The sequence below is a fragment of the Micromonospora sp. CA-259024 genome, assembly GCF_050936255.1.
GTDB lineage: Bacteria > Actinomycetota > Actinomycetes > Mycobacteriales > Micromonosporaceae > Micromonospora.
On sequence record NZ_JBNJND010000001.1, the window covers coordinates 4,228,883 to 4,341,255 of the forward strand.

General features: G+C 71.3%; 105 protein-coding genes and 1 pseudogene (1 of these 106 cut by a window edge). 47 read left to right on the top strand and 59 right to left on the bottom strand.

Annotated features, from left to right (window positions below):
• Positions 1-505, top strand: the 3' portion of a protein-coding gene (locus tag ACQEUX_RS18705) for a 3-methyladenine DNA glycosylase (protein WP_433049153.1). It extends 362 nt beyond the left edge of the window; only the last 505 of its 867 coding nucleotides appear in the window; its start codon lies off the left edge, out of view; its stop codon occupies positions 503-505.
• Positions 506-531: 26 nt separating this feature from the next.
• On the opposite strand, the gene arfB is transcribed toward ACQEUX_RS18705, so the two are convergent.
• From arfB to ACQEUX_RS18740, 7 genes are all read right to left on the bottom strand, one after another.
• A complete protein-coding gene (arfB, locus tag ACQEUX_RS18710; RefSeq protein ID WP_433049156.1) occupies positions 532-957 on the bottom strand; it encodes an alternative ribosome rescue aminoacyl-tRNA hydrolase ArfB in 426 nt (141 codons plus the stop codon).
• A gap of 34 nt (positions 958-991) precedes the next feature.
• Entirely contained in the window at positions 992-1,324 is a 333-nt protein-coding gene (locus ACQEUX_RS18715; RefSeq protein ID WP_433049159.1) for a hypothetical protein, read from the bottom strand.
• Between the two features lie 74 nt (positions 1,325-1,398).
• Entirely contained in the window at positions 1,399-2,253 is an 855-nt protein-coding gene (locus tag ACQEUX_RS18720) for a S1C family serine protease (RefSeq protein ID WP_433049162.1), read from the bottom strand.
• A gap of 35 nt (positions 2,254-2,288) precedes the next feature.
• Positions 2,289-3,248 carry a VWA domain-containing protein gene (locus tag ACQEUX_RS18725; protein ID WP_433049165.1) on the bottom strand — a complete coding sequence of 320 codons (960 nt, stop codon included), beginning with the start codon at positions 3,246-3,248 and terminating at the stop codon, positions 2,289-2,291.
• Positions 3,245-4,240 (bottom strand): DUF58 domain-containing protein, encoded by a 996-nt coding sequence (locus ACQEUX_RS18730; RefSeq protein ID WP_433049972.1) that lies wholly within the window; start codon positions 4,238-4,240, stop codon positions 3,245-3,247. Before ACQEUX_RS18730 ends, ACQEUX_RS18725 begins: the two co-directional genes overlap by 4 nt.
• Before the next feature lie 26 nt (positions 4,241-4,266).
• On the bottom strand, positions 4,267-5,316 hold the full coding sequence (locus ACQEUX_RS18735) for an AAA family ATPase (RefSeq protein ID WP_433049168.1): 1,050 nt from the start codon (positions 5,314-5,316) through the stop codon (positions 4,267-4,269).
• A gap of 370 nt (positions 5,317-5,686) precedes the next feature.
• Entirely contained in the window at positions 5,687-6,190 is a 504-nt protein-coding gene (locus tag ACQEUX_RS18740) for a hypothetical protein (RefSeq protein ID WP_433049171.1), read from the bottom strand.
• Positions 6,191-6,598: 408 nt separating this feature from the next.
• Between ACQEUX_RS18740 and ACQEUX_RS18745 the strand changes: the two genes are divergently transcribed.
• Positions 6,599-7,537, top strand: coding sequence for an endonuclease/exonuclease/phosphatase family protein (locus tag ACQEUX_RS18745; protein WP_433049975.1), 939 nt, complete (start codon positions 6,599-6,601; stop codon positions 7,535-7,537).
• A gap of 175 nt (positions 7,538-7,712) precedes the next feature.
• Here the strand turns inward: ACQEUX_RS18745 and cimA are convergent, their stop codons facing one another.
• Positions 7,713-9,296 carry a citramalate synthase gene (gene cimA, locus ACQEUX_RS18750; RefSeq protein WP_433049174.1) on the bottom strand — a complete coding sequence of 528 codons (1,584 nt, stop codon included), beginning with the start codon at positions 9,294-9,296 and terminating at the stop codon, positions 7,713-7,715.
• Positions 9,297-9,612: 316 nt separating this feature from the next.
• Here cimA and ACQEUX_RS18755 point away from each other — a divergent pair, with 316 nt between their 5' ends.
• The 4 genes from ACQEUX_RS18755 to ACQEUX_RS18770 all read left to right on the top strand — a co-directional run bounded on the left by ACQEUX_RS18755 (position 9,613) and on the right by ACQEUX_RS18770 (position 12,190).
• Entirely contained in the window at positions 9,613-10,173 is a 561-nt protein-coding gene (locus ACQEUX_RS18755; protein ID WP_425687087.1) for a peroxiredoxin, read from the top strand.
• Between the two features lie 2 nt (positions 10,174-10,175).
• Positions 10,176-10,706 carry a carboxymuconolactone decarboxylase family protein gene (locus ACQEUX_RS18760; protein ID WP_433049178.1) on the top strand — a complete coding sequence of 177 codons (531 nt, stop codon included), beginning with the start codon at positions 10,176-10,178 and terminating at the stop codon, positions 10,704-10,706.
• 210 nt (positions 10,707-10,916) lie between these two features.
• Positions 10,917-11,375 (top strand): PRC-barrel domain containing protein, encoded by a 459-nt coding sequence (locus ACQEUX_RS18765; protein ID WP_433049181.1) that lies wholly within the window; start codon positions 10,917-10,919, stop codon positions 11,373-11,375.
• A 56-nt stretch (positions 11,376-11,431) separates the two neighbouring features.
• Positions 11,432-12,190 (top strand): tyrosine-protein phosphatase, encoded by a 759-nt coding sequence (locus tag ACQEUX_RS18770; protein ID WP_433049184.1) that lies wholly within the window; start codon positions 11,432-11,434, stop codon positions 12,188-12,190.
• A 94-nt stretch (positions 12,191-12,284) separates the two neighbouring features.
• Here the strand turns inward: ACQEUX_RS18770 and ACQEUX_RS18775 are convergent, their stop codons facing one another.
• Both ACQEUX_RS18775 and ACQEUX_RS18780 read right to left on the bottom strand, forming a co-directional pair.
• On the bottom strand, positions 12,285-13,382 hold the full coding sequence (locus ACQEUX_RS18775) for a branched-chain amino acid aminotransferase (protein ID WP_433049186.1): 1,098 nt from the start codon (positions 13,380-13,382) through the stop codon (positions 12,285-12,287).
• Positions 13,383-13,542: 160 nt separating this feature from the next.
• Complete coding sequence (locus tag ACQEUX_RS18780; protein ID WP_433049189.1) at positions 13,543-14,574, bottom strand: 3-isopropylmalate dehydrogenase; 1,032 nt, start codon at positions 14,572-14,574, stop codon at positions 13,543-13,545.
• Between the two features lie 226 nt (positions 14,575-14,800).
• Here ACQEUX_RS18780 and ACQEUX_RS18785 point away from each other — a divergent pair, with 226 nt between their 5' ends.
• Both ACQEUX_RS18785 and ACQEUX_RS18790 read left to right on the top strand, forming a co-directional pair.
• The gene (locus tag ACQEUX_RS18785) at positions 14,801-15,643 is read left to right on the top strand and encodes an FAD:protein FMN transferase (protein ID WP_433049192.1); all 843 of its coding nucleotides are present in this window, start codon (positions 14,801-14,803) and stop codon (positions 15,641-15,643) included.
• 411 nt (positions 15,644-16,054) lie between these two features.
• On the top strand, positions 16,055-16,411 hold the full coding sequence (locus ACQEUX_RS18790; protein WP_030337238.1) for a hypothetical protein: 357 nt from the start codon (positions 16,055-16,057) through the stop codon (positions 16,409-16,411).
• 76 nt (positions 16,412-16,487) lie between these two features.
• On the opposite strand, the gene serA is transcribed toward ACQEUX_RS18790, so the two are convergent.
• On the bottom strand, positions 16,488-18,086 hold the full coding sequence (gene serA, locus ACQEUX_RS18795) for a phosphoglycerate dehydrogenase (protein ID WP_433049197.1): 1,599 nt from the start codon (positions 18,084-18,086) through the stop codon (positions 16,488-16,490).
• A gap of 265 nt (positions 18,087-18,351) precedes the next feature.
• On the opposite strand from serA, the gene ACQEUX_RS18800 reads away from it, so the two are divergent.
• The gene (locus tag ACQEUX_RS18800) at positions 18,352-19,356 is read left to right on the top strand and encodes a hypothetical protein (RefSeq protein WP_433049199.1); all 1,005 of its coding nucleotides are present in this window, start codon (positions 18,352-18,354) and stop codon (positions 19,354-19,356) included.
• A gap of 95 nt (positions 19,357-19,451) precedes the next feature.
• On the opposite strand, the gene ilvC is transcribed toward ACQEUX_RS18800, so the two are convergent.
• From ilvC to ACQEUX_RS18820, 4 genes are all read right to left on the bottom strand, one after another.
• Positions 19,452-20,465 carry a ketol-acid reductoisomerase gene (gene ilvC, locus ACQEUX_RS18805; RefSeq protein ID WP_112625850.1) on the bottom strand — a complete coding sequence of 338 codons (1,014 nt, stop codon included), beginning with the start codon at positions 20,463-20,465 and terminating at the stop codon, positions 19,452-19,454.
• 93 nt (positions 20,466-20,558) lie between these two features.
• A complete protein-coding gene (ilvN, locus tag ACQEUX_RS18810; protein WP_433049202.1) occupies positions 20,559-21,074 on the bottom strand; it encodes an acetolactate synthase small subunit in 516 nt (171 codons plus the stop codon).
• On the bottom strand, positions 21,074-22,957 hold the full coding sequence (locus tag ACQEUX_RS18815; protein ID WP_433049205.1) for an acetolactate synthase large subunit: 1,884 nt from the start codon (positions 22,955-22,957) through the stop codon (positions 21,074-21,076). Before ACQEUX_RS18815 ends, ilvN begins: the two co-directional genes overlap by 1 nt.
• Before the next feature lie 188 nt (positions 22,958-23,145).
• Complete coding sequence (locus ACQEUX_RS18820) at positions 23,146-25,500, bottom strand: putative bifunctional diguanylate cyclase/phosphodiesterase (protein WP_433049978.1); 2,355 nt, start codon at positions 25,498-25,500, stop codon at positions 23,146-23,148.
• A gap of 129 nt (positions 25,501-25,629) precedes the next feature.
• Between ACQEUX_RS18820 and ilvD the strand changes: the two genes are divergently transcribed.
• Positions 25,630-27,477: a dihydroxy-acid dehydratase gene (gene ilvD / locus ACQEUX_RS18825; RefSeq protein ID WP_433049208.1), complete on the top strand. Its 1,848-nt coding sequence runs from the start codon at positions 25,630-25,632 to the stop codon at positions 27,475-27,477.
• A gap of 57 nt (positions 27,478-27,534) precedes the next feature.
• Here ilvD and ACQEUX_RS18830 read toward each other — a convergent pair whose 3' ends face one another.
• The 3 genes from ACQEUX_RS18830 to ACQEUX_RS18840 all read right to left on the bottom strand — a co-directional run bounded on the left by ACQEUX_RS18830 (position 27,535) and on the right by ACQEUX_RS18840 (position 30,876).
• The gene (locus ACQEUX_RS18830; RefSeq protein ID WP_433049211.1) at positions 27,535-29,226 is read right to left on the bottom strand and encodes a SulP family inorganic anion transporter; all 1,692 of its coding nucleotides are present in this window, start codon (positions 29,224-29,226) and stop codon (positions 27,535-27,537) included.
• Positions 29,223-29,561, bottom strand: a complete 339-nt coding sequence (locus ACQEUX_RS18835) for an ArsR/SmtB family transcription factor (protein WP_433049214.1) — start codon at positions 29,559-29,561, stop codon at positions 29,223-29,225. Before ACQEUX_RS18835 ends, ACQEUX_RS18830 begins: the two co-directional genes overlap by 4 nt.
• A 115-nt stretch (positions 29,562-29,676) precedes the next feature.
• A complete protein-coding gene (locus tag ACQEUX_RS18840; RefSeq protein WP_433049217.1) occupies positions 29,677-30,876 on the bottom strand; it encodes an ROK family transcriptional regulator in 1,200 nt (399 codons plus the stop codon).
• 163 nt (positions 30,877-31,039) lie between these two features.
• Here ACQEUX_RS18840 and ACQEUX_RS18845 point away from each other — a divergent pair, with 163 nt between their 5' ends.
• The 6 genes from ACQEUX_RS18845 to ACQEUX_RS18870 are packed head-to-tail and all read left to right on the top strand — an operon-like array spanning position 31,040 to position 36,057.
• The gene (locus ACQEUX_RS18845; protein WP_433049981.1) at positions 31,040-31,768 is read left to right on the top strand and encodes an amino acid ABC transporter ATP-binding protein; all 729 of its coding nucleotides are present in this window, start codon (positions 31,040-31,042) and stop codon (positions 31,766-31,768) included.
• 19 nt (positions 31,769-31,787) lie between these two features.
• Positions 31,788-32,756: a glutamate ABC transporter substrate-binding protein gene (locus ACQEUX_RS18850; protein ID WP_433049220.1), complete on the top strand. Its 969-nt coding sequence runs from the start codon at positions 31,788-31,790 to the stop codon at positions 32,754-32,756.
• A 16-nt stretch (positions 32,757-32,772) separates the two neighbouring features.
• Positions 32,773-33,417 carry an amino acid ABC transporter permease gene (locus ACQEUX_RS18855; RefSeq protein WP_433049223.1) on the top strand — a complete coding sequence of 215 codons (645 nt, stop codon included), beginning with the start codon at positions 32,773-32,775 and terminating at the stop codon, positions 33,415-33,417.
• The gene (locus ACQEUX_RS18860; protein WP_433049226.1) at positions 33,414-34,283 is read left to right on the top strand and encodes an amino acid ABC transporter permease; all 870 of its coding nucleotides are present in this window, start codon (positions 33,414-33,416) and stop codon (positions 34,281-34,283) included. Before ACQEUX_RS18855 ends, ACQEUX_RS18860 begins: the two co-directional genes overlap by 4 nt.
• Positions 34,280-35,317, top strand: a complete 1,038-nt coding sequence (locus tag ACQEUX_RS18865; protein WP_433049229.1) for an asparaginase — start codon at positions 34,280-34,282, stop codon at positions 35,315-35,317. Before ACQEUX_RS18860 ends, ACQEUX_RS18865 begins: the two co-directional genes overlap by 4 nt.
• Positions 35,314-36,057 (top strand): copper homeostasis protein CutC, encoded by a 744-nt coding sequence (locus tag ACQEUX_RS18870; RefSeq protein WP_433049232.1) that lies wholly within the window; start codon positions 35,314-35,316, stop codon positions 36,055-36,057. The genes ACQEUX_RS18865 and ACQEUX_RS18870 overlap by 4 nt, the downstream gene beginning before the upstream one ends.
• 103 nt (positions 36,058-36,160) lie before the next feature.
• Here the strand turns inward: ACQEUX_RS18870 and ACQEUX_RS18875 are convergent, their stop codons facing one another.
• Both ACQEUX_RS18875 and ACQEUX_RS18880 read right to left on the bottom strand, forming a co-directional pair.
• Positions 36,161-36,706 carry a hypothetical protein gene (locus tag ACQEUX_RS18875; RefSeq protein ID WP_433049235.1) on the bottom strand — a complete coding sequence of 182 codons (546 nt, stop codon included), beginning with the start codon at positions 36,704-36,706 and terminating at the stop codon, positions 36,161-36,163.
• 214 nt (positions 36,707-36,920) lie between these two features.
• Positions 36,921-39,374, bottom strand: a complete 2,454-nt coding sequence (locus ACQEUX_RS18880; protein ID WP_433049238.1) for a glycoside hydrolase family 2 protein — start codon at positions 39,372-39,374, stop codon at positions 36,921-36,923.
• Positions 39,375-39,493: 119 nt separating this feature from the next.
• On the opposite strand from ACQEUX_RS18880, the gene ACQEUX_RS18885 reads away from it, so the two are divergent.
• Positions 39,494-40,513 carry a LacI family DNA-binding transcriptional regulator gene (locus ACQEUX_RS18885; RefSeq protein WP_433049241.1) on the top strand — a complete coding sequence of 340 codons (1,020 nt, stop codon included), beginning with the start codon at positions 39,494-39,496 and terminating at the stop codon, positions 40,511-40,513.
• A gap of 18 nt (positions 40,514-40,531) precedes the next feature.
• Here ACQEUX_RS18885 and ACQEUX_RS18890 read toward each other — a convergent pair whose 3' ends face one another.
• Complete coding sequence (locus tag ACQEUX_RS18890) at positions 40,532-42,835, bottom strand: EAL domain-containing protein (RefSeq protein WP_433049243.1); 2,304 nt, start codon at positions 42,833-42,835, stop codon at positions 40,532-40,534.
• Positions 42,836-43,052: 217 nt separating this feature from the next.
• Here ACQEUX_RS18890 and ACQEUX_RS18895 point away from each other — a divergent pair, with 217 nt between their 5' ends.
• Positions 43,053-43,445 carry a PH domain-containing protein gene (locus tag ACQEUX_RS18895; protein WP_433049246.1) on the top strand — a complete coding sequence of 131 codons (393 nt, stop codon included), beginning with the start codon at positions 43,053-43,055 and terminating at the stop codon, positions 43,443-43,445.
• On the opposite strand, the gene ACQEUX_RS18900 is transcribed toward ACQEUX_RS18895, so the two are convergent.
• Entirely contained in the window at positions 43,439-44,365 is a 927-nt protein-coding gene (locus ACQEUX_RS18900; protein WP_433049249.1) for a 2-hydroxyacid dehydrogenase, read from the bottom strand. The two genes, ACQEUX_RS18895 and ACQEUX_RS18900, sit on opposite strands and share 7 nt — an antisense overlap.
• Positions 44,366-44,528: 163 nt before the next feature.
• Between ACQEUX_RS18900 and ACQEUX_RS18905 the strand changes: the two genes are divergently transcribed.
• The 3 genes from ACQEUX_RS18905 (at position 44,529) to ACQEUX_RS18915 (ending at position 49,266) form a co-directional block, all read left to right on the top strand.
• Positions 44,529-46,346: a SpoIIE family protein phosphatase gene (locus tag ACQEUX_RS18905; RefSeq protein ID WP_433049252.1), complete on the top strand. Its 1,818-nt coding sequence runs from the start codon at positions 44,529-44,531 to the stop codon at positions 46,344-46,346.
• Between the two features lie 82 nt (positions 46,347-46,428).
• The gene (locus ACQEUX_RS18910; protein WP_433049255.1) at positions 46,429-47,601 is read left to right on the top strand and encodes a PQQ-dependent sugar dehydrogenase; all 1,173 of its coding nucleotides are present in this window, start codon (positions 46,429-46,431) and stop codon (positions 47,599-47,601) included.
• A gap of 60 nt (positions 47,602-47,661) precedes the next feature.
• Complete coding sequence (locus tag ACQEUX_RS18915; RefSeq protein WP_433049258.1) at positions 47,662-49,266, top strand: metallophosphoesterase; 1,605 nt, start codon at positions 47,662-47,664, stop codon at positions 49,264-49,266.
• A 37-nt stretch (positions 49,267-49,303) separates the two neighbouring features.
• Here the strand turns inward: ACQEUX_RS18915 and ACQEUX_RS18920 are convergent, their stop codons facing one another.
• The 6 genes from ACQEUX_RS18920 to ligA form a co-directional block, all read right to left on the bottom strand.
• Positions 49,304-51,661, bottom strand: coding sequence for a transketolase-like TK C-terminal-containing protein (locus tag ACQEUX_RS18920; RefSeq protein WP_433049261.1), 2,358 nt, complete (start codon positions 51,659-51,661; stop codon positions 49,304-49,306).
• A 122-nt stretch (positions 51,662-51,783) separates the two neighbouring features.
• Positions 51,784-53,283 carry an Asp-tRNA(Asn)/Glu-tRNA(Gln) amidotransferase subunit GatB gene (gatB, locus tag ACQEUX_RS18925; RefSeq protein WP_433049264.1) on the bottom strand — a complete coding sequence of 500 codons (1,500 nt, stop codon included), beginning with the start codon at positions 53,281-53,283 and terminating at the stop codon, positions 51,784-51,786.
• Between the two features lie 13 nt (positions 53,284-53,296).
• A complete protein-coding gene (gene gatA / locus ACQEUX_RS18930; RefSeq protein WP_433049267.1) occupies positions 53,297-54,772 on the bottom strand; it encodes an Asp-tRNA(Asn)/Glu-tRNA(Gln) amidotransferase subunit GatA in 1,476 nt (491 codons plus the stop codon).
• Positions 54,769-55,074: an Asp-tRNA(Asn)/Glu-tRNA(Gln) amidotransferase subunit GatC gene (gene gatC / locus ACQEUX_RS18935; protein WP_433049270.1), complete on the bottom strand. Its 306-nt coding sequence runs from the start codon at positions 55,072-55,074 to the stop codon at positions 54,769-54,771. Before gatC ends, gatA begins: the two co-directional genes overlap by 4 nt.
• 157 nt (positions 55,075-55,231) lie before the next feature.
• Complete coding sequence (locus tag ACQEUX_RS18940) at positions 55,232-57,808, bottom strand: EAL domain-containing protein (protein WP_433049273.1); 2,577 nt, start codon at positions 57,806-57,808, stop codon at positions 55,232-55,234.
• A 157-nt stretch (positions 57,809-57,965) separates the two neighbouring features.
• Positions 57,966-60,101, bottom strand: coding sequence for an NAD-dependent DNA ligase LigA (ligA, locus tag ACQEUX_RS18945; RefSeq protein WP_433049276.1), 2,136 nt, complete (start codon positions 60,099-60,101; stop codon positions 57,966-57,968).
• A gap of 276 nt (positions 60,102-60,377) precedes the next feature.
• On the opposite strand from ligA, the gene ACQEUX_RS18950 reads away from it, so the two are divergent.
• Positions 60,378-60,956 carry a type II toxin-antitoxin system PemK/MazF family toxin gene (locus tag ACQEUX_RS18950; RefSeq protein ID WP_433049279.1) on the top strand — a complete coding sequence of 193 codons (579 nt, stop codon included), beginning with the start codon at positions 60,378-60,380 and terminating at the stop codon, positions 60,954-60,956.
• 242 nt (positions 60,957-61,198) lie between these two features.
• Here the strand turns inward: ACQEUX_RS18950 and ACQEUX_RS18955 are convergent, their stop codons facing one another.
• The 9 genes from ACQEUX_RS18955 to ACQEUX_RS18995 all read right to left on the bottom strand — a co-directional run bounded on the left by ACQEUX_RS18955 (position 61,199) and on the right by ACQEUX_RS18995 (position 69,807).
• Positions 61,199-62,209, bottom strand: a complete 1,011-nt coding sequence (locus ACQEUX_RS18955) for an ADP-ribosylglycohydrolase family protein (RefSeq protein WP_433049282.1) — start codon at positions 62,207-62,209, stop codon at positions 61,199-61,201.
• A 30-nt stretch (positions 62,210-62,239) separates the two neighbouring features.
• Positions 62,240-62,608, bottom strand: coding sequence for a VOC family protein (locus ACQEUX_RS18960; protein WP_433049285.1), 369 nt, complete (start codon positions 62,606-62,608; stop codon positions 62,240-62,242).
• A gap of 36 nt (positions 62,609-62,644) precedes the next feature.
• The gene (locus ACQEUX_RS18965; protein WP_433049288.1) at positions 62,645-63,646 is read right to left on the bottom strand and encodes a methionine synthase; all 1,002 of its coding nucleotides are present in this window, start codon (positions 63,644-63,646) and stop codon (positions 62,645-62,647) included.
• A 37-nt stretch (positions 63,647-63,683) separates the two neighbouring features.
• Entirely contained in the window at positions 63,684-64,757 is a 1,074-nt protein-coding gene (gene mnmA / locus ACQEUX_RS18970; protein WP_433049291.1) for a tRNA 2-thiouridine(34) synthase MnmA, read from the bottom strand.
• 260 nt (positions 64,758-65,017) lie between these two features.
• On the bottom strand, positions 65,018-66,193 hold the full coding sequence (locus tag ACQEUX_RS18975; protein ID WP_433049294.1) for a cysteine desulfurase family protein: 1,176 nt from the start codon (positions 66,191-66,193) through the stop codon (positions 65,018-65,020).
• A gap of 466 nt (positions 66,194-66,659) precedes the next feature.
• A complete protein-coding gene (locus ACQEUX_RS18980) occupies positions 66,660-67,619 on the bottom strand; it encodes an electron transfer flavoprotein subunit alpha/FixB family protein (RefSeq protein WP_433049297.1) in 960 nt (319 codons plus the stop codon).
• Between the two features lie 14 nt (positions 67,620-67,633).
• Positions 67,634-68,413, bottom strand: a complete 780-nt coding sequence (locus ACQEUX_RS18985) for an electron transfer flavoprotein subunit beta/FixA family protein (RefSeq protein WP_433049300.1) — start codon at positions 68,411-68,413, stop codon at positions 67,634-67,636.
• A gap of 186 nt (positions 68,414-68,599) precedes the next feature.
• The gene (locus tag ACQEUX_RS18990) at positions 68,600-69,013 is read right to left on the bottom strand and encodes a hypothetical protein (protein WP_433049303.1); all 414 of its coding nucleotides are present in this window, start codon (positions 69,011-69,013) and stop codon (positions 68,600-68,602) included.
• Positions 69,010-69,807 (bottom strand): GNAT family N-acetyltransferase, encoded by a 798-nt coding sequence (locus tag ACQEUX_RS18995; protein ID WP_433049306.1) that lies wholly within the window; start codon positions 69,805-69,807, stop codon positions 69,010-69,012. The genes ACQEUX_RS18990 and ACQEUX_RS18995 overlap by 4 nt, the downstream gene beginning before the upstream one ends.
• A gap of 42 nt (positions 69,808-69,849) precedes the next feature.
• Between ACQEUX_RS18995 and ACQEUX_RS19000 the strand changes: the two genes are divergently transcribed.
• Genes ACQEUX_RS19000 through ACQEUX_RS19010 form a run of 3 tightly spaced genes read left to right on the top strand, consistent with a single transcriptional unit; the run spans position 69,850 to position 70,988 of the window.
• Positions 69,850-70,242 (top strand): YidH family protein, encoded by a 393-nt coding sequence (locus tag ACQEUX_RS19000; protein WP_433049309.1) that lies wholly within the window; start codon positions 69,850-69,852, stop codon positions 70,240-70,242.
• The gene (locus ACQEUX_RS19005) at positions 70,239-70,544 is read left to right on the top strand and encodes a DUF202 domain-containing protein (RefSeq protein WP_433049312.1); all 306 of its coding nucleotides are present in this window, start codon (positions 70,239-70,241) and stop codon (positions 70,542-70,544) included. The genes ACQEUX_RS19000 and ACQEUX_RS19005 overlap by 4 nt, the downstream gene beginning before the upstream one ends.
• 27 nt (positions 70,545-70,571) lie before the next feature.
• Positions 70,572-70,988 (top strand): PLD nuclease N-terminal domain-containing protein, encoded by a 417-nt coding sequence (locus ACQEUX_RS19010; protein ID WP_433049315.1) that lies wholly within the window; start codon positions 70,572-70,574, stop codon positions 70,986-70,988.
• Between the two features lie 39 nt (positions 70,989-71,027).
• Here ACQEUX_RS19010 and ACQEUX_RS19015 read toward each other — a convergent pair whose 3' ends face one another.
• The 4 genes from ACQEUX_RS19015 to ACQEUX_RS19030 all read right to left on the bottom strand — a co-directional run bounded on the left by ACQEUX_RS19015 (position 71,028) and on the right by ACQEUX_RS19030 (position 75,549).
• A complete protein-coding gene (locus tag ACQEUX_RS19015; protein WP_433049318.1) occupies positions 71,028-71,837 on the bottom strand; it encodes an ABC transporter permease in 810 nt (269 codons plus the stop codon).
• On the bottom strand, positions 71,834-72,805 hold the full coding sequence (locus tag ACQEUX_RS19020; protein ID WP_433049321.1) for an ATP-binding cassette domain-containing protein: 972 nt from the start codon (positions 72,803-72,805) through the stop codon (positions 71,834-71,836). The genes ACQEUX_RS19015 and ACQEUX_RS19020 overlap by 4 nt, the downstream gene beginning before the upstream one ends.
• 169 nt (positions 72,806-72,974) lie before the next feature.
• Entirely contained in the window at positions 72,975-74,597 is a 1,623-nt protein-coding gene (locus tag ACQEUX_RS19025; protein ID WP_433049324.1) for an acetolactate synthase, read from the bottom strand.
• Between the two features lie 178 nt (positions 74,598-74,775).
• The gene (locus ACQEUX_RS19030; protein WP_433049327.1) at positions 74,776-75,549 is read right to left on the bottom strand and encodes an enoyl-CoA hydratase/isomerase family protein; all 774 of its coding nucleotides are present in this window, start codon (positions 75,547-75,549) and stop codon (positions 74,776-74,778) included.
• Positions 75,550-75,647: 98 nt separating this feature from the next.
• Between ACQEUX_RS19030 and ACQEUX_RS19035 the strand changes: the two genes are divergently transcribed.
• The 3 genes from ACQEUX_RS19035 to ACQEUX_RS19045 all read left to right on the top strand — a co-directional run bounded on the left by ACQEUX_RS19035 (position 75,648) and on the right by ACQEUX_RS19045 (position 77,554).
• On the top strand, positions 75,648-76,127 hold the full coding sequence (locus tag ACQEUX_RS19035; protein WP_433049330.1) for a DUF6232 family protein: 480 nt from the start codon (positions 75,648-75,650) through the stop codon (positions 76,125-76,127).
• A 160-nt stretch (positions 76,128-76,287) separates the two neighbouring features.
• Positions 76,288-76,770, top strand: a complete 483-nt coding sequence (locus tag ACQEUX_RS19040) for a DUF6232 family protein (protein ID WP_433049333.1) — start codon at positions 76,288-76,290, stop codon at positions 76,768-76,770.
• Between the two features lie 55 nt (positions 76,771-76,825).
• Complete coding sequence (locus ACQEUX_RS19045) at positions 76,826-77,554, top strand: hypothetical protein (RefSeq protein ID WP_433049336.1); 729 nt, start codon at positions 76,826-76,828, stop codon at positions 77,552-77,554.
• A 31-nt stretch (positions 77,555-77,585) separates the two neighbouring features.
• Here the strand turns inward: ACQEUX_RS19045 and ACQEUX_RS19050 are convergent, their stop codons facing one another.
• Positions 77,586-78,044 carry a rhodanese-like domain-containing protein gene (locus ACQEUX_RS19050; protein WP_433049339.1) on the bottom strand — a complete coding sequence of 153 codons (459 nt, stop codon included), beginning with the start codon at positions 78,042-78,044 and terminating at the stop codon, positions 77,586-77,588.
• 85 nt (positions 78,045-78,129) lie between these two features.
• Between ACQEUX_RS19050 and ftrA the strand changes: the two genes are divergently transcribed.
• On the top strand, positions 78,130-79,149 hold the full coding sequence (ftrA, locus tag ACQEUX_RS19055) for a transcriptional regulator FtrA (protein WP_433049984.1): 1,020 nt from the start codon (positions 78,130-78,132) through the stop codon (positions 79,147-79,149).
• Between the two features lie 11 nt (positions 79,150-79,160).
• Here the strand turns inward: ftrA and ACQEUX_RS19060 are convergent, their stop codons facing one another.
• Together ACQEUX_RS19060 and ACQEUX_RS19065 are read right to left on the bottom strand one after the other, a co-directional pair.
• Positions 79,161-80,057, bottom strand: a complete 897-nt coding sequence (locus ACQEUX_RS19060; protein ID WP_433049342.1) for a ribokinase — start codon at positions 80,055-80,057, stop codon at positions 79,161-79,163.
• A gap of 24 nt (positions 80,058-80,081) precedes the next feature.
• Complete coding sequence (locus ACQEUX_RS19065; RefSeq protein WP_433049345.1) at positions 80,082-80,924, bottom strand: ABC transporter ATP-binding protein; 843 nt, start codon at positions 80,922-80,924, stop codon at positions 80,082-80,084.
• 131 nt (positions 80,925-81,055) lie between these two features.
• Between ACQEUX_RS19065 and ACQEUX_RS19070 the strand changes: the two genes are divergently transcribed.
• Both ACQEUX_RS19070 and ACQEUX_RS19075 read left to right on the top strand, forming a co-directional pair.
• Positions 81,056-82,063, top strand: coding sequence for an ABC transporter ATP-binding protein (locus ACQEUX_RS19070; RefSeq protein WP_433049348.1), 1,008 nt, complete (start codon positions 81,056-81,058; stop codon positions 82,061-82,063).
• Positions 82,060-83,076 (top strand): ABC transporter permease subunit, encoded by a 1,017-nt coding sequence (locus ACQEUX_RS19075; RefSeq protein WP_433049351.1) that lies wholly within the window; start codon positions 82,060-82,062, stop codon positions 83,074-83,076. Before ACQEUX_RS19070 ends, ACQEUX_RS19075 begins: the two co-directional genes overlap by 4 nt.
• A 125-nt stretch (positions 83,077-83,201) precedes the next feature.
• Here the strand turns inward: ACQEUX_RS19075 and ACQEUX_RS19080 are convergent, their stop codons facing one another.
• Positions 83,202-84,377, bottom strand: a complete 1,176-nt coding sequence (locus ACQEUX_RS19080) for an ROK family transcriptional regulator (RefSeq protein WP_433049354.1) — start codon at positions 84,375-84,377, stop codon at positions 83,202-83,204.
• 169 nt (positions 84,378-84,546) lie between these two features.
• On the opposite strand from ACQEUX_RS19080, the gene ACQEUX_RS19085 reads away from it, so the two are divergent.
• The 4 genes from ACQEUX_RS19085 to ACQEUX_RS19100 all read left to right on the top strand — a co-directional run bounded on the left by ACQEUX_RS19085 (position 84,547) and on the right by ACQEUX_RS19100 (position 87,728).
• Positions 84,547-86,001, top strand: coding sequence for a glycoside hydrolase family 3 N-terminal domain-containing protein (locus ACQEUX_RS19085; RefSeq protein WP_433049357.1), 1,455 nt, complete (start codon positions 84,547-84,549; stop codon positions 85,999-86,001).
• A 161-nt stretch (positions 86,002-86,162) separates the two neighbouring features.
• Positions 86,163-86,576: a hypothetical protein gene (locus ACQEUX_RS19090; RefSeq protein WP_433049360.1), complete on the top strand. Its 414-nt coding sequence runs from the start codon at positions 86,163-86,165 to the stop codon at positions 86,574-86,576.
• The gene (locus ACQEUX_RS19095; RefSeq protein WP_433049363.1) at positions 86,573-87,067 is read left to right on the top strand and encodes a thiol-disulfide oxidoreductase DCC family protein; all 495 of its coding nucleotides are present in this window, start codon (positions 86,573-86,575) and stop codon (positions 87,065-87,067) included. Before ACQEUX_RS19090 ends, ACQEUX_RS19095 begins: the two co-directional genes overlap by 4 nt.
• The gene (locus ACQEUX_RS19100) at positions 87,030-87,728 is read left to right on the top strand and encodes a TetR/AcrR family transcriptional regulator (protein WP_433049366.1); all 699 of its coding nucleotides are present in this window, start codon (positions 87,030-87,032) and stop codon (positions 87,726-87,728) included. Before ACQEUX_RS19095 ends, ACQEUX_RS19100 begins: the two co-directional genes overlap by 38 nt.
• A 227-nt stretch (positions 87,729-87,955) precedes the next feature.
• Here the strand turns inward: ACQEUX_RS19100 and ACQEUX_RS19105 are convergent, their stop codons facing one another.
• Both ACQEUX_RS19105 and ACQEUX_RS19110 read right to left on the bottom strand, forming a co-directional pair.
• Positions 87,956-88,618 (bottom strand): GNAT family N-acetyltransferase, encoded by a 663-nt coding sequence (locus ACQEUX_RS19105; protein ID WP_433049369.1) that lies wholly within the window; start codon positions 88,616-88,618, stop codon positions 87,956-87,958.
• Positions 88,619-88,706: 88 nt separating this feature from the next.
• Positions 88,707-89,186 carry a DUF4396 domain-containing protein gene (locus ACQEUX_RS19110; protein WP_433049372.1) on the bottom strand — a complete coding sequence of 160 codons (480 nt, stop codon included), beginning with the start codon at positions 89,184-89,186 and terminating at the stop codon, positions 88,707-88,709.
• 139 nt (positions 89,187-89,325) lie between these two features.
• Between ACQEUX_RS19110 and ACQEUX_RS19115 the strand changes: the two genes are divergently transcribed.
• On the top strand, positions 89,326-89,523 hold the full coding sequence (locus ACQEUX_RS19115) for a DNA repair protein (protein WP_433049375.1): 198 nt from the start codon (positions 89,326-89,328) through the stop codon (positions 89,521-89,523).
• A gap of 113 nt (positions 89,524-89,636) precedes the next feature.
• Positions 89,637-90,152 (top strand): hypothetical protein, encoded by a 516-nt coding sequence (locus ACQEUX_RS19120; protein ID WP_433049378.1) that lies wholly within the window; start codon positions 89,637-89,639, stop codon positions 90,150-90,152.
• A 10-nt stretch (positions 90,153-90,162) separates the two neighbouring features.
• Here the strand turns inward: ACQEUX_RS19120 and ACQEUX_RS19125 are convergent, their stop codons facing one another.
• Entirely contained in the window at positions 90,163-90,891 is a 729-nt protein-coding gene (locus ACQEUX_RS19125) for a Clp protease N-terminal domain-containing protein (RefSeq protein WP_433049381.1), read from the bottom strand.
• Between the two features lie 131 nt (positions 90,892-91,022).
• Entirely contained in the window at positions 91,023-91,487 is a 465-nt protein-coding gene (locus tag ACQEUX_RS19130; RefSeq protein ID WP_433049384.1) for a carboxymuconolactone decarboxylase family protein, read from the bottom strand.
• 149 nt (positions 91,488-91,636) lie between these two features.
• Here ACQEUX_RS19130 and ACQEUX_RS19135 point away from each other — a divergent pair, with 149 nt between their 5' ends.
• Together ACQEUX_RS19135 and ACQEUX_RS19140 are read left to right on the top strand one after the other, a co-directional pair.
• On the top strand, positions 91,637-92,503 hold the full coding sequence (locus ACQEUX_RS19135) for a sigma-70 family RNA polymerase sigma factor (protein WP_433049387.1): 867 nt from the start codon (positions 91,637-91,639) through the stop codon (positions 92,501-92,503).
• Between the two features lie 131 nt (positions 92,504-92,634).
• On the top strand, positions 92,635-93,462 hold the full coding sequence (locus ACQEUX_RS19140; RefSeq protein WP_433049987.1) for a DUF72 domain-containing protein: 828 nt from the start codon (positions 92,635-92,637) through the stop codon (positions 93,460-93,462).
• A 9-nt stretch (positions 93,463-93,471) separates the two neighbouring features.
• On the opposite strand, the gene ACQEUX_RS19145 is transcribed toward ACQEUX_RS19140, so the two are convergent.
• Together ACQEUX_RS19145 and ACQEUX_RS19150 are read right to left on the bottom strand one after the other, a co-directional pair.
• Complete coding sequence (locus ACQEUX_RS19145) at positions 93,472-95,304, bottom strand: glycoside hydrolase family 15 protein (RefSeq protein WP_433049390.1); 1,833 nt, start codon at positions 95,302-95,304, stop codon at positions 93,472-93,474.
• 140 nt (positions 95,305-95,444) lie between these two features.
• Positions 95,445-95,771 (bottom strand): hypothetical protein, encoded by a 327-nt coding sequence (locus tag ACQEUX_RS19150; RefSeq protein ID WP_433049393.1) that lies wholly within the window; start codon positions 95,769-95,771, stop codon positions 95,445-95,447.
• A gap of 147 nt (positions 95,772-95,918) precedes the next feature.
• Between ACQEUX_RS19150 and ACQEUX_RS19155 the strand changes: the two genes are divergently transcribed.
• The 4 genes from ACQEUX_RS19155 to ACQEUX_RS19170 all read left to right on the top strand — a co-directional run bounded on the left by ACQEUX_RS19155 (position 95,919) and on the right by ACQEUX_RS19170 (position 98,177).
• Positions 95,919-96,344: a VOC family protein gene (locus tag ACQEUX_RS19155; protein ID WP_433049396.1), complete on the top strand. Its 426-nt coding sequence runs from the start codon at positions 95,919-95,921 to the stop codon at positions 96,342-96,344.
• A gap of 130 nt (positions 96,345-96,474) precedes the next feature.
• Entirely contained in the window at positions 96,475-96,765 is a 291-nt protein-coding gene (locus ACQEUX_RS19160) for an amphi-Trp domain-containing protein (RefSeq protein ID WP_433049399.1), read from the top strand.
• A 158-nt stretch (positions 96,766-96,923) separates the two neighbouring features.
• A complete protein-coding gene (locus ACQEUX_RS19165) occupies positions 96,924-97,835 on the top strand; it encodes an ion transporter (RefSeq protein ID WP_433049402.1) in 912 nt (303 codons plus the stop codon).
• 120 nt (positions 97,836-97,955) lie between these two features.
• Positions 97,956-98,177 (top strand): hypothetical protein, encoded by a 222-nt coding sequence (locus ACQEUX_RS19170; RefSeq protein ID WP_433049405.1) that lies wholly within the window; start codon positions 97,956-97,958, stop codon positions 98,175-98,177.
• Between the two features lie 78 nt (positions 98,178-98,255).
• Here the strand turns inward: ACQEUX_RS19170 and ACQEUX_RS19175 are convergent, their stop codons facing one another.
• On the bottom strand, positions 98,256-100,475 hold the full coding sequence (locus ACQEUX_RS19175) for a peptidase M6 immune inhibitor A (protein WP_433049408.1): 2,220 nt from the start codon (positions 100,473-100,475) through the stop codon (positions 98,256-98,258).
• Between the two features lie 307 nt (positions 100,476-100,782).
• On the opposite strand from ACQEUX_RS19175, the gene ACQEUX_RS19180 reads away from it, so the two are divergent.
• A complete protein-coding gene (locus ACQEUX_RS19180; RefSeq protein WP_433049411.1) occupies positions 100,783-101,232 on the top strand; it encodes a hypothetical protein in 450 nt (149 codons plus the stop codon).
• Positions 101,233-101,764: 532 nt separating this feature from the next.
• On the opposite strand, the gene ACQEUX_RS19185 is transcribed toward ACQEUX_RS19180, so the two are convergent.
• The 6 genes from ACQEUX_RS19185 to recD2 all read right to left on the bottom strand — a co-directional run bounded on the left by ACQEUX_RS19185 (position 101,765) and on the right by recD2 (position 107,642).
• On the bottom strand, positions 101,765-102,394 hold the full coding sequence (locus tag ACQEUX_RS19185) for a restriction endonuclease subunit S (RefSeq protein WP_433049414.1): 630 nt from the start codon (positions 102,392-102,394) through the stop codon (positions 101,765-101,767).
• Positions 102,382-104,124, bottom strand: coding sequence for an N-6 DNA methylase (locus ACQEUX_RS19190; RefSeq protein WP_433049417.1), 1,743 nt, complete (start codon positions 104,122-104,124; stop codon positions 102,382-102,384). The genes ACQEUX_RS19185 and ACQEUX_RS19190 overlap by 13 nt, the downstream gene beginning before the upstream one ends.
• Positions 104,124-104,336, bottom strand: coding sequence for a hypothetical protein (locus ACQEUX_RS19195; protein ID WP_433049420.1), 213 nt, complete (start codon positions 104,334-104,336; stop codon positions 104,124-104,126). The genes ACQEUX_RS19190 and ACQEUX_RS19195 overlap by 1 nt, the downstream gene beginning before the upstream one ends.
• A 182-nt stretch (positions 104,337-104,518) precedes the next feature.
• Positions 104,519-104,926 (bottom strand): hypothetical protein, encoded by a 408-nt coding sequence (locus ACQEUX_RS19200; protein ID WP_433049423.1) that lies wholly within the window; start codon positions 104,924-104,926, stop codon positions 104,519-104,521.
• Positions 104,927-105,042: 116 nt separating this feature from the next.
• The gene (locus tag ACQEUX_RS19205) at positions 105,043-105,198 is read right to left on the bottom strand and encodes a hypothetical protein (RefSeq protein WP_433049425.1); all 156 of its coding nucleotides are present in this window, start codon (positions 105,196-105,198) and stop codon (positions 105,043-105,045) included.
• A 224-nt stretch (positions 105,199-105,422) separates the two neighbouring features.
• A complete protein-coding gene (recD2, locus tag ACQEUX_RS19210) occupies positions 105,423-107,642 on the bottom strand; it encodes an SF1B family DNA helicase RecD2 (protein WP_433049427.1) in 2,220 nt (739 codons plus the stop codon).
• 375 nt (positions 107,643-108,017) lie between these two features.
• Here recD2 and ACQEUX_RS19215 point away from each other — a divergent pair, with 375 nt between their 5' ends.
• From ACQEUX_RS19215 to ACQEUX_RS19225, 3 genes and pseudogenes are all read left to right on the top strand, one after another.
• A complete protein-coding gene (locus ACQEUX_RS19215) occupies positions 108,018-108,461 on the top strand; it encodes a GNAT family N-acetyltransferase (protein ID WP_433049430.1) in 444 nt (147 codons plus the stop codon).
• Positions 108,462-108,631: 170 nt separating this feature from the next.
• Positions 108,632-109,116: pseudogene (locus tag ACQEUX_RS19220) on the top strand (transposase); the annotation flags it as partial.
• A gap of 93 nt (positions 109,117-109,209) precedes the next feature.
• Entirely contained in the window at positions 109,210-109,971 is a 762-nt protein-coding gene (locus ACQEUX_RS19225; protein WP_433050020.1) for a hypothetical protein, read from the top strand.
• Here the strand turns inward: ACQEUX_RS19225 and ACQEUX_RS19230 are convergent.
• Positions 109,894-112,014, bottom strand: a complete 2,121-nt coding sequence (locus ACQEUX_RS19230; protein WP_433049433.1) for an AIPR family protein — start codon at positions 112,012-112,014, stop codon at positions 109,894-109,896. The two genes, ACQEUX_RS19225 and ACQEUX_RS19230, sit on opposite strands and share 78 nt — an antisense overlap.
• Positions 112,015-112,373: the final 359 nt, after the last annotated feature.

Below are 112,373 nucleotides of genomic sequence, written 5' to 3' on the forward strand. Positions count from 1 at the left end.
CTTCGGCTGCTTCGGGATGCACGAGTGGGCGATGGTCTACCGGCAGACCCGGGACGAGCTGCGGCACAACGCCTGGCCGCTGCGGCTGACCCCGGAGCGGACCGCCGCGGTCGTCGAGGAGCGGGGCGTACGGTGCAGCCACTTCGACGCGTTCCGGTTCTTCACACCGCCGGCCCGGCCGTTGAACCTGCTCACCCCGACCCGGGAGACGCAGCACGCACTTGAGCAGCCGGGCTGCCTGCACGCCAACATGGATCTCTACAAATGGGCGTACAAGGTGTCCCCGCTGGTCAGCTCGGAGCTGGTGGCCGACACCTTTGACCTGGCCAGGGACATCCGCACGCTGGACATGCGCGCCTCTCCGTACGACCTGGCGGCGCTCGGCTATCCGCCGGTGCGGGTGGAGACTCCCGAAGGGCGGGCGGAGTACGCGGCGGCGCAGCGCGCGTTCGCCGACCGGGCCGCCGTGCTGCGCGACCGGCTGCTCGCCGCCGTCCCGGCCTGAGCCCCGGCCCCGATGCCTGAGCCGGGCTACTCGCCGTCCGCGCGGCGGTCCCGCTTGCGCTGGGACTGGCGCTTCTTCTCGGCCAGCCGGCGCTCCTTGGCCCCACGGGACGGGCGGGTCGCCCGCCGGGGCGGCGGTGGGGGTGCCGCAGCCTCACGCAACAGCGCGGTCATCCGTTCGCGGGCCGCCTCCCGATTGGCCAGCTGGGCCCGGTGCTCACTGGCGGCGATCGTCAGCACCCCGTCGACCAGGCGGTTGGCCAGCCGGGCCAGCGCCCGCGACCGCAGCGAATCGGGCACCGCTGGCGAGTTGGCCAGGTCGTAGCTCAGCTCGACCCGAGAGTCCGCGGTGTTCACGCCCTGCCCACCCGGCCCCGACGAGCGGGAGAAGCGCTCCCGCAGCTCGCCGGCGGGGACGACCCACCGGTCGGTCACCCGCAGTCCGTCGTCCACTCCCCGAGGCTAACCCGCGACGACCCGCCAGGGGTCATCGGTGCGGACGCTCGCTCTGCGTCGGAGACGGGCTGGGCGCCGGCCCGGCGGTTTCCTCGTCGGAGCCGACCGCGGCGTACGCCACCGCGCCGAAGAGCAGCAGCGCGATCACGCCGGCCTTCACGGCGACCCCGCGGATCAGCAACCAGGCGCCTCGACGGGCGCCCGGCACCGATTTCTTGACGGTCTGGTAGTCGTTCCACCCGCGTCGTGCCCGGGCGTACGCCGACCCCACTGCACATCCGATGACCAGGCCCACCAGCAGGAGGACCGCGAGAAGAGGACGCTCCACCTCCGCCAGTATCCATACCGACAGTAATATTTCCATGCCCCGATGCTGTCGCGCCGGATATCTGACACTGGCACGGTTCCCACTGACCGCCGCCACGCTGTCCGGCCAGCTCAGCCACCCTTTCCGATGATCGTGTCGGCGGTCTGCTGCACCTGCTCGATCGGAATGGCGAACCCGATGCCAATCGATCCATTCCCATCGATGGTGGCGATGGCGGTGTTCACCCCGACCACCTCGCCGCGGGCGTTGACCAGTGGCCCACCCGAGTTGCCGGGGTTGATGGACGCGTCGGTCTGCACCGCCCTGTGCCGGTTGTTGCCCAGCCGTACCTGGCGGTCCAAGGCGCTGACGATGCCCGCGGTGACCGTCCCGGGCAGACCGAGCGGCGAGCCCACCGCGAGCACCGGCTCACCGACCCGGGTCGCGCCCGGCTTGGCCAGGGGCAACGGGGCCAGACCGGCCGATGCCGGCACCTTCAGCACCGCGAGGTCGCTGCGCGGCTCCCGTCCGACCACCTCGGCGGCGAACCGGCGGCCGTCGGGCAGCTCCACGGTCACCGAACCGCCACCCCCCTTGGCCAGGATGTGATCGTTGGTGATCAGGTGCTGCTGGTCGTCCACGGCGAAACCTGAGCCGGTCGCGGACCCGCTGGCCCCGCCACCGGCCAGCACCGACACCACCCCGGGTACGGTCCGCTCGGCCGCGGTGACCAGCTCGGCCGGCACCGGGGCGGCGGACGCCGCAGCCGGGCCCGGAGCCCCGTCCCGTCCGGCGACCACGCCACCGGCGACGGCTCCCGAGACGGCGGAGACCGCCACCACGGCCAGCGCGGCGAGCAGCCGTCGAGGCCGTCGTCCCCCCGGGTCGTGCTCGGGCCGGTCCCACCACCCGCGACCGTCGGGGTCGAGTTCGGGTGAGATGAACCAGGGACCTCGCGGTTCGCCCAGTCCGGTCTGCACTGCCATGCGTACTCCTCACGGTCGACGTCGGTTGGCGGCGGTCAGGGCAGCCGGGAGAACCAGCGCATCGAGCCGGCGGCGGCACCCATCGCGAACACCAGTCCGAGGCCGATGAACCGGGCCGAGATGTCCTGCCGCTCGGTGCGGTAGCCGACCGAGCTGCCGATGTCGTCGTAGACGGCACGCAGTTCGTCGGTGGTGCTGGCCTCGTGGAACATCCCGCCGGTCTCCTCGGCGACCGCCTTGAGGGTCTGCCCGTCGACCGGCACCTGGATGGGCCGTCCACCCCGGTCCACGAACCCGGACGGTGTACCGAAGGAGATGGCGTGCACCGGCACCTCCGCCGTCACCGCCTCCGCCGCCGCCTCCATCGGGTCCATTCCGGAGGTGTTGGCGCCGTCGGAGAGCAGGATGATCCGAGCCGGCGGTGTCTCCTTCGCCGCCTCGCTGTCCAGGCTCTTGACCGCGCCGAGCGACGTGCTGATGGCCTCGCCGATCGCGGTGCCCTGCACTCCGGTGATCCCCTCGGCGAGCCGGCCGATCCCCTCCTCGAGGGCGTCCCGGTCGGTGCCCGGCGGCACCAGCACGGCCGCGCTGCCGGCGAAGGCGACGAGACCCACGTTGAACTCGTCGGGCAGGCCGTCGACGAAGCGCCGGGCCGCCTGCTTGGCGGCGGCCAACCGGTCCGGTTCCACGTCGGTGGCGAGCATCGACGTGGACACGTCCACCGCCACCATCACCGTGGCGCGTTCCCGGGGCACCCGGACCTCGGCGCTGGGACGGGCGAAGCCGACCACGAGCAGCGCCAGCATGGCCAGGAAGAGCCCGGCCGGGACGTGCCGACGCCAGGCGGGCCGTTCGGGCGCCACCCGGTCCAGCAGCCGCAGGTTGGTGAAGCGGACCGCGTACCGGCTGCGTCCGCGCTGCATCACCAGGTACGCGACGACCAGGGCGAGCACGCCGAGCAGCAGCCAGAGTCGCAGCGGCGACTCCCAGATCACGCGGCACCTCCCCGGTGGTGGCCGGCCGGCGCGGCGGCCAGTCGACGCTGGGCGTGCACGTGCCGGACGATGTCCGCGCTCCAGTCCCCGTCGGTGCGCAGCGCCAGGTGGGTGGCTCCACTGCGTCGCAACGCCTGGTGGACCTGATCGCGCTGGGCGGCGGCGGCCTCGGCGTACCGCTCGCGCAGCCGACGGTCCGATGTGCACACCTCACGACGGCGCCCGGTCTCCGGGTCGACGAGCGTGATCAGGCCGACGTCCGGCAGCTCCAGCTCACGCGGATCGGTGACCTCGATCGCCAGCACCTGGTGCCGGACGGCCAGCCGGCGCAGGGTCTGCTCCCAGGGCGCCCGCTGGTCGGGATCGTCGGGCAGTCCGTCGAGGAAGTCGGAGACCACCACGACCAACCCACGCCGGTTGGCGACGCGGTGCAGCGAGTCGAGCCCGTCCGCCAGATCCGGAGGTCCGGAGGTGGGCTCGCGCCCCGGCCGATCGCCGGGGGCGGCGGCGCGCGGGGCGGCGAGCAGCGCACGGAGCAGAGAAAGCAGATGGGTACGCCCACTGCGGGCCGGGAAGCGGCGTACCCCGTCGGCACGCAGCACCTGGGCACCGAGGCGGTTGCCGACGCCCGCGGTCAGGAAGCCGACCGCCGCGACGGCGGCCACCGCCAACTCCCGCTTGTCCAACTCGGCGGTGCCGAACTCCATGCTGGCGCTGCCGTCGACCAGCAGCCAGGTGGTCAGTTCCCGGTCGGCGTCGACCTGCCGGACGTGCGGCACGGCGGTACGGGCCGTCACCGCCCAGTCCATCCGACGGACCTCGTCCTCGCCCGGCCGGTATTCGCGGCTGCCGGCGGGTTCAGAGCCCGGGCCGGGCAGCAGACCGCGGTACTGGCCGTGCAGCAGGCCGTTCAGTCGGCGCGTGACGGTCAGCTCCAGGCGGCGCAGCCGCTGGTCCGGCGCCAGTTCGGCCAGGCCGGGGTCGGCTGGCACGGCGGCCGGCGCGACGTTCGCGCGTCTCATGCCGCCGCCAGATCGGGCGCCTGCAGCGGGTGTCCGCTGGCCAGTCGAGGTGGTGGCACCGCCTCGACCAGTCGGCGCACCACGCTCTCGGCCGACACCCCGTCGGCCACCGCGTCGAAGGAGAGCACCAACCGGTGAGCGAGGACGTCGACGGCGAGTTCACGGATGTCCTCGGGCAGCACGTACTCCCGCCCGCGCAGCAGAGCCTGCGCCCGGGCGGCCGCGACCAGGCCCAGCGTGGCTCGTGGGCTCGCCCCGTACGCCAGCAGTGGGGCGATCTCGGGCAACCCGAACCGGCCCGGGTCACGGGTGGCGAGGATCAGCCGCACCACGTACTCGGCCAGGGCGTGATGCACGAAGACCTTCTCGGCGTGGGTCTGGAGGTCCCGCAGCCGTTGCGCGTCGAGCACCCGGCGCGGGCTCGGCCGGTCGGTGCTCATCCGGTAGAGGATCGCCAGTTCGTCGGCGTCGCTGGGGTAGTCGACCACCACCTTCATCAGGAACCGGTCGCGCTGCGCCTCCGGGAGCTGATAGACCCCCTCGGACTCGATCGGGTTCTGGGTGGCCAGCACCAGGAAGGGCTCCGGGACCGGCCAGCTGCGCCCGCCGATGGAGACCTGCCGTTCGGCCATCGCCTCCAGCAGCGCCGACTGGACCTTGGCCGGGGCGCGGTTGATCTCGTCGGCCAGCACCAGGTTTGCCATGATCGGGCCCAGCTCGATGTCGAAGGTCTCCTTGGAGGCCCGGTAGATCCGGGTACCGACGATGTCGGAGGGGACCAGATCCGGCGTGAACTGGATCCGCGAGAAGGTGCCGCCGACCACGGTGGCGAGGGTCTGCGCGGCCAGCGTCTTCGCCACGCCGGGGACCCCCTCCAGGAGGCAGTGCCCGTTGGCGACCAGGGCGATGAGCAGGCGTTCGACGAGGCGATCCTGCCCGACGATCACGCGTTTGACCTCGAAGAGGGTCTGTTCCAGCTCGACGCCGGTCGGCTCGGGATCGACCGAGCTGGGCATGCTGGCCAGGGTGTCCGAGATGTCCGTCACGGTGCTTGCTTCCCGGGCAGGTGCCCGGCAAACGTCGGATTATGCGGCCCGGACCGGCCCGGAGCGGCCCGAACGGGGATGAGCCGCGCGGAAGGGTGACGACCGGTACGAGCTGGCCGAGGAACACCGAAGCGACCCGCGACGGCCCCAGAGGAGCACGACCGGCACGAGACGACCGAGGACGGCTGATCGGTTCGGTCTTGTGGAAACCGGGGGTGTTCATGCGCCTGGGACACCCCGACTTCCAGGAAGCCGAGTGGGTCCGGACCGGGAACTCGGGCTGGCCGAGGTCCGACCAGCGGGCCGGACTGCGGCGGGCGGACAGGGTTCGGCCCCCGCGCACGGGGCGCGGGGGCCGGACGTCGTTCGGTCAGGCGAGGTGGACGACCAGGTGGAAGCCCAGGTCGGTCGCTGTGCCAGCCGAGTTACGGGTCTGCACGAAGACCGCGTTGGGCGTGCCGAGCCGGGGCGCGACCGAGATCTCGCCGGCCGGCGGGATGCAGCAGGCGTCACCCCGGCCGATGGTGGCCACGAAAACGCCGGACGTGACGATGTGACCGAACTGGATTTCGTACTGGCCGACACCCCACTTGATCACGGTGCCGACGCCGCGTGCCTTGGTGCCGTTGGAGTTGACGACGACGATGCTGGTGGTGGCGACGAGCGTCGAGTTGGCGTTCAGCGCCGCCTTCGCCTTGCGTGCCGACTCGGCCGTGACCGGCGGCTGGGCGTTCGTGCCGCGTGCCGCCGGCTGGGCGGCGTCCGGCGGTGCCTTCGCGGACGGCTGGGCGGCAGCGATGCCCCCACCGGCCAGACTGAGCGCCAGGACGGCGAACGTGACCGCTGCCGCCTTGCGTCGGAAGAATGTGCTCATGACAGGTCCCCCTTGTGTGACCGTGCGAATTCGGCCGACCCGCGGGGCGGGACGGATGACTGCCCATAAATAGGCGGACGCCGACAATGAGGCGGGAGGAAGCCCACTCACTCACACCTAGTGAGGTTGATTTCTCAACGATCTGCATCCCGCGTCTGAGCTGGGATTACTACTCAGAGTGGCGTCGTTTGAGCCAGATGGAACGTAGCATCGTAAAAAGCCGTGCGTCAATAGTTGATCTCACTTTGTCGAGCTGTCAATCAGCCGTCAGACAATTATGAAAGGTGAGCGCATCACCATTCATAAAATGGCTGCGGCGCACCCACTAGGATCAACGTCATGACCGTCGACGCTCCGTCCACGCCAACGCCCGCGCGGTCGCGGCAACGAACGGCTCGGCTCGCCACGATGCTCTGCTGGCTGACGGTCGTACCGACAGCCCTCTGGGCCGCCGTCCGACTGGTCGGCCTGGACCGAGGGCCGCTCGTGCAGGCGCTCGCCTTCACGCCGTACGTCGCGGGCGCCAGCGTGCTGGTCCTGGCCCTCACCCTCGCCCTGCGGCGCTGGTGGCCGGCGGCGCTCGCGGCCGTCGCGGCGGTGACGTTGCTCGGCGGCGTCGCACCCCGAGCGCTGGCCGCCCCGCAGCCGGCGGCGGCCGGACCCGCCGTGCGGCTGCTCACCGCCAACCTGCTCGCCGGCTCCGGCGACGCGAGGACGCTGGTCGAGCTGGTCCGGCGGCACAAGGTGGACGTGCTCACCGTGCAGGAGTTCACGCCGGACGCGCAGGCCGCCCTGGATCAGCTCGGCCTCGACCGGCTGCTGCCCCACCGGCAGCTCAACCCGGAGATCGGCACACCCGGCTCCGGGCTCTACTCGCGGTGGCCGGTCACCGACGTCGGCCTCCGGCGCAACCTCGACGGCTGGGGCTTCACCCAGGCGTACGGCACGCTGGCCGTGCCCGGCGCACCACCGGTCCGCGTCGAGTCGGCCCACCCCTCGGCGCCGTACGCCGTGGACCAGGTCGGCGCGTGGCGTGCGGACCTGTCCGCCCAACCACCGGCCACCCCGGACGGTGGCCTGCGGATCCTCGCCGGGGACTTCAACGCCACCCTCGACCACAGCCCACTGAGGGCCCTGCTGGACACCGGTTACGTCGACGCCGCCGACGCCGTCGGGAAGGGGTTGACCGGCACCTGGGGCCCGTACGACGGCGACCTCATCCCACCGGTCACCATCGATCACGTGCTGGTCGACCGGCGCATCGCGGTCCGCTCGGTAGAGGTGCTCGACCTACCCGGCAGCGACCACCGCCCCGTCCTGGCCACCCTAACCCTCCCAACCCCCTAAACCCCCGCCCCGCCCCCACCCCTCCCCGCCCCGCCCCGCCCCCTCCCAGTCCCGCCGATCTTGCACTTACTGCCCTGGCATCAGCGACAAAAGCCGCAGACCGGCGACACAAAGTGCAAGATCGCGAGGGTGGGGGGTGGGGCGAGGCGGGGCGGGGGTGGGGGTGGGGTGGGGGTTAGACGGGGGTGGGGGCTAGGCCGTAGGTGAGGGCGTCGACGAGGGCGTGCCAGCTGGCTTCGACCACGTTGGGGTGCACGCCCACGGTGGTCCAGTCCCGGCCGGCACCGTCAGCGGTCTCCAAGAGCACTCGGGTCACCGCGCCGGTGCCGTGGCTGCCTTCCAGGATGCGCACCTTGTAGTCGGCCAGCTCGAAGTCGCGCAGCTGCGGGTAGTGCCGGGCCAGCCCCACCCGTAGCGCCTCGTCGAGCGCGTTGACCGGGCCGTTGCCCTCGGCGGTGGCGATCACCCGCTCACCGCGTACCCGAATCTTGACGGTCGCCTCGGAGACCACCGCGCCGTCCTCGCGGTGCTCGACCAACACCCGGTACGACTCCAGGTTGAACGGTCGGGCCGGGCCGCCCTCCGGCAACTCGGAGCGGACCAGCAGTTCGAAGGAGGCGTCGGCGGCCTCGAAGGACCAGCCGCCGGCCTCCAGTTCCTTGACCCGCTTGGTGACCCGGGTCAACGCCTCCGGACGGCCGGCCAGGTCCAGGCCGAGCTCACGACTCTTGAGCTCGACGCTGGCCCGGCCGGCCATCTCGGTTACCAGGATCCGCATGTCGTTGCCCACCACCGACGGGTCCACGTGGTTGTAGAGCAACGGGTCCACCTTGATCGCGCTCGCGTGCAGCCCCGCCTTGTGAGCGAAGGCAGCGGCCCCGGCATACGCCTGGTGGGTGTCGGGGGCGATGTTGGCGATCTCGGCGATGGCGTGCGAGACCCGCACCATCTGCGCCAGGCAGCCATCCGGTAGGACGGGCATCCCCAGCTTGAGTTGAAGATTGGCGACGACCGCGAAGATGTCGGCGTTGCCGGGGCGCTCGCCGTACCCGTTGGCAGTGCCCTGGACGTGGCGGACGCCCGCCTCCACGGCGGCGATCGTGTTGGCCACCGCGCAGGAGGTGTCGTTCTGCGCGTGCATGCCGAGCAGCCCGGCGTCGATCCCCAGCCTGTTGGTCAGGTCGACGATCACGGCGGTCACCTGGGACGGCAGCATGCCGCCGTTGGTGTCGCAGAGCACCATCCGCTCGGCGCCGGCGGCCAGCGCGGTCTGGACCACGGACGCGCCGTACGCGGGGTCGTGCCGGTAGCCGTCGAAGAAGTGTTCGCCGTCAACGAAGACCCGTCGGCCCTCACGGACGAGGTGGCTGACGGTGTCGTGGATCATCGCCAGGTTCTCCGCGCCGGTGGTGCGCAACGCGCGCTCGACGTGCCGGGTGTCGGCCTTGGCGACCAGCGCCACTGCCGGGGTCTGCGCGTCCAGCAGGGCGCGCACCTGGGGGTCGTCGGCGACCGCTACACCGGCCTTGCGGGTGGCGCCGAACGCGACGAGGACGGCGTGCCGCAGGTCCAGTTCCGTGCGTGCCCGGCGGAAGAACTCCGTGTCCTTGGGCACCGCGCCCGGCCAGCCGCCCTCGATGAAGCCGACACCGAACTCGTCGAGCAACCGGGCCACCGCGAGCTTGTCGACCACCGAGTAGGTGAGCCCCTCGCGCTGGGCGCCGTCGCGCAACGTCGTGTCGTAGACCTGGAACGTCATCAGGATCCTTTCTCGGAGCAACAAAAAGACCTCCCGCGGATGCGGGAGGTCTGCGCGCTCGGCGGAGGGGAGGGCCGGCGCGCTAGGTCGCAATAATCAGGACGGTGCTGGTCACGATCGCCACTCTGCCACCGCTCCCCTGAATGTGGGAGGAACAATCCACATAGCGGGACGGTGACGGAGGGTAGAAGGCCCCGGACCGGCCGCTCGTGATCGGCTTCACAAGTCTCCAGGCCGCCCACCGGCGGGAACCGCAGTACGGAAGCATCTGGAACGGATCCAGTTACGGCCACCGTGCCGCCTACAAGGAGGACCTGTGCTCACTGTCGGTGACCGCTTCCCTGAGTACGAACTCACCGCCTGCGTATCGCTGGACGCCAACAAGGCGTTCGAGACGATCAACCACAAGTCCCACGAGGGCAAGTGGCGGGTGGTCTTCTTCTGGCCGAAGGACTTCACCTTCATCTGCCCGACGGAGATCGCCGAGTTCGGTCGACTCAACGGCGAATTCGCCGACCGCGATGCACAGGTCCTCGGGGCGTCCGTGGACAACGAGTTCGTCCACTACGCGTGGCGCAAGGACCACCCCGACCTCCGGGAGCTGCCGTTCCCGATGCTCAGCGACATCAAGCGCGAGCTGTCCGCCGCCTGCGGCGTACTCGGCGAGGACGGCGTGGCCCAGCGGGCCACCTTCATCGTCGACCCGAACAACGAGATCCAGTTCGCCATGGTCACCGCCGGCTCCGTCGGCCGCAACGTCTCCGAGGTGCTGCGGGTGCTCGACGCGCTGCAGACCGACGAGCTCTGCCCGTGCAACTGGAACAAGGGTGGCGAGACCCTCGACGCCAACGCGCTCCTCGCCGCCGCCGGGGTCTGACCATGGGTCTGGACGCGATCAAGGCGGCCCTGCCCGAGTACGCCAAGGACATCAAGCTCAACCTGGGCTCCACCGTCGGCACCTCCACACTGACCCCGGTGCAGACCTGGGGCACCGCGCTGGCCTGCGCGGTGGCCGCCCGCAACCCGGTGGTGCTGCGGGAGATCGCGGCCGAGGCGCTCGGGCACCTCGGGCCGGAGGGTGTCGAGGCGGCCAAGGGCGCCGCGGCGATCATGGCGATGAACAACATCTACTACCGGGCCAAGCACCTCATCGGCGACGAGCAGTACGCCTCGATGCCAGCCCGGCTGCGGATGCAGATCATCGCGAGGCCCGGTGTGGACAAGGGCGACTTCGAGCTGTGGTGCCTCGCCGTGTCGGCCATCACCGGCTGCGGCGTCTGCCTGGAGTCGCACGAGAAGGCGCTGCGCGGCAGCGGCTTCACCCGGGAGCAGGTGCACGAGGCCCTGCGGATCTCCGCCGTGGTGCACGCCGCGGCGGTCACCCTGGACGCCGAGGCTGCGCTGGCCTGAGCACGTACGCCCCGACGGGCCGATGTCGCACCCGCGGCGTCGGCCCGTCGCCGCACCGCGGCCTCAGCCTCTCGCCGCACCGCGGCCTCAACCTCTCGCCGCACCGCGGCCTCAGCCTCTCGCCGTTTCCGGACCCCGAAGGCCGGGTAGCTCCTGCGGGGACGCACCCACCGACGCCGAGACGATCGGCGACAGTCAGGAGTGAACGGCATGGACAGGATCGATCCGCACGCCACTCACGCCGGGCCGGACCCGCTGCGCGGCGGCGACCAGGGCACGGTGCCCGGCGGCGCGCCGGCCGGCGCGTTCGACCCCTGGCGCTACCGGGACCAGGCCGGGGTGGCCGACGCCGACCTGGTCGGCTACAAGGTCGAGGCGACCGACGGTGGAATCGGCAAGATCGACAGCGCGAGCCACGAGGTGGATGGCAGCTACCTCGTCGTGGACACCGGCCCATGGATCTTCGGCAAGAAGGTGATGCTGCCGGCCGGCACGGTCAACCAGGTCGACCACGACCAGCGCACCGTCTCCGTCGACCGGACCAGGGACCAGATCAAGGCCGCCCCGGAGTACGACGAGAGCAGCCACAGCGACCCGAGCTACCGGGATCGGCTGGGCGGTTACTACGACGAGACGTACGGGGCGCTGCCGCCCGGAACGGCACGGTAACTGTTTCGGCCCCACGGCCGGTGGGGCGCGGCCGCACCGGCCGTTACCGTGTGACCGTGGACGCCATCGACGACAACCGCCAGATCTCGCTGCCCGCCACCTTCAACTTCCGCGACGTCGGGGGCTACCTCGGCGACGGTGGCCGCACCGTACGCCATGGTCGGCTCTACCGCTCCGACTCGCTGCACCGCCTCACCGAGCAGGACCAGGGCGCGTTCGCCGCGATCGGTATCCGCACCGTCATCGACCTGCGCCGCCCCACCGAGGTGGAGCGGGACGGCCGGGTGCCGGCGTACCAGGGACTGACCTACCGGCACATCCACCCCGAGCACGCCGACTGGGCGGGTGTGCCGCACGAGGAGGGCGCCAGCCTGGCCCGGTACCTCGCGGACCGTTACGCCGACCTGGCGCAGACCGGCACCGCGGGGCTGGCCGAGGCGATCGGGTTGATCGCGGACTCCGCCAACGCCCCCGTGGTGGTGCACTGCGTCGCGGGCAAGGACCGCACCGGCATCGTCTGCGCGTTGACCCTCGCCGTGCTCGGCGTCGACGACGCGGACATCGCTGCCGACTACGCGCTGAGCACCGAGGCGTCGGCCCGGTACAGCGCCTGGTTGGCCGCCACCGACCCGGACGTCGTGGCCGACGTGCCGGCACCGTTCCTGGCCTCGCCCGCCGAGGCGATGCAGATCTTCCTGAACGAGCTGCGCGAGGGGCACGGCTCGATCGAGGATTACCTGCGGCACGCGGGGGTGACCGACGAGCAACTCGCCGCACTCCGCGACCACCTGCTCGACGAGCCCACCGCGGCGTAGGCCGTCGAGGTTCACGCCGCCGAGGGGTTCGAGCCGCGCTGCTGGCCCGACTGCGCCGGCCCGTCCGTCCAGACGGGCCGGCGAGAGACGGATGTCAGAAGACCCGCTGCACCCAGCCGTGCGCGTCGTCGGCCTTGCCACGCTGGATGTCGACCAACTGCTGACGCAGCGCCATGGTGACCCGGCCGGGCTCGCCGCCGCCGATCAGGAACTCGCCGTCCGGGAAGCGGACCCCACCGATCGGGGTGACCACCGCGGCGGTGCCGCAGGCGAACACCTCCCGGAGACGACCGCTGGCAGCGTCGGCCTGCCAGTCGGCGAAGCTGACCGGCCGCTCCTCGACCCGATGCCCGGCGGCCCCGGCCAGCGTCAGGACGGCGTCACGGGTGATGCCCGGCAGGATCGTGCCGGTCAGCGGTGGGGTGACCACCGTGTCGTCGTCGTAGACGAAGAAGACGTTCATGCCGCCCAACTCGTCGACGAACCGGCGTTCCACCGCGTCCAGGAAGACGACCTGGTCGCAGCCGGCCTCGATGGCCTCCGCCTGGGCCGCCAGCGAGGCGGCGTAGTTGCCCCCGCACTTGGCCGCGCCGGTGCCGCCGGGCGCGGCGCGGGTGTAGTCCGGAGAGACCCAGACGGTGACCGGCTTGACCCCACCGGTGAAGTACGCCCCGACCGGCGAGGCGATCACCATGTAGAGGTACTCGTTGGCCGGACGGACGCCGAGGAAGACCTCGCTGGCGAACATGAACGGCCGCAGGTAGAGGCTGCCGTCCTCGCCGGTGGGGATCCACTCCCGGTCGATCTCGATGAGCTTGTGCAGCGAGTCGACGAAGACCTCGGGCGGCAGCACCGGCATCGCCATCCGCTGCGCCGAGGTGGCGAAGCGCGCCGCGTTGGCGTCCGGCCGGAACATCGTCACGCCACCGTCGGCGGTCCGGTACGCCTTCAGCCCTTCGAAGATCTCCTGCGCGTAGTGCAGCACCGCGCTGGCCGGGTCCATCGGGATGGGCGCGCGCGCCTCCACCCGGGCGTCGTACCAACCCTTGCCGTCGGCGTAGCGGACGGTGACCATGTGGTCGGTGAAGACGCGGCCGAACCCGGGGTTGGCCAGCAGGGCGGCCCGATCGGCGGCGGATACCGGCGCGGGATTCGGACGGATCTCGAAGTCGAGCTTGTCACCACCGCTCATCGCGCTGACCTCCCTGCGGGACAACGGCATGCGGGACCGCACACCGACATGGCTGTGCCAGAAACTTACCCCGAACGGTCGTTCAGCGGGTAGCGCCGCTCGGGCGGGACCGGGTGCCCGGCCAGGTCGATGCCCGGCCGGCGCACTCGGGCCGGGGCGGTCAGGCTACGGCGTGGGCGGCGAGCCGGTCGCCGACCTCTTCGGTACGCAGCGTCACACCGGGAGTCCGGCTGGCCAGCTCGGCGGCGACCGCCGCGTTGACCCGCGCCGCGACCTCGGTGTGCCCGAGCTGCTCCAGCAGCAGCGCGGCGGAGAGCACCGCGGCGACCGGGTCGGCGATGCCCTGCCCGGCGATGTCCGGTGCCGAGCCGTGCACGGGCTCGAACATCGAGGGGTAAGCCCCCTCGGGGTTGATGCAGCCGCTGGCGGCCAGGCCGATCCCGCCGGTGACGGCGGCGGCGATGTCGGTGAGGATGTCGCCGAAGAGATTGTCGGTGACCACCACGTCGTAGCGCTGCGGCTGGGTGACCAGGAACATGGCGGCCGCGTCGACGTGCTGGTACTCGGTGGCGACGTCCGGGTGCTCGGCGGCGACCGCGTCGAAGGCGCGCGCCCAGAGCGACCCGGCGTGGGTGAGGACGTTGGTCTTGTGCACCAGGGTGACCTTGCGCCGTTCCCGGCGATCGGCGCGGGCGAACGCATCGCGGATCACCCGCTCCACGCCGTGCCGGGTGTTCAGGCTCTCCTCGGTGGCGACCTCGGCGGGAGTGTCCCGGTGCAGTGAACCACCGGCCCCGGCATACAGCCCCTCGGTGCCCTCGCGCACCACCACGAGGTCGACCTCGCCCGGCTTCACGTTGCCCAGCGGGCCGGCGACCCCGGGCCAGAGCCGGGACGGGCGCAGGTTGACGTACTGGTCGAAGGCGAACCGGAGCTTGAGCAGCAGGCCTCGCTCGAGCACGCCCGGCGGCACCGTCGGGTCACCGACCGCGCCGAGCAGAATCGCGTCGTGCCCGGCCAGCTCGGTCAGCACCGAGTCGGGAAGCACCTCTCCGGTACGGTGCCAGCGGGCGGCGCCGAGGTCGTACTCGGTGGCCTGCACGCCGGGCAGCACCGCGTCGAGAACCTTGCGCGCCTGCGCGACCACCTCGGGCCCGATACCGTCTCCGGCCACCACCGCGATCCGCGCCACGACCGCACTCCCTCTGCTCAACGGTTCCGTCCGGGCAACGGTACGTCTCTGTCCCGCCTCCCGGTACGCGGGGTCCAGTATTTGGGAGACACGAATGCACAGCACCCTCTCAGCTGAGACTCATGAGGTGGTCATCTCCGCTGCCTAGCGTGGTGGTCAGTGGGTCACGGGGGCCTGCTGAACGGGGTCGCGACGGCGCGGCGCCAACTGCGAGGGGGTAGATGCCATGCGCATCGACGAGCAGCCGCGGACACGCTGGCCGGACCCGTCCGCGTTCCGCAACCGCCGGCCGGACCTTCGGCTCGGCAGCCGCCGGCACCGGGTCGACCCGGCCGGTGCCACCGAGGGCCGCATCGCGGTGCAGCACACCGTCCGCACCGCGACCGCCGAGTACACCCTCCTCCTCAACGCCCCCGAGTGGCTCGGCCGCCGGGGCGTGGGCGAGGCACTGCGGGACAGCGTCGCGGAGCTGCGGGCCATCGACCTCACCTACGGCCCCAACCGCCCGGAGAGCCTGGTCTCCCGGCTGCGTCGAGGCGAGATCAGCCCCGAGTCGTACCCCCCGCTCGCCGACCTGGTGGACCGCTGCGCGGCCATGCGCGCCGCCACCGACGGGTGGTTCGACGCCTGGGCGGTGCCCGGCGGCTTCGACCCGGGCGGTCTGCTCGGCGGTTGGGCGGTGGAGCGCGCCGCCGCGAGGCTGCGTGCCGCCGGCATCCACGACTATGCCGTGCTCACCGGCGCTGACCTGGTCGTCCGCGGTCGCGCACCGCACGGCGGGCCCTGGCGGGTCGCGGTGCACCACCCGACCGCACCGGAGCGCGCGCCGCTGGTGCTGGAGATGACCGCCGGCGCGGTCGGCACCTCCGGGGTGACCGGGCGGCAGGGGCACGTGGTCGACCCGCACACCGGCGAGACGGCCGGCCATCTCGTCGCCGCCACCGTCGTGGGCCCCGACCTCACGATCGCTGACGGCTACGCCACCGCGCTCTACGCCGCCGGCCCCACCGGCCTGGCGTGGTTCCGTGGTAACTCCGACTATCGCGCGCTCTTCGCCCACCGACGCTGAGCGGGACGTCGTCACACCGAGCCCGCCTCCCCGCGGCGCTCCAGCCCGATTCGCACCTCGGCCGTCCTCTGCCGGCGAACCCAGTCGTTCGCGGTGGTTGTCGGCCGGTCGGGCTGCGATCGGCCCCCACGATCTCGGCAACGACCGTGGGGGCCGGTCAGCGACGAGTGCGCGTGGCTCGCACAATCGAGGGGTGCGGACCGGTCGGGCCGGACGTCGACCGCGCCACCCGAAGACGGGCCGGCGCCTCGAACTCGGCCAGTGACCGCAGTGCGTACGCTAGCGAATCGACGCAACTCGACGCAAGAGTCTCCACAGCGGACCGTCGTGGCCGAAGTCGGCGGGATTCAGCGGTTGACCGGCGGCGAGGCAGTTTCGACATGGTGAACGGCGGATGGCACGCTATCCGCCGTGAGTTTCGATCTGAGCGTGTGGGCCCTGGAGGACGGGGCGACGCCCGAGGACGTGCGGACAGCGGTCGACGGTTGCCGGCAGGGGCGACACGTGGACCGTTACCCGGACCCGCGGGTGGTCAGCTTCTACCGGGCGATCACCGCCTCCTATCCGGACCGTCACCCCGGCCCGGACAGCCCGTGGGCCGTGGCGCCACTGCACGCCGCCCACGACCATGTCGAGCTGAACCTGCACCCGACCTGCGCGGACCAGGTGCTCCTGGACATCGAGCGGCTGGCCGGCGAACACGGGCTGATGCTCTTCGACCCACAGGACGGCTCGGTCTACCCGCCACCGGCCCGACTGCCCGGCTGACCCGACCAGCGCCGGTCAACGGGGGTACGACAAGGGGCCCAGCGGATCGCCGGGCCCCCATGGTGCGTGCCGTTGACTACTCGTCGCGCAGGTCGGCGGCGCTGGCCGCCGTGGCGCCGATCGAGTCGGCGGCCGAGGTGAGCAGGTCGGCGCCGAGCGCCTGGTCGACGGTGAGCGTCATCAGCGTCTCGCCGCCCGCCTCACGCCGAGCCACCTGCATGGCGGCGATGTTGATGCCCGACTCGCCGAGCAGGGTGCCGACCGTGCCGACGACGCCGGGCCGGTCGACGTAGCGCAGGAAGAGCAGGATGCCCTCCGCGCCGATCTCCACATCGAAGCCGTCCACCTCGGTCAGCTTGAGGACGTCCCGGGCACCGGTGTGGGTGATCGTGCCGGAGACGCTGACCGTCCGCCCGTCCGGCAGTGCGCCGCGTACCGTGACCAGGGTGGGCTGCTCGGCCGTCTCGGCCAGGGTCGCCAGGGCGACCTCGACACCCCGCTCCGCGGCCAGGTGCGGGGCGTTGACGTAGGTGACCTGCTCCTCGACCACGGAGCTGAACAGGCCCTTGGTGGCGGCGAGCTTGAGCACCGACACGTCGTGGCCGACGATCTCACCGCGCACCTCGACCGTGACGCTGGCGGCGACCCCGCCGGCGACCGCGGTGAACGCCCGGCCGAGCTTCTCCGCCAGCGGCAGCAGCGGCCGGACGTCCTCGGCGACCACGCCACCGGCCTGCACGTTGACCGCATCCGGGACGAACTCGCCCTGCAACGCCAGCTTGACGCTCCGGGCCACGGCGAGACCGGCCTTGTCCTGCGCCTCGTGGGTGGAGGCGCCCAGGTGCGGGGTGGCCACCACGTTGTCGAAGGCGAACAGCGGCGACGAGGTGCACGGCTCCTTGCTGTACACGTCGACACCGGCGCCGGCGACCCGCCCCTCGGCGATCGCGTCCGCGAGCGCCTGCTCGTCGACCAACCCACCACGGGCGGCGTTGACGATGCGCACGCCGGGCTTGACGATCGCCAGCTCCTTCTCACCGATCAGGCCCACCGTCTCCGGCGTCTTCGGCAGGTGGATGGAGATGAAGTCGCTCTCCCGCAGCAGCTCCTCCAGCCCGACCAGGCGGACGCCGAGCTGCGCCGCACGGGCCGGCTGGATGTACGGGTCGTACGCGATCAGCCGGGTGCCGAACGCGGCGATGCGCTGCGCGAAGAGCACCCCGATACGACCGAGCCCGACCACGCCGACGGTCTTGCCCTGCACCTCGACGCCGGTGTACTTCGACCGCTTCCACTCCCCCGCCTTGAGCGCGGAGCTGGCGCTCGCGGTGTTACGGGCGACCGCGAGCAGCAGCGCGACGGCCTGCTCGGCGGCGGAGACGATGTTGGAGGTGGGGGCGTTGACGACCATGACGCCCCGCGCGGTGGCGGCCGGCACCTCGACGTTGTCCAGCCCGACGCCCGCCCGGGCGACCACCTTGAGTCGCGGCGCGGCGGCGATCGCCTCGGCGTCGATCTGGGTCGCGCTGCGCACGATGACGGCGTCGGCCTCGGAGAGCGCCGAGAGCAGGGCCGGACGGTCGGTGCCGTCGACGTGCCGGACGTCGAAGTCGTGGGCGAGCACCTCGATGGCGGCGGGGGCGAGTTCTTCGGCGATCAGTACGACAGGATTCATCGGTCCTCGTAGAGGTCGTGTTTGCGATCGGCGCGGGCGGCCGGGCGCCGCACTGCGCCCTGCGCTGATCCGTGCCGTGGCCGTCAGGTGCCGGCTGCTGCACCTACCCGCGATCGTAGGGGCCTGGCTGGGCGGCGTGTTCCGGTCTGCGGGGTGAGGGCCCTCACACGCCCGGTCGAGCGACGGACATCGGCCGTTCACCGCACCGACACGGTTGCTCACGCCCACTACAACGGGAGACACACCCCTGCGGGAGGATCCGCCCTTGTTGCTCGCCGTGCGCGTCACGCTGCTCCGACAGCTGACCCGCATCGATCTGGCACGGTTCGGTCCGATGCTGGCCGAGGCGTTGGTCACCCGGTCCCAACAGGTGAAAATCCGACGCAGCTTCGCGTCCCGGCGCACCGCCGCCGCGGACGAGGCGGTCGCGCTCTACCGGCGGCTGGTCCAGGACCGGCCGGGCCGGTACGAGGTGGGGCTCGCACGGGCGCTCGTCGCGCAGGGTTCGATCCTCGACGACCGCACCGTCGAGTCCGCGCTCGCGCAGGGCCGGGAGGCGATCGGGTACGTCGAGAACGCGACCGACCGGGACGGGCTGGTTGTCCTGGCCGCAGCGCGGCTGATGGTGGCCGTTCGACTCTGCCCCGACGCTCCCCGGGACGCGCTGTCGCTCGCCGAGAAAGCCCAGGAGACGTGGTTACGGTGCGCCCCGCTCGACGCTCATGAGCAGGTTTCCGTGGCGCGGTCGCTCACCGTGCTCGGCTACTGCCGCGCGGTCCTGGACTCGCCGGTCGAGGCACGGGCCGCCCGAGAGGAGGCAGTCGAGATCTTTCGGCGCCTCTCCGGCTGGACAAGACGGAACTACTGGCACGTCCACTTCGAGGCGGTGGTAGGGCTGGCCGACTCCCTCGCCACCCAGGGACGGTGGGCCGAAGCCTTGGCGTTGGCAGCGGACGTCCGCGAGGAGTTGACCTTCGTTACCCGTTTGAGGCCACTGCGGGCCCGGCCGATCCTCGGCGGACTGTTGTTCGTGATCGCCAGGTGCCACGGGAGGCTCGGCGAACCGGAGGCGGCCGTGACGGCCTTCCGGGAGGCGGTCGGGCACTACCGCTGGCTGGCCGAGCACGATCCCATTCGGTACCGCGCCCTCCACCACCGAGTCGTCGTCGCGCTGCGCACCCAGGCCAGCCTCTTCAAGAGCCTCGGGCGGTACGAAGAGGCCGCCTGGGCAGCCGCCGAGGCCGAGGCCGAGGCCATCGACCACCGCTGACGCAGCCTGGGCAGCGCTCCGGCCGACGGCCGGCGACCCGCGCCGGGGAGAGCGCCGGGTCACCGGCCGCCAGTGGACCGTTTCGGGTTGGACGGTCAGGCGGTCTCGGTGATCGGGCGGTCGACCCAGCTCATCATGCCGCGCAGCTTCTTGCCGGTCTCCTCGATCGGGTGCGCCGCGCCCTCGGCCTGCCACTTGGTGAAGTTGGGCCGGCCGGCCTCGTCCTCGGCGACCCACTCGCGGGCGAACTCGCCGGACTGGATCTCACCCAGGATCTTGCGCATCTCGTCCTTGACCCGGGAGTCGATGATGCGCGAGCCACGGGAGAGATCGCCGTACTCGGCGGTGTCGGAGATGCTGTAGCGCATCTTCGCGATGCCGCCCTCGTACATGAGGTCGACGATCAGCTTCAGCTCGTGCAGGCACTCGAAGTAGGCGACCTCCGGGGCGTAGCCCGCCTCGGTGAGCACCTCGAACCCGGTCTGCACCAGCGCCGAGGCGCCGCCGCAGAGCACCGCCTGCTCGCCGAAGAGGTCGGTCTCGGTCTCCTCGGTGAAGGTGGTCTTGATCGCGCCCGCGCGGGTGCCGCCGATCCCCTTGGCGTACGCGAGGGCGAGCGCGAGCGCGTTGCCACTGGCGTCCTGCTCGACGGCGACGAGACAGGGCACGCCCTTGCCGTCGCTGTACTGGCGGCGGACCAGGTGGCCGGGGCCCTTGGGCGCGACCATCGCGACGTCCACCTCAGCCGGCGGCTTGATCAGGCCGTACCGGATGTTGAAGCCGTGGCCGAAGAAGATCGCCTTGCCGGGGGCGAGGTGCGGGGCGATCGACTCCGCGTAGATCCCGCGCTGGGCGGTGTCCGGCGCGAGCACCATGATCACGTCGGCCTCGGCGGCGGCCTGCGCCGGCGTGACAACCCGCAGGCCCTGCTCCTCGGCCTTGGGACGGCTCTTCGAGCCCTCCGGCAGACCGATCACCACGTCGACGCCGGAGTCCCGCAGCGACAGCGCGTGGGCGTGGCCCTGGCTGCCGTAACCGATCACCGCGACCTTCTTGGCCTGGATCAGGCCGAGGTCGGCATCGTCGTCGTAGTACACCTCAACGCTCATGAGAACTTCCCTTTCGTACGACGACCGGGGCGGCCCGTCGTGGTCTGTGCGGATGGATTCCGGGACGGCCCGCCAGGGCCGACCGGCGGCAGGTCAGGCGGCCCGCAGCGCGGGACCGGCGGCGATCGAACGCGAGCCGCGCCCGATGGCCACCAGCCCGGACTGGACCATTTCCTTGATGCCGAAGGGCTCGAGATCGCGCAGCAGCGCGTCGAGTTTGTCCGGGGTGCCGGTGGCCTCGATGGTCAGCGTGTCGGGTGCGACGTCCACCACCCGGGCGCGGAACAGGTTGACGGTCTCCAGCACCTGGGACCGCGCGGACCGGTCGGCGCGCACCTTCACCAGCAGCAACTCCCGGGCGACCGACACCTGCGGATCCAGCTCAACGATCTTGAGTACGTTGACCAGTTTGTTGAGTTGCTTGGTGACCTGCTCCAACGGCGACGACTCCGCGTTGACCACGATGGTGATCCGGGAGACGTCCGGGTTCTCGGTCTCACCCACGGCGAGGCTGTCGATGTTGAACCCGCGCCGGGAGAACAGGCCGGAGACGCGGGCGAGCACGCCGGGCTTGTTCTCCACGAGCACGGACAGAGTGTGCATGGTCATTAAATGTCATCCTCGTCGAAGACCGGGCGGACGCCGCGGGCGAACATGATCTCGTCGTTGCTGGTGCCGGCCGCGACCATCGGCCAGACCATGGCGTCCTTGCCGACCACGAAGTCGATCACCACCGGGGCGTCGTTGATCTCCATGGCGGCGGCGATGGTCTTGTCCACGTCGTCCGCGTTCTCGCAGCGCAGCCCGACGCAGCCCAGGGCCTCGGCGAGCTTGACGAAATCCGGAATGCGGTGCTTGTGGGTGCCGAGTTCGGTGTTGGAGTAGCGCTCGTTGTAGAAGAGCGTCTGCCACTGCCGGACCATGCCGAGATTGCCGTTGTTGATGACGGCGATCTTGACCGGGATGCCCTCCAACGCGCAGGTGGCCAGCTCCTGGTTGGTCATCTGGAAGCAGCCGTCACCGTCGACCGCCCAGACCACCGCGTCCGGCTTGCCGACCTTGGCGCCCATCGCCGCCGGCACCGCGTAGCCCATCGTGCCGAGGCCACCGGAGTTCAACCAGGTGTACGGCTTCTCGTAGGAGATGAACTGGGACGCCCACATCTGGTGCTGCCCCACCCCGGCCACGAAGATCGCGTCGGGGCCGACGATCTCGCCCAGGCGCTTGATCACGTACTGCGGGGAGAGCGTGCCGTCCGCCGGCTCGTCGTAGCCCAGCGGGTAGCGGTTGCGCAGGTCGTCCAGCTGGGTCCACCAGTCACCCAGGTCGGTGCTGCGCCCCGCCGACCGCTCGACGGTCACCGCGGCGATCAACTCGTCGATGACGTGCTTGGCGTCTCCCACGATCGGCACGTCCACGTGCCGGTTCTTGCCGATCTCGGCGGGGTCGATGTCCGCGTGCACCACTGTCGCGTCCGGGGCGAACGAGTCCAGCTTGCCGGTCACCCGGTCGTCGAACCGCGCACCCAGGGCGACGATCAGATCCGCCTTCTGCAGACCGTAGACCGCGGCGACCGTGCCGTGCATGCCGGGCATGCCCAGGTGCTGCTGATGCGAGTCGGGAAAAGCGCCCAGCGCCATCAGCGTGGTGACGACCGGGATGCCGGTCAGCTCGGCCAGCTGGCGCAGCCCGTCGGTGGCGCCGGCCTTGAGCACCCCGCCGCCCACGTAGAGCACCGGCCGGCGGGCGGCGGTCATCAGCCGCGCCGCCTCCCGGATCTGCTTGCCGTGCGGGTGCAGGGTGGGCCGGTAGCCGGGCAGGTCGAGGGTGGGCGGCCAGGCGAAGGTGGTCGGTGCCTGGAGCACGTCCTTGGGGATGTCGACCAGCACCGGGCCGGGTCGGCCGCTGCTGGCCAGGTGGAATGCCTCGGCCAGCACCTGCGGGATCTCCTCGGCGTTCTGGACGAGGAAGTTGTGCTTGGTGATCGGCAGGGTGATGCCCTGGATGTCCGCCTCCTGGAAGGCGTCGGTGCCGATCGACGGGCGGGCCACCTGCCCGGTGATCGCCACCATCGCCACCGAGTCCATGTACGCGTCGGCGATCGGGGTGACCAGGTTCGTCGCGCCCGGGCCGGAGGTGGCCATGCAGACGCCGACCTTGCCGGTGGCCTGCGCGTACCCGGTCGCCGCGTGTCCCGCGCCCTGCTCGTGCCGGACCAGGATGTGCCGGACGGTGGAGTCGTAGAGCGGGTCGTACGCCGGCAGGATCGCGCCGCCCGGAATGCCGAAGACGACGTCGACACCGAGCGCCTCAAGGGACCGCACGAGCGAGCCGGCCCCGGAGACCTCGACCGGGGCGGAGGGCCGTACCACCGGGACGGCCGGGGTGGCCGCGGCACGCGCGGCGGTCGAGTCGACGTCGGCGGTCGGGTCGGCGGCCGCGCGGGCCCGCCGGGCGGTGTGGGCGAGGGTCTCGGGCGTGGGTCTCGTCATGACGGATCTGGCCTTCGGCTGGAGTGGCTGGTGGCTAGTCAAGCGATGCGACGCGGGCGTGGCCCGCCCCGCCAGGTTCCGACGGCAATAAAAACGGCCCTCGTGCAGATGCACGGGGCCAGCGCACTCTCGATGAGGGAGAGTGCGCTCAGGTAAGTACTCGCAGCGACCGGTACGACGACATGCGGCTAAGCCTGACGCATCTCACGCGATGAGTCAACTGATCCCACATGTTGGTTAACGGAGGTCGGCGCGTCGGCCTGCGACGCGCCATCGGCAGGTGGGTTGAGCTGCCCGGACCCGCCCGAGCCCCGGCGTGGCACGGGCAACGGAGCAGGCCGCGCGCCCGGTGAGGTCGCCGCCTCCAGCATCGCCTCCAGGTGCTCGGCCGGCACCCCCCAGCCGAAGAGTGCGCCCTGGCCGAACCGGCAGCCGGCGGCCACCACCGCGGCCAACTCGGTCGGGGTGGTCACCCCCTCGGCGATCACCTCCAGGCCCAGTTGGTGGCCCAGTCGCATGACGATGTCGACCATCGGCGCGAACGCCGGGCCGTCCTTGCCCACCGGCCGGACCGGCTCGTGCTCGGCGACCAGACTGTGGTCGATCTTCAGGATGTCGATCGGCAGCCGGCGCAACTGCCCCAGCGACGAGTAGCCCGCCCCGAAGTCGTCCAACGCGATCCGGACGCCGGTCAACCGCAGCGCGGTCAACCGCCGGATCAGCTCGTCCAGGTCGGTGGCGACCGCGTGCTCGGTGACCTCCAGCACCAGCCGCTGCGGCGGCACGTGATGGGCGCGCAGCGCCTCGGCGACCTGGACCACGTACTCCGGGGCGTGCAGCTCGCGCGGGGAGACGTTGACCGACACCCAGACGTCGTGCCCGTCCGCCAGCCAACGGGAGAGCTGGTAGCAGGCCTGATGAAGCACCCAGGCGCCGAGCGGGGCGATCATGCCGCACTCCTCGGCGAGCGGGATGAACTCGTCCGGACGGACATTGCCCAGCTCGGGGTGGTGCCAGCGGAGCAGCGCCTCGGCGCCGACCGGCCGCACCGACGGCAACGACGCCACCGGCTGGAACGCCAACCGCAGCTCGTCGCGGTCGATGGCCCCGCGCAGCTCGTGCTCCACCGTGGTACGCCGGCGCAGCAACTGGTCGTACGCGGCGTCGTACCGCTCGATCCGGTTCTTGCCGCGCTGCTTGGCGTAGCGCAGTGCCAGGTCGGCGTGACGCAGCAGCAGCTCAACGTCCGGCTCGTCGGCCCAGCCGGCCACCCCGATGCTCACCGACAGGAAGACCGCCCCCTCCTGCTGGTCGTACGGCCGGTTGAGCACCCCGAGCAACCGTTCGGCGACGCGGTCCGCCTCGGCGGCCCGGCCCTGCATGAGCACGGCGAACTCGTCGCCGCCCAGCCGGGCGGCCAGGTCGCCGGGGCGCAGGTTGCCGCGCAGCCGCCGGCCCACCTCGGCCAGCACGGCGTCGCCCACGTCGTGGCCGCGCATGTCGTTGACGTTCTTGAAGCCGTCCAGGTCGAGACCGAGCAGGACGGCCGGATTGCCCGCCGCGGCGCTCTGACGCAGCGCGCGGAGCAGCCCGCGCCGGTTGGCCAGCGACGTCAGCGGATCGGTGTGCGCCAGCTCGCGGAAGTGCGCCTCCCGTTCGGCCAGGCGACCCGCGTACCCCCGGACGTCGCGGAGGGTGAGGTATTGCCGTGCCACCAGGGCGAAGCCCTCCACGCTGCCGGCCACGATGCCCGCCGCGGTGAACCGGCCGTCCTGGGCGAGGTGGTACATCGCCGAGGCGGCCATCGCCAGCATCGGCGCGATCGCGTACTCGCCGTCGCGACCGATCAGGTCCAGTTCGACCTGCCCGGGCCGGTCGGCCCGGTGCAGCGCGAGCGCGACGGTCAGCAGGCCGGCGGCGAGCACCGCCGCGCCGGTCAGCGCCATGGTCGGCCCGGTCTGGCAGAGCCCGGCGCTGAGGCCCAGACCGCCGCAGGCCACCGCGCTGATGCCGGTGCCCAGCACGGCGAGCCGCCGACGTGGGGCGGCGGCCCGGAAGATGACGATGACAGCGAGCCCGGCACCGAGCGCGGCACTCACGGTGGCCACCAGGATCGCCGGGCAGGCCATCGGGGTGGCGACGCCGAGCAACTGGGTGGGCTCGGAGAAGAACACCCAGCCGACGAACCACAGCGCGGCCGCCATGACCAACCCGTCCAGGGCGAGCCGGGCCGTTCCCGCCGCGGTGGCGGCCACCCCGGGCAGCCGGAGCAGACCGGCGGCGAAGGCCAGCCCGCTCACCGCCGTGCCGATCGCCACCACGGTCGCCCAACCCGTACGCTGCCCCTGCTCGTGGGCCCAGTGGTCGTTCGCGCTGAGCGCGGCGCCCACCCCGACCAGTAGGCTGAGCAGGGCGCCCCCGGCAGCGGCTGCGAGCAGCACGTGTGCCGGCCGGCGGGGCCCCGTGCGCCGCCTGGCGACCACGGTCAGCAGCACGGCGGCCACAGCGGCGACGAGCCCGCTGAGCGCCGCGACAGCGACCATGCCCGGGGGGAGATGCACGCCCCCAAGAGTGCCGGATGCGCGCGCCCCGTGGGGGGCTGGGTGTGCATCTGTTGGGACACGGCGCACACACGGGAGGGCCGGTGTGGCGGCGGTGTCATGCTGGTAGGTATGCCTGAGCTGCGGTCGAGGACCTCCACACACGGTCGGACGATGGCGGGTGCCCGGGCCCTCTGGCGGGCCACCGGGATGACCGACGACGATTTCGGTAAGCCGATCGTCGCCATCGCCAACAGTTTCACCCAGTTCGTGCCGGGTCACGTACACCTCAAGGACATGGGTGGCCTGGTCGCCGACGCGGTCGCCGAGGCCGGCGGGGTGGGGCGGGAGTTCAACACCATCGCGGTCGACGACGGCATCGCGATGGGCCACGGCGGCATGCTCTACTCGCTGCCCAGCCGGGAGCTGATCGCCGACGCGGTGGAGTACATGGTCAACGCGCACTGCGCGGACGCCCTGGTCTGCATCTCCAACTGCGACAAGATCACCCCGGGGATGCTGCTGGCCGCGTTGCGGCTCAACATCCCGACCGTCTTCGTCTCCGGTGGCCCTATGGAGGCCGGCAAGACGATGGCGATCGAGGGGGTCGTGCACAGCAAGATCGACCTGATCGACGCGATGATCGCCTCCTCGAACGAGGCGGTCACCGACGAGCAACTCGGCGAGATCGAGCGCTCCGCCTGCCCGACCTGCGGCTCGTGCTCCGGCATGTTCACCGCCAACTCGATGAACTGCCTCACCGAGGCGATCGGGCTGGCGCTGCCCGGCAACGGTTCGACGCTGGCCACCCACGCCGCACGCCGGTCGCTCTTCGTCGAGGCCGGCCGCACCGTCGTGGAGATCGCCAAGCGCTGGTACGACGGCGACGACGACTCGGTGCTGCCCCGTACGGTCGCCTCCAAGGCCGCGTTCGAGAACGCGGTGGCGCTGGACGTGGCGATGGGCGGATCCACCAACACGGTGCTGCACCTGCTCGCCGCCGCCCGCGAGGCGGAGATGGACTTCGGCGTCGCCGACATCGACGCGATCTCCCGGCGGGTGCCGTGCCTGGCCAAGGTCGCGCCGAACTCGCCGATGTACCACATGGAGGACGTGCACCGGGCCGGCGGCATCCCCGCGATCCTCGGCGAGTTGGACCGGGCCGGGCAGCTCAACCGGGACGTGCACGCCGTGCACTCCCCCTCGCTGGCGCAGTGGCTGACCGACTGGGACGTGCGCGGGGGTTCGCCGACACCGACGGCGGTCGAGCTGTTCCACGCCGCGCCGGGCGGGGTGCGCACCACCGAGCCGTTCTCCACCACCAACCGGTGGTCGTCGCTGGACACCGACGCGGCCGGCGGCTGCATCCGGGACCGCGAGCACGCGTACTCCGCCGACGGCGGGCTGGCCATCCTGCACGGCAACCTGGCACCGGACGGCAGCGTGGTGAAGACTGCCGGTGTGCCGGACGACTGCCTGACCTTCCGCGGCCCGGCGAAGGTCTACGAGTCGCAGGACGACGCGGTGACCGCGATCCTCGCCAAGCAGGTGGTCGCCGGGGACGTCGTGGTGATCCGGTACGAGGGGCCCAAGGGCGGCCCCGGCATGCAGGAGATGCTCTACCCCACCTCGTTCCTCAAGGGGCGCGGGCTGGGTCGCTCCTGTGCGCTGCTCACCGATGGCCGCTTCTCCGGCGGCACCTCGGGGCTCTCCATCGGGCACGTCTCCCCCGAGGCGGCCTCCGGCGGCCTGATCGCCCTGGTCCGTGACGGCGACGAGATCGTCATCGACATCCCGAGCCGCTCGATCGAGTTGAACGTGCCCTCCGACGAGCTGGAGGCGCGACGGGTCGCCGAGGAGAAGCGCGACAAGCCGTACACCCCGACCAACCGTGAGCGGCCGGTGTCGGCGGCGCTGCGCGCGTACGCCTCGATGGCCACCTCGGCCAGCGACGGCGCCTACCGCCGCGTCCCGGAGTAACCAACGAGTCCCGGACCCCGCCGCGCCTCTGTCGGTGCGGCGGGCCGCCGTACCCGCTCAATCGGCGGGTACGGCGGCCGGGCGGCCCGCCGCAGCGAGCGCGACCGCGCGGGCGTGCCGGATGGCGGCCGGGGTGTCCGGGAAGAGCAACTCCTCGCGGCGCAGGTCGTCAGCTACTCCGAGGGTGGCGAGCACCTGGTCGTGGGCGGGGGTGATCCCGGAGAGCAGGACGGTGATCCCGCGTCCACGCAACCGCCGGATCGCGTCACCGAGGACGTGCGCGCCGGTGGCGTCCATGGTGGTCACCCGGGACATCCGCAGGATGACCACTCGAACGTCGGCGACCTCGGAGAGTTCGAGCAGGAACGTGTGCGCCGCGGCGAAGAAGAGCGGCCCGTCCAGCCGGTACGCGACGATGTGTTCGGTGAGCAGCGCGTGCTCCTCGGCGCTGTGTTCCCCGTGGTCGAGGGGTACCTGTTCCAGCCGGGCGCTACGGGCCACCGCGCGCAGGGCGAGCACCACGGCGACCGCGACACCGACCGCGACGGCGGTGACCAGGTCCCAGATCACGGTGACGGCGAAGGTGAGCACCAGCACGACGGCGTCGCCCCGGGTGGCGCGGGCCAGCGCCCACAGTGAGCCGGCCTCCACCATCCGGACAGTGGTGGCCAGCAGCACGCCGGCCAGGGCGGCGAGGGGGATCCGACCGACCAGCGGCGCGGCGGCCAGCACGATCGCGGCGAGGGCGACGGCGTGGGTGAGGGCTGCCAGCTTCGAGGCCGCGCCCGCGCGGACGTTCACGGCCGTACGGGCGATGGCGGCGGTCGCCGGAATGCCACCGAAGACCGGGGCGGCGAGGTTGGCCAGCCCTTGACCGAAGAGTTCCCGGTCCGGGTCGTGCTGCTCGCCGACGGTCATGCCGTCGGCGACGGTGGCGGAGAGCAGGCTCTCCAAGGCGGCGAGCGCGGCGACCGCGAGCGCACTGGGTAGCAGCACGCCGAGCGCGCCGAGGTCGAGGAAGCCGAGGGACGGCGCGGGCAGGCCCTGCGGCAACGCGCCGATCCGGACCAGGTCGACCGGGACGATCTCGGCCAGGACGGTGGCGGCCCCGACACCGAGAAGCGAGAACGGCAGGCCGGGTCGCCACCGGGCACCCAACAGCATCAGCGCCGCGACGGCGAGGGCCACCGCGAGCGCGGCTGGCTTCGGGTGTACGACGAAGCGGGCGACCGCGTCGGCGGCGACGGCCCAGACCTTCTCGCCGTGCGCGTCGGTGACGCCGAGCGCGGCGGGCACCTGTTGCAGTGCGATGACCACGGCGATGCCGGCGGTGAATCCCTCCAGCACCGGGGTGGGCAGGTAGCGGACATACCGGCCCAGGCGAGCCACGGCGAGCGCGATCAGCACCAGGCCGGCCATCGCCCCGACCATGAGCACCCCGGTGGCTCCGACGTGCTGCACCACCGGCACCAGCACCACGGTCATCGCCCCGGTCGGCCCGGAGACCTGGAGGTTGGAGCCGCCGAAGACAGCGGCCACCGCGCCGGCGATCACGGCGGTGATCAGCCCGGCCTGGGCGCCCAAGCCGGAGGTGACGCCAAACGCCAGGGCCAGCGGCAGCGCCACCACCGCCACGGTGAGCCCGGCCAGCAGGTCCCGGCGCGGTGAGCGGCGGACGGCAAACCAGTCGGCCGGGCCCGGCAGCAGACCGAGGATCCGGTCGCGGGCGACGAGGAGAGCGCCGCTCACCGGTCCCCGCTCGTCGCGCGCAGCTCGTCGAGGAGGGCGTCCCGGTCGGTCAGGACCGCGCCGAGGATCCGCCGACCGGCGGCCAGCAGGTCAGCCACGTCCGGGGTGCTGAGCGCGTACATGACGAGAGGGCCGTCACGGTGTGAGGTGACCATCCCGGCGCGGCGCAGGACGGCGAGTTGCTGAGAGAGGTTGGACGCCTCGACCTCGATCGCGACGAGCAGGTCCCGGACAGGCTTCGGGCCGTCCTGGAGCAGCTCCAGCACCCGAATGCGTACCGGGTGCCCGAGGGTGCGGAACAACTCCGCCTTGGCCTGGTACAGCGGCACCGACATGAGCAGCCTCCCGATCGATACGAAGACTTTATCACTTGAAGAAATCTTCAAGTAGGTGTCCGCAAAAAGCGGCCCGGGTCGTCGTCCCGGGCCGCCGCGCTCAGTCGGATGTCGCCTACGCCTGTCGTCCACCTGCCGCTACGACGTGGTCGATCACCAGGTGGGCGGCGCCGGTGATGCCGACGTCCTGGCCGGCGGCGACCCGCTCGATGAGCAGGGTCTGGGTGGCCAGTGGCAGGCACCGCTCGTAGAGGGTGGCCCGCATGCTGGCCAGCAGAGGTTCACAGTCGGCGAGTCGGCCGCCGATGGCCACCACCTGCGGGTTGAAGAAGTTGACCACGACGGCCAGGATCTCGCCGATGGCCCGGCCGGCCTGCCGGGCGAGCGCCGTGGCATGGCGGTCGCCGTCGTCGATCAGGCGGATGACCCCGGTCAGGTCGGAGACCGGCACCCCTTGGTCGCGTAGCGCGGTGACCAGGGCGGCGCCGCTGGCCACCGCCTCCAGGCAGCCGGCATTGCCGCAGCTGCACGCCGGCGCGGGGTCAGCCACCACCCGGCAGTGACTGATGTCCCCGGCCGACCCCTGTGCACCCCGGTGCAACCGTCCACTGGAGATCACGCCGGAGCCGATCCCGGTGCCGGCCTTGATGTAGACCGCGTGATCCAGCTCGGGATGCGCCGTGCGGTGCGCACCGAGCGCCATCAGGTTGGCGTCGTTGTCCACGATGACCGGCACCGCGACCCGGCCGGCGCAGAACGCGGCGACGTCGAAGCCGTTCCAGCCGGGCATCCGGGACGGGCTGACGATCCGCCCGGTGGCGTGCTGCACCGGGCCGGGGATCCCGATGCCGATGCCACGTAGCGCGCCCACCGCCGCGCCGCCGGCCGCTTCCGGGTCCGGTCCGGTGGGTGCGCCCGCCAGCGCCGTCACCTCCGCCAGCAGCGCGCCGAGCACCTCTTCCGGGCCGTCCTCGATGCGTACCGGCAGGGTGCGGGCCTGGACCACCCGCCCGGAGAGATCCAGTGTGCCGACGCGGGCGTGATGCGCACCGAGGTCGATGGCGCCGACCACGGCGCCGCCGGTGGGTACGGCGAGTTGGCGGGGGCGTCGTCCACCCCGGGACCGCCCGGCGCCGGTCTCCTCCAACAACCCCTGGCTGATCAACGCCTCGACCCGCTGGGAGACGGTCGAGGGGGAGAGCCCGGAGAGCCGGGACAGGTCGGCACGACTGACGGCCGCTCCGGTGGCCACCCAACGCAGCAGCTCCCGGGGGCCGCCCCGGAGGGCTTCGCGTGGCGCGTCGTCAATCGTCACGACAGCTGTCTAGCACCCGCAGTTTGTTCAAGCAACCTGTTGACTTAGTTTGCTGTCTACCTTTAGATGACGCTGTTGGTTCGATATGAAGCTTACTTAGTTTTGTGGTCGAAGAAAGTAGGTGCGACTGGTGGCACCGGAGACGACGGATGCGGCCCGACCGATGGTGTCGGTACGCGGCCTGCACAAGTGGTTCGGTCCGCTGCACGTACTCAAGGACATCGACCTCACGGTGGCCGCCGGCGAGGTGGTCGTCGTGGTGGGGCCGTCCGGCTCCGGCAAGTCGACCCTGTGCCGCTGCCTCAATCGGCTGGAGACGGCCGGGCAGGGCAGCATCGAGATCGACGGTGAGCCGCTGCCGGCCGAGGGCCGCGCGCTGGCCCGGCTGCGCGCCGACGTCGGCATGGTCTTCCAGTCCTTCAACCTCTTCGGGCACAAGACGGTGCTGGACAACATCACCCTCGGCCCCACCCGGGTCCGCAGGATCGCGCGGCCCGAGGCACGGCAGCAGGCGATGGCCCTGCTGGAACGCGTCGGCATCGCCGACAAGGCGAACCACCACCCGGCCCAACTCTCCGGTGGGCAGCAGCAGCGCGCGGCGATCGCCCGGGCACTGGCGATGCAGCCGAAAGTGCTGCTCTTCGACGAGCCGACCTCGGCCCTCGACCCGGAGATGGTCAACGAGGTGCTCGACGTGATGGTCTCCCTCGCCGCCGAGGGGATGACCATGATCGTGGTCACCCACGAGATGGGCTTCGCCCGCCGCGCCGCCGACCGGGTGGTCTTCATGGACGACGGCCGCATCGTCGAATCCGGTGCCCCCGACGACTTCTTCGCGGCTCCGCGCACCGAGCGGGCCCGCGACTTCCTGTCCAAGATCCTCCAGCACTAACCCCCAACGGGAGGGTGTCATGTCAATCCTCAAGATGAGCTTCACCGGGCGGCGCTCGCTCGCCCTCACCGCCACCGCGGTGGCGGTTGCCCTCGCCGCGACCGGCTGCGGCGGTGACGGCGGCAGCGGGGCCCCGACGCTGCCCGGCAACCCCGGCCTGGGCGGCGACGGCGTGGTCGCCCAGTCGGTGTACGACGCCGCCCCGGTCGCCACCGACGCGGACATCCCGGCCGGTTCCACCATGGAAGCGATCCGCAAGCGCGGCTACCTGACCGTCGGCGGATCCCTGGACGCGCCGCTGCTCTCCCAGCAGAACCCGGTCAGCGGCACCATCGAGGGCTTCGACGCCGACATGGCGAAGTTGCTGGCGAAATACATCATCGGCAAGCCCGAGGTGAAGACGACGACCATCGGCACCCAGACCCGGGAGGCCATGCTCCAGGCCAAGTCGGTGGACGCGGTCTTCCAGACGTACACCATCACCCCGCAGCGGGCCACGCAGGTCGCCTTCGCCGGGCCATACCTCACCTCCGGCCTGGCGGTCGGGGTCCGCAAGGACGACACCTCGATCAAGAGCGTCCAGGACCTCGCCGGCAAGACCGTCATCGTCGGGGCGAACACCCCGGCCGTCACCGCGCTGCCCTCCGCCGCCCCCGGCTCGAAGCAGATCGCCTTCGGCACCGACCCGCAGGCGCTTCAGGCGCTGCTCCAGAAGCGCGGCGACGCGTACGTGCAGGACTTCACGCTGCTCGCCTCGGGCGCCAAGGCGAACCCGGGGATGAAGGTGGTCGGCGAACCGTTCACCACGGAGGCGTACGGCATCGGCCTCAACCGGGAGGACACGCAGTTCAAGGAGTTCGTCAACAACTGGCTGAAGAAGATCCAGGCCGACGGCACGTGGGCGAAGGTCTGGGAGGGCACCCTCGGCTCGGTGGTGGAGGGCGGGGCGCCCACCCCGCCCGCCCTCGGTTCCGCCGACGGCTCCTGAGCAGCCCTCCGTACCGATGGACGCCCTCACCGCCCACCTGAGCGAGCTCGGCCACGGCCTGGTCACGACGGTCGAACTGACCGTCGTGACCACCGTCGGCGCGATGCTGCTGGGCATCGTCGTAGCCACCCTGCGGATCGCCCCCGTCCCGCTGCTGCGCGCCATCGGCACGGCGTACGTCGAGGTGTTCCAGAACCTGCCGCTGCTGGCCCTCCTGGTGCTCTTCGTCTTCGCGCTGCCGACCATCGGCATCACGTTCCCGCTGTTCACGTCCGCCGCGATCGTCATCGCCGTCTACGAGGGGGCGTACCTGGCGGAGGCGATCCGGGCCGGGATCAACACGGTCGGCGTGGGCCAGGCGGAGGCCGCCCGGGCCATCGGGCTCACCTTCGGCCAGTCCCTGCGGCACGTGATCCTGCCGCAGGGACTGCGGGCGGTGATCCAGCCGATCGGCAACATCTGCATCGCGCTGCTGATGAACACCTCGCTGGCCGCCGCCGTCGGGGTGGTCGAGCTGACCCAGGCGGCCAACAACGTGAACCTCGTCGAGGCTCAGCCGATCGCCGTCTTCACCGGCGCGGGTCTCGCCTACATGCTGCTGGCACTGGTCATCGGTCAGGTCACCGGCGTGCTCGAACGAAGGCTGGCGATCGTCCGATGAACCAGACGCAACAGATCCTCTTCGACGAGCCCGGCCCCCGGGCCCGGCGGCGGATCCGGATCGCCACGGTGCTGGGCGCCGTTCTCCTGGCCGGCGCCCTCGTCGCGGCCGTGTACCAGTTCGCCAGCCACGGCGAGCTGGCCGCCGCCCGGTGGGAGCCGTTCACCACCTGGCCGATCTGGCGGTACCTGCTCAACGGGCTGTGGGCGACGGTGCGTGCGGCCGCCGCGACCGCCGTGCTCAGCGCCGCGCTCGGGTTGCTGCTGGCACTCGGCCGGCTGTCGGCGTACCGGGCGCTACGGTGGCTGGCCGGCGCGTACGTGGAGATCTTCCGGACCGTCCCCACCCTGCTGCTGATCTACGTGACGCTGTTCGCGCTGCCGCAGTACGGAATGAACTTCCCGCTGTTCTGGAAGCTCGTGGTGCCGCTGGTGGTCTCCAACTCGGCGGCGTTCGCGGAGATCTTCCGGTCCGGCATCCTGGCGCTGGACCGTGGACAGACCGAGGCCGGCCTCGCCGTCGGGCTGCGCCGCGGGCAGGTGATGGCGCTGGTGGTGCTGCCGCAGGCACTGCTCCAGCTCACCCCGTCCTTGGTCAGCCAGCTGGTCGGGCTGCTCAAGGACACCTCGCTCGGCTTCGTGGTCAGCTACACCGAGCTGCTCTACAGCGGGCAGGTGCTCTCCTCGTACACCCACCTGCTGATCCAGACGTTCCTGGTGGTGGCGCTGATCTACCTGGTGGTCAACGCCTCGCTGTCGAAGTTCGCCCGCGTCCTCCAGGCCCGCAACGGCCGCTTCGGCGGCCGACGTGGACGACGAAACGCGGACCTGCCCCCACCACTCATCGAAGGGAACAGCACCCGGTGACCATTGCCCGATATGCCGAACTGGCCCGGGTCGTCCGTAACGGCTTCGTCGAGAGCAGGCACCACGGCAGCGTCGTCGTGCTCGCCCCGGACGGCGAGGTCGTCCTCGCCGCCGGCGTACCCGACGAGCCGGTGCTCCCCCGCTCCACCCTCAAGCCGGTGCAGGCGTTGGCCTGCCGGATCGCGGCGGCCCCCGGTCCGGACGGCGTCGACCCGCTGACCGGCCCGGCGCTGGCCCTCGCCGCCGGCAGCCACACGGGCGACGACCGTCACGTCGAGGTGGTCCGGGTGATGCTGGCCGGCGCCGGCCTGACCGAGGACGCGCTCGGTTGCCCGGTGGACTGGCCGGAGGACGAGCCGACCCGGGACCGGCTGATCCGTGCCGGCGGGCAGCGCGACCGGATCCGGATGAACTGCTCCGGCAAGCACGCCGCGATGCTGGTCGCCTGCGTCGCCCGGTCCTGGAGCACACACGACTACCTCGACCCCGATCACCCGCTTCAGCGGGAGACCGCCGCGACCGTCGCCCGGCTGGCCGGAACACCCATCGCGCACCGCGCGGTCGACGGCTGCGGCGCGCCACTGTTCGGTCTGCCGCTGACCGGCCTGGCCCGCACGTTCCAGGCGTTGGTCACCGCGCCCGCCGGGACCGACGAGGCGCTGGTCGCGCAGGCCATGCGCCAACACCCGGAGTACGTGGGCGGGTGGCACGGGCACCCGAACACCGACCTGATGCGGGCGCTACCCGGCGTGCTCGCCAAGGGCGGGGCCGAGGGCGTGCTCGCGCTGGCCACCCCGGACGGGCACGCCGTGGCGGTGAAGGCGATCGACGGGTCGCCCCGCGCCACCACCGTCATCGCGCTCGCCGCGCTCGACGCCGTGGGCGTACCGGTCGGTGGGGCCGACGCGCTGCGCCGGGTGCCGGTGCTCGGCGGCGGCGAACCGGTCGGCGCCGTCACCGCCGCCATCGATTGGACCGCGGCATCGTCTCGCACCGAGCCGGCATCGTCTCGCACCGAAAAGGAAGAGTCATGAGCACATTCGAGATCTGCATCGACAGCGTCGAGGGGGCGGTAGCCGCCGAGGAGGCCGGCGCCGACCGGGTGGAGCTGTGTTCCGCGCTCTTCGACGGTGGGCTGACCCCCAGCCTGGGCACCATCGAGACGACCCTGCGCGCCGTCACCCGGATCCGGGTGCATGTGATCGTTCGGCCCCGGGCCGGCGACTTCATCTACTCGCCGTTCGAGATCGAGGCGATGGAGCGGGATGTGCGGGCCGCGGTCGCGGCGGGCGCCCACGGCATCGTGATCGGCGCGCTGACCGCCGAGGGTGACGTCGACGTGCCGACCACCCGTCGCCTGATCACCGCCGCTGGCGACGCCAGCATCACCTTCCACCGCGCGTTCGACATGACCCGCGACCCGCACGCGGCGCTGGAGCAGCTGATCGAGTTGGGCGTGCACCGGGTGCTCACGTCGGGCCAGGAGGTCAGCGTGCTGGAGGGCGCTCCGCTCATCGCCGACCTGGTCCGCCGGGCCGCCGGACGGATCGTCATCATGCCGGGTGGCGGCATCACCCCGCGCAACATCGTCCGGATCGTCGAGGCGACCGGCGCCGACGAGTACCACTTCGCGGCCCTGGTCAGCTCGGACAGCCCGGCCGTGCACCGCAACCCGGCACCGCTGATGGGTGGCAGCCTGAGCCGGCCCGAGTACGAGCGGTCGGGCACCTCCAGGGCCCTGGTCGGCCAGGTGCTCGCCGCCGCCCGGTCCTGAACACCGCGCGCTGCTGACCAGCGGTGGACCTGGAGGGATGTCCCTTCAGGTCCACCGCTCGCGCCGTTACCGGGCCGGTCCAGCCGTGCCGCGCCCGATCCACCTACCCGGTGGCGAGGTTGATGGCCACACCGATCGGAATGGACGCCGCGAGCCCCGCGACCAACCACCACAGCTGCTCCCGCCGGGCGGTCCGCTGCGCCGACTGAATCACACTCTGGACCTGGGTCAGCGTGCTCGCCACCATCGTCAGGTCCCTGGCGCCACCGGCCGACTCTTCCGTGACCGATCGCCGCAGGACCGCCCGACGGACCCGGCTGGTCGGCGACACCGTCAGCTGATGCCTGCGGACCCGCCGCGAGGCCAACACCACCGACTCGGGATCCCCGTTGTCAACGGCGCCGCGGTAGGCATCGTCGTCCTCGGGCTCCGAAATATCGACGGGTACGCCGACCCGGTTCAGGCGGGGCCAGCGCCGTGCCCAACGGACCTCGAACCACCACAGGCCGCCGCCGGCGGCGAGCAGCACGAGGTTGGCGACGATCGCGACGATCGCCCACCGGCCGGTGAGAAGGAAACCGACGGCGCCCGCCGGGATGGCCGCCAGGATGAGTGCCTTCGCCGTCGCCGTGCCGCTGATCCTCCGCATGCCTGTCAGTGAACCGCTCGCGCCCGGCCCGCAGGGCCTTTGCTATCCGCTATGCGACACCGGCGGCCCGCGTAGTCCCGGTCCTGGCACGCGATCGACGGACCCGCTCAAGCGTGATACCTCAGAGGTATGAAAATGCCGCTGAGGTATCACGCTCATCCGACTGCTTGCTCCGGCAGAGGCGACCGGCGGCCGCGAGTTCCGGGGGGCGACGCTAGCTCTTCACCAGGTCGTTCACGCAGCGCAGCACCGGTCGGGCGGTCAGCAGGGCTGGGTCCAACGCCGCGTCGGCGCGCACCGTGAGGGTCACCGACTCGCCGGGCAGCAGGGTGACCAGTGCCTCGTCCACCTCGGCAGACGGGTCCAGCCGGTCCGGGTAGAGGGTCAGGTCGCGCAGCACCGTGCGCGCGGTGACCCGGACCCGCTGCCCACCGTCGACCGGCTCGACCGTCGCGTCCCAGGCCGCCGCCGGCCAGTCCACGTCCCGGTCCTCGGCGAAGAACCAGAGCGCCCGCTCGGCGCTCTCCCCCGCCTCGGCGACAAGCAGCTCCCGCCGGGCCTCCTCCGGCCGAGCCAGCTCCGCCGGCAGCGCCAGCGTCACCGCCGAGTACGCGGGGACCGCCACCTCCACCGTCGTCTTCGCCCGGGGCTCACCCGCGAGGGTCAGCCGGGTCACCGAGGCCGTCGCCCGCCAGGGCGTACCGGCGTCGTTGACCGCGACCAGGGCCAGCCCGGCAGCCCGGGGCTGCACGGTGAGCAGCCGGTCGGCGTACGCGTGGCGCAGCGCGTACCACAGCGGTTTGCGACGGCCGTCGCCGTCGACGGCCGACCAGGAGGTGACCGGCCAGCAGTCATTGAGCTGCCAGACGATGGTGCCGGCGCAGACGTCCCGGTGCGAGCGGAAGTGCTCCACCCCCAGCTGGATCGCGCGGGCCTGGTTGAGCTGCGTCAGGAAGTGCCAGTCGTCGAAGTCGGCCGGGCGGGGCAGGTGGGCGTCCAGGCCCCGCTGGAGCTTGGCGTCGCCGCCGGCCGCCTTCTGGTGGTGCGCCATGCCCGGCGAGTCGGGCGCCAGGGGCTCGTCGCTCAGCGCCCGACGCAGGGTCGCGTACGCCGGTGGGCCCTGGTAGCCGAACTCGGCGACGAAGCGCGGCACGTACTCCCGGTATTTCGTGTAGTCGTCGGTGTTCCACACGTCCCAGATGTGCGTGGTGCCGTGCGCCGGGTCGTTGGGGTGGATCGCCTCGGTGCCCGACCAGGGGCTGCCCGGCCAGTACGGGCGGGTCGGGTCCAGCCCACCGACGATGCGCGGCAGAACCTCCAGGTAGTAGCCGCGGCCCCAGGTGCGCCCGGCCAGCGGTGCCTGCCAGTCCCAGTCGTGCCAGCCCCAGATGTTCTCGTTGTTGCCGGTCCAGAGCACCAGCGACGGGTGCGGTGCCAGCCGGATCACCTGCTCGGCGGCCTCGGCGGCCACCTCGCTGCCGAACGGCTCCTCCTCCGGATACGCGGCGCAGGCGAACAGGAAGTCCTGCTGGACCAGCAGCCCGCGCTCGTCGGCGAGGTCGTAGAAGTCCTCCGACTCGTACCGGCCACCGCCCCAGACCCGCAGCAGGTTGGTGTTCGCATCGCCCGCCTGGTCGAAGCGCCCGGCCAGCCGTTCCCGGGTGATCCGGGTGGGGAACACGTCGTCCGGGATCCAGTTGACCCCCCGTACGAGGACCGGGACGTCGTTGACCGACAACGCGAACGGGGTGCCGTGCTCGTCGGGGGTGGTGTCCAGTCGGACCGAGCGGAAGCCGACCTGCCGGGACCAGGTGTCCAGGGTGTCGCCCTCCGGCGCGTGCAGGGTCACCTCCAGCGGGTGGCGCGCCTGCTCGCCGTACCCCCGGGGCCACCAGAGCGCGGGCTCGCGGACGGCGAGGTTCAGCACGGCCGCGCGTTGCCCGGCCGGGACGACGATCTCGGCGCGGGCACCGGCGACGGTGGCCCGGACGGTCAACGGGACGTCCGCGACCCGCTCGACCTCGACGTGTACCTCGACCCGACCGTCGCGGCCGGCGAGGGTGACCAGCGGGCGGACGGTGGCGAGCCGGGCAGTGGACCAGGCGTGCAGGCCGATCTCCTGCCAGATGCCGGCGGTGACCAGCGTCGGGCCCCAGTCCCAGCCGAAGTTGCAGGCCATCTTGCGGATGAAGTGGAACGGCTCCGGGTAGGCGTTGGGCCGGTCGCCGAGCCGCTCCTGCTGCGCCTCGGCGTAGCGGTAGGCGGAGTCGAACGTCACCACCAGGTCGTTGTCGCCGTCGCGCAGCAGCGAGCGGACGTCGAACCGGTAGCTCCGGTGCATGTTCTCGGTGCGGCCGACCTCGACGCCGTTGACGGTGAGGGTGGCGACGGTGTCCAGGCCGGCGCAGACCAGGTCGACCCGGTCGTGCTCGCCCACCGTTCGCCGGAAGCTCGTCCGGTAGCTCCAGTCGGTGCGCCCGATCCAGGCCAGTGCCAGCTCGTTGTCGTCGAGGTACGGATCGGGAATCAGCCCGGCGTCGAGCAGGTCGGTGTGGACGCAACCGGGCACGGTCGCCGGCACCACCCGCCCGGCGATGTCGGCGGGCACCTGCGCTCCGGGTGCCGCCCGCAGGGTCCAACCGTCGTAGAGTGCCTGTCGGCTCACCATTGCACCGCACCTTCCGCATCGAAAGACGTTTACTGAACCGGATAAGCTAGCAACCGTACGGTCCACCCTGGTGACTGTCAACGGCCGGTTGACGCCCCGCAGCGAAGAGGAGCACGCCGGTGAAGCGGCCGACCATCGCCGACGTCGCCCGACGCGCCGGCGTGTCCAAGGGCGCCGTGTCATACGCGCTGAACGGGCAGCCCGGTGTCTCCGAGGCCACCCGGCAGCGCATCGTGGCCATCGCCACGGAGATCGGGTTCAGCCCGAGCAGCGCCGCCCGTGCCCTCTCCGCCGCCACCGCCGGGGCGGTCGGCCTGGCCCTGTGCCGACCGGCCCGGATACTCGGCATCGAGCCGTTCTTCATGGAGCTGATCAGCGGCGTCGAGGCCGAACTCTCCGCCCGCTCGTACGCACTGACCCTCCAGGTGGTGGCCGACCACGACGCCGAGATCGCGGTCTACCGACGCTGGTGGGGCGAACGTCGGGTGGACGGCGTGCTCGTCTGCGACCTGCGCACCGACGACCGCCGCATCCCCGCACTCGAACAGCTCCAACTGCCCGCGGTGGTGATCGGCGGGCCCGGTGACACCGGTGACCTGGCCAGCCTCTGGTCCGATGACGCGGCGGCGCTGACCGAGACGGTGGAATACCTGGTCGCGCTCGGGCACCGCCGGATCGCCCGGGTGGGCGGCCTGCCCGACCTGCGGCACACCGAGATCCGCACCGACGCCTTCGCGGCGGTCTGCCAACGGCTCGGCCTGGTCGAGGCCGTCACCGTCTGGTCGGACTACACGGGCGAGGAGGGCGGCCGGGCCACCCGCCGGTTGCTCAGCTCCACCCACCGGCCCACGGCGGTCATCTACGACAACGACGTGATGGCCATCGCCGGGCTCTCCGTCGCCCAGGAGATGGGGCTCACCGTGCCCGGGGATCTGTCCATCGTGGCCTGGGACGACTCACCGCTCTGCCGCCTGGTGCACCCGCCGCTGACCGCACTGGGCCGGGACATCCCGGCGTACGGCGCGCACGCCGCCCGGCAACTGCTCGACGTCATCGCCGGACAGCCCGCAACCCGGGTGCAGGACGAGACGCCGCACCTCACCCCGCGCGGCAGCACCGCACCACCTCGGGAGAGGTGAACCGGTTCACCAGTGCGTTCAGCGGGACGCCGAGGGAAACTCCTCGAAGTACGCCTCGACCCGCTCGGCCGTGGCCGGACGGGCCAGCGCGAAGCCCTGCCCGTACCGGCAGCCGCCCTGGCGCGCACCCTCGACCTGGGTCGACGACTCCAGTTCCTCGGCGACGATCTCCACGCCCAGCCGCTCGCCGACGTTGACCACCACGTCGATCAGCGGTGGCTGCCCGTCCGGCCGTGCGCCCACCAGCTCGGGGCCTACCTTGAGCAGGTCGATCGGCAGCCGGCGGAGCTGGGCCAGCGAGGCGTGCTCGGCCCGGAAGTCGTCCAACGCGGTGCGGACGCCCAGCGACCGCAGCCCGGCCAGCCGTGCCACCACGGTCGGCAGGTCACCGGCGATCCTCGGCTCGCTCACCTCCACCACCAGCCGCTCCGGCGGCACCCCGTACGCGGCCAGCACAGCCGAGGCCCGCTGCACGAAGTCGGGGGTGGTCAGCTCCCGGGTCGTGACGTTGACCGCCATCCACAGCTCCCGGACGCCCACCGACCAGTCGGACAGCTGCCGGCAGGCCCGGTCCAGGACCCACCACTCCAACTCGCCGACCAGGTCCAGATCCTCGGCGACCGGCAGCAGCTCGGCCGGGAGCACCGTGCCGAGCACCGGACTGCGCCAGCGCAGCAGCGCCTCCGCGCCCACCGGCTGCCCGTCGGCCAGGTCGAGCACCGGCTGGTAGACGAGGTCCAACTCGCCGCGCGCCACCGCACCGGGCAGCTCGCGTTCCAGGTCGAGCCGGCGAACCAGCTGCTCCTCCAGGAACGCGTCGTACCACTCGACCCGGTCCCGGCCCAGTTGCACGGCCCGCCGTCGGGCCAGCTCCGCCTGACGGAGCACGTCCGCCGGCCCGGCGCCGCTCACCTCGGCCAGCCCGATGCTCGCCTGCACGCGCAGCGTCGAGCCGGCCAGCCGGTAGGGCGGGGTGAGCGCGGTCAACAGCCGGGTGCCCAGCGCGTACGCCAGCACCGGGCCTGCGGCGGTGACCACCGCGAAGCCGGCAGCCGTGAACCCCGTGACCAGGTCGCCGGGGGCGATGACCGCGCGCACCCGATGGACCGCCTCGGCCAGCACGTCCTCCCGGGCAGTCGGGCCGAGCCCGTCGGTGCCGTGCAGGTCCACCAGCAGCAGCGCGCCGGCCGGGGCCGGCACGTCGCCGATCGCGGCGAGGGCGTCCAGCAGGGCAGCCCGGTCGCCCGGACCACCGCCCCCCGCCGGAACCGGCCGCCGGTTGAGCGCCGACCAGGCGGCATGGTCGTCGGGCGACCAGGTGGAGCCGGCGCCGTGCGCCGCACGGCGGTGCCGGACCACCGAACCGGCCCGTCGGCGGTGTGCGGCACGCCGTTCGGGGATGGGCGCGTCACCCGTGCGCAGCAGCTCGCGCAACACGAAGGGCGGCACCGCCGCCAGGGCCATCAACACGCTCGTCCGGTCCGGTGCGTTGCCGGCGCCCAGGTGCAGGCCTACCGCCAGCAGCAGCACCGCGGCCGGGAGCACCGACCGGGGCCAGGCCGCGGCGACCGCTTCCGCCGGCTCGGCGTCGCCCGCGTCCGCTGCGGCGACCGCACCGACCGCGACGAGCAGCATCCCGAACACCAGTGGGGGTACGGCCAGCAGGGCCACCGGCCCGGCCGGCGCGGACGGCAGCGTGACCAGCAGCACCAGCCCGCCCAGGGTGAGCAGGACGCCGCCCCGACAGACCGCGGCACCCGAGCCTCGCCGTGGCCCGGTGAACGCGTTGAGCGCGGCCATGCCCAGGCCGCCGAGCGCCAGCGCGGCGATCAGCCGGGCCGGCACCGGCAGCCCGTCGCGGGGCAGCAGCAGCCAGCCAGCGAGGGCCAGCCCGAGGGCCGGGCCGGTCGACTCGATCAGCCAGCGCAGCCGGACCCCGGCCGACAGCCGAGGCCGACCGGGGAGCCGGCACAGCCCGGCCACGGACAGGGCCGCCACGACCAGCGACCCGACCAGGGCAGCGCGGTATCCGATGTCGGCCAGGGGCAGCACGACGGCGGTGAGACCGGCCGCCACCACCGCCGCGTCCAACAGCACACCCGCCGCACGCGGTGACGGATCGCTGGAGCGCCGGGTGGCCAGCCGGGAGAGCCGCACCCCGGCGAGTGTGGTGCCGGCGCCGGCGGCCAGCGCGATCACCACCGGGGTCGGGACCAGGCCGGCGGCGCCGGCGAGGAGGAGCAGCGCCACCGCCGTGGACGTGGCGGCCTCCGGCGCCGCGCAACGGGGGACGAGGACGCGGAACGGGTACGCGAGGAGCACGGCGGTCGCCTTCGTGAGGGGGCACTGGGGCGGTACGACGGTGCGGGACATCGGACGGTGCGGGTCCGCTGCCCAACAACGGGAAACGATCGGCGGCCGAATCGGTTACGTGTCGGTCACCCAGAGGAGACAACGACCCGTGTCACTGTACGGCGTACCGACCCTGCTGACACCGCCCGCCGCGAGCCGGAGCGGCCGGGGGTGGGATCATCGGAGGGTGAGTAAGCCCGACACGGTCCGCTTTCGGTACAACCAAGCCATCCTGGTCGCCGCGGTCATCGCCTTCATCGGTGCCCTGCCGCTGGCCAACGCCCGGGCCTACCTGCTGCCGGTGCTGCTCGTTCCGCTCGCCGTCGCCCTGTGGGCGTGGCGGGCCGGCACCGACGCCGACGCGCGAGGGCTACGCCTGCGGGCGCTGGCGGGGCAACGCCGGATCGACTGGGACCAGGTCATCGAGCTGACCACCGACCAGCGCGCACGGGCGGTAGCCCGGCTCGACGACGGCCAGCAGGTCGTCCTGCCGGCCGTCCGCGGGGCGGACCTGCCCCGGCTGATCTCGGCCACCGGCCAGACGCTGCCCCAGGGCGCGGCCGAGGCGCCGGGTCAGTAGCCGTCGACCACCGCGTTGATCAGCGGCTGCCCGGCGACGAACCGGCGAACCTGATCACCGACCAGTCGGTAGGCCCGCGGCAACAGGCCACGCACCGACCCGGCCACGTGCGGGGTCAGCAGCACGTTCGGCATCGCCCACAGCGGGGAGTCGGCGGGCAGCGGCTCGGGGTCGGTGACGTCCAGGGCGGCCAGGATCCGACCGGTGCCCAGCTCGGCGACGAGCGCCTCGGTGTGGGCCACCGGCCCCCGGGCGGCGTTGACCAGCAGCGCCCCGTCCGGCATCGCGGCCAGGAACTCCTTGTCGATCAGGCCACGGGTCTGGTCGGTGAGCGGCACCAGCACCACCACCACGTCGGCCTCGGGCAGCAGCCGGGGCAACTCCTCGACGCCGTGCACCCCCTGCTCCGGGCGGGCGGTCCTCGCGACCAGGGTGAAGCTCACCCCGAAGGGGGCGAGCCGGTCGCGCACCGCGGTGCCGATCGAACCGGCCCCGATGATGAGCACCCGCTTGCCGGTCAGCTCGTCGGTCGGGGTGTTCCCCTCGTACACCCAGCGCCGCTCGGCCTGCGCCCGGACGAACGCCGGGAACGCCCGCAACTGGGCGAGGATCGCGGTGACGACCCACTCGGCGGTGGACGGGTCGTGCACACCCCGGGCGTCGCAGAGCGTGACACCCGGCGGCGTCCGGCCAGCCCAGGCGTCCGCCCCGGCGGAGAGCAGCTGCACCACCGCAAGGTCGGGCAGCTCGCGCAGCAACGCCGTCGCGTCCGTGCCGCCCAGGAACGGTGGCACCCAGACGCGTACGCCGGCCACCTCGGAGGGCAGCCGGTCGGCGTGCTCGAGGACCTCCACCGTCACGTCCGGGGGCAGCTCGCCCATGAGGTTCAGGCCAGCCTGGTGCGGGATCCATACCTTCACGTCCGCCGACGATAGTCCCCGACGGGGCGGCCGGCGCGGGCACCGCCGCCAACCGGCGTCCGCCGGGCGAGACTCGGCACACCGAGGTTCGCCCCCGGCCCGGACGAGGTATAACGAAGGGTCGGAGGGCCGGCCGGCCTCCACCCCGGCAGACAGGTGCTCGATGACCGACGGCTCCCCCGCCACCCCCCGGCGTCCGATCGCCCCACCTCTGGCGCTCGGCGACCCGGCGCGGCTGCGCGCGCTCGCCGACACCGGGCTGGACGCCGCCCCGGACGAGGCGTTCGACCGGTTCGCCCGGCTGGTCAGCGACCTGCTGGACGCTCCGGTCGCGTTGGTCTCCCTGGTCTCCGCGGATCGGCAGTTCTTTCCGGGCGCGGTCGGGTTGCCGGAGCCCTGGTCGGTGCGCCGGCAGACCCCGCTGAGCCACTCGTTCTGCCAGCACGTGGTGGACATCGAGGTACCGATGGTGCTGCCGGACGCCCGGCTCTACCCCCGCGTCCGGGACAACCTGGCCATCGACGACCTCGGCGTGGTCGCGTACGCCGGGATGCCGCTGACCGACCTCTCCGGCCGGGTGCTCGGCTCGCTCTGCGCCATCGACAGCAAGCCGCGCGCCTGGACCGCCGCGCAACTACGGACGCTGGCCGACCTGGCGGCCGCCTGCTCGTCGGAGCTGCGACTGCGGATCGCGCTCGACGGCGCTCAGGAGGCACGGCGGCGGGTCGTGCAGGCGCACGAGCGGCTGGAGCTGCTGGCCGGGGTGAGCGAGACACTGGCCGGGACGCTGGACGTGGGCACCGCGCTGCGCCGGCTCGCCGCGACGATGGTGCCGCTGCTCGCCGACTGGTGCCTGCTCACCCTCGTCGGGCCGACCGGCATGCCCCGCGAGGTGGTCGCGGTGCACCGCGACCCGGCCCGGACGGCGGACGTCGACCGCTTCGCCGAGCTGCTGCGCACCGGGCTGAGCCCGGAGTCGATCATCCGGGGGGTGCTGCGTACCGGTCAGCCCCAGCTCGGCAGCCCGGCGTCCCTCGCCGACGTGACACGGGGCACCACCAACCCGGAGATGGCGCCGATCGCCGGCCGGCTGGGCATCGCCTCCTACCTGAGCGTGCCCGTACGGGCCGCCGGCGGCACGGTGCTGGGCGCGATCACCCTCGTCAACGCCACGGGGCGGCAGCAGTTCGACGACCGCGACCTGCTCACCGCGGTCGACATCGGCCGCCGGGCCGGGCAGGCGATCGGCAACAGCTCGATGTACGGCGAGCAGCGGCACGTGGCCGAGGTCCTGCAACACAGCATGCTGCCGCGGCTGCCGGTGGTGGGCGAGTTGGAGCTGGCGGCCCGCTACCAGCCGGCGGCCGACCGGGTGGAGGTGGGCGGCGACTGGTACGACGCCTTCGTCCAACCCGACGGCGACCTGATCGCGGCGATCGGGGACGTCGCCGGGCACGACATCGAGGCGGCGGCGACCATGGGCCAGCTGCGCAACCTGGTGCGCGGCAACGCGTTCGGCCGCCCGGACACGGTCGCCGAGCTGATGACCCACCTGGACGGGGCGATGCGCGGCCTGCGGCTGCCGATCGCGGCCACCGCGACGCTGGTCCGGATCTGTCCCCAGAGCGCCGGCGTCCACGAGGTGACCTGGTGCAACGCCGGGCACCCGCCGGCTCTGCTGGTCCGCGCCGGCGGGGCGGTGGAGATCCTCGAAGCGCCGCCGGAGCCGCTACTCGGCCTGGCCCGCCCGTCGCGACGAACCAGCCACTCGACCAGCCTGGCCACCGGCGACACGCTGCTGCTCTACACCGACGGGCTGATCGAACGGCGGGACCGATCCATCGACGAGGGGTTGACCGAGCTGGTGGGCCGGCTGGCCGGGGCGGACAGGCTGCCCCTCGACGAGCTGTGCGACCTCCTGCTCACCTCGATCCGCCACCGCGAGGACGACACCGCACTGCTGGCCGTACGGGCACGGTGAGCAGTCCACCGGCCGCGATCACCGGCGCCCGTCGGATCCCGACGGGCGCGACCGGGCCGTCCGGCGGGCTACCCTGGGCCGGGTGAGAGCCCGTCCCCCGTACCCTCGCATCCGCCGCCTCCGGGTGGCCCTCGCGGCGTCCTGTGCGGCGTTGCTGTTCACCGCGGGTTGCAGCTTCGGCGAACCGGAGCCCGACCCGGCCGGCGAACCGCCGAACCTGCCAACCCCGTCCGCGTCGGCGAGCCCCGGCGGCGCCGGCCAGCAGGCGGTGGCGACCGTGCTCGCCAAGGGTCTGCGGGTGCCCTGGGCCATCGCCTTCCTGCCGGACGGCGGTGCGTTGGTCACCGAACGGGACAACGGCCGGATCCTCCAGGTCGGCCCCGAGTCCGGGCCGGACGGGCTGCGGGTCCGCCCGGTGCAGACGATCCCCGACGTGGCGGCGGCGGGCGAGGGTGGTCTGCTCGGCATCGCCGTCTCCCCCAGCTACGCGCGGGACCGAACGGTCTTCGTCTACTACACGGCCGAGCAGGACAACCGGGTCGCCCGGCTACAGCTCGGCGGGCAGCCCACCCCGATCCTCACCGGCATCCCCAAGGCCAATGTGCACAACGGTGGCGGGCTGGGCTTCGGCCCGGACGGGCAGCTCTACGTCAGCACGGGTGACGCCGGGCAGCGCCCGAACTCCCAGGACGTGAAGAGCCTCGGCGGCAAGATCCTGCGGATCACCCCGGAGGGCAAGCCCGCCGCGGGCAATCCGTACCCCGGTTCCCCGGTCTGGTCACTGGGCCACCGCAACGTCCAGGGCTTCACCTGGGACGCCGCCAAGCGGATGTACGCCGTCGAGTTCGGCCAGAACACGTGGGACGAGATCAACCAGATCACCAAGGGCGGCAACTACGGTTGGCCGGAGGTCGAGGGGCGAGCCGGCGACAAGCGGTACACCGATCCGATCACGCAGTGGGCGACCTCGGACGCATCCTGTTCCGGTCTGGCCGCCACGGACCGGCTGCTCGTCACCGGCTGCCTGCGCGGCAAACGCTTGTGGGTGATGGAGCTGACCGACACCGGTACGCTGCTGGGTCAGCCCAGTGAGCTGCTCACCAACCGGTACGGGCGGCTGCGCGCGGTGGCCGCGGCACCGGACGGGTCGCTCTGGGTGAGCACCTCCAACCACGACGGGCGGGGCAACCCGGCGGGCGACGACGACCGGCTCCTGCGGGTGGTCTTCGCGGGCGGTGACGGCGGCCGCAGCTGACTTCGTCACCATCCGTTCAGGTTTGCCAAGATCCTCCGACGGGCAGGTCAGAATTTCAGCATGGACGGGCAACGCGACGAGCGACACGACGACGCCGGTGACCGGGACGACCCGGTGACCGGCGACGACCGGCGCCGCCCGACGGGCTGGCGGGTCGCTGCCGCCGGCCCGCTGCGCCGCATCGGGCTGATCGTCGCCGTCCTCGCCGTGGCCCTGGCCGGGGCGGTGCTCGGGGTGCTGGCCGGCGGCCGGGTGGACACCGACATCGGGCCGTTCCGGGCCACCCTCAGCATCTCCCCCGCCCGTGACGGCGGCACCACCGTCGACATACCGCCGCTCGGCGCGCTGCTGCTCGACAGCCACGACGGGCCGACCCACCTCACGGTACGGCTGGGCGCACTCGACCAGGGGCGCACCGAGGCGTTGATCGACGACCCCGCCAGCATCAGCCGAGCCAGCCAGAGCGCCGTGGAGGACGTCCGCTCCGGTGTGATGCGGCTCGGCCTGCGGACCGTTGGCGCGTCGGTGCTGGTCACCCTGATCCTGGCCGGCCTGATCTTCCGGAACGTCCGACGGACCGCCTGGGCGGGCGGGCTGGCGCTGCTGGTCACCGCCGGCAGCCTCGGCACGGCGGCGGCCACCCTGCGTCCCCAGGCCATCGAGGAGCCACGCTACGAGGGTTTGCTGGTCAACGCGCCGGCCATCGTCGGTGACGCCCGGAGGATCGCCAACGACTACACCAAGTACGCGGAGCAGCTGCAGCGCCTGGTGGGCAACGTCAGTCAGCTCTACACCACCGTCTCGGCGCTTCCCCTGTTGGAGCCGACCCCGGGCACCACGCGGGTGCTGCACGTCTCCGACATGCACCTCAACCCGACCGGCTGGCAGCTGATCCGGACGGTCGTGGAGCAGTTCGGCATCGACGTGGTGATCGACACCGGGGACATCACCGACTGGGGCAGCGAGCCGGAGGCGTCCTTCGTCGGCTCGATCGGCCTGCTCAAGAAGCCGTACGTCTTCATCCGGGGCAACCACGACTCGGGTCGGACCGCCGCCGCGGTGGCCCGCCAGCCGAACGCGATCGTGCTGAACAACTCGACGACGACCGTCGCCGGGCTGACCATCGCCGGCATCGGCGACCCGCGCTTCACCCCGGACAAGAACACCTCCCCGGCCGGCAGCGGGCTCACCCAGCAGGTGGCCGACCAGGTGATCGGGGCCGGCAACCAGCTCGCCGCGACGGTTCGTCGTTCACCGCAGCCGGTCAACATCGCTCTTGTGCACGACCCGGCGTCGGCCGGGCCGCTCGCCGGCACCTGCCCGCTGGTGCTGGCCGGGCACACCCACTCCCGGCAGGTCTCCAAGCTGCCGCAGGCGCCCGGGCAGCAGCCGACCACGCTGATGGTGGAGGGCTCCACCGGCGGCGCCGGGCTGCGCGGTCTGGAGGGAGAGAAGCCGACCCCACTGTCGATGAGCGTGCTCTACTTCGACCAGCAGAAGATGCTCCAGGCGTACGACACCATCACCGTGGGCGGCACCGGGCAGGCCCAGGTCAACCTGGAACGTCGCCTGGTGGAAAACCCGACCGGCGGCGTCCCCGCCACACCCACGCCCACGCCGACCAGCGGCGTCCCCGCCACACCCACGCCCACGCCGACCGGCTGAGCCGACGCCCGCCAGCGAACCGGCGGGCGCGGACGGGTCAGCGGAGGGCGATGGCGGCCAGGGCGGCGTTGACGATGCTGCCGGGCAGCAGGTCGTGCAACTCGTACAGCTCGGCGACACTGCCGGACTGGCCGAACTCGTCCACCCCGAGCGGCACCGCCGGAGCGCCGAGCGCCGACCCCAGCCAGGCCATCGCGTGCGACGCGGCGTCATGCACGGTCACCACCGGCACCCGGTCGGCGAACGCGGACCGCAGCGCGCCCGGCACGCTGGGCACGGTGGCCGTCCGCACACCCTGGCGCAGGGTTCGCTGCCAGGCGCGGTAGAGCCGGTCCAGCGAGGTCACGTCCACCACGTGCGCGGCGATGCCCTCCTCAGCCAACTCCGCGGCGGCGGCCAGCACCTCGGGCAGCACCGCGCCGGAGGCCGCCAGCTGCACCACCGGGGCGTCGGCCAGGTGCGGGTACGCCTGGTGCGCGTCGACCAGCCGGTACGCCCCGGCCACCACCTGCCGGCGCAGCACCGCGTCGCCGAGCCGGGCACGGGCCGCCTCGAACGGCGCCTGGTCCAGCGGTCGGGTGCTCAACCGGAAGTAGTACGCCCCGTCCTCGGCGGGCGCGGCGGTCGCGGCCGGAGCCGACCCACCGGCGATCTGCCCGAGCGCGTCGCAGAGCAGCCAGTCCAGGCTGCCGGCGTACGCCGGTTCGACGAAGGTTACGCCGGGCAGCTCCAGGCCGACCGAGGCGGTGATGGTGGACTGGTGGGCGCCACCCTCCGGGGCCAGGGTGATGCCCGACGGGGTGCCGGCGACGACGAACCGGGAGCCGGAGTAGGTGCCGTACAGGAACGCGTCCAGGCCGCGCAGCACGAACGGGTCGTAGACCGTGCCCACCGGCAGCAGCGGCTGCCCGGACAGGTCCCACGAAAGGCCGAGCTGGCCCAACAGCAGGAACAGGTTCATCTCCGAGATGCCCAGCTCGATGTGCTGCCCAGCGGGGCTCTCGGTCCAGCGCAGCATCCGGTCCTCGGTCCAGGAACGCTGCTCGGTCGGTGCGAACACCCCGGTCTTGTTGATGAACCCGGCGAGGTTGGTGGAGGTGGCCACGTCCGGGGCGGTGGTCACCAGGTAGCGGCCCACCTCCCGGTCCCGAGCCAGGTCCACCAGCACGCGACCGAAGACCTCCTGGGTGGAGATCGGCTTGTTCGCGCGTACTCCGGTGCTCGCCGGAACGGTGACCCCCAGCGCGCGCTCGCGCGGCGCGCGGGACAGCGCCTCGCGGCGGGCGCCGGCCCGGATGCCGGCCGGTGACGCCGGGTCGAGGCGGTCCCACTCGGTCTCGCGGGTCAACCCCTGCGCGGCACGCAACGTGTCGACCTGCTCCGAGCTGAGCAGCGCGGAATGGTTACGCGGGTTGCCGGCGATGGGCAACCCCCAACCCTTCACGGTGTACGCGAAGACGACGCTGGGCCGGTCGGTGACCGCGTCGCACTGGGCGTACGCGTCGAGCATCGCCTGGAGGTCGTGCCCGCCGAGGTCGGTGACGAGCGGGCCCAACTCCTCGTCGGAGACGTCGGCGATCAGCTGGGTGATGCCGGCCGGAGCGCCGTCCAGGAACTGCTTGCGCAGCGCCGGGCCGGTCAGCCCGAACAGCGACTGGTACTGCTCGTTGGGCATCGCGTCGATCCAGTCGCGCAGCGCCTCGCCACCCGGCCGGGCGTACGCCTCGGCGAGTCGGCGACCGTACTTGACCTCCACGACGTGCCAGCCGGCCGCCTCGAACTGACCCCGCCACTGGTTGATCCGGATGCCGGGGACCACGCGGTCCAGCGACTGGCGGTTGAAGTCGACAAGCCACATGACGTTGCCGAGCCCGGTGGTCGCCGGGTCGGCGACCGCCTCCCAGATGTTGCCCTCGTCCAGCTCGGCGTCACCGATCAGTGCCACGAACCGGGAGTGCGGACGGGCGCCGAAGTGCGCGTTCACGTAACGCCGGGTCGCGGCGGCGAACAGCGGCGCCGCCGCTCCCAACCCGACCGAGCCGGTGGAGAAGTCCACCTCGTCCGGGTCCTTCGTGCGCGACGGGTACGACTGGAGGCCGCCCCGGGCCCGCAGCCGGGGCAGGTAGGACCGGTCCAGGTTGCCGAGCAGGTACTGGATGGCGTGGAACACCGGGGAGGCGTGCGGCTTCACGGCGACCCGGTCCTCGGCGTCCAGGTGCGCGAACCAGAGCGCGGTCATCGCCGTGACCAGGGAGGCGCTGGACGCCTGGTGGCCGCCGACCTTCACCCCGTCGCCGGTGGCGCGGTCATGGTTGGCGGCGTCCACGATCCGGGTGGCGAGCCAGAGCACCCGCCGCTGGATCTCGCCGAGGACATCAAGGTCGTGCTGGGTCACGGTGGCTCCATCCAGGCGTCGCCGTTGACGCCCTCGCGAGGGGTGCGGGGTGGCCGCGTAGTCGACAGGGGGTTGCGGAAGGCCGCCGCCGGGTCGCGGCGGCGGCCTGCTCCGGGTGGGTCTCAGCCCTGGACGCCGAGGCGCTCCAGGATCAGCTCCCGCAGGGTCTTCGCGTCGGCCTGACCCCGGGTGGTCTTCATGACCGCGCCGACCAGGGCGCCGACCGCCGCGACCTTGCCACTGCGGATCTTGTCGGCGATGCCGGGGTTCGCGGCGATCGCCTCGTCCACCGCGGCGGTGAGCGCGCCGGTGTCCGACACGACCTCCAGGCCCCGGTTGGTCATGATCTCGGTGGGCGAGCCCTCACCGTCGACCACGCCCTCCAACACCGTGCGGGCCATCTTGTCGTTGAGCTTGCCGGCGTCGACCAGCCCCTGCAGCTCGGCGACCTGGGCGGGGGTGGCACCGATCTCGGCCAGCTCCACGCCGCTCTCGTTGGCCCGGCGGGACAGCTCACCCAGCCACCACTTGCGGGCCGCGGCCGGGGTGGTGCCGGCGGCCACGGTGGCCTCGATCAGCTCGACCGCGCCAGCGTTCAGCACCGACTGCATGTCCAGGTCGGAGAGGCCCCACTGCTGCTGGAGCCGACGCCGGTGCACCCGGGGCAGCTCCGGCAGGGCGGCCTTCAGCTCGGCGACCCAGGCCGGGTCCGGGGCGATCGGCACCAGATCCGGCTCCGGGAAGTACCGGTAGTCGGTGGCGGTCTCCTTGGAGCGCCCGGGGGTGGTGTCGCCGGTGTCCTCGTGGAAGTGCCGGGTCTCCTGGGTGATCCGGCCGCCCGCGTCCAGCACCGAGGCCTGCCGCAGCATCTCCGAGCGGACCGCCCGCTCCACCGAACGCAGCGAGTTGACGTTCTTCGTCTCGGTGCGGGTGCCCCACTCCTGCCCCGGCAGGTTGAGCGAGGTGTTCACGTCGCAGCGCAGCGAACCCTCCTCCATCCGCACGTCGGAGACGCCGAGGGTGCGGATCACGTCCCGCAGCTCGGTGACGTACGCCCGGGCCACGTCCGGAGCGAGCGCGCCGGTGCCCGGGATGGGCTTGGTGACGATCTCGACCAGGGGGATGCCGGCCCGGTTGTAGTCGACCAGCGACTCGGTCGCGCCCTGGATTCGACCGGTGGCACCGCCGACGTGCAGCGTCTTGCCGGTGTCCTCCTCCAGGTGCACCCGCTCGATCTCGATCCGCACCGTCTCGCCGTTGACCTCGACGTCCAGGTAACCGTCGACGCAGATCGGCTCGTCGTACTGGCTGATCTGGAAGTTCTTCGGCATGTCCGGGTAGAAGTAGTTCTTCCGGGCGAACCGGCACCACTCCGCGATGGAGCAGTTCAGCGCCAGGCCGATCCGGATGATCGCTTCGATGGCCGCCTTGTTGGCCACCGGCAGCGAACCGGGCAGCCCCAGGCAGACCGGGCAGACCCGGGTGTTCGGCTCGCCACCGAAGTCGGTCGGGCAGCCGCAGAACATCTTGGTGTTCGTGCCCAGCTCGACGTGGGTCTCCAGGCCGATCACCGGTTCGTAGCGCGCGACGACCTCGTCGTACGCGGGCAGTGTGGTCGTCATCTGGGCTCCTGCCTCACAGTGCCGGTGGGGTGAACGTGCCGACCGCGGACTCCAGCGCGGCGGCGACCCGGTACATCCGGTCGTCGGCCATCGTCGGGGCCATCACCTGCAGGCCGACGGGCAGCCCCTCGGAGAGGCCGCAGGGCACCGAGATGCCCGGCCCGCCGTACAGGTTGGTCGGAATCGTGTACAGGTCGGCCAGGTACATCTGGTACGGGTCGGCCGTCCGCGCGCCCATCGGGAACGCTACCGACGGGGTGGTCGGCGAGATCAGCGCGTCGACCCGCTCGAACGCGGCGGTGAAGTCCCGCGTGATCAGCGTACGGACCTTCTGCGCCTGCCCGTAGTACGCGTCGTAGTAACCCGACGACAGCGCGTACGTGCCGATCATGATCCGGCGCTTGACCTCGGGGCCGAAACCGGCCTCCCGGGTCAACGACATGACCTCCTCCAGCGACCGGTTGCCGTCGTCGCCGACCCGCAGGCCGAACCGGACGCCATCGAAGCGGGCCAGGTTGGAGGAGCACTCACTCGGGGCGATCAGGTAGTACGCCGGCAGCGCGTACGCGAACGTCGGGCAGGACACCTCGACGATCTCCGCACCCAGCTTCGTGAGGGCGTCCACCGACTCGCGGAACGCGGCCATCACACCCGGCTCGGCACCCTCGCCGACGAACTCGCTCACGATGCCGAGCCGGACACCGGTCAGGTCACCGGTCGCGCCGAGCTTCGCCGCCGCCACCACGTCCGGCATCGGCTGCGGGATCGAGGTGGAGTCACGCGGATCGTGCCCGCCGATCACCTGGTGCAGCAGGGCCGCGTCGAGCACCGTACGGGCGCACGGGCCGGGCGTGTCCAGCGACGAGGAGAAGGCGACCAGCCCGTAGCGGGAGGTGCCGCCGTAGGTGGGCTTCGCGCCCACGGTGCCGGTGACCGCGCCGGGCTGGCGGATCGAGCCGCCGGTGTCCGAGCCGATCGCCAACGGCGCCTCGTACGCGGCCAGCGCGGCCGCGCTGCCACCACCCGAGCCACCCGGGATCCGGCTCAGGTCCCACGGGTTGTGCGTCGGGCCGTACGCCGAGTATTCGGTGGAGGAGCCCATCGCGAACTCGTCCATGTTGGTCTTGCCGAGCATCACCGTGCCGGCTTCGCGCAGCCGCTGCACGATCGTCGCGTCGTACGGCGGGCGCCAGCCCTCCAGGATCTTCGACCCCACGGTCGTCGGCACGCCCCGCGTGGCGAGCACGTCCTTGACCGCGACCGGCACACCGGCCAGCGGGCCCAGCTCCTCGCCGGCGGCCCGGCGCTCGTCCACCGCGCGGGCCGCGGCGAGCGCGCCGTCGGTGTCCACGTGCAGGAAGGCGTGCACCCGGTCGTCGACCGCGGCGATCCGGTCCAGGTGCGCCCGGGTCACCTCGACGGCGGAGGTCTCGCCGCCGGCGACCAGGGCGGCGATCTCCGTCGCGGTCATTCTGGTCAGGTCACTCACGAGGCCACATCCTCACTCAGGATCCGCGGTACGCGGAAACGCTGGTCCTCGGCGTCGGGCGCGCCCGACAGCGCCTCCTGCGGGGTCAGGCACGGCGTGACCACGTCCTCGCGGAAGATGTTGGTCAGCGGCACCGAGTGCGAGGTCGGCGGGATGTCCTCGGCGGCGACCTCGCCGACCTGGGCGACCGCCTGGAGGATCACGTCGAGCTGGCCGGCGAACGTGTCCAGCTCCTCCTCGGTGACGGCGAGCCGCGACAGGCGCGCCAGGTGCGCGACCTCCTCGCGGGAGATGGCGGCCATCCGTGCCCCCTTCTGATGTCCTGCTGGTCGGGCGGTGTGCCGGCCGCGCGACGGGTGGAGCGTGACGCGCGGTGACCGGAGCGAGTCTATTGTTCCGCTCCGGTGCCGCGTTCCCGACTCCCCCTCCGCCGGCCCTCCTGTCGTGTCGGCGGGCGGGTCAGCGGGTGGTGCGGCGACCGGCGTCCGGCTCCGGGTGGCCGCCGGTCGGGCGGACCGGCCGGTACCGGGCCAGCCAGGTGACCAACTCCTCGGCCGGCATGGGACGGGCGTAGAACCAGCCCTGCGCGGCGTCGCAGCCGGCGGCGTGCAGCATCCGCCAGGTCCGCTCGTCCTCCACGCCCTCGGCGACCACCCGCAGCCCCAACGCGCCGGCCAGCTCGATCATCGACCGGACGATCGCCGCGTCGTCGGCGTCGTCGGCCATGCCGAGCACGAACGACCGGTCCACCTTCACCTCGGAGAGCGGCAACCGGCGCAGGTGCTGCAGGGAGGAGTAGCCGGTGCCGAAGTCGTCCAGCGCGATGGCCACCCCGATCCGGTGCAGCTGGGAGATGGTGGCCAGCACCCGGCGGGGGTCGGCCATCAGGGCACCTTCGGTGATCTCCACCTGTAGCCGGTCGGCCGGCACCTCGTAACGGGCCAGCCGGTCGGCGATCTGGTCGGCGATCTCGCCGGTGTGCAGGTCGCGCACGCTCACGTTCAGCGCCGCGCGCAGGCCGATGCCGGCCGCCGACCACTTGGCGAGTTGCTCCACCACGTCGTCGACCACCCGACGGGTGAGCAGCCGCATCACCGCGCTCTGCTCGGCGACCCGGATGAGTTCCTCCGGGTCGACCATGCCCCTGCGTGGGTGCCGCCAGCGCAGCAGGGCCTCGACGCCGACCACCTCGCCGGTCGCGATGGCGATCTGCGGCTGGTAGTACATGGTGATTTCCCCGGCGTCGCCGGCCGCCTCACCGTCGGCGTGCGCCCACCCGGTCGGTTCGAGCGGTTCGGCCGGGCTGCCGGGCCCGACGTCGCGCCGCGGCCCGGGGCCGCCGTCGGCCACCGCGGGCACGGCACTCCCGTTCGACGACCGCCGACCGTTCCCGGCCCCGGCGCGTCGCTCCCGGGCGGGGCCGGGCCGGGTGTCGGTGACCGTGGCCCGGGCGTTGCGGCCCCGGATCGGGTCGGCTCCGGTGGCGATCCGGTTGATCAGCTCATCGGCGTGCACCGCTTCGGCGTCGATGCGCCGACGGCGTCCCCACCGCCGGCCACCGGCCGGCGGCGCCGTGGCGATCGTCGGCGCCGGGTCCGCATGGGGCGCGGCCTCGCCCGCGTCTGGGGTGGGCAGCGCCGCGCCGTCACCACCACGCACCTCCGCTGTCGCGGCGAGGGGTACGTCGGTCAGGCCCACCGGCTCGACGTCGCGCAGCCCGTCGGTCGACGGGCTGGACTCCAGCACCCAGCGCAGGTCGGCGAGGAGACCGAGTCGCTCGGCCGAGTTGTGGTCGGACTCGGGGGCGTAGACGGCCACCGTGTCGTTGCGATGCTTGGCGTCGTACATCGCCACGTCGGCGTGGCGCATCAGGGTGGCGAAGTCCTCGCCGTGCTCGGGGAAGAGGGCGATCCCGATCGAGCCACCCACATCCAACGGCAACCCGTCCAGCGGCACCGGCTCGGCCAGCGCCTGGACCACCCGGTCGGCCAGCTCACGCGCCTGACCGACGTCGGTCAGCCCGGTCATCACGATGGCGAACTCGTCGCCGCCGAGCCGGGCGATCATCTGTGGTCGGGGCTGCACGTCGGTGAGCCGGGCGCTGACCTCGACCAGCAGCCGGTCGCCCACGGCGTGCCCGAGGGCGTCGTTGACGTTCTTGAAACGGTCCAGGTCGATCAGGAGCAGCGCCAGCTGCCCGTCGGGTTCGCCGCGGGCCGTCCGTTCGGCGTGCAGGTGCACCTGCTCGGCCACCTCGGCGAGCAGGGCCTTGCGGTTCGGTAGCCCGGTCAGCGGGTCGGCGGCGGCGAGGTGCTGCTGTTCGACGGTCAGTCGGGCCATCCGGTAGACCGCGAAGAGTGGCACCAGCACCAGCGGGATCAGCGCCGCGCTGACCCGCGCTGCGGCGACGAGCACCGGGGCGAGCAGCAGCAGTGAACCGGTGGAGAGCAACTCGAAGCCGAGGCCCTGGCGGAGGGTGGGCCACCACCGGTCCCCGAAGCGCAGCCGCACCGCCCAGCTGACCAGCCCGTAGTTGACGACGAACCACGCCACCGTGGCGCCGCCGATGACGGCCACGTCGGTCCAGTGCAGCCGACCGCCGGAGAAGATGGTGCCGGGCCCGAGCTGGATGACCCCGTACGCGGCGGCGAGGGCGCACGCGTACTGGCCGACGTTGAACGCCGTCCGCCACGCCGCGTGCCGCATCCGCCAGCCCGAGACGACCACCCCCACCGCCTGCACCACCACGGCCGGGCCGAGGCCCCAGCCGAGCAGGATCGCGAAGGTGAAGCAGGTGGACGGGAACACCGCCGAGGTCTGCCGGCGACCCGGCGGGACGAACGGGCGGGCGTCGCAGACCACGGCGAGCGCGGCCATCGTCCAGAACGCCACCGGCAGCCGGGACACCTCGCTGGGGAGCGTCGCGAGTGGAACGGCGGCGGTCAGCGCCGCGACCACCAGGATGCCGACGACGAAGGCGGCGAACGGTGCCACCCGTCCCGGGGGGAGCGAGTTGCGCGGGTCGGCGACCTCCACCACACCTCCCGACCGACCGTCGGCGTGCCGGTGCGCACGCCGTGCACCAATGAAACGCCCTCGGCCCCGGGTTTCCCGGTATGACAGTCACGAATCGGTCGTAGTCGTAATTAAGTTGGTATGCGCGGCCAGTCGCCGAATCGAGCCGCCAGCCGGGTCAGCCGCCCAGCTGGGCGACCTCCCGTGCGGCGTCCGGACCCTGGTCGAGCAGCAGCCGGAACCCGTCCTCGTCGAGCACCGGCACCTTGAGGCTGGCCGCCTTGTCGGCCTTGGACCCGGGGTTGTCCCCCACGACCACGAAGCTCGTCTTCTTGGAGACCGACCCGCTGACCTTGCCACCCCGGGTCTCCACGGCCTCGGCTGCCTGGTCCCGGGAGAAACCGGCGAGCGTGCCGGTCACCACCACCGTCAACCCCTGCAACGGGCGCGGCCCCTCGTCGATCACGTCCTCCGCCATCCGTACGCCGGCCTCGGCCCACTTGCGGACGACCTCGCGGTGCCAGTCCACCGCGAACCACTCCCGGAGGCTGGCGGCTATGGTCGGCCCGACCCCGTCGACTGAGGACAGCTCCTCCTCCGTGGCCGCGTCGATGGCGTCCATCGAGCGGAAGTGCCGGGCGAGCGCCCGGGCCGCGGTGGGGCCGACGTGCCGGATGGAGAGTGCCACCAGCACCCGCCACAGCTCGCGCTCCCGGGCGACCGCCAGATTGTCCAGCAACTTGACCGCGTTGCTGCCCAGGGTGCCGTCCTTGTTGACGAAGAACGGGGACCGGGACAGCTGCTCGGCGTCGAGCTGGAAGAGGTCGCCCTCGTCGGTGATGATCTGCGCGTCCAGCAGTGCCCCGGCGCCCTTGTAGCCGAGCACCTCGATGTCGAACGCGCCCCGGCCGGCGAGGTGGAACACCCGCTCCCGCAGCTGCGCCGGGCAGCTGCGGGTGTTGGGGCAGCGGATGTCGACGTCGCTCTCCTTGGCAGGGGCGAGCGGGGTGCCACAGGACGGGCAGGTGGTGGGCATCACGAACGGACGGGCGTCGGCGGGACGCAGGTCGACGACCGGGCCGAGCACCTCGGGGATCACGTCGCCGGCCTTGCGCAGCACCACCGTGTCGCCGATCAGCACGCCCTTGCGCTCCACCTCACGGGCGTTGTGCAGGGTGGCCTGGGCGACCGTCGAGCCCGCCACGTGCACCGGCTCCAGCACGGCGAACGGGGTGACCCGGCCGGTGCGCCCGACACCGACCTCGATGTCGAGCAGCTTGGTGGTGACCTCCTCCGGCGGGTACTTGAAGGCGATCGCCCAGCGCGGGGCGCGACTGGTCGACCCGAGTCGACCCTGGATGGAGACCGGGTCGACCTTGACCACCACGCCGTCGATCTCGTGCTCGACGTCGTGCCGGTGCTCGGCGTAGTAGGCGATGTATTCCGCCACACCGGCCAGATCTGGGACGACCCGCCACCGGTCGCTGGTCGGCAGCCCCCACGCCTTCAGCGCCGCGTACGACTCGGACTGGGCCGTGGGTTGGAATCCCCGGCGGGCGCCGATGCCGTGCACCACCAGGCGCAGTGGTCGGGAGGCGGTGACCCGTGGGTCCTTCTGCCGCAGGCTGCCCGCGGCGGCGTTGCGGGGATTGGCGAAGGGCGCCTTGCCCTGCTCCACCAGACCCGCGTTGAGGTCGGCGAACGCGGCCACCGGGAAGTAGATCTCCCCCCGCACCTCGAGGAACTCGGGCACGTCGGGGAACTCGTCGGACGGCGTGAGCTGGCCGGGCACGTCCCGGATGCTGCGCACGTTGGCCGTGACGTCCTCACCGGTGCGGCCGTCACCCCGGGTGGCCGCCCGGACCAGCCGGCCGCCCTCGTAGGTCAGGTTGATCGCCAGCCCGTCGACCTTCAGCTCGCACAGATAGGGCACCAGACCACCGGCGTCCCGCTCGACCCGTTCGGCCCACGCTGCCAACTCCTCGTCGGCGAAGGCGTTGTCCAGCGAGAGCATCCGCTCGGCGTGGGTGACCGGGGTGAAGTCCGTGGAGAAGGTGCCGCCCACCCGCTGGGTCGGCGAATCGGGCGTGCGCAGCCCCGGAAACTCCTCCTCCAGTGCCTCCAGCTCGCGCAGCTGCCGGTCGAACTCGGCGTCGGCGATGGTCGGCGCGTCCAGCACGTAGTAGCGGTATTGATGCTCGGTCAAGTCACGGCTGAGGGTGGCGTGCCGCTCGCGCGCCTGCGGCGGCGGCTCCACGCCGGCCGCCGCCTCCTGAGCCGGGCTGACCTGCTGACCGATCTGCTCCTCGGACACCCCGCCACCTTCGGACACGCCTGCGACCTCCCTGATCACGCTACTCCGGCACGGTATCGGGCCGGGCTGACAATCCGTCGCCCACCCGCGCTCGCAGCGACGTCGCCTCCGGCGCATTTCGTGATCACGTGATGCTCAGCAGTCGTCGACGGGCCAGTCCAGTTACTCCGCATCAGGTGATCGAGACTGACGGAGTGCTGCCGGGCGCGGTGGACCGTGGCGTGCGAGGATCGCCGGACGAAGCGGCCCGCGTGTCGCACGGAGGCGGAGGTACCGATGCCCGAGGCGCTGCTCTGGGCGGTGGCGATCCTGCTGGCGGTGGCCGCCGGCTGGGCGTGGAACAGTTGGCGACACCGGGTGACCAGCCGACGTGCGGGCACCCGGCCGGGCCGGGGCACCACGGCGCGTACCGGCGGCCGTCGTCCCGCCCCGCCCCGGCCACGCGGCGCCGACCGGCCCGCCACGTCGCGCCCGCACGGCGCCGATCGGCCGACCGCCAAGCCCCGCTCGCGCGACACCGACCGGGCGTCCGGTGCCCCGGCGCCGGGCGAGATCTGGTGGGCCGACGTGCCGTACGCCGACGGCAGCGGGTCGAAGGTGCGGCCCTGTCTGGTGCTGCGCGCCGACTCCCGGGGCGCCGACGTCCTGAAGATCACCAGCCAGGACAAGAGCGACCGGGACGACCACGTGCGGATCCCCACCCGGGACTGGGACCCCGGTGCCGAGCACGACAGCTATCTGAGCCTCACCGAGCCGACCCGGATCAGCTCGGCCGCCTTCGCCGACCGTGCCGGCCACTGCGACCCCGAGCTGTGGCGCAAGGTCCGCAGCCTGCGCCACCTGCCCACCAGCTGACCGTCCGGCCGGCCGACCACCGACCACCGACGGCCGACGGCCGACGGCCGACCACTGCGATGATCGACTCGGGTTACCGGAACCCGGGGTGTCCGCGGCCCAGCAACGCCGCGCCTTCCGGGAAACCGAGTCGATCACGCTGGCTGTCCCGGCCGGCCGACCAGGCAGACCAGGCCGAGGGGCGGGTCAGCTCGGCGGGCCGGCGACGGGCGGGACAGCGACGGCAGGCCAGGGACCGAGGGTCAGTCCCAGGCGGCGCCGAGCGCGGCGAGCTGGTCGGCGTACTCGATGCGGTCGACCCACCCGGACGGCCAGGCGGCCATCCCGACGGCCGCGCCCACGAACGCGCCGGCCAGAGCGGCGATCGAGTCGGAGTCGCCGGCGGTGGTCGCACCCCGGGCCAGCGCCGCGACCGGGTCGTCGGCATGTCGTACGGCGCAGAGCAGCGCGGTGGCCAGCGCCTCCTCGGCCACCCAGCCCTCACCGGTGACCCGGCACGGGTCGCCGCTGTCGCCCGGCTGCCCCAGAGCGTTCGTCAGTCGGCGCAGCACCGCCAGGCACTCGTCCCAGCCCTGCGCGATGAACGCCTCCGGGGTGCGGGCCCCGGCACGCCGCCAGAGGTCGCCAAGCCACTGCTCCCGATATACCAGACGCTGGGCCAACGCCCGCTCGGTGAGAACCGCCGGAAGCTCCGGCAGCGCGGCACCCCCGCGCAGGGCGCGGACTGCGTACGCGGTCAGCTCGCTGGCGGCGAGCCCGGTCGGGTGGCCATGGGTCAACCCGGCCTGCAACTGGGCCAACCCGGCCAGCGTGTCCAGGTCCACGTCGAGCAACCCGACCGGCGTGACCCGCATGTTGGCCCCGCACCCCTTCGACCCGACCACGGTCGCGTCCTGCCAGCGCAGCCCACGGCTCAGCTCGGCGCAGGCGCGCAGGCAGGTCATGCCCGGGGCGCGGTTGTTGTCCGGGCTGATCGCCCAGGCCAGGAAGCGCGCCCGCAGCAGCGGCTCCACCGCCTCCGGGGTGAGCGACGGGGCCTCGTGCAGCGCCCAGCCCACCGCCAGCGCCATCTGGGTGTCGTCGGTGACCAGCGCCGGCTCGCCGGACAGCTCACGCGGACCGGTCGGGCCGTACCGGCGCTCGATCTCGGCGACGGTCAGGAATTCGGTCGGCTTGCCCAGCGCGTCACCGTAGGCGAGGCCGAAGAGCGAGCCGGAGGCACGCAGCACAGAGGTGTGGATCACGGCGGCCATGATGCCCGGCCGCCGCAACCGATGCCAGGCTCAGTCCCAGCAGAGGCAGAACGGGTGACCCGCCGGATCCGCGTAGACCCGGAAACCCTCACCCTCACCGGGCAACCGTCGGGCGCCGAGCGCGAGCGCCGCCTTCTCGGCGGCCTCGATGTCGTCCACCGTCACGTCGAGGTGGAACTGCTGTGGACGCTCCGGATCGGGCCAGGCCGGCGGCCGCAGGTTGAGCGCCCGCTGAAAGGCGAGGCGCGGCTGGTGCCCGGGCGGGCCACCCAGCACCACCCACTCGTCGCCGTCGGACTCACCCCCGGCGAGCGGCACCCCGAGCAGCTCGGCATAGAACGCCGCCAGCGCCCGCGGATCCGGGCAGTCGATCACCACTGAACGCAGCTGTCCAATCATGACCGTCATCCTGCCCACCAGGTACGACAGGAAACCTCAGTCCTCGGCGAACCGCCGGCCGGCGTCCCGACAGGCGGCGAGCACCGCCCGCGCGTACTGCGGGGTGGCACCGGCGAGACCGCAGGCCGGCGTGACCACCACCTGCTGAGCGAGCTGCCGACGGGGAAAGCCGAGGCGGTCCCAGAGCTGGCGTACCCGGTCGGCGATCTGCGCGGAGGTCGGCGCGCCGCTGGCCGGCGGCCGGGTCTGCGCGGCTCCGGCCAGCAGCCCGAGGCCGGCGTCGATGGCCTCGCCCAGCGGGTCCAGCTCGGTGACGAGGTCCAGGTCGAGGGCGACCGCGACCGCGCCGGTGGAGCGGATCAGCTCCAGCGGCACGTCCGGGGCGCAGCAGTGCACCACCGTCGGTACGCCGACCGCCTCGACGACCGTGCGCAGCAGCGCCGCCGCGTCCACCGACTCGACCGCCCGGTACGCGCCCAGCCCACTCTCGGTCGGCACCCGCCCCGCCAGCACGGTCGGCAGCGACGGTTCGTCCAACTGGAGCAGCACCGACGCCCGGGGCAGCCGCCGGGCCACCGCCGCGACGTGCGCACGCAGCCCCTCGGCGAGGGAGCCGGTCAGATCGCGGACCGCGCCGGGGTCGCGCAACAGGCGGCCACCGATCGGCAACTCCAGGGAGGCGGCCAGCGTGAGCGGGCCCCCGGCCTGCACCTTGATCGGCCCGGCGTACTCCTCGGCCTGCTCGGCGAGCTGGTCCAGGTCGCGTTCCATCAGGTCACGGGCCCGGCGCAGGTCACGACCCGGGCGCGGGGCGACCCGCCACCGCCCGGCGTACAGCTCGACGGGCAGCTCGACGAGCAGCCCGGCGGACCGGCCGATCATGTCCGCGCCGGGACCACGTGCCGGCAGCTCGGGCAGGTGGGGCAGCTCGGGCAGCTCACCGAGAACCACCCGCTGTGCCTCGCCGATGTCGGTGCCGGGCAGCGAACCAATTCCGGTTGCCGCGCCGGCCGGCCAGGGCCACGCCTGATCTGTCACGGCCGAAGGCTATCCCGCGAACACCCAGGCCGCGTGGTCAGGCGGTGATGGTCGCGGAACCGAGGACCACGTCGCCGGCCGGGTCCGGCCGGTACGCCACCACGGCCTGGCCGGCGGCGACACCGCGTACCGGCCGGCGCAGCTCGGCGTGCAGCAGGTCGCCGTCGAGGGCGACGGTCGCCGGCACCACGGAGCCGTGCGCGCGCAGCTGCACCTCGCACTCCACCGGGACGTCCGGGCGTGCGCCGCCGGTCCAGACCGGACGAACGGCGCGGACCTCGGACACCTCCAGTGCCTCGGCAGGGCCGACGGTCACCGTGTTGGTCTTCGGCGTGATGGAGAGCACGTAGCGTGGGCGCCCGTCCGGGGCGGGCCGGTCCAGGTGCAGGCCGCGACGCTGCCCCACCGTGTACGCGTACGCCCCGGTGTGGCTACCGACCACCGCGCCGGTGCTCGCGTCCACCACGTCGCCCGGTGCCTCGCCGAGCCGGCCGGCCAGGAAGCCCCGGGTGTCGCCGTCGGCGATGAAGCAGATGTCGTGCGAGTCCGGCTTGTCGGCCACCGCCAGGCCACGCTCGGCGGCCTCCGCGCGGACCTGCGCCTTGGTCGAGTCGCCGAGCGGGAACATCGACCGGTGCAGCTGCTCGCGGGTGAGCACGGCCAACACGTACGACTGGTCCTTCGCCACGTCGACGCTGCGTCGCAGCAGCCCGTCCGGGCCGAGCCGGGCGTGGTGGCCGGTCACCACCGCGTCGAAGCCCAGGGCCACCGCCCGGTCCAGCACCGCCGCGAACTTGATCTTCTCGTTGCAGCGCAGACAGGGGTTCGGCGTACGGCCGGCGGCGTACTCGGCGACGAAGTCGTCCACCACGTCCTCGTGGAACCGGTCGGCCATGTCCCAGACGTAGAACGGGATGCCGATCACGTCGGCGGCCCTCCGGGCGTCCCGGGAATCCTCCAGGGTGCAGCAGCCGCGCGCCCCGGTCCGATAGGTCTGCGGATTTCGGGCCAGCGCCAGGTGCACGCCGGTCACGTCGTGCCCGGCCGCCACCGCCCGCGCCGCCGCCACGGCCGAGTCAACCCCGCCCGACATCGCCGCCAGAACCCTCACCGGCCCACTCCCTTCCCCCACACGCGTTCCCCCCACCACAACCCTATCCACCAACCCCGCAAACCCCCGACCACCCGCCCACCCCACCCCCGCACCCCGTCGGGTCAACCCCTGAGGGACGGAGTTCCGCGCACCCGCCCACGCGATCTTGCGGTTTCTGCTGCGACAAATGCCACATACGGCACGAATGACCGACCGAAAGTGCAAGATCGCGAGGCGGGGAGGGGGCGGGGCGGGGCGGGCGGGAGCGCGGGGGACGGTTAGCGGGGGGTGCGGAGGGCTGCGGCTCGGCGGGCTCGGTCCACCGCTGCGGGGAGCGCGGCTATCAGGGCATCGACGTCGGCCTGGGTGCTCGTGTGGCCCAGCGAGAAGCGCAGCGAGGAGCGGGCGCGGTCGTCGTCGGCGCCCATCGCCAGCAGCACGTGCGACGGCTGGGCCACCCCCGCCGAGCAGGCCGACCCCGTCGAGCAGGCAATGCCCTGGGCGTCGAGAAGGAGCAGCAGAGCGTCCCCCTCACAACCCGGGAAGGAGAAGTGCGCGTTGCCGGGCAGCCGGTCGGTCGGGTCACCGTTGTAGATCACCTCGGGGACCGCCCGGCGGACCCGCTCGATCAGGTCGTCCCGGAGCGCTGCCACCCGGGCCGCGTACTCCTGCTGGCCTTTCACGGCCGCCTCGACGGCGACCGCGAAGGCGACGATGCCGGCGGTGTCCAGGGTGCCGGAGCGGACGTCGCGTTCCTGGCCGCCGCCGTGCAGCAGCGGCGTGGCCGCCACGTCCCGGGCCAGCAGCAGGGCGCCCACCCCGGCTGGGCCACCCAACTTGTGCCCGGTGACGGTCAGCGCGGCGACCCCGCTGGCACCGAAGTCGACGGGCACCTGACCGACCGCCTGGATGGCGTCGGTGTGGAACGGGACGCCGTGTTCGGCGGCGACGGCAGCCAGCTCGGCGACCGGTTGGACGGTGCCCACCTCGTTGTTCGCCCACATCGCGGTCACCACCGCCACCCGGTCGGCGTGCGCGGCCAACTCGGCGCGCAGGTCCTCCGGGTCGAGCCGACCGGCGGCGTCCACTGGCAGCCAGCCGACCTCGGCACCCTCGTGCTGGACCAGCCAGTCGACCGCGTCCAGTACCGCGTGGTGCTCGACAGAGCTGGAGACCACCCTCCGGCGGTCCGGACCGGCCCCGCGGCGGGCCCAGAAGATGCCCTTGACCGCGAGGTTGTCGCTCTCCGTGCCACCGCCGGTGAAAATCACCTCAGACGGCCGGGCGCCCAGGACCGCCGCCACCCGCTCGCGTGACTCTTCGACCCGGCGGCGGGCGCGCCGACCCGCCGCGTGCAGGGAGGACGCGTTGCCGACCTCGCGGGCGGTGGCGACGTACGCCTCCAGTGCGTCATCGAGCATCGGAGTCGTCGCCGCGTGATCCAGGTATGCCATCACCGTCCAGCCTACGGCCGACACCTCGGGGACCGGATGCCGGAGGGCGCTCCGGGCATCGGCGCCCGCACGGAACTGGCGCGACTCGGTGAGGGCCGGCCCGGCCGGGGTGGGCCTCCCCGTCGCTACCGGTCGCGGTCAGCGGTCGCCCTGGTCCAGCTCCCGGCGGCGGCCAAGGGGGACGCCCTGGTTCTCCAGGGCGGCCAACTGCATCCGCAGGTAGCGAATCTCCCGCGCGTCCCGGGGTACTAGGAGATCTGGCTCATCAATCCGACGACGATGGAGATGTTCCCGGTCGGCACCGTGGGTGGTAGACCCGATGCCCTGCTGCCGCTACCCCCTGACGGGCTGATCGGCAGGCCGGCTCAGCTCCCCGGCCCGCCGATCAGCTCTCACGAAAAGGAGTGGCCGCCCAGGTTCTGGGCGGCCACTCCCTCGTCGTGCGGTGCCGGCGTACCGGCAGGGGTCACTTGCGCTTGCGGATCTCCTCGGCGGCCTGCGGGACGACCTTGAACAGGTCGCCCACCACGCCGAAGTCGGCCAGCTCGAAGATCGGGGCCTCGCCGTCCTTGTTGACCGCGACGATGGTCTTCGAGGTCTGCATGCCGGCCCGGTGCTGAATGGCACCGGAGATGCCGAGCGCGACGTAGAGCTGCGGGGAGACCGTCTTGCCGGTCTGGCCCACCTGGAACTGGTGCGGGTAGAAGCCGGAGTCGACGGCCGCCCGGGACGCGCCCACGGCGCCGCCGAGCAGGTCGGCCAGCTCCTCGACCAGCTTGAAGTTGTCCGCGTTGCCGACACCGCGACCACCGGAGACGACCACGCCGGCCTCGGTCAGCTCGGGGCGGGGGCCCTTCTGCTCGGCGACCCGCTCGACGACCCTGGCCAGCTTGTCGGCATCGGTGACCGACACGGTGAGCTGCTCGATCGCCGGGGTGGCGGCGGCCGGGCTCGGGGTGACCGAGTTGGGCCGGACGGTGACCAGCGGCAGGCCCTTGGTGACCTTGGACTTGACGATGGTGGAGCCGGCGAAGGCGATCTGGGTGGCGGTGCCGTCGGCGGCCAGGCCGACCACGTCGGTCAGGATGCCGTTGTCGAGCTTGACGGCGAGCCGGGCGGCGATCTCCTTGCCCTCCTGGGCCGACGCCAACAGCACGGCGGCCGGCTCGACCCGCATGACCAGTTCGGCCAGCACGGTGGCCTTGGGCGCCACCAGGTAGCCGTCGATCTCGTCACCCTCGGCGGCGTAGATCTTCTCCGCGCCGTACTCGCCCAGTTTGGCGCTCAGCGCCTCCGCGGCGCCGGCGCCGCCGAGCACCACCGCGCTCGGGGTGCCCAGCTCGCGGGCGAGGGTGAGCATCTCCAGGGTGACCTTCTTGACGCCGAATTCCTTGGTGGCTTCGACGACGACGAGAACCTCAGACATGTCCAGACCCGCTCTCACACGAACTTTTCGGTGGCGAGGAACTCGACCAGCTTCACGCCGCCCTCGCCCTCATCGGTGACCTTGGTGCCGCCGGAGCGCGGCGGACGCTTGGTGTGCTCGACCACGGCGCTGGTGGCACCGTCGAAGCCCACCTCGGTGGTCGCGACGCCGAGGTCGGCGAGGGAGAGCGTCTGCACCGGCTTCTTCTTGGCGGCCATGATGCCCTTGAAGGAGGGGTAGCGCGGCTCGTTGATGGTGTCCCAGACGGAGACCACGGCCGGGGTGGAGGCGGTGACCACCTCGTAGCCCTCCTCGGTCTGCCGCTCGACGGTCAGCGTGGCGCCGTCGACGGTGAGCTTGCGGGCGCCGGTGAGCGCCGCGACCCCGAGCCGCTCGGCGATCATGTGCGGCATGACCTGGACCCGGCCGTCGGTGGACTCGGCGCCGCAGATCACCAGGTCGGCGTTGAGCTGGCCGAGCGCGGCGGCGAGCACCTTCGAGGTGGCCACCGCGCAGGAACCGTGCAGGGCGTCGTCCACCACGTGCACAGCCTTGTCCGGGCCCATGGAGAGCGCCTTACGGATCGACTCGGTCGCCCGGTCCGGACCCATGGTCAGGATGGTGACCTCGCCGCCGTGCGCCTCCTTGATCTTCAGCGCCTCCTCGATGGCGTACTCGTCCATCTCGTTGATCACGTTGTTCGCCGAACCGCGGTCGACGGTGTTGTCGTCATTGCGCAGGTTGCGGTCCGCGCCCGAATCAGGCACCTGCTTGACGAGTACGACGATATTCATCGCGCTTCGACGACCCTCCTGTGTGGTGTTGCGATTCGCTCGCCCGGTATGGGGCGCAGCGTCGCGCGTCGGTCGACGCCAGGTCAACCGCGGGCTGCTGTGCAGTTGCCCACGGCGCAATGTTACCTGCCAGTAGCTTGCGCTCCCGAAGCGCTCCGAGTGACACAGCTCACCGGCGCGGCCCGGTCAGGCCGGCTCGGCCAACGCGCCCCGGATCTGGTCGATGGCCGCCGCCTCGGCGGGCGCGACCCCGTCGTGCGCCCGGGCCACCCGGTCCGCCGCGGTCAACACCACCGAGCGGTACGCCTCCACGTCCCGCGGTGACTTCTCGCGCAGGATCCGCACCGCCTGACGCAGCGCCGGCAGCACCACCGACTCGATCTCCAACTGCGAGTCCCGGGGAAGCCGGGGCAGCGGACCGGTGGTCAGCGCCTCCTTGACCGTTCCGCTGGCGTCGGCGAGCGCATCGGACGCGGCGACGCTCTCCCGAATCACCCCCAGCACCCCCGGGTCGGCGTTGGAGACCAGGAAGACAGCGCCGAAGGCGCCGGTCTTGAGGGTCAGCCGCTCCTCGTCCGTCAACCGCTGCTCCATGATCACGGAGTGTAGACGTACGGGGTGGTGGTGGTGACCGCGACGAGGCCGAGTCGCTGCAGGATCGGCCGGCTGTCCTCGGAGGCGTCGACCTGCAACAGCGTCCGGCCCCGCTGGTCGGCCAACCGCGCCCGGTACGTGACCAGTGCCCGGTAGATGCCCTTACGGCGCCACTGCGGCAGCGTGGAACCACCCCAGAGGGTGGCGAAGCCGGTGTTCCGCGGGAAACGCACCCAGCCGGCGCTCACCACCGTCCCGTCCGCCTCGGCCACCACCACGGTGATCGAGTGCGGGTCGGCGTCGATCTCCTTGGCCAGCCCCCACACGAGGTGCGAGCGGTCCTCCTGCCAGACCTCCTCCTCCATGGCGGCGATCCGCTCCAGGTCGGCTCGGGAGGTCACCTCACGCAGGCGTACCCCCTCGGGGGCGACCGGCAGCGCGGCGGCCAGCGGCGCGACCGGGCCGATCACGACGGTCTCCCGGTCCTGCGCCACGAAGCCGGCGGCGCGCAGGCGGTCCGCCAGGTCCGCCGGTTCGTCGTGCTCGTTGAGCTTCCACTCCACCGACTCGCCACGCTCGCGGAACAGCTCCACCTGCCGGGCGATCAGCTCATCCAGCGCGTCGCCGGTCAACCCGCCCAGGTCGCGGTAGGTGAGGAACCCACCGGCGTCGAGCCCGAAGATCCGGACCAGCGGCCCGTCCCGCTCCACCGTCACCCCGGCCGGGACCGGATCCGGGGTCTCCGGACGGAGCTGGTTGTCGTAGGCGGTACGCAGCGTCATCACGTCAAGGTCGGTCACCGGCTCAGGCTAAGCCGCAGGACAAGCGGATAATCTCCCAGCGTGTGGGAAGCGATCAGGCGGTGGTTCGACCCCGCCGAGCTGCGCTCGGTCGGCGAACCGCCGGACTACCGGTTCTCCCTGGCCAACGAACGGACCTTCCTCGCCTGGCTACGCACCGGGCTGGCGCTCATCGGCGGCGGGCTGGCCGTCGCGCAGTTCCTCCCACCCCTGCCGATGAGCCACCTGCGGGAGCTGATCGCGGTCGCGCTGCTGCTACTCGGCGGCGCCGTCGCGATCCGCGCGGTGGACCACTGGGCACGCACCGAACGAGCCATCCGGCTCGGTCAGGAGCTGCCCGCGTCCCGGTTTCCCGCCATCCTCGCACTCGCCGTCTGCGCCGGCGCGGTGCTGCTGGTGGTCGCCGTCCTGGTCCGGGCGATCGGCGGGCGGTGAGCACCGGACGCGACCCGGGGCTGCAACCGGAGCGGACCCGGCTGGCCTGGCGGCGCACCCTGCTCACGCTGACCGTGGTGACCGCGCTCGCCGTCCGGCTCGCGTCGACGGGCGACCCGACCGGGGCGCTGATCGCCGGCGTCACCGTGCTCCTGTGGGGCGCCCTGCTGGCTCTCGGTTGGCCCCGGAGCACCGGCACCGGTCCGGCCCGCACCGGGGGCCGAACTCTGCCCCTGGTCGCATCGGGCACCGTGGTGCTCGCGCTACTGGGAGTGCTACTGGTGCTCCGCGGACTGGGATGACGGGACTCGGTGCGCCATGATTGCTCAATGGCCCGGCTTTACGTTCTTCTCTTCCTGGTGCAGATCGCCCTCGCCGTCTGCGCGCTGATCAGTTGTCTCTCCGCCGAGGAGGGCCAGATCCGCGCACTGCCCCGGATCGCCTGGGTGCTGATCATCCTGTTCTTCCCACTGGTCGGCTCGATCGCCTGGTTCGTCGCCGGCCGTGAGCCCCGCTCCGCCGCCGGCAAGGGTTGGTCGGGCGGCCACCGCTCCGCCGAGCGGCAGCGCCCCCGGCCGGTCGCCCCCGACGACGACCCGGAGTTCCTGCGCTCCGTGCAGGACCGCGCCAAGCAGGACGACCAGGAACTCTTCCGCCGCTGGGAGGAGGACCTGCGCCGGCGCGAGGACGACCTGCGCCGCCGCGACGGTGACCCGCCGCGCGAGGGTGACCGGCCGGAGGTGTGAGCCGCCCTCCGGCCTCGCCGACGTCAGCGCCGCCGCGGGTCACACCCGACGCTTGAGCGCGCGCACCGCCAACGGTGCGAAGATCACCGCGATGCCGAAGCCCCAGAGCAGCGTCTGGAGCACCGGACCGGCCACCGGACCACTGACCAGGAGCCCGCGCAGCGCGTCTGCCACCACGGTCACCGGGTTGACCTCCACCCAGTTCTGCAACCAGCCCGGCATCCGGTCGGTGGGCACGAAGATGTTGCTGGTGAACGTCAGCGGGAAGATCACCATAAAGCCGAAGATCTGCACCTTGTCCGGCTCGCTCACCAGCACGCCGACCAGCACCGAGATCCAGGACGCGGCCAGGGTGAACGCCAGCAGCAACGCGAACGCCCCGACCACACCGAGCAGCCCGTTGCCGACCCGGAAACCCAGGATCGACCCGACGCCCAGCAGCAGCGCGATCGACCAGGCCTGCTTGACGGTGTCGGCGAGGATCCGGCCGGCCAACGGCGCCCACCGGGCGATGGGCAGGGCGCGGAGACGATCGAACACGCCCTTGGTGAGGTCGTTGTTCAATCCGAACCCCGTCGTCATCGTGGCGAAAAGCGCATTTTGCACCATGATGCCGGGCAGCATGAAGGTGAGGTACTCGCTGGACGATCCCGCGATGGCGGTGCCGAAGACGTAGGTGAACAGCAGCACGAACATCACCGGCTGGATGCTCAGGTCGAGCAGCTCCATCGGGTTGTGCTTGATCTGCACCAGGCTGCGCCAGGCCAGCGTGAAGGTGTGCCGCAGCCCGGCGGCCGGGCTGAGCCGGCGGGCCGGTGCCGGCGGAGCGGGGACGGTGGCGGCGGTCATGCCGGGGTCCTTTCCAGGTCGGTGTCGGCCGGCGAATCCTCGGCCCGGTGGCCGGTGAGCGAGAGGAAGACCTCATCCAGGCTGGCGCCGCGCAGTGCCAGCTCGGCGACCGGGATCTCGGCCGCGTCGAGGCGGCTGACCACTGCGGACAGCACACCGGGGTCGTTCACGGCGACGGTGACGGCGGTCTGGGCCACCTCGGGGGTCACCCCGGACACCTCGCCGACGATGGCGGTCACGATGCCCAGGTCGGTCAGGTCGGCCGGCCGTACGGTGAGGGTCTGCCCCCCGGTCTTGGCCTTCAGCTCCTCCGGCGTGCCCTGGGCGATCACCCGGCCGTGGTCGACCACGGCGATCTCCCCGGCGAGCTGGTCGGCCTCCTCCAGGTACTGGGTGGTGAGCAGCACCGTCACCCCCTCGGAGACCAGGGTGCGGACGACGTCCCACAGGTCGTTGCGGCTGCGCGGGTCCAGACCGGTGGTCGGCTCGTCGAGGAAGAGCACCTGGGGCCGACCGACCAGGCTGGCGGCGAGGTCCAGTCGACGACGCATGCCGCCGGAGAAGGTCTTCGCGGCCCGGTCGGCGGCGTCGCTGAGCTGGAAGTCGGCGAGCAGTTGACGGGCGCGCTGCTTGGCGTCGGCCCTGCTCAGCCCGAGTAGCCGGCCGATCAGCAGCAGGTTCTCCGCGCCGGTCAGCGTTTCGTCGACCGAGGCGTACTGGCCGGTCAGACCGATCAGTTGCCGCACCCGGTGCGCGTCGCGCACAACGTCGAAGCCACCCACGGTGGCATGCCCCTCGTCGGCGCGCAGCAGGGTGGCGAGCACCCGCACCGCGGTGGTCTTGCCGGCGCCGTTCGGCCCGAGCAGACCGAAGACGGTCCCGGTCGGAACCGCCAGATCAACTCCGGCGAGGGCGGTGGTGGCGCCGAAACGCCGCACCAGGCCCTCGGCGCGGATTGCGTAGTCCATCGCAACTCCTGTCGTCTTCCGGTGGTGACACCACCATGGGCGACAGGGCTGACATCCCGCCGATCCCGGGCTGACGGTACGACGGCTGGCGCAGACATTCCGCTGATTTAGCTGTAGACAGACGCCACCGCCGTCGCCCAACGGAGGCGACGGCGGTGGCGGGTGCGACTCAGGCCAGGTTCGACGACCGGGGGTACGCGTCGGTCGGGTCGGTGATCACATTGACCAGGTACGGCACTCCGGCGTCGAACGCCCGCTGCAGGGCCGGGCCCAGGTCGGCCGCCTTGGCGACCGTCTCCCCCGCCCCGCCGAGCGCGCTGACCACCGTGTCGTAGCGCAGCTCCGGCTGCAGGTCGGCGGCCACGTCGTAGCCGTACATGGCCCGCATCGGGTGCTTCTCCAACCCCCAGATGCCGTTGTTGCCGACCACGATCACGACTGGCAGCTTCTGGCGGACCAGCGACTCGACGTCCATCAGCGAGAAACCGGCGGCACCGTCGCCCATCAGCACGCAGATCTGCCGGTCCGGGTGACTGACCCGGGCGCCCATCGCGTAGCCCATGCCGGTGCCCAGGCAGCCGTACGGGCCCGGGTCCAGCCAGGTGCCGGGCTGGGCCGGCTCCAGGTACCGCCCCGCGTACGACACGAAGTCGCCGCCGTCGCCGATGGTGATCGCGTCGGGGGCCAGCACCCGGCGCAGTTCGCCGTAGATCCGGGCCGGGCGGATCGGGTCGGTCTCGGCGGCCATCTCGGCGGCGTCCCGGGCCTTCGCCGCGTCCTCGGCGAGGCGCAGGTCGGCGATCCAGTCGGAATGGTCGGCCCGGTCGCCGGCGTGGTCGGCCAGCGCGGAGAGGATCAGTCGCAGGTCACCGGCCGGGGCGACGGCCGGCTGCACGTGCGTCGCCCGCTGGCTGGGCGCGTCGACGATGTGCACCACCTTGGCGTCGCCGAAGTCACCGAAGCTGAGCCGGAAGTCGAGAGGGGTGCCGACCACCACGACCACGTCGGCGCCGGAGAGCGCGGCCCGGCGGGCCTTGGCGAACGCGAGCGGGTGCTCCGGTGGGAGCGAGCCGCGACCCATGCCGTTGGTGAAGACCGGCACCTGCAACGCCTCGGCCGCCTCGCGCAGTGCGGCGACCGCGTCGCCCGCGTACACGTCGGAGCCGGCGATGATGACCGGTCGCTGCGCCCCGGCGATGAGCATCGCGGCGCGGCCGACCTCCTCCGGGTCCGGTACGACCGGGTCGACACCCGTCACGGCGGACAGCTCGGCCTCGGCGACCGAGAAGACCGTCTCGAGTGGGAAGTCGAGGAAGGCCGGCCCGCGGTGCGGGGTGAGCGCGGCGGTGAGCGCGGCACCCACCGCGCGCGGGATGTCGTCGGTGCTGAACACCGTCTCGGCGTGCTTGGTGACCGGGGCGACCAGTGGCAGGTGGTCCATCTCCTGCAGGCTGCCCGAGCCCCAGCGGAAGGCGGGCGCGCGGCCCCCGAGCACCAGCACCGGGGAGGCGTTGAAGAAGGCGCTGGTCATGCCGGAGATGCCGTTGGTGACACCGGGCCCGGCGGTGAGCACGGCGAGGCCGGGACGGCGTTGCAGCTTGGCCACCGCCTCCGCGGCGAAGACCGCGGACTGCTCGTGCCGGACGTCGTAGATCGGGAACTCGGTCTTGTGCGCGGCGTCGTAGAGCGGGAAGACGTGCCCGCCGGAGAGTGTGAACATCTCCCGTACGCCGTGCGCGCGTAGTGCCGCGAGCGCCAACTCCCCGCCGTGACCCTCGATCCGCTCCGTCATGTCGCTCCCATCGTCCGTGGCCGGGATCACAGGTTACCGGCCAGTCACCTGCCGCCCCGACCGTGGTCCCGGACCGGAGGAAGCCGTCGAGGTCAGCCCCGCCGCACCCCACCGAGACGACCGCGCCCGCCCGGTGGGATCGTCCACCGGGCGGGCGCGGTCGGTCAGCGCTGGGGTGTCAGCGGCCGGTGAAGCCCGGCTTGCGCTTCTCGACGAAGGCCGCCATGCCCTCACGTCGGTCGTCGGTGGCGAACAGCGCCGCGAAGAGCTGGCTCTCCCAGGCCAGGCCCGAGTTCAGATCCATGTCCAGGCCGCCGTCGACCGCCAGCTTCGCCGCGCGCAGCGCCTGGACAGGCCCGGTCAGATACGGCGTGACCAGCGCGACGGCCGCTTCGTAGACCTCGGCGGCCGGGACGACCCGGTCAGCCAGGCCGATCCGCAGCGCCTCCTGCGCGTCCACCATCCGCCCGGACATGATCAGGTCCTTGGCACGGGCCGGGCCGACCAGGCGGGCCAGGCGCTGCGTGCCGCCCGCACCGGGGATGATGCCCAGTTTGATCTCCGGCTGGCCGAGCTTGGCGTCCTCGGCGACCACCCGCCAGTCGCAGGCCAACGCCAGTTCGCAGCCGCCACCGAGGGCGTACCCGGTGATCGCGGCGACCACCGGCTTGGGGATCCGGGCGATCGCGCCCAGCGCGCTGGACAGGTTCGCGGCCCGGTCAGCCATGTCCACGTAGGACATCTCGGCCATCTGCTTGATGTCCGCACCGGCGGCGAAGACCTTCTCCCCGCCGTACACGATGACGGCCCGGACCTCGGGGTCGGCGGTGGCCGCTGTGGCGGCGGCGCGCAACTCCTCCTGCACCTGGGTGTTGAGCGCGTTCATCGGCGGCCGCTCCAGCCGGATGGTGCCGACGCCGTCCCTGGTCTCCAGCCGAACGAACTCGCCCACGCTGCCCTCACTTCCTCGTCGAAGTCGCGTGCCAACCTTACGACCCGGCTCGTTTGGGTAAGTAGTGTGGTGTCAGCCCCGTGGGCGGGAGTCCAGCCATGATCACGTATTACGACGACAGGTCGGTGCAGGTCACCTCCACCAGCGTCCGAGTCGACGGCCGCAGCTACGCGCTGGTCGACATCACCATGCTCTGGCACCGTCGCGGCACGCGTTCCTGGCGGGTGCTCGTGGGTCGGGGCGCGATCGGCGCCGCACTGGCCGGTCCGCTGGTCGCGGCGGTCCTCGGCATCGGCCTGGCCGTCTGGCTGCACCGCTCACCGACCGTGACGATCGCGATCGTCGGCGCGTCGGTGCTGGTCGGATTGGCCGTCGGGCCGGTCGCCGACTTCCTCTTCGAGCACCTGGACCGCTCGTACGCCCGGGGCAGCCGCCAACTGGAGATCTGGGCCCGCTGGCGCGGTCAGCCGGTGCGGCTGCTGCGCACCGGCGACGCGCTGCGCTTCGGGCAGATCTACCGGGCAATGCAGCGCGCGGTCGAGCACAGCCAACCGGCCCGCCCCGCCACCCGCCGCTAGCCCGGGCACACGGCAATTGTCGGCGCGGGAGGAACCGGTGATGTCGTAGACGATTCAGCTCCAAAGGACCGCCGCACCACCCTCGCCTCCAACCATCGTCGCCGCCGTCGCCGCGCAGAAGGGACGGGGCGGGTTTGCCTGCCGGTGGTTAGGCTTAGTGATGACCCTCTATTACCGGGACGACGCGGTGCAGGTGACCTCCGAGTCGATCCGGGCGGGTGGTCACGTGATCGCCCTGTCCGACGTGACGTTCGTCTGGCACACGCGGGGGGCGAAGACCCTCGCCGTACGGGGCCGGGTGCTGGGTCGCGGTGTCCTGGTTCTGCTGCTCTCGCTGCCGCCGCTGGTCGCGCTGGTCTGCGTGCTGTCACTGGCCTGGTCCGCACAGGACCGGGGCAACTGGCAGCTGGCGCTGATCATCCTCGCCGCCTGCGCGGTGGGGGCACTGGCGTTGACACCGTTCCTGGAGATCCCCCTGGGCTGGCTGGACCGCTCCTACGAGCGCGGCAGCCACGTGCACGAGCTGTGGGTGCAGCACCACGGCCGCGAGGATCTGCTGGTGCGCACCCCGGACGCGCTACGGTTCGGGCAGATCTACCGGGCCGTGCAGCGCGCCGTCGAGCAGCAGGGCGACCACCGATGACCACCGTCCGCCGCCCGCCGAGCGGTCGCGGCGCGGCCGACGCACACTTGGTCCCATGGTGATTCCCCTCCCCACACCGACCGCCGTGGTCGGCCTGACCCGCTCCGCTCTCGACCAGGCGCTCGGCTCCGCTGCCTCAATCGCCGCCGTGCCCGCCCGCGCGTTCGCGGTGCTGGACGGGGTGGAGGCGCTGCTGGCCCGGATCAACGGCGTCGTCGATCGGATCGAGACGACACTGGACCGGACCGACCACGTGCTCACCGACGCCGAGACGGCGGTCCGCGAGGTGGCCGTGATCAGCGCCGCCGCGACCACCGCCATCGACACCGCCACCGAGGTGGCGACGGCCGCAGCCGTGGTGGTCCGGGAGGCCGATCAGGTCGCCCGTCTGGCCGGCACGGTGGTCGCCGAGGCCGAGACGGTCGCCGGCCGGGCCTCGGCCACCGTGGGCACCGCTTCCGAGGCGGCGGCCACCGCCGCCGAGCTGCTGACGGCGTACGAGCCGGCGCTGCGCCGGGCCGCGCCGATGGCCGGCAAGTTCGTCGAGGAGCTGAGCCACGAGGAGGTCACTGCGGCGATCCGCCTGATCGACGAGCTACCCAAGCTCAAGCAGCACCTGACGGCGGACATCCTGCCGATCCTGGCCACCCTGGACCGGGTCGGGCCCGATCTGCACGACCTGCTCGACGTCACCCGCGACCTCAAGCTCGCCGTCGCCGGCATCCCCGGCCTCGGCATGCTGCGCCGACGGGGCGAGAAGCTCAGCGACGATCTGGTCGGCTGAGCCCTCGCCGACCCGCCCGTCCGCCGCCCGGTCAGCAGTCGCAGGTGACCGACGCGCGTGGCGCGGTCAGGTCGTCGGCCGGACGCCGGGTCAGCCCGGCTCCGGTCACCACCGGCAGACCCTCCCGCACCCAGTACTCGAACCCGCCGAGCATCTCCTTGACCGGGTAGCCGAGCCGGGCGAACTCCAGCGCGGCCCTGGTCGCGCCGTTGCAGCCCGGCCCCCAGCAGTAGGTGACCACCGCCGAGCCGTCCGGTACCAGCCCGGCCGCCCGGGTGGCGATCTCGGCGGTGGGCAGGTGCACCGCTCCGGGAAGGTGCCCCTGCGCCCAGGCGGCCGGTCCCCGGGAGTCGACCACCACCAGGCCGCGTGTGCGGGCGGACAGGTCGGCGTGCACGTCGCTGACGTCGGTCTCGACGCTGAGTCGGGCAAGGAAGTGGGCCGCGGCGGCGGTCGGGTCGGCGGCCGGGACGGCGAAGGCGAAGGTCATGCACCGATCCTCGCCAGCACCCCGTGTCACGACGAGTGGCGGCAACGACGTCCTGCGCTAACATCCCGCCATGCCGACCCCCGTGATGGCGACCGCGCCGCTTCCGGTGCCCACGCCCCGGCGACAGCCCGCCGGTCACCGCGTCGCCGTGCTCGCGTACCCGGGGATGTCGGTGTTCGAGACCGGCATCGTCACCGAGGTGTTCGGGCTGCCCCGGCCCGAGTTCGACGTCGACTGGTACGACCTGGTGGTCTGCGCCGAACGGCCCGGGCCGGTGCCGGTGGTCGGCGGGGCCAGCCTGCACACCCCGTACGGCCTGGCGGAACTGGCGGCGGCGCGAACGGTGATCGTGCCCGGCGTGCCGGACGTGACCGCCGACCCGTCGCCCGAGTTGGTGACCGCGCTGCGCCAGGCGCACCGACGTGGCGCCCGAATCATGTCGATCTGCTCCGGCGCGTTCGCGCTGGCCGGTGCCGGGTTGCTGGACGACCGGCGGGCCACCACCCACTGGCGGTACGCCGAGCTGCTGGCGCAGCGGTACCCCCGGGTCGAGGTGGACCCCGACGTGCTCTACCTCGACGACGGCGACCTGCTCACCAGCGCCGGCAGCGCCGCCGGGCTCGACCTCTGCGTGCACGTGGTCCGGCGCGACCACGGCGCGGCGATCGCCAACGCGGTCGCCCGCCGGCTGGTGATCCCGCCGCACCGCGACGGTGGGCAGGCGCAGTTCGTCGAGGCACCGATTCCCGGCGGCGCGGGCGACGGCCGGATCGCCGGGAGCATCGACTGGGCGCTCGCGCACCTGACCGAGCCGCTGACCGTGGCCCGGCTCGCCGGCCAGGCGCACATGTCACCCCGCACCTACCTGCGGCACTTCGCCCGGGCGACCGGGACCAGCCCGATCCGGTGGCTGATCGATCAGCGGGTCCGAGCCAGCCTGGCGCTCCTGGAGGACACGGACGCCCCGGTCGAACAGATCGCCGGCGCGGTCGGCTTCGATGCCCCGGTCACGTACCGCCATCACTTCGGCCGGGTCATGCGGACCTCGCCGTCGGCGTACCGCCGAGCTTTCCGCACCGGGGCTGCGGCCGACCGGCCGGCGTAGCGCGGGTGGGATCAGCCCGGGGCGTACAGCTCGTCGATCTCGGCGCGGCGGGGCAGCGCCACCGAGGCACCGAGCTTGCGTACGCAGGCGGCGCCGGCTGCCGACGCCCAGCGGACCGCGTCGACCAGGTCGCGTCCCTCGCCCCAGCCGACGGCCAGCGCGGCGGTGAACGCGTCGCCGGCGGCGGTGGAGTCGACCACGTCGACCCGTACCGCCGGCACGTGCACCTCGGCGCCCTCCCGGTCGACGTACCAGGCACCTTCGCCGCCGAGGGTGAGCACGGCCCGGGGCACCAGATCGAGCAGGGCCCGGGGCTCCTCCCGACCCCGGCCGGTGAACGTCTGCGCCTCACCCTCGTTGACGACCAGCACGTCCACGGCGGCCAACAGTTCGGGCGGGAGATCGCGGGCCGGGGCGGCGTTCAGGACGACCCGGGTGCCTGCGGCGCGGGCGGCCACCGCGGCGGCGGCCACCGTCTGCACCGGGATCTCCAGTTGGGCGACCAGCACGTCCGCCGCGCGCACCGTGGCGAGCTCCTCCTCGGTGAGGCCGACCAGCGTGTCGTTGGCACCGGGGGTCACCACGATGGCGTTCTCCCCCTGCGCGTTGACCATCACCAGCGCCACCCCGGAGGTGCCGTAGACCACGCGCAACTGGCTGGTGTCCACCCCGGCCGCGGTGATGCGGGCCTTGAGGGTGACACCGAAGGCGTCTGAGCCGATCGCGCCGAGGAAGGAACAGGAGGCGCCGGCCCGGACCGCGGCGATCGCCTGGTTGGCGCCCTTACCACCGGGCACCATCACGAAGTCGGTGCCGAGCATGGTTTCGCCCAGTCGCGGCAGCGCGGGCGCCATCGCGACCAGGTCCATGTTGGCGCTGCCCACCACCGCAACCCGGGTCTGCGACACGGTTGTCTCCGCTCTGCCCGGCGCTCAGGCGGCTCGGGCGGTGTAGCGGTCGCCCGACCGCTCGACCACCAGCGGCAGGCCGAAGGTCTTGGAAAGGTTGTCACCGGTCAGCGTCTCGGCGAGCAGGCCCTGGGCGACCACACCGCCCTCCCGCAGCAGCAGCGCGTGGGTGAACCCCGGCGGGATCTCCTCCACGTGGTGGGTGACCAGCACCATCGCCGGGGCATCCGGGTCGTACGCCAGCTCGGCCAGTCGGGCGACCAGATCCTCCCGACCACCCAGGTCGAGACCGGCGGCGGGCTCGTCGAGCAGCAGCAGCTCCGGGTCGGTCATCAGGGCACGGGCGATCTGCACCCGCTTGCGCTCGCCCTCGGAGAGGGTGCCGTACCGGCGTTCGGCGAGGCCACCGATGCCGAGTTGGCTCAGCAGAGCCCGCGCCCGCGCCTCGTCGCCGCGCTCGTAGCTCTCCCGCCAGCGGCCGACCACCGACCATGCGGCGGTCACCACCACGTCGCTGACCCGCTCGTCGGCGGGCAGTCGCTCGGCGAGGGCGGCGGTGGAGAGCCCGATCCGGGTACGCAGCTCGTTGACGTCGGTGCGGCCGATCCGCTCGCCGAGCACGTGCGCTACACCGGTGGTGGGGTGCAGCCGGCCTGCGGCCAGGTTGAGCAGTGTGGTCTTGCCGGCGCCGTTGGAGCCGAGCACGACCCAACGTTCGTCCAGCTCGACCCGCCAGGTCAGGTCCTGTAGGAGGGCGGTGCCAGACCGGCGTACACCGACGCCGTCGAGGCTGACCACCAGATCCGGGTCCACGGGTGCGGCGGCAGGCGCGGCGCCGGCAGCGCCGGGGATCAGGTCACCAGTCACCACACCATCCAACCACGCAGCGACGGGGTGCCCCCCATGGGCGGCGCCTCGGCCATAGGGTGAAGCGCCGTGTCGTTGATCACCACACCCGAAGGACGGCCCATGCCCCGTCGAGGTACGGAGCCGCGCAGATGAGCGCGGTCATCGAGATCGAGGGTCTGCGTAAGACCTTCCACAGCGTGCGCAACGGTCGACGCGTGGCGGTGGACGGGTTCGACCTGCTGGTCGAGGCGGGCCAGATCCACGGCTTTCTGGGTCCCAACGGCTCTGGCAAGACCACCACCCTGCGCGCCCTGCTCGGGCTGGTGCGAGCGGACGGCGGGCGGATGACCGTGCTCGGCGAACCGTCGCCGGAGCTGCTGCCCCGGGTGGCGGGCCAGGTCGGCGCCATCGTGGAGAGCCCACAGTTCTTCGGCAACTTCACCGGGTACCGCACCCTGCGGTTGTTGGCCCGCGCCGGTGGGGTGCCGGTCTCGCGGGTGGACGAGGCGCTGGACCTGGTGGGTCTGCGCGACCGGGGCGATGAGCGGGTGAAGGGTTACTCGCTGGGCATGAAGCAGCGCCTCGCGGTGGCGTCCGCGCTGTTGAAGGACCCGCGGTTGCTCATCCTGGACGAGCCGGCGAACGGGCTGGACCCGGCGGGCATCCGGGAGATGCGGGACCTGATGCGGTCGCTGGCGGCGACCGGGGTGACCGTGTTGGTGTCCAGTCACATCCTGGGCGAGATCCAGCTGATCTGCGACCACGTCACGATCATCTCGCGAGGGCGACGGGTGGCGGCCGGCCGGGTGGACGAGGTGCTGGCGGGCTACGACCGACACGAGTTCCTGGTGCGGGTGGCCGAGCCGGAGCGCGCCGTCGAGCTGCTGCGCGCGGCCGAGCTGACGGCGGTCCTCGACGGCGAGGCGTTGGTGGTGAGCGGGGTGAGCGACCCGACGGTGGTCAGCCGGGTGCTGGGCGAGCAGGGGCTGTGGGTGGGCGAGCTGACGCCGCTCCGGCCGGATCTGGAGAGCGTCTTCCTGGAGCTGACGGGTGCGTACGAGCATCCGTCGGTGCCCCGGCAGGTCGACGACTCCGTGCTGCCGCACGGCGATCAGGGCGATGCTGTGATCAATCTCGATCGGGGAGTGGACGCGTGAACCTGGTTCGTGCCGAGCTGGAGCGGCTGTCCGCACGTCGCTTCGTGCAGCTCATGGTCGTCCTGCTGGCGTTGGCGTTCGCCGTCACGGCGGCGACCACGCTGGCTGGTTCCCACAAGCCGAACGCGGACGAGCTGAACTCGGCGCGGGCACAGGCCTCCGAGGCGCGGCAGAGCATGGAGTCCGCGTACCAGGAGTGCCTGGCCCGGCAGGGTGGCGCGCTCTCGACGGAGGACTCGGGACGATACCTTCCCGCCGACTGCTCGGAGATCGACCCGATCCGCCAGGACCGGCTGCCGATCGCCGCCGACTTCCTGCCGGGGGTGTTCAGCTTCGCCCAGCAGGCGCGTCCGCTGCTCTATTTCCTCATCGCGTTCCTGGTGCTGTTCGGGTTTCTGGTGGGGGCCTCCTACATCGGCGCTGACCTGAACTCCGGCGGCGTGGTGAACCTGCTGCTCTGGCGACCGCGCCGGTTGACGGTGCTCGCGGCCAAGTTGGGCACCCTGCTCGGCACGGTGCTGGTCCTGGCCCTGTTGGCGTCGGTGGCCTATCTCGCCACGTTCTGGGTGATCGGGCAGACCGCCGGGTTGCCGGGCCGGTTGGATGGTGACTTCTGGCGTTCACTCGGTGCGGTGCACGGCCGCGGCCTGGTGCTGGTGTTGCTGGCCTCCGCGCTGGGTTTCGCGATCGCCACGCTGGGCCGGCACACGTCGTCAGCGCTCGGCGCGTTCGCCGCGTACGCGGTGGTGTGGGAGTTGGGCGCCCGGCTGATCCTGGAGATCGTCGATGCCCAGCGCTCGGACCTGTTCATGCTCTCCAGCCACATCGGGGCGTGGCTCAACGGCGGGGCGCGCTTCTACGACGAACAGCTGTGCAGGGGCAGCAGCTACGGCTCCTCCTGCGATGGGTTCTACACGCTGCCCTGGCTGCCGGCGCTGTTGGTGCTGCTCGGGCTCACCGGCGGGCTGACCGCGGCGGCGTTCGCCGTGTTCCGTCGCCGCGACCTGATCTGAGGCCCGTGCCGTCGGGCCGCCCTGCTCCGGGCGGCCCGACGGCCCGACCAGGCCGACAGACGGCAAGAGCTTGCAACTCGCCGATACGCGGTGAAATATTCCTTCACATGACCGTCGCAGTGGGCTCAGCCGACGGTGGAGCCGAACACCTCGTCGCGCACGGCGTCCAACGCGGTGCGCAGCGCGCCGTGCAGGATCGGCTCCTCGGTCAGCCCGGTCGGCACCACCCGAGGCCGGACCAGGGTGATCGCCGCGACCTCGTGCTGCACCCGGTCGGCGAGCGCGGCACCGCCGGCCTGACCCACCTCGCCGGCGAGCACGACCAGCGGCGGGTCGAGCACCACGCAGGTACTGGCCACGCCGAGCGCGAGCCGGCGGGCCAGCTCGTCGAGCATCGGGCCGCCGTCGGCGCCGGCAGCGGCGGCCGCGCGGACCGCCTCGGCGGCATCGGCGTCCGGGTAGCCGTGCTCACGGGCCACCGCACGCACCGAGTCCGCGCCGATCAACTGCTGGAAGGCCGGCTTGGCGCGGCGGGAGACGTCGCGCGGGATGGGTGCCCCGGGCACCGGCAGGTAGCCGATCTCACCGGCCGCTCCGCTGCTGCCGTGGTGCAACCGCCCACCCAGCATGATCGCCAGGCCGACGCCGGCGCCCACCCAGACCAGCACGAAGTCCGCCAGCCCCTGCGCGGCACCGGACTGCGCCTCGGCCACCGCGGCCAGGTTGACGTCGTTCTCGAAGACCACCGGGGTGTGCAGGTCGTCACGCAGCGCGGCGAGCAGGCCGCTGTGCCAGCGCGGCAGGTTGAAGGCGAACGTGATGTCGCCGGTGCCGGGATCGACCAGACCGGGCGTGCCGAGCACGATCCGCCGTACGCTGCTCAACTGCGCCTGGGCGCTGCTCGCGGCCTGCACCACGGCGTTGTGCACCACGCCCACCGGGTCGTCGGTGTCCCGGGTCGACTGCTCCACCCGGCCGATGACCGCGCCGGTGATGTCGGCACAGGCCGCCACCACCCGGTCCGGCCCGACGTCCACGCCGACCACGTGCGCGCTGCCGGGGCGGACCGCGTAGAGCTGGGCGTTCGGCCCTCGCCCACCGGCCTGCTCGCCGACCCGCGTGACCAGGCCGCGCTCCTCCAACCGCTCGACCAGTTGCGAGGCGGTGACCTTCGACAGCCCGGTCAACTCACCGAGCCGGGCCCGGGTCAGTGGGCCGCGTTCGAGGAGCAGTTCCAGCGCGGCACGGTCGTTGAGCGCCCGCAACAGGCGGGGGGTGCCGGGCAGCCGGGTCGCACTCATGACACGTCCTCTAGTTTTAGTAAACTTTGCTAACTGTAAACCTACCTGCGAACGGGTAGCCGTAGCGTATCGGCCACCCGCAGGTGGGACGCTCGGCCGACCCGGCAGGGCGAAGACCACCACCGGTACGACGTTTCGCACCGCTGGGGCACCGAAGGGGGAAGATCACGTGGGGCTGGATCCAGGACTGCGCCGGTTGGCGCTGGGCACGCTGCTCGCCGCGTACCCGGGACCGGTCCCGCCGGACTGGGCGGTCGACCTGCTGGCCGAGGGGCTGGCCGGGCACACCCTGTTCGGCACCAACGTGCACAACCCCGCCCAGGTGGCGGCGAGCACGGCCGCGCTGCGCGCCGGCCGGCCCGATGTGCTGATCGCCATCGACGAGGAGGGTGGCGACGTGACCCGGCTGGCGCACGCCACCGGCAGCCCGTACCCCGGAAATGCCGCCCTCGGCGCGATCGGCGACGTGGCACTCACCCGACGGGTCTACCAGGCGATCGGCGCCGAGCTGGCCGCGCTCGGCGTCACCGTCAACCTCGCCCCGACGGTGGACGTCAACACCGCCGACGACAATCCGGTGATCGGCACCCGGTCGTTCGGCGCGGACCCGGTGCGGGTCGCCGCCCACTCGGCCGCCGCCGTGGCCGGGTTGCAGGCCGCCGGCGTGGCCGCCTGCGCCAAGCACTTCCCCGGGCACGGCGCCACGGTCACCGACTCCCACCACGAGCTGCCCACCGTGGACGCTCCGCTGGGCCTGCTGCGCCAGCGGGACCTGCCGCCGTTCGCGGCGGTCGTCGCCGCCGGCGCGCGCGCCGTGATGACCGCACACATCCGGGTGCCGGAGCTCACCGGCACCGACCCGGCCACCTTCAGCCGGGCCGTCCTTGTCGACCTGCTCCGTACCGAGTACGGCTTCAGCGGCGCCGTCATCACCGACGCGCTGGAGATGAAGGGCGCCGCGGTGGCCGCCGGCGGGGTCGGGCCGGCCGCGGTCCGGGCTCTGGCGGCCGGCGCCGACCTCCTCTGCATCGGCGCGAAGGTCGACGCCGAGCTGGTCGAGCGGGTGGCCGCCGAGATCGTCGACGCCCTCGCCGACGGCCGGTTGGCGATCGCGCGGGTCGAGGAGGCAGCCGGCCGGGCCGCCGCGCTCGCCGCCTGGACCCGGACCGCCGGCGGGCCGCAGCCCACCGGGGACACCGAGCTGGGGTACGCGGCAGCACGCCGGGCGGTCCGTGTGGACGGGGTGCTCACCGGCCTGGACCGACCGCTGGTGGTGCAGTTGCACACCGAGTCGACGATCGCCGAGGGGCGGGTGCCGTGGGGCCTCGGTCCACACCTGGACGGGGTGCAGGAGATCCGCGTGATCGCCGCCGAGACCGACCCTGCGATGCTGCGCGGGCTGGCCGGCGACCGTCCCATCGTGCTGGTCGGGCGGCACCTGCACCGGCTGCCCGGCGGCCCGGAGCTGATCGCCGTCCTGTCCGCTGAGCATCCGGTGACCGTGGTGGAGATGGGCTGGCCGGCACAGTGGCGCCCGGCGGGCGTGCGCGCCTTCGTCACCACGTACGGCGCGAGTCACGCCAACGGCCGCGCGGCGGCCGAGGCGCTCGGCCTGGCCAGCTGAGCAACGGCGTCATCCGGTCGGGCTCAACGGCTCGACCGGATGACGCGCCCACCTCCACGCCACAGTGTCCACAGTCACTGGTCACCCACTCTTGAACATGTTCAAAACCTGTCCTACGCTGACGCCGTCGGTAGTTGAACACGTTCAAGAGGGGCGTCCACATGGACATCAAGGTCTGGATGTACGTGATCTACCTGGCAGTCAGCGTCGGCCTGACCATCTGGGTGGCTCGGGCACTGTCCCGCAACGGGCAGGTCTTCCTGGAGGAGGTGTTCGCCGAGGAACGGCTCGCCCGAGCGGTCAACAGCCTCCTGGTGGTCGGCTTCTACCTGCTCAACCTCGGCTACGTCACGGTGGCGATGAAGCACCCCGACCCGGTGGGTTCAACCAGCCAGGCGATGGAGGAGCTCTCCCTCAAGATCGGTTTGGTGCTCCTGGTGCTCGGTGCGCTGCACTTCTTCAACGTCTTCGCGCTGGGCCGCTACCGCCGGAACCGACTCCGCCAGCTCGCCACCCACCCTCCCATCGCGCCGATCGGCCGGCTCCCCATGCCGTCCGCGCCACCGAGCCGATGACCGTGCCACCGACCGACGGCACCGGCCGGCTCCCGGATCCCACCGCGCACGGGGACGGTGGGATCCGGGGGTTCACCGTCCTGTTCGACGCGGCCTGCCCGATCTGCCATGCCGCCCGCCGATGGTTGGCGTCCCGCGCCCAGCTCGTACCCCTGGAGTTCGTGCCGGCCGGGTCCACCGAGGCCCAGCGGCGCTTCCCGGGCCTGGACCACGACGCGACGCTGCGCGACCTCACCGTGATCGCCGACACCGGCGAGGTGTACGCGGGCGACGGCGCCTGGTTCGCCTGCCTCTGGGCGCTGGCCGACCACCGGTCCACAGCCGAGCGGCTGGCCCGGCCGCACCTGCTGCCCCTCGCCCGGCAGACGGTGGCCGCCGCCTCGGCGATACGGGAGCGGCTCCGCGACCCACGGGCCGAGCCGACAGACGAAGTGGCGGGATACGGTGACCCGGATGACCGAGCAGCCTGCGCCGACGACCACTGCGGCTGACCCTGCCACCGCCCGAGGCGAGCAGACCCGGCAGCTGATCCGGGACACCGCCATGCGGCTGTTCCGCGAGCGCGGTTACGCCCAGACCACCATGCGGGCGATCGCCCAGGAGGCCGGCGTGGCGGTCGGCAACGCCTACTACTACTTCGGTTCCAAGGATCATCTGATCCAGGAGTTCTACGCCCAGTCCCAGACCGAACACCGAGCCGCCGCGCAGCCCGTGCTCGATCGGGAGGAGGCGTTCGGTGCCCGGCTCGCCGGTGTGCTGCACGCGGGGATCGACGTGCTGACGCCGTCGCACGAATTCGCCGCGACCTTCTTCAAGACGGCGGCGGAGCCCACCTCACCGCTGAGCCCTTTCTCGGTGGAGTCCTCCGGCCCCCGACAGGCGGCCATCGACCTCTTCGCCGAGGTCCTGACGGGCTCGACCGCCAAGGTCGACGCCGAGCTGCGCCCGCAGCTACCCGAGCTCCTCTGGCTCGCCTACATGGGCGTGGTTCTCTACTGGGTGCACGACCGGTCGCCGGGACAGACCAAGACCCGCCAGCTGGTCGACGGCGTCGTGCCACTGATCGACCGACTCGTGGCGCTGTCCCGGCTGCGGGTCCTCCGCCCCGTTACCCGACAGGTTCTCGACCTGATTCGCACGCTACGTCACTGACCCGACCGACACCGTCGACCGGTGAATCAGCAGGTCAAGTCTGCTTTTCGACACTCCGAGCCGACAGCTCAAACCTTGCCCCGATCCTGTTCGATACGTAGCGTGATCGACACGTCCCGGCTCGCCCAGTGCGCGGCCGGCACGTCCGGAACCGGGGCCTGGGGGGAGGTTGCGGACCGTGGATCCGGCCCGGGATCCACGGTCCGCGCCCATTACCGGTGACCCGCTCAGCGCGGATAGACCCCGTACGCCCGCCAGCCCCGATCCGGGAAACCGGCCGCCTCCGCGACCCGGGCCGACGCGTGGTTGTCCCGCTCGTGCAGGTAGGTGGGCACCGCACCCTCGTCGAGCACCCGCCGGGCCGCCTGCGCCACCAGCCGACGGGCGAGGCCTCGACCGCGAGCGGCCGGCACGGTGCCGACGGCCAACTCGTGCCCGTACGCGTCGTGCCGCTTCATCCCGGCCCCGGCCAGGTAGGTGCCGTCCACGTCGCGGACCACCAGCACCGACCGGTCGAACAGCCGAAGCCACGGCGGCAGGCCCGGCGCTGTCGGCTCGGTCCACTCCCCCACGTCCGGCAGCGGCGCGGGGGCCAGGGTCCACCGGAATGGTCCGTCGTGCACGCACCAGTCGGGCAGCCCGACAGCCTCCGGCAGCGCCGGAAGCAGCCGATCCGGCGAGCGCCGGGCCAGCGCGCGGATCGCCGCCACCCGGTCCGGCGGCACGGAGAGCACGGCGCTCTGCCCGGTGTCCACGGCGAGCGCCGGGCGCAACCGGCCGTCCCAGGCGGGTTTCGCCCGCCGGTGCGAGGCGACCACGTGCAGGCCCGGCCTGGCCGGCCACTGGCCCAGCCAGGTGGCCAGGTGCAGCTGGAGCCGCCGGTCGAGCATGCGCACCTCCCCGTCACCCGGCCCGTCGTGGATCACCGTACGCGCGGCGGTCCCGACGGGCGGACGATACGGCAAGGGCCGAACCGAGCTACGACGCCGCGGGCGCCTCGGGGTGATGCCCGCCGTGGTGATGCTGGTGCACCGTGGCGTGCCCCCTCCCGCGGACGATCAGGGCCCGGTTCACCGGCACCGTGACCAGGAAGGCCACCGCCAGCGCGCCGGCCAGGCTGCCCCAGAACAGGGGGTCGGCGAGGCCGGCCCGCATGGCGCCCGGCACGGCGAGCATGACGCCGTTGTCCACCAACTCCATCACCGCGATGCTGACCGTGTCGGCGACCAGGGCCACCCGGATCGCCTGTGCCAGCGGCAGGCCGGAGCGGAGCACCGGGCGGACCGTCAGGGCATAGCCGAAGACGAACGCCAGTGCGACGGCGAGGGCGATGGTGCCCAGGTCGGGCCAGCCCAGCGCGGTGCCGATGACCATGCCGAGCACCTCGCCGATGGCACAGCCGGTGAGGCAGTGCAGGGTCGCGGCGATGGCCAGTCGGGTGGGATTCGCGTTTTCCATGCCCCGCAGCCTATACCCCCAGGGGGTATAGGCTGCAGCGACGCGGGTCACTTTTTCACCACGACCCGGAACCGGACGCACCGATCGACCGTCATAGCTATTTCCATACATGGACACCTTTGTTTGGGACGGTATGGTCATGCCGATTCAGCCGAACGACCGCTACCACCAGGACCCCGAGCGACTCTGGCGGGCAACGGAGCCCGCTGACCGCTTTCCGGCTCAGCCGCGCTACCGCGGGACCCCTGCGACGGGAGTTTCGGACGCCCTGTCCTGGGCGGAGCTGAACAAGCTGCCGGCCGGCGGCTCCGCCCAGCGGGTTGTCAACACCCGCTGACCCGACGGCGCCGGCCACGACACACCCGGGCTGTCCAACGCGGGCTTTCGCACACCTGTCGGGTAATTTCTTGTGGTCCGGAATCCCGGCCTACGACAGGAGAAGCTCCGCGCATGGGCAAGAAGACGATCCACGTCTCCGACTTCACCGGCACGGTCCTACAGGACGACGACGAGGTGGTCCGCATCGTCGTCCTGGAGCACCCGGACCTGGTCGCCGGGCCCGTGCAACTGGACGCCACCCCGACCGAGGTGGAGAACATCGACGACGCCGCGCTGGACGTGGCGGTGGTCGAGATCCACGACAAACACGGCGGTGGCGAACCGCGCCGGGTGGTGCTGACCGCCAGCGAGTTCGACGCGATGGCCACCGACGTGCCGATGGCGCAGCTGTTGAAGACGGCCGAGCGGGTCCGCCCGCCCAAGGCCCGCAAGAGTGTCGAGAAGATCGACTACGGCACGCTGGAGCACGCCGGCAAACCGCACCGGGGACGGGTCACCGAGGAGGAGGCCCGACTGGTACGCGAGCAGCTCGACGAGGTCAACAAGCGCCTCGCCGACGCGGGCGTGCGCCAGATCGACCCGGCCGATCCGGAGCACGCCCTGCGTTACGGCTTCCCGACCACCTGACCGCGGCAGGTCACTTCTGCGCTACCGCGGCGGCGAGGGCGGCGGACAGGTCGGCCTCGACCGCCGCCTTCTCCAGGCCGAGGTTGGTGAGCACGCCGGCGCCGTCCTCCTGCTCCAGCAGGGCGAGCAGGATGTGCTCGGTGCCGATGTAGTTGTGCCCGAGGCGCAGCGCCTCCCGGAAGGTCAGCTCCAACGCCTTCTTGCCGCGTGCGTCGTACGGGATGAGGTCCGGAATCTGGTCGGCCGGCGGCGGGAGGGCCGCGCCCACCGCGTCCCGCACGGCCTCCGGGGTGGCACCGCAGCCGGCCATCACCCTCGCGGCCAGCCCGTCGGGTTCTGCGAGCAGCCCCAGCACCAGGTGCTCGGGGCCGATCTCGGCGTTCCCGGCGGTGCGGGCCTCCTCCTGCGAGGCCATCACCACGTTGCGGGCCCGGGGGGTGAACCGGCCGAAGCCGGCGTTCGGGTCGAGCGCCGCCGCCTCGGTGGCCTTCGGCACGAAGCGCTTCTGAGCGGCCTGCTTGGTGACCCCCATGCTGCGGCCGATGTCGGTCCAGGAGGCGCCCGAGCGCCGGGCCTGGTCGACGAAGTGCCCGATCAGGTGGTCCGCGACCTCGCCGAGGTGATCGGCGGCGATGACCGCGTCGGTGAGTTGGTCGAGCGCGTCCGTGTGCGCCTTCTTGATCGCCTGGATGAGGTCGTCGAGCTTGACGGTGTTGCTCATCTGGATGGGCTCTGTCATGCGTCAACCATAGGTTGACGAAGCCTCTTCGTCAACCCAGAGTTGACGACCAGTGCCGCCGTTTGATCACCTGATGCTCAGCAGCCGTCGGAGCACCGATCGACTACTGAGCACCACGTGATCGAGGCTGGTCAGCCCCAGTTCTGCGGGGCCGGCTGGCGGGTGGTGGCGTTGATCCGGTTGAAGAAGTTGGTGGTGGCCACCCAGAGCACGATCGCGGCCAGCTCCTTCTCGTCGAAGTGCCGAGCCGCCTCCGCCCAGACGTCGTCGGGCACGGCGTCGGCCCGGTCGGCGAGCCGGGTGGCGGCCTCGGCGAGCGCCAGCGCGGCCCGCTCCGCCTCGGTGAAGTACGGAGTCTCCCGCCAGACCGCGACCGCGAACAGGCGGTCCTCGGTCTCGCCGGCCTTCCGGGCCGCCCGGGCGCCCGAATCGACGCAGGCGCTGCACCCGTTGATCTGGCTGGCCCGCAGATGCACCAGCTCCAGCGTGCTGGCCGGCACCCCGGCCGAGTGCGCGGCCTTGTAGAGCAGGCTGACCGCCTTCACGGCGTCCGGCAGCAGGCTGGCAGGGTTCTGGATGCGCGGTTCGATGATCATGTCTTGTCGTCCCGTCTTGTTAGGCTGCCCGGCACGCGTCGCGGTAGGACGCCCCGGTTGTCACTGGGATGTCGGCCGGCGAGCCGACGGCGTGACAGATGTGGTGGCGGTCACAGAGCCGCTCAGGTCCATCCCGGGGGGACGAGGTCATGAACGAGGCGGACCTGCTGGCCCGGCGCTTCGAGGAGAACCGGTCGCGGCTACGGACGATCGCCCACCGGATACTCGGCTCCGGCACGGAGGCCGAAGATGCCGTCCAGGACACCTGGTTGCGCCTCAGCCGAGCCGATGTCACGGGCATCGACAACCTGCCCGGGTGGTTGACGACCACCGTCGGCCGGGTCTGCCTGGACCGGCTGCGCGCGCGTACCGCTCGTCCCGAACAGCTGTGGGACAGGGCCGCACCGGAACCCGACCCGATCGACGGCGCTCCGGTCGACCCCGAGGGTGAGGCCGTGCTGACCGAGTCCGTCGGCCGCGCGCTCCTCGTCGTCCTGGACACCCTCGCGCCGACCGAACGGTTCGTGTTCGTCCTGCACGACATGTTCGCCGTGTCGTTCGAGGAGATCGCCGCCGTGGTCGATCGAAGTCCCGCCGCCGTCCGCCAGATCGCCAGCCGCGCACGCCGCAGGGTGCACCAGGTCGGAACCGTCCGGGAGACCGATCCGGCCCGTCAGCGACGCGTCGTCGAGGCATTCCTCGCCGCGTCGCGGGAGGGCCGGTTCGACGACCTCGTCAGCCTGCTCGACCCGCACGTCGTCATGCGCGCCGACCCGGTGGCCGCGAGCATGGGTTCGGCCGCCGAGACGCGCGGTTCGGCCGTCATCGCCGGCTTCTTCAACGGCCGCGCCCAGGGGGCGGCGCCGGCGTACGTCGATGGGATGCCGGGCGCGGTCGTCGGTTTCGACGGGATCGTCAAGCTTGTGGTCAGCTTCATCGTCACCGACCGGATCATCGGCATCGAGGTGGTGGCCGACCCGGCACAGCTCGCGACGCTCGACGTCACCGTCGGATAGGCGGAGCGCCGGCCACGCACCCTGCTGCCGCACCGTCGGTCGTGTCGTGTCCGGCACCCGTATACCGTGGGCTCCGGCCAGGCGCGGTGCACGGAGGGAGGGCTGACGTGCGGCTCTCCGTCGGATGCGCGATGTGGACCCACCGGTCGTGGCAGGGCCGCCTCCTGGCACATCCACTCCCGCCGCAGGAGCGTCTGCGGCACTACGCCGGCTGGTGCGACGCCGTGGAGGGAAACACGACGTTCTACGCGACGCCGACCCGGGAGACCGTGGCGGCGTGGGCCGCGCAGACGGATCCCGGTTTCCGCTTCGTCCTCAAGCTTCCCAAGGTCGTCACCCACGAACGCCGGCTCACCGACACCGGCGAGCCGCTGCACGCCTTCCTGGACGCGATCGAGCCGCTCGGTCCGCGTACCCATGCCCTCTGGATCCAGTTGCCCGGCTCGTTCTCTCCCGCCGACGTTCCGACCCTGGGCCGCTTCCTGGGCCACCTTCCCCGTTCCCACCGGTACGCCGTGGAGGTGCGCCATCCGGCGTTCTTCACCGACCCCAACGCGATCCGGCTCCTCGAACAGACCCTCGGCAGCGCGGACGCCGAGTGGGTCCCGTTCGACACCACCGCGTTCTTCACCACCCCGCCGACCAGCGACGCGGAGCGCGACGCCTGGACCAAGAAACCGCGGGTGCCGCTCCGGTCGGTGGCGCTGACCGACCGGCCGATCGTCCGCTACCTCGGTCGCGACGACACCACCCGGACCGTCGAGGGGTGGCAGCGCTGGGTCGACGTCACCGTCACCTGGCTGCGCGAGGGGCGCTCGCCGACGATGTTCATCCACACGCCGGACAACGGCGACGCACCCGTGCTCGCCCGCCGGTTCCACGACGAGGTACGCGCACGCGTACCCGAGCTTGCGGCGCTGCCCGAGCCGATACCGGTCGAGCCCCTGACGCTGTTCTGACCCGAGCGGTCAGTGCTGCCTGTCGAGCAGCTCGTCGAGGTGGGCCGCCGTGCTGATCAGCGAGAGATGGCTGAACGCCTGCGGGAAGTTGCCGATCTGCTGACCGGTCGGGGCGATCTCCTCGGAGTAGAGGCCCAGGGGGCTGCTGTAGGTGAGCATCTTCTCGAAGGTCAACCGTGCGTCGTCGAGCCGGCCGGCCTGGGCGAGCGCCTGGACGTACCAGAAGGTGCACATGTTGAAGGTGCCCTCGGTGCCGGCGAGGCCGTCCGGCGAGGCGTTCGGGTCGTAGCGGTAGACCAGGCTGTCGGAGACCAGCTCGGCGTCCATCGCCCGCAGCGTCGACTTCCACATCGGGTCGGTCGGCGAGATGAAACCCAGCCCGGGCATCGCGAGCAGCGAGGCGTCCAGGATGTCGGTGCGGTAGTGCTGCACGAACGCGCGGCGCCCGGGGTGGAACCCACGGGTCATGACCTGCTCGTAGATGGCGTTGCGTTCGGTGGTCCAGCGAGCGGTGTCGCCGGGGCGCCCGCGGCGCTGGGCGAGGCGGATGGCACGGTCGAGCGCCACCCAGGACATCATCCGCCCGTAGGTGAAGTCCTGCCGACCGGACCGGGTCTCCCAGATGCCGTCCTCGGGTTGGTTCCAGTGCTCGCAGAGCCAGTCCATCAACGCTGCCGTCTTTCGCCATCCCTCGTACGGCGCGACCAGCCCGTTCCGGTCGGCGAGTTCCAACGAGTTGAGCGCCTCGCCGTAGATGTCGAGTTGTAGCTGGCCCGCCGCGCCGTTGCCGATCCGCACCGGCGCCGAGCCGCGGTAACCCTCCAGATGACCCAGCACCTCCTCGGGGAGATCCGGTGAGCCGTCGATCCGGTACATGACCTGCAGGGGCAGATCGCCGTCGCGGGCTTCGCGGATGCGGGCGTCGAGCCAGAAAAGGTACTTCTGGGCCTCTTCGGTGAAGCCCAACCGGAGCAGCGCGTGCACCGAGAAGGACGCGTCCCGGACCCAGGTGTAGCGGTAGTCCCAGTTCCGCTGCCCGCCGACCTGTTCCGGCAACCCCGCGGTGGGTGCGGCGACCAGAGCGCCGGTCGGGGCGTACGTCATCAGCTTGAGCGTCATCGCCGACCGCTCGACCATCTCTCTCCAGCGACCGGTGTAGCGGGAACGACCCGCCCACCGCCGCCAGAAGTCCCGGGTCTCGGCGAGCAGTTCGCACGCCTCCTCGGTGCTGAGCGCTCGGGGCGCGTGCGGGCAGGCCGTCTCCAGGACAACCCCACCGATGTCACCCGCGTGCAGCGTGAACCGTGCGGCCACGCCTTCCTCGTCGCGTCGAATGCTCCCCGCGTCGATCAGCCGTTCCACGTGCTTGAAGGGCGCGATGGTGAGGGTCAGGGTCCGACTCCGGAAGACCACGCCCTCGGGGTGCGTCTCAAGCTCGTACGGATCGCGACCGTAGTTGAAACGGGGGCGGCAGTCGAAGCGGAACGGCATACTCCCCCGGACCATCCTGACCAACCGGATCAACCGGTGCTGCTCAGTGGCACGTTCACCGGTGACGGGCATGAAGTCCAACAACTCCCCCACGCCGTCGGCGCTGTGGAAGCGGGTGATCAGGATCGGCGTGCCGGGCAGGTAGAGCTGCTTGCTCGTGTAGTCGATGCCGTCGGGTGAGAACTGGAAGTGGCCACCCTTGCGGCGGTCCAGCAGCGCGCCGAAGACGCTCGGTGAGTCGAAGCGGGGCGCACAGAACCAGTCGACCGTGCCGTCCGTGCTGATCAGCGCCGCGGTCTGCAGGTCACCGATCAGACCGTGCTCCTCCACCGCCGGGTAGGTCGTCTCCACGCTGTCCCCGCCATTCGTCATCGCAACGGCGACTACCCGGAAAGGGTCGCGATATACGGCCTGCGGGGTGTTCCGTCATCGCTTCCCGGCCCGGGACGGGGCGTACCGTCAGGTTCGGCCCGTCCCGGAACACGGAAGGGTCAGCTGGCGAGGAAGCTCGTCCACCGCCCGGCCGGGTAGGTGCTGAGCGTGCTCATGCCCGTCGCCTGGCCGGAGCAGTCCGAGGTCTGGTAGAAGACGACGTCCTCGAAGTTGCTCCAACCGACGTGGCTGTCGGCGGTCGGGGGGAGCGGGGCGCACGTGCCGGTCGGGGCCGGGACGTTGGCCACCAGGGTGGTGAAGTTTCCACTGTAGAAGCTCAGTCCGGTTTCCTGTGCCGAGGCGGGAGAGGCCAGGAGGCCGAGCGCGGCGGTCATGATCGCGGACATGGTCAGTACTGCGCCGGCCCGGGCTGCTCTTGCTCGCATGCGCGCACTCCAATGCATCGACGGATGTTGAGGTCATCGTCGCCCGGTTTTGTTGCCAACGCAAGCATTTCGTCAGCCATTGCGGAAGCGGAGCTTCCGCAATCGCCGATAACGTCGACACCAACGACATCGACGAGAGGACGCCTGATGAGCCTGCGAGGCTTCGCCACACTGAACATCTGGGCGGACGACGTGGCGGCAGCCACCGCCTGGTACGCGGACTTCCTCGGCGTTGAGGCGTACTTCCTGCGCCCCGGGCCGGACGGCCGACCGGCGTACACCGAGTTCCGCATCGGCGACCACCAGGCCGAGCTGGGCATCATCGACCGCAGGTACGCGCCGCCCGGCGCCGCGACGGGGCCCGGCGGCGTGGTCATGCACTGGCACGTCGACGACCTCGACGCCACCGTCGAACGGCTGTTGGCGATGGGCGCCACGGAGTACCAACCCATCACCCCGCACGGGGACGAGGGGTTCGTCACCGCGTCGGTCGTCGACCCGTTCGGCAACGTGCTGGGCGTCATGAAGAACCCGCACTACCTCGACGTCCTCGCATCGCTGAAGGCGACCTGACGCGGACGTGCTCGACGTGGCCCTCTGCACACGCTCGGACGCCCTCGCAAGATCCATATCACGTGCTCGACGCACACGCCGTTCTACCCGCCTCGCTGTCGATCCTCTGTGGAGTGACAGCATGGCCGGCATGGATATCTACGAGGACGCCCGCACGGTGTCACGGGCCGACCTGGCAGCCTGGCTGCGTCAACTGGCGCACCAGCTGGAGTCTGACGGACGGATCTTCTACGGCGCCGCAGGCGCGGTGACGGTCGCCGACTCCGTCCGGTGTGAGCTGGAGATCGAGCGCGAGAGCGAGACGGAACTGTCCGTCGAGATCGAGTTTTCCTGGACCGTGCCGGCGCCCGCGAAGGCGGCCGACGAGGTCGAGGAGCCCACGAGCGGCGAGGAGCAGGCCGAGGCCACGCCGGAGGCGTGACCTCACCGCGACAACGCGTCGCGCGGCGGCCATCGATGTCGGTGGCCGCCACCGCCGGCGCCCGGATCCAGGTTCAGTCCGTAGTGGTCGGGCCGTCCACTCCCCGAAACCTGGGTGATCTAGCCTGCTGCGCGGTGCCGGACGGGTCGAGGAGTGTGATGACGAGCGCAGCACGTGGTCGGGCGTACCGCCTGACCGACGCGTGCCAGGAGTTGGTAGCCGCCCCCTGGTTCAATCTGGCCAGCTTCATCGTGATCACCCTCAACGCGGTGGCGCTGGGCCTGGAGACGTACGGCCGAACGATCGCGGTGGCCGGACCCCCACTCCAGGCCATCGAGTACGCGTGCCTGGCGTACTTCGTGGTCGAACTGTTGGCGCGGTTCGGGGCGCACCTGCGACAGCCGGCGCACTTCTTCCGGGATCCGTGGAACGTCTTCGACCTGCTCATCGTCGTCGCACCACTGGTGCCCGGCGTACGCGAGAACGTCACCATGCTGCGGCTGTTGCGGCTGGCCCGCATCGTCCGCGCGTTCCGCCTCTTCCCCAGCCTGCGCGTGATCCTCGTCGGGATCCGGCGCAGCCTTCCCGGGCTCGGCAGCTTCCTCCTGGTCACGGTGCTCGTGCTGTACGGGTACGCGATGCTCGGCTGGATGCTGTTCGGCGCGGCGATTCCCGGGCGGTACGGCACGGTCGGGCAGGCGATGCTCACGCTGTTCCTGCTGCTGTCGCTGGACGGCATCACCGACACACTCCAGGCTGGCCGGGAGGTCACGGAATGGGCGGTGCTGTACTACGTCTCGTACATGATCACTGCCTGCTACCTGCTCACGAACCTCCTGGTGGGCGTGGTCCTGAACGCGCTGGACGAGGCCCATCAGGAAGAGCGCGCCGCGGCGGCACGGGCCGCCCGACCGGAGGGTTCGGCAGACCTCGACGAGCCGTCGATCCACGAGCAGCTGGCCCAACTACGCGCGATCATCACCAACCTGGAGCACCGGCTGCCAGAGACCACCGCCGGCGAGCCCGACAGCTCCGCGTCCGAACTGCGCCGGGAGCCCACCCTCGCGTAGTCCCAGCAGACCGAGCGAGCACACGGTCCTTTGTAGACCGCTGTGCGGCCTGATGATCTAATTCACCCGCAAGTTTCACAACTGGGCGGAATGTCCGCCCAAACGATCGAAGGAGTACGCATGACTGTCGCCGCCGATTTCTCCAAGCTGGTAGTCAAGGCTTACCAGGACAAGAGCCTTGCCGAGCTGGTCGACTCCCCGGTGAACGCTCTCACCGGGGTCAGCGAGGGCGACGCCAAGCTGCTCAAGGAGGCCTTCAACATCACCACCGTCGCCGACCTCGGGCGCAACCCGTACTTCCGTACCGCCCAGGCCCTGGTGGCCCTGACCTCCGGCAAGTAACCAGACCCCGGCAGGAACGAAGCGGGGGCACTCACTGTCGAACTCGACGGCGAGTGCCCCCGCGACAGGGGGTCCAGGTCAGCTCAGCGAGCTGTTACCCCCGGGCTGCACCACGCCGTTCACGGTGAGCTGGTACGGCGCGTACTGCGTCACCTGCTCGGTCGGATCGTCGTACGCGACGATGGCCACGACGGTGGGGAACGCGTCCAGCACCGCCAGCTCCAGCTTGCCGATCGTGACGTCGGACCGGCCGTTGGACTCGAACTGCCAGGCGATCGAGTGCTTCTCGTCGATGCCGACGAGCCGCAGGTTCCAGTTCTTGACCGCGATCGGCCGGATCTCCGTGGGCGAGTCGAACGGGGCCAGGCCGGTGCCGTCGCTGATCGTCTTCCCACCGAGGGTGATGTCGTCGAGCAGCAGGCCGCCCTCGTTGACGCCACCGTCGCTGACGTAACGGAAGCCCAGCAGCACGGTCTTTCCGGCGTACGCCGACAGGTCGTACGAACGCGCCTCGAAGCCATTCGTCGTACCGTTCAGCGCCGGGCCGAACGGCCCATCGACGGTGCGGTCGCCGGGGATCGCCGTGTACGTGGCGCCACCGTCCGTCGACACGGTCACGTAGCCGTAGTCGAAGCCGAACTCGGCACCGTACTTGGCGAGGAACCGCAGCGTCGGGTCGGTGGTCGGCACCGATACCGAGGTGACCGCCGCCGAGTCCAGGCTGTTGGCGTTACCGGAGAAGAGAACGGCGTTGCCGGGACGGTCCGGGTCCTGCGTGGTGGTCGTCCACGCCAGCGGAAGCGCGGGCAGGGTCTTCGCGCCCTGGAACTTCACCGACCGCAGGTCGCGACCGCTCAGCAGCTTGCCCTTACCCGCAGCCAGCTGCACGTAGTCGGCACCGTTCGGCGCGGCGCCCGGCGTACCGTTGGCTGCCGTGCTGGCCAGATTGACGGTGGAGCGCAGGCTCGGCGTGGTGACCCGGCTCTTCGAGACGCCGAGGGTGATCCCGAGCCGCGAGTCGCCGACGACCTTGTCGAGCAGCGTCATCGACTGGAAGTCGTGGATGACCTGGTAGACGTCGTGGACCTTGACGGTCTCCAACTCGGCGTCCAGGCTCGCGAGGCCCTGCCGCTCACCGTCGCGGTGCAGGCGGGACATGAAGTCGGCGCCGTAGCGGTCGTACAGGAACAACATGAACGAGTACGCGCTGCCGTAGTCGGCGAGCACCGCGTTCGGGTTGGGGCTCTCATCCCAGAGGGTGAGGGAGTTCTCCGGCCCACCGCAGTCGCGCGGGTTCGTGTTGAACGGCGTCTGCACGCTGCCGAACCCCTGGTAGCAGTAGAGGTGGCCGTCCGCCCCCCGGTCGAAGACCGTGGCCTTCGAGTCGCTGTAACCGGTCAGCGACATGGCGAAGTCGGAGAGACCCTCGTTGATCCAGTTCGTCTCGAAGGGGTCGGCGTAGTAGTGCGCGAGGTGCTGCCACTCGTGGGCGAACGTGCCCTCATAGCTGTTCGGCCGCGCCCCACGACTGGTGCACAGGTCGTCGGTGGGCTCGTCCGGCGGGTTCGCCGTCATCCGGTGCAGCCAGTCGAACGCGTCGACGGTCATGACGTTCCGGTCGAGCAGTTCGTTGAACTGCGCCGAGAAGAACCCGGCGATGTAGGTCGGCGCGGCCGGGAAGCTGTAGTAGTTGTCGTCCCGCACGTTGTCCACGAGGGTGACGGTCTTGTTCCCGGCACCGGTGTAGACCCCACCGTTTCCGTCGGCGTCCGGCCCGATCTGGGCGTTGGTGCCGTCGCGGTCCGGCGGGGTGCTGAAGGCCTTGGTCTCCTTCGGGTACATGTTGTTGTCGAACTCGTCGACAAGGTGCTGGACCTGTGCGTCGGTGATCTGCGTCGACGACGGCACCTGGGCGCGGCAGTCACCGGCCGGGAAGGCCAGGTCGTTGGCGACCCAGACCTCGATGTGCTCGCCGACGGCCCGCAGCGTGTAGTCCTTGCGGTAGACGGTCCCCTCGATGTCGTCGAGGCCGAGCCACTGGCGGACCGTACCGACCGTCGGCGTCTCGGCCGGCTGCGCCTGCTTCCGCGCGCCGGTAGGCGGCTGATACCGCGAAGACGTCGCGAGCGGCTGACCGTCCAGTGTGAAGTCCTTGCGGGTGAGCTCGCGCATGTCGCTCGGCTGGGCGGCCTTCGACGTGGCCGCCTCGGCCGATGCCGGCACCGGTGCGGCGACAACGGCGAGAGCCGGTAGGACGAGGGCGGCGGCGAGCGCTCCAGCGATGCGAGTGCGTGCCATGGAACCTCCTTCGGGCGTTTGACCCGATTCCCGTGAGATCGGCCGGGGTGCCGGCCGCTCACGATGATCTTCAAATCGGCATCACGCTATCCAGGGAAAACCCCTTTCTGCGACGGAAACGGGACGGGATACATCTCACCCGACGCGAACGACGATTCGTAACATCCGGGTGCTCCAGAACCAGCGTGGAGTCGGCGGGTAGAGGCTTCTGCACGTCCATCGGGCAGGCCGGCGGAGTTAGTATCCACAGTGGCCGATGGCCACTGTTCCGGGCAGCGAGCATCCCCACAGGAAGGAGCCCGGTGCCATGCCGACCTCCGAGTTCAGCCCCGACGCCCTGCGCGCGCTGGTCCGCGCCGGCGCCTGGATCGACCGCCCCACCGACGTGAAGGCCGCGGTACACCTGTTGACCTTCACTGAATTGCCGGACCGGCCCGGCTTCGCCGAACTGGTCGAGGTCGTGCAGATCCCCGAGTACGACGACGGCCAGGACATCCAGGTGGCGGTGATCCGCGACTGGGCGGCGATGCTCGCCCTGCCTGCGGTCGGGCAACTGTCCGACGACGACCGGCGACTGCTAGCCCTGGCCGGCAGTCTCGCCAGCGGGCAGCCGGTCGACCTGGCTGCCAACGTCGCCGTGAGCAGCCACGGCCACGCCCTCCGGATCATCGAGGCGATGGTGATCGCCACCGGCTACTACGGGAAGTACGACATCACTCCTACCGAGCGGCTCACCACGAGGTCCGCCAAAGCCTGACGGTCGCCCGCCGCGCTGTCGGGATGGTCGGCAGGGTGGTGTGACGCTGCTGTGGAGCTGAGTCGTCTACGACATCAGCTTTACAGCATTGCCGGGTCACCGGACTGCCCGGCCTCGGTAACGGATGTCCGCGTAGCCCCCAGAACGAGATCTGGGCACACACCCGCGAGGGTGAGTGCCCAGATCAGTGCTGGTGCGCCGCCAGGGACTCGAACCCCGAACCCGCGGTTGTCGACCGATGGGGCGCCGGACTTGTCATTGATCGCGAATTCTTGGCGTTGAGCTGCACAAACGCCGCCACGCGATGGTCATGACCTATCGCTGATTGTCAACGCTTGGGAGGGGTTTTCGGGGGGTAAAAGGGGGGCCCGCTCCTACCTACGGGCTGGTACAGGATGCTGGCACAGGTTGGCGGCCCGCCGTCGGGTCCGTACCACATGGGAACGCGGCGCGACAGGGGATGGGATAGCGTTTGTGCTGGTAGAAGGCAGGTTGTCGCTGCCACCACGGCGTTGATCAACCAGAATTTGGGCTATGCCGGGGTGAGGTCGCCGGAGAGCAGTTGCTGAAGGACAAGGTCACGAAGCGCTCCGGTGGCTTGGACGATCTCTTCGTATACCTGGATCTTGGCGTCGATGGCCTCGATGGCCTCGATGGTGGCCAGTTGTGCCTCGGTCCGTGGGATGACGATCGGGAGCGTTGCGATCGTGGCGGGCGTGCGAGTCGACACCACACCCCGGCGGGTGCGTCGCAGGAGCCAATCCCCAACCGCGGGGTGTGTGAGGTAGCAGCTCAGGTAGGCCGGGAGCACATCGCCTTGAGTGCGGAGCCGGATGCAGGATCCACCCTGCACCCACTGGTCATGTTCCGGGCCGGTGAGCGCGTGCCGGATGGCACCGCCGACGCGGACCAGGAGAATGTCGCCCGGGATGATGCGGTATCGGTCGAGCCGCCGCGTGGCGGCTTCGGCGCTGACGTTGGCCTGGGGGATAGAAATTCGACCACGGTCGATGTCTTGGGCGTTGACCACCGGGACACCCCCGACAGGGACGTAATCCGTCGCCCGCAATGCGGAGCCTCCCGGGCCGGGTTGCAGTTCGCAGCAGGCATTCAGCGGCTGGATTCGCCAACCGTCGGGGATCGGGCCGATCAGGGAGTCCATGGCCGCAACCTTTCGAGTTGATCTTCGAGTCGGAGGTGCGCCGCCCGGGCCTGCTGTTCGAGGCGGTGAAGTTCGCCGAGCAGCCGGTCCAGGTCCGCTTGCGGGTTTCCACTGAGCGGTCTGGTGGCTGCCTGCGGACGCAGGTAGGCGTCGGGGTGGAGCTGGTATCCGCTGCGGCAGATTCGATCGATGGGGACCGCTGTGGCGGTGATGCCGTCAGCCGACGATGTCTGGTCGAAGGTGCCGGTCAGCCAGCTGCTGTAGGTCGTGAGGATTGCCTCGCAACCGGTGGCGGTCAGCACCCGGTGGGTACGGCCGTCCTGGCACGCTGCACGGCGCGCGTCCATGAGCAGGATGTCGGGCCGGGAGTCGTCGGCTGCGGCCCGGAGGACCCAGACGCTGACGGGGATGGTGGTTTCCCGAAACAGGTGGCCGGGCAGCTCGACGACGCACCGTACGACTCCTTGATCGACCACGGCATTCCGGATGGCCTGTTCGCGGGGGTTGTGGGTGGCGGCGATGCCGCCGGGCATCAGCACGACGGCCCGCCCGCCCGGGGCCAGCGCGGTCACGGCCAGCTGGAGCCAGGCAAAGTTGGCGCTGTGCTCAGGTGGGGCTCCGTAGGGCCATGGGCGTTGCCGTTCCGGGGCCGCCAGTTGCCAGCGGACCGAGTTGAAGGGTGGGTTGACCAGGACGACGTCGTACGGACCCTCTCCGGCGGCGACCTCGGCGGGATCGTCCGATGGGCCGGTTCCGAGGTCGGCTCGACCGCCGTGGATGGTGATGTTCATGGCGGCCAGGCGCCAGGTCCGCCCAGTCATCGCGCGCCCGGACAGCCTCAGGGCTGACGCGGCCGGCGCCCGGTGCCGCACCTGGGCCAGGGCGGCGACCAGGAGTTCGCCCGAACCGCAGCATGGATCGTGGATCCGGCCGCCGGGTTGCGGTTCGGCGAGCCCGGCCATCAGCTGGGCCAGTCGGTCCGGGACCAGGTAGGCGTCCGGGCTGCTGTGGCGGGCTCTGGCGAAGCGGTCAAGCAGATGGTCGAACGCGTCGACAGCGGAGATCCGATCGCTGAGCGCGGAACCTGGTGGGCGGAGACTGGGTCGGGTCTGGCCGGCCAGGATGGTCACGATCTGCACCAGGCGGTGGCGCCACCATGCGGTCGCTGGCGCCTCGTGTAGCGCGGCGTAGGCCCGCCGGAGGTACTGCGGCTGCCTCCGCCACGCGGTGGCAACGGTGTCGGTGATGGTGTCGACTGAGGCCTTCGCGATTGCCGCCCAGCTATCCGGATCCGTCTGCTGCATGCATAGCAGCGACAGCACGATGCCCTGGTAAGACTCGGGATCTTCGCTGTTCCGGCGCAGCTTGTCCAAAGGCTCCCACAACCGGGTGACCAGTTGCTTTGGCGGTGTCAATTCGACATGCTCGGTGGGCGGGATGTTCGTCGGCAGGCCCAGCGCGGTACGCAACCGTTGCCCGTAGGTCTGTCCCGGCAACTCGCCGGGGAGCAGCGCATCGCGGTGGATGGTGCGGGTGTCGAGCCAGGCCGCGACCTCGGCGACCGGGTACACCACCTGTCGGTCCAGCCGGACCGGCTGCGGAAACTCCGCATACCGGCGTACCCAGTTGCTCACGGCCTGGTCTGCCACATCCGCCGCGCGGGCGATCTCGGCGCGGGTGGCGACCTGGTGCGAGCCGTCCCCAGCGCTGGCGGAACCCGGCGAGGCCATCAGCGCCTCCTTGGCCGTCGTCGGCGCGCGTCGTTCGAGGCGCGATCGGGCTGGCGCAGTGCACGGATCAGGCTGACCAGATGGTGGGTGCGGTCTTCGCTGAGAATGACCCAGCCCAGGAAAACCAGAAGCAGTACGACACCTGCGACCAAGCGGGCGTCGACGAGCCAAACCTCGATGGCGCCGACAATCTTTTCCCAGGTAGCAGCCATTCCCAATCCCTTCAAATCGATTGGCGTTGGGGTCGACGGTACGGAGAACTACCTCGACGTGTCTCGCGCGTACGGGTAGTACGCACCGATCTGTTTCACTACGGCGGCGGACGGCCCTGCTCGATGTCAGCGGATCGAGCAGGGCCGCGACTGATCCCATGCCGGCACACCGGACCAAGTGGTTAGCGTCCGGTAGGGCGCAGGCGCTGCAGCCGCTCGCCGGTAGCGGTGATAACCCAGAAATTCCAACCGTTCCGGTTCGGATTGACCGACGGGTTTACGGCCGACACCACCGCGATGGCTGCGGCACTGGGCGTTCTGAACACCCGCCCGGCACTGGGACCATCGGTGATCTCCAGCGAGCCGGCCAGCGAGTCATAGCGTCCTTGCGCGGCAACGCCCTGGTAGCTGGCGTGGACCGCCACCATGTTTGGGGTTTCGCTGCTGCGCTCGGGCTGCGATGACCGACGTGGGCGGGACTCGAACTCGACCAAGAGGCGATCCACGGTCTCTGCGTCGGTCATGTTCCAGGCGCGCGCCAGAAGATCGATCTTGAAAGCTGCGGTGGCGCTGATGTCTATGTTGACCATTGCTTCTCCTTGTGCTTCACGGAAGTACCTTAGCATGCTATGAGTAGCACACATCGTCCGTGAGTACGCTTCGCCATCGCCCGCCAGCACCACGCAGCGACGCCAGAGTGCCCCCTTCAGCCCTCCTTCGCCTGCTGGTATGCCGTCCGCGACCTGCCCGCCGACCCGGCCACCCGGGCGGCGCAGCAGCCGATCTCGCCGCCCGAGCGGGCGACGACGCCGAGCTTCCGGTCGAGTTTGTAGTAGCGCTTGGCGTCTGCTGGCCGGGCCATGGCGTGGATGACGGCGTCATGGGTCCGGCCGCCGGCCGTGTTTACGACGGCCAACCCGATCGTGCGATGTCGGCGCGTCAGCGCGAGCGCAGCACGGGTGGCCCGAAGCAGCCCCAGCAGTCATCCGTCACTCGAATGGGCTCGGCCGCCAGCGACGCCGGGAAGTGGGCTGTTGCCAGTGCGGATTACATGGTCTCGCGGTGGCGGGCGAGTCGTGCCTGTTGTTATGACTCGAGTCGGTGGGTGAGCGCGGTGTGGCGGCGGCCGGCGCCGACGGTGCGCACGGCGGCGGCCAATGCCCGCCGGGAGCCGACGAGGACGACGAGTTTCTTCGCTCTGGTGATGGCGGTGTAGAGCAGGTTGCGTTGCAGCATCATCCAGGCGCTAGTCGTGATCGGGATGACGACCGCCGGGTACTCGGAGCCCTGCGAGCGGTGGATCGTCATCGCATACGCGTGGGCCAGTTCGTCGAGTTCGTCGAAGTCGTAGTCGATGAGTTCGTCTTCGTCGGTGCCCACGGTCAGGGTCTGCTCGTCGATGGACAGGGCGGTGACGATCCCGATGGTGCCGTTGAACACCCCCGCTTGGCCTTTGTCGTAGTTATTGCGGATCTGGGTGACCTTGTCGCCAATGCGGAACACCCTGCCGCCGACCCGGCGCTCCGGCATGCCCTCCCGGGAGGGAGTGAGCTGCTGCTGCAACAGACTGTTCAGCACGCCTGCTCCGGCTGGGCCGCGGTGCATCGGAGCGAGGACCTGCACGTCACGGCGCGGGTCGAGTCCGAAGCATTTCGCGATGCGGGTGCACGCGACGTCGACGGCCAGCGCGGCGGTGGCGTCGGTGTCGTCGCTTGGGAAGAGGAAGAAGTCGCTCATGCCCTGCAGGATCGGCGATCGGCCGGCGTTGATCCGGTGGGCGTTGCTGACCACCCCGGAGTCGGCGGCCTGGCGGAACACCTGCGTGAGCCGAACCCGGGGAACCGGATCGGCGGCGAGCAGATCCCGTAGCACCTCTCCCGCACCGACGGACGGGAGCTGGTCGACGTCACCGACCAGCAGCAGATGAGCCCCAGGCGGGACGGCCTTGATCAGTTTGTTAGCCAGGATCAGATCGAGCATGGACGCCTCATCCACCACCAGCAGATCAACGTCCAGTGGGGTGTCCCGGTCGTAGGTGGGTTCCCCGCCGGGTTGCAGCTTCAGCAGCCGGTGCACCGTCGCGGCGGGCTGGCCGGTCAGTTCGGCGAGTCGTTTCGCGGCCCGCCCGGTCGGCGCGACGAGCAGGATCTTCGCTTTCTTCGCGGCGGCGAGTTCGACGATCGAACGGACGGTGAAGCTTTTACCGCAGCCGGGACCGCCGGTCAGCACGGCGACCTTCGACGTCAGCGCCAACCGGACGGCCTGTTCCTGCTCGGGGGCCAGGTCGGTGCCGGTGCGTGCCTTCAGCCAGCTCAGTGCTTTATCCCAGTCGACGCCAGCGAACTGCGCCATCCGTTCCGTGCGGCTACTGAGCAGCCGTAAAACGGAGCTGGCCAGGGACTGTTCGGCGCGGTGGAACGGCACCAGGTAGATCGCCGGGACCGGCCCGTCCGCACCGGGTAGCAACTCGCGGACGACGCCTCCCTCACCAACAAGGTCGTCCATGCAGCGGACGGTCAGCTCGGCTGGCACGTCGAGGATCTTCACCGCGTCCGCGACCAATCTTGGGGCGGGTAGGTAGCAGTGGCCATTGTCAGTGGCCTGCGACAACGTGTACTGCAACCCTGCCTTGACCCGTTGCGGGCTGTCGTGCGGGATCCCCACGGCCTGGGCGATCGTGTCAGCGGTCTTGAACCCGATCCCCCACACATCGGCGGCCAGCCGGTACGGCTCGTTACGCACCACACTGATCGAGTCGTCACCGTACTTCTTGTAGATCCGCACCGCGATCGACGTGGACACCCCGACACCCTGCAGGAAAACCATCACTTCCTTGATGGCCTTCTGCTCCGCCCACGCGGCGGTGATCTTCGCCGTGCGTTTCGGACCGAGCCCCGGCACCTCCACCAGTCGACCCGGCTCATCCTCAATGATTTGCAACGTGTCCAAGCCGAAATGCTCCACGATCCGCTCGGCGAACACCGGCCCGATGCCCTTGATCAGCCCCGAACTCAGATAACGGCGGATCCCCTGGATCGTCGCCGGCAGCACAGTGGTGTAGGAGACGACCTCGAACTGCCGGCCGTACTGCGGATGCGACGACCACCAACCCTGCAACCGCAGACTCTCCCCCGGCTGCACCCCCAGCAAGGCCCCGACCACGGTCAGCAGATCCGAACCACGCCCGGTCGCGACGCGGGCGATGGTGTACCCGGTCTCCTCGTTGACGTAGGTCAGCCGCTCCAACACCACCTCAAGAACATGCGGAGACGGGCGAGAGCACACAGCCGCAGACACGCACACCATCGTGCCGTTGGCGACGCCTTACCACCAAAACCCGGCTGAGCGCCGACGAGCGGCGTGAAGCGTCAAAGCCGTTGGCCAAGGTCCGACGCCGTCGGCACCGGTCAGAGGCGAATCAAAGCCTGCGCCCCTTCAGCCCGCGCGGCTGGCTGCGGGATTGATCACTAGATCGCAACCCTACCCGCCGGGGGCGCCCATCCAGCGTCTCGATCACGTCCTCGCGCACTCTCATGATCCACTGCTCGCTTTGCTCGATGAGATCATTCCTAGTACGGCAGCCCGGGTTCTTATGTAGATGACCGCTGATGGAGACGGTGGTTGGCGCCGTGCCTGGCGTCATGGGTGCCTTGCTGGGCGTCACCTTGGCATGCTGTGGTCGTGAAGGTCTCCGAGGTCGAGGTGCGGGACGAGGTCGGAGCCGACTGCCTGCCGCATTTGATGGATTTGTTTGCTTCCGCCTGGTGGACGGCCGGCCGGACCGTCAGCGACGTGACGCGGATACTGGCCGCGTCTGATCTCCTCGTTGCGCTAGTTCACCGGCGGTCAGGGCGGTTGGTCGGCTTCGCGCGTGTGATCACGGACGAGGTGTACCTGGCAGTCGTGCTTGACGTGATTGTCGCGCCTGGTTCGAGGGGATCTGGCCTGGGTGCGATGCTGATGGACGCCATCGTCGGGCATCCTCGTCTTGCCGCCGTGCGCAGCATCGAACTCGTCTGCCAGCCGGACCTGATGCCGTTCTACCGGCGTTGGGGCTTCACCGAGCAAGTTGGCAGGTCCCGGCTGATGCGAAGAACCTCGGATCCGCTGCTGGGCGGCACCTGAGACGGCAGCCTGGGCGATGAATTCAGCCTGGCCGGCGTGTCTGCGGGCCGAGAGACGGCCGCCGTGGGTTGGCGGAGTTCGACACCGGGTTCGCGTGGATCGCGGGCCGGTTCTCCCGGGTGGAGCCGCGCCGGCAGGCCCGCTCGTTCCTGCTCGGGTTGCAGCCGAATGTGGACACGCGGTCGTGTTGGCAGTTGGCCGAGCAGGCCGGCCACGCGTCGCCGCATGCGATGCAGCGGCTGCTGGGCGAGGCGGTCTGGGACGCCGACGCGGTCCGTGACGACGTGCGCGGCTACGTGATCGACGCGTTAGGCGACCCGGCCGGGGTGTTGATCATTGATGACACCGGTGACCTGAAGAAGGGGTGCACACCGTCGGGGTGCAGCGCCTATGCCGCGCCCGGCGGATACACGTTGATCGACCGGGAGGTCTACCTGCCCAAAGCATGGACCGGCGACCCCGATCGGTGCGCCGCCGCCGGCATCCCCGAGGACGTCGAGTTCGCCAGAAGCTCGTCCTGGCCCGGCGGATGCTCACCCGCGCCCTCGACGCGAACGCGCCCGCAGCGTGGGCCACCGCAGACGAGGTCTACGGCGGTGACCGGCAACTCCGCCGCGACCTGCGAGGCCGCGGGATCGGCTACGTCCTGGCGGTCGCGAAGAGTCACCAGGTCACCGCCCGACCGGCCGACGGCCCGGTCCGCGCCGACCGGCGCGCCGCCGACCTACCGACCCGAGCGTGGAACCGGGTGTCCGCCGGTGCCGGATCCAAAGGCGCCCGCGACTACGACTGGGCCTGGATCAGCATCACCCAACCCGCACACGAGACTGCCGGCCACCACTGGCTACTGATCCGCCGCCGCATCAACGACGGCGAGCTGGCGTTCTACCGCTGCTGGTCTGCCCGAGCAGTCCCGCTACGCGTGCTGGTGCGGGTGGCCGGGACCCGATGGTCGAGCGAGACCTGCTTCCAGACCGGCAAAACCCTCGGCCTGGACGAACCGCAGGTCCACCGCTGGCACGCCTGGCACCGCCACGTCACCCTCATCATGCTCGCCCAGGCCATCCTGACCGTGATCGCCGCCCGCGAACGCGGCGACCGTCCCGCAGCCGATCAGACAGTGATCCCGTTGACCCTGCCCGAAATCCGCCGCCTCTTCGCGAAGCCGAGCACCAACCCTCCACCCGATCAGCCACTGGCTGACCTGGTCACACTGGCGACGCCAACACCAAGCACGCGCCCGGACCAGCCACTACCGCCGTCACGCCCAACCAACCCATCAACCGGCATCTACATAACAAACCCGGGCTGCCGTACTAGACGGCACGGCATGAATACCCCCGGCCCGATGAGCGGGGCGACACAGCTGACTGCAATACGGCCGGAGTCATCGCCACAGCTGCTCGTAACATCGAATCTACAACCGGACGGATCACGTAACAGCTTCGCTCCCGTCAGAAAGCGCAACATCGCGTTCGGCCCGTACATTATCGGCGATGTCCTTCAGTGAACCCTCGTTCGGTACGTGCCAGTGCAGGGTACCTTGAACGGAAGTGTCCTTTCCTGACGCCATCTTCCGCATCTTGCGAACGAGGCCACTCGGAGAGTGCCAGGACAGGTCTTCTTGCCATTGCAGTTGATCGCGCGCGCTGTTGCGCCACAGCGCGAGACTGCGCGACGGTTTTTCCGCTAGCCAATCCGCCATATCGCGACGGTCAGCCCGCGTGACAGGGCGGAACTCAAGCATTGTTCCATCCGCAATGTGCTTTGCCGCGACGAGTGTCTTGACGACATCGACTTGCCGACCCCTTTCCTCCGCCGAGGGAATGCGATATCCTGTGCGGAGTGTCGGAGGCTTATGGCCGGCCGTCATGCCCCTAATAGCAGCGCTCGCAACTTGCTGAATCCGTTCCGTATTGCGAACCGCCGCAATAATGTGGCTGGTGGTACCGTACTCTGCATCAATAGCTTGCAACGACCATTCAAAAGACCTCTCCACAAGGTCCGCTACTTTGGCTAGCTCAATTTCCCAAGAGGAATCAGGGCTAGTTATTTGATCGGTGTTGAGCTGCTGGAATACGACATGCGTTACTAGGAGATCACCGTATCCTGCCATAGCTGCAGCCCTCCAAAGAAATCCCTCGCGCAACTCGGTAAGTCGGAGCCGCACTGCACGCAGTAGCTGAACACATCGCCAGGCTCGATGCACACTAGGCGCAGAACCGAAGATGTTCTCGTAAACGCCGTCCTGCCAGAGCTCGGTAACGTCTCGTTTAGCAAGCGCCGCGTATTCTGCGTTAATATGCGTCGCAGCAAGCGCTTCTGCGACCTCGGTTATGGAAGTACCATGCTCTGACTCCGGAAGAGGCTCTCCTCGCTTGAGCACGTAGCTCAGACTAAGCGCCGTGGCGAACTCGTCTCGCAAGGTTATTTGAACGGGGTCGAGAGATTTGAAATCCCGATCTTCGATCGGGTTCTGAGTATTTGTACTCGTCGTGACCTGATCACCGAAGCCGGGCGGGCAGTCTTCAAGGGAAATTAGTCGTACCATGACGCGACCGCGCTCCGCCGTCAATGAGTCCGTGGTGTACGCCTTGTGTATCGCGGTGACGGTCTGAGCCCCGTTTACCACGCTGACTCCGGTTACCTGAAACTCCCCCACACCGCCGGGGACAGCCTTGCGGATGGGTTTTATGGACTGGCATAGCATAGTGATACCGTTACTGAAGTACCAGAAGTTTTCTGGCTCAGTGAGTAAAGTATTCCGGATCTTGACGTTCACATCAGTGGAGTCCAGTGAATCCCGGATATTCCGAGCGAAGAGTCCCCGCCGATGCTCAGTAAATAAGTCCGCGACGTCCGGAACGGTCATCGTTCCGTACATAGCTTTGTACGGATTCGGCTCCTGACCGAACCCCTCTAGCCTTACCGAAATATCTATTTTCGGCGTGGCTAGCTCGCCAAGAATCGCCCGATGAAAGTCCCTTAGATCGAGAACCTTATAATCCACCATCTCCTCTACACGATTGTATTGAGCAATCTTTTTCTCGAGCAGCATTCTTACGCCTGCACTCAGCGGCTCGGTCCGCAATAAGGCGAGCACAAGAATGATTTTAGGGGTGCCAGTGGGGATCTCGAAAGCTTGCTCTAGACTGTCGACGTGGCGTTGGAACCGGCGATTAAAAGCAGGGAATTGCAGGTCGAGGATGAGGTCCAGGCCTTCGATCATCTTGTGAACTTCAGCCTCCCCAAACCCCCCCTTTGCGCCGTCACTCCATTTTGATTGGTATAAACGGATTCGAGGCTGCGTCGGACTGCGGTCGATGCTGATCGCGTCCAGCCCTCTGTCATCTATACCGTCGAAGACCGACTGTGCCGCTACCGCATCGCCACAGGGTTGCTCGACCTGGCGGGCAAGCGCCGCTAGGCCTCGGGTGAGGAAGTGCTGCTTGCGTTTATCATCCGGAAGGCCTTGCACATCCGAAAGATCGATAAGGTCGCCGAATCGCTCTTCGATCGCCCTTTGGACAAATCTGACTTGGACTACGCTCATCCCGCTCCTTACGAAGAAGCACCGATACCGCAACTCTATACAGCCGTCCAGTGACGGCTCCGGCCACGAGGCCCGACGCAAGACGAAGTTCGCAGTACGATCAGCAGCCTCCCTAGCTAGCGCGAGGGTATGAATGTGGCAAGTAGGTGCGCAGCCTACAGAGGTTGAAGGGCCGGCGTCTGTGCGGTCAGGGTGGCTCGGGGCCAGGGCCATGGCGGACTGCACGAGGGAGCCGGCGACGAAGTGGGTCTGTTCTGGCAGGTGCGTGAACGCTGTCTGGCCAGGTGGCGAGGTGGTCAATGCCGCGGACGGCGTGTTGTGATGCCATGTTTCATCCACGCCAGACGCCCTCGACCGGG

What these genes read in the sequence shown, in the direction of transcription:
- ACQEUX_RS18715 (WP_433049159.1), bottom strand. Translation starts at nt 1,324, where the DNA reads ATGGAAATATTACTGTCGGTATGGATACTGGCGGAGGTGGAGCGTCCT.
- ACQEUX_RS18720 (WP_433049162.1), bottom strand. Translation starts at nt 2,253, where the DNA reads ATGGCAGTGCAGACCGGACTGGGCGAACCGCGAGGTCCCTGGTTCATC.
- ACQEUX_RS18740 (WP_433049171.1), bottom strand. Translation starts at nt 6,190, where the DNA reads ATGAGCACATTCTTCCGACGCAAGGCGGCAGCGGTCACGTTCGCCGTC.
- ACQEUX_RS18745 (WP_433049975.1), top strand. Translation starts at nt 6,599, where the DNA reads ATGCTCTGCTGGCTGACGGTCGTACCGACAGCCCTCTGGGCCGCCGTC.
- cimA (WP_433049174.1), bottom strand. Translation starts at nt 9,296, where the DNA reads ATGACGTTCCAGGTCTACGACACGACGTTGCGCGACGGCGCCCAGCGC.
- ACQEUX_RS18760 (WP_433049178.1), top strand. Translation starts at nt 10,176, where the DNA reads ATGGGTCTGGACGCGATCAAGGCGGCCCTGCCCGAGTACGCCAAGGAC.
- ACQEUX_RS18765 (WP_433049181.1), top strand. Translation starts at nt 10,917, where the DNA reads ATGGACAGGATCGATCCGCACGCCACTCACGCCGGGCCGGACCCGCTG.
- ACQEUX_RS18775 (WP_433049186.1), bottom strand. Translation starts at nt 13,382, where the DNA reads ATGAGCGGTGGTGACAAGCTCGACTTCGAGATCCGTCCGAATCCCGCG.
- ACQEUX_RS18785 (WP_433049192.1), top strand. Translation starts at nt 14,801, where the DNA reads ATGCGCATCGACGAGCAGCCGCGGACACGCTGGCCGGACCCGTCCGCG.
- serA (WP_433049197.1), bottom strand. Translation starts at nt 18,086, where the DNA reads ATGAATCCTGTCGTACTGATCGCCGAAGAACTCGCCCCCGCCGCCATC.
- ilvC (WP_112625850.1), bottom strand. Translation starts at nt 20,465, where the DNA reads ATGAGCGTTGAGGTGTACTACGACGACGATGCCGACCTCGGCCTGATC.
- ilvN (WP_433049202.1), bottom strand. Translation starts at nt 21,074, where the DNA reads ATGACCATGCACACTCTGTCCGTGCTCGTGGAGAACAAGCCCGGCGTG.
- ACQEUX_RS18815 (WP_433049205.1), bottom strand. Translation starts at nt 22,957, where the DNA reads ATGACGAGACCCACGCCCGAGACCCTCGCCCACACCGCCCGGCGGGCC.
- ACQEUX_RS18820 (WP_433049978.1), bottom strand. Translation starts at nt 25,500, where the DNA reads ATGGTCGCTGTCGCGGCGCTCAGCGGGCTCGTCGCCGCTGTGGCCGCC.
- ilvD (WP_433049208.1), top strand. Translation starts at nt 25,630, where the DNA reads ATGCCTGAGCTGCGGTCGAGGACCTCCACACACGGTCGGACGATGGCG.
- ACQEUX_RS18835 (WP_433049214.1), bottom strand. Translation starts at nt 29,561, where the DNA reads ATGTCGGTGCCGCTGTACCAGGCCAAGGCGGAGTTGTTCCGCACCCTC.
- ACQEUX_RS18845 (WP_433049981.1), top strand. Translation starts at nt 31,040, where the DNA reads ATGGTGTCGGTACGCGGCCTGCACAAGTGGTTCGGTCCGCTGCACGTA.
- ACQEUX_RS18850 (WP_433049220.1), top strand. Translation starts at nt 31,788, where the DNA reads ATGTCAATCCTCAAGATGAGCTTCACCGGGCGGCGCTCGCTCGCCCTC.
- ACQEUX_RS18855 (WP_433049223.1), top strand. Translation starts at nt 32,773, where the DNA reads ATGGACGCCCTCACCGCCCACCTGAGCGAGCTCGGCCACGGCCTGGTC.
- ACQEUX_RS18860 (WP_433049226.1), top strand. Translation starts at nt 33,414, where the DNA reads ATGAACCAGACGCAACAGATCCTCTTCGACGAGCCCGGCCCCCGGGCC.
- ACQEUX_RS18870 (WP_433049232.1), top strand. Translation starts at nt 35,314, where the DNA reads ATGAGCACATTCGAGATCTGCATCGACAGCGTCGAGGGGGCGGTAGCC.
- ACQEUX_RS18875 (WP_433049235.1), bottom strand. Translation starts at nt 36,706, where the DNA reads ATGCGGAGGATCAGCGGCACGGCGACGGCGAAGGCACTCATCCTGGCG.
- ACQEUX_RS18880 (WP_433049238.1), bottom strand. Translation starts at nt 39,374, where the DNA reads ATGGTGAGCCGACAGGCACTCTACGACGGTTGGACCCTGCGGGCGGCA.
- ACQEUX_RS18905 (WP_433049252.1), top strand. Translation starts at nt 44,529, where the DNA reads ATGACCGACGGCTCCCCCGCCACCCCCCGGCGTCCGATCGCCCCACCT.
- ACQEUX_RS18915 (WP_433049258.1), top strand. Translation starts at nt 47,662, where the DNA reads ATGGACGGGCAACGCGACGAGCGACACGACGACGCCGGTGACCGGGAC.
- gatB (WP_433049264.1), bottom strand. Translation starts at nt 53,283, where the DNA reads ATGACGACCACACTGCCCGCGTACGACGAGGTCGTCGCGCGCTACGAA.
- gatC (WP_433049270.1), bottom strand. Translation starts at nt 55,074, where the DNA reads ATGGCCGCCATCTCCCGCGAGGAGGTCGCGCACCTGGCGCGCCTGTCG.
- ACQEUX_RS18950 (WP_433049279.1), top strand. Translation starts at nt 60,378, where the DNA reads ATGCCCGAGGCGCTGCTCTGGGCGGTGGCGATCCTGCTGGCGGTGGCC.
- ACQEUX_RS18955 (WP_433049282.1), bottom strand. Translation starts at nt 62,209, where the DNA reads ATGGCCGCCGTGATCCACACCTCTGTGCTGCGTGCCTCCGGCTCGCTC.
- ACQEUX_RS18960 (WP_433049285.1), bottom strand. Translation starts at nt 62,608, where the DNA reads ATGATTGGACAGCTGCGTTCAGTGGTGATCGACTGCCCGGATCCGCGG.
- ACQEUX_RS18975 (WP_433049294.1), bottom strand. Translation starts at nt 66,193, where the DNA reads ATGGCATACCTGGATCACGCGGCGACGACTCCGATGCTCGATGACGCA.
- ACQEUX_RS18980 (WP_433049297.1), bottom strand. Translation starts at nt 67,619, where the DNA reads ATGTCTGAGGTTCTCGTCGTCGTCGAAGCCACCAAGGAATTCGGCGTC.
- ACQEUX_RS18985 (WP_433049300.1), bottom strand. Translation starts at nt 68,413, where the DNA reads ATGAATATCGTCGTACTCGTCAAGCAGGTGCCTGATTCGGGCGCGGAC.
- ACQEUX_RS19010 (WP_433049315.1), top strand. Translation starts at nt 70,572, where the DNA reads ATGGCCCGGCTTTACGTTCTTCTCTTCCTGGTGCAGATCGCCCTCGCC.
- ACQEUX_RS19015 (WP_433049318.1), bottom strand. Translation starts at nt 71,837, where the DNA reads ATGACCGCCGCCACCGTCCCCGCTCCGCCGGCACCGGCCCGCCGGCTC.
- ACQEUX_RS19020 (WP_433049321.1), bottom strand. Translation starts at nt 72,805, where the DNA reads ATGGACTACGCAATCCGCGCCGAGGGCCTGGTGCGGCGTTTCGGCGCC.
- ACQEUX_RS19025 (WP_433049324.1), bottom strand. Translation starts at nt 74,597, where the DNA reads ATGACGGAGCGGATCGAGGGTCACGGCGGGGAGTTGGCGCTCGCGGCA.
- ACQEUX_RS19035 (WP_433049330.1), top strand. Translation starts at nt 75,648, where the DNA reads ATGATCACGTATTACGACGACAGGTCGGTGCAGGTCACCTCCACCAGC.
- ACQEUX_RS19040 (WP_433049333.1), top strand. Translation starts at nt 76,288, where the DNA reads ATGACCCTCTATTACCGGGACGACGCGGTGCAGGTGACCTCCGAGTCG.
- ACQEUX_RS19045 (WP_433049336.1), top strand. Translation starts at nt 76,826, where the DNA reads ATGGTGATTCCCCTCCCCACACCGACCGCCGTGGTCGGCCTGACCCGC.
- ACQEUX_RS19050 (WP_433049339.1), bottom strand. Translation starts at nt 78,044, where the DNA reads ATGACCTTCGCCTTCGCCGTCCCGGCCGCCGACCCGACCGCCGCCGCG.
- ftrA (WP_433049984.1), top strand. Translation starts at nt 78,130, where the DNA reads ATGGCGACCGCGCCGCTTCCGGTGCCCACGCCCCGGCGACAGCCCGCC.
- ACQEUX_RS19070 (WP_433049348.1), top strand. Translation starts at nt 81,056, where the DNA reads ATGAGCGCGGTCATCGAGATCGAGGGTCTGCGTAAGACCTTCCACAGC.
- ACQEUX_RS19080 (WP_433049354.1), bottom strand. Translation starts at nt 84,377, where the DNA reads ATGAGTGCGACCCGGCTGCCCGGCACCCCCCGCCTGTTGCGGGCGCTC.
- ACQEUX_RS19090 (WP_433049360.1), top strand. Translation starts at nt 86,163, where the DNA reads ATGGACATCAAGGTCTGGATGTACGTGATCTACCTGGCAGTCAGCGTC.
- ACQEUX_RS19095 (WP_433049363.1), top strand. Translation starts at nt 86,573, where the DNA reads ATGACCGTGCCACCGACCGACGGCACCGGCCGGCTCCCGGATCCCACC.
- ACQEUX_RS19100 (WP_433049366.1), top strand. Translation starts at nt 87,030, where the DNA reads ATGACCGAGCAGCCTGCGCCGACGACCACTGCGGCTGACCCTGCCACC.
- ACQEUX_RS19105 (WP_433049369.1), bottom strand. Translation starts at nt 88,618, where the DNA reads ATGCTCGACCGGCGGCTCCAGCTGCACCTGGCCACCTGGCTGGGCCAG.
- ACQEUX_RS19110 (WP_433049372.1), bottom strand. Translation starts at nt 89,186, where the DNA reads ATGGAAAACGCGAATCCCACCCGACTGGCCATCGCCGCGACCCTGCAC.
- ACQEUX_RS19115 (WP_433049375.1), top strand. Translation starts at nt 89,326, where the DNA reads ATGCCGATTCAGCCGAACGACCGCTACCACCAGGACCCCGAGCGACTC.
- ACQEUX_RS19120 (WP_433049378.1), top strand. Translation starts at nt 89,637, where the DNA reads ATGGGCAAGAAGACGATCCACGTCTCCGACTTCACCGGCACGGTCCTA.
- ACQEUX_RS19125 (WP_433049381.1), bottom strand. Translation starts at nt 90,891, where the DNA reads ATGACAGAGCCCATCCAGATGAGCAACACCGTCAAGCTCGACGACCTC.
- ACQEUX_RS19130 (WP_433049384.1), bottom strand. Translation starts at nt 91,487, where the DNA reads ATGATCATCGAACCGCGCATCCAGAACCCTGCCAGCCTGCTGCCGGAC.
- ACQEUX_RS19135 (WP_433049387.1), top strand. Translation starts at nt 91,637, where the DNA reads ATGAACGAGGCGGACCTGCTGGCCCGGCGCTTCGAGGAGAACCGGTCG.
- ACQEUX_RS19140 (WP_433049987.1), top strand. Translation starts at nt 92,635, where the DNA reads ATGTGGACCCACCGGTCGTGGCAGGGCCGCCTCCTGGCACATCCACTC.
- ACQEUX_RS19150 (WP_433049393.1), bottom strand. Translation starts at nt 95,771, where the DNA reads ATGCGAGCAAGAGCAGCCCGGGCCGGCGCAGTACTGACCATGTCCGCG.
- ACQEUX_RS19155 (WP_433049396.1), top strand. Translation starts at nt 95,919, where the DNA reads ATGAGCCTGCGAGGCTTCGCCACACTGAACATCTGGGCGGACGACGTG.
- ACQEUX_RS19160 (WP_433049399.1), top strand. Translation starts at nt 96,475, where the DNA reads ATGGATATCTACGAGGACGCCCGCACGGTGTCACGGGCCGACCTGGCA.
- ACQEUX_RS19165 (WP_433049402.1), top strand. Translation starts at nt 96,924, where the DNA reads ATGACGAGCGCAGCACGTGGTCGGGCGTACCGCCTGACCGACGCGTGC.
- ACQEUX_RS19170 (WP_433049405.1), top strand. Translation starts at nt 97,956, where the DNA reads ATGACTGTCGCCGCCGATTTCTCCAAGCTGGTAGTCAAGGCTTACCAG.
- ACQEUX_RS19175 (WP_433049408.1), bottom strand. Translation starts at nt 100,475, where the DNA reads ATGGCACGCACTCGCATCGCTGGAGCGCTCGCCGCCGCCCTCGTCCTA.
- ACQEUX_RS19180 (WP_433049411.1), top strand. Translation starts at nt 100,783, where the DNA reads ATGCCGACCTCCGAGTTCAGCCCCGACGCCCTGCGCGCGCTGGTCCGC.
- ACQEUX_RS19185 (WP_433049414.1), bottom strand. Translation starts at nt 102,394, where the DNA reads ATGGACTCCCTGATCGGCCCGATCCCCGACGGTTGGCGAATCCAGCCG.
- ACQEUX_RS19190 (WP_433049417.1), bottom strand. Translation starts at nt 104,124, where the DNA reads ATGGCCTCGCCGGGTTCCGCCAGCGCTGGGGACGGCTCGCACCAGGTC.
- ACQEUX_RS19195 (WP_433049420.1), bottom strand. Translation starts at nt 104,336, where the DNA reads ATGGCTGCTACCTGGGAAAAGATTGTCGGCGCCATCGAGGTTTGGCTC.
- ACQEUX_RS19200 (WP_433049423.1), bottom strand. Translation starts at nt 104,926, where the DNA reads ATGGTCAACATAGACATCAGCGCCACCGCAGCTTTCAAGATCGATCTT.
- ACQEUX_RS19205 (WP_433049425.1), bottom strand. Translation starts at nt 105,198, where the DNA reads ATGGCCCGGCCAGCAGACGCCAAGCGCTACTACAAACTCGACCGGAAG.
- recD2 (WP_433049427.1), bottom strand. Translation starts at nt 107,642, where the DNA reads ATGGTGTGCGTGTCTGCGGCTGTGTGCTCTCGCCCGTCTCCGCATGTT.
- ACQEUX_RS19230 (WP_433049433.1), bottom strand. Translation starts at nt 112,014, where the DNA reads ATGAGCGTAGTCCAAGTCAGATTTGTCCAAAGGGCGATCGAAGAGCGA.